Source organism: Intrasporangium calvum DSM 43043 (assembly GCF_000184685.1).
In the GTDB taxonomy this organism is placed as follows: Bacteria; Actinomycetota; Actinomycetes; order Actinomycetales; family Dermatophilaceae; genus Intrasporangium; species Intrasporangium calvum.
The window spans coordinates 1,483,082-1,596,834 of record NC_014830.1; the positions used below are offsets into that span (position 1 = coordinate 1,483,082).

General features: G+C 71.3%; 104 protein-coding genes, 7 tRNA genes and 1 riboswitch (1 of these 112 cut by a window edge). Of the genes, 67 read left to right on the forward strand and 44 right to left on the reverse strand.

Features of this window, described 5'->3' with window-relative positions; all coding sequences use genetic code 11:
- The 3 genes from rdgB to INTCA_RS19500 all read left to right on the forward strand — a co-directional run.
- Positions 1–578, forward strand: partial view of an RdgB/HAM1 family non-canonical purine NTP pyrophosphatase gene (rdgB, locus tag INTCA_RS06685; protein WP_013492159.1) — the 3' portion only. Its footprint begins 55 nt before the window's first position; the window shows 578 of its 633 coding nt (coding positions 56–633); its start codon lies off the left edge, out of view; its stop codon occupies positions 576–578.
- Positions 575–2,140: a molybdopterin-dependent oxidoreductase gene (locus tag INTCA_RS06690; protein WP_013492160.1), complete on the forward strand. Its 1,566-nt coding sequence runs from the start codon at positions 575–577 to the stop codon at positions 2,138–2,140. Before rdgB ends, INTCA_RS06690 begins: the two co-directional genes overlap by 4 nt.
- Before the next feature lie 299 nt (positions 2,141–2,439).
- Positions 2,440–4,344, forward strand: coding sequence for an HNH endonuclease signature motif containing protein (locus tag INTCA_RS19500; RefSeq protein ID WP_013492161.1), 1,905 nt, complete (start codon positions 2,440–2,442; stop codon positions 4,342–4,344).
- A gap of 156 nt (positions 4,345–4,500) precedes the next feature.
- On the opposite strand, the gene INTCA_RS06705 is transcribed toward INTCA_RS19500, so the two are convergent.
- Entirely contained in the window at positions 4,501–4,893 is a 393-nt protein-coding gene (locus INTCA_RS06705; protein ID WP_013492162.1) for a RidA family protein, read from the reverse strand.
- A 57-nt stretch (positions 4,894–4,950) separates the two neighbouring features.
- Between INTCA_RS06705 and INTCA_RS06710 the strand changes: the two genes are divergently transcribed.
- From INTCA_RS06710 to INTCA_RS06725, 4 genes are all read left to right on the forward strand, one after another.
- Positions 4,951–5,030, forward strand: a tRNA-Leu gene (locus tag INTCA_RS06710).
- A gap of 29 nt (positions 5,031–5,059) precedes the next feature.
- A complete protein-coding gene (bcp, locus tag INTCA_RS06715; protein WP_013492163.1) occupies positions 5,060–5,533 on the forward strand; it encodes a thioredoxin-dependent thiol peroxidase in 474 nt (157 codons plus the stop codon).
- 57 nt (positions 5,534–5,590) lie between these two features.
- The gene (locus tag INTCA_RS06720) at positions 5,591–5,848 is read left to right on the forward strand and encodes a DUF3618 domain-containing protein (RefSeq protein WP_013492164.1); all 258 of its coding nucleotides are present in this window, start codon (positions 5,591–5,593) and stop codon (positions 5,846–5,848) included.
- A 29-nt stretch (positions 5,849–5,877) separates the two neighbouring features.
- Positions 5,878–6,237: a GroES family chaperonin gene (locus INTCA_RS06725; RefSeq protein ID WP_013492165.1), complete on the forward strand. Its 360-nt coding sequence runs from the start codon at positions 5,878–5,880 to the stop codon at positions 6,235–6,237.
- A 104-nt stretch (positions 6,238–6,341) separates the two neighbouring features.
- On the opposite strand, the gene INTCA_RS06730 is transcribed toward INTCA_RS06725, so the two are convergent.
- From INTCA_RS06730 to orn, 4 genes are all read right to left on the reverse strand, one after another.
- Positions 6,342–6,414 (reverse strand) — tRNA-Lys (locus INTCA_RS06730).
- 25 nt (positions 6,415–6,439) lie between these two features.
- Positions 6,440–6,829 carry a hypothetical protein gene (locus INTCA_RS06735; RefSeq protein ID WP_013492166.1) on the reverse strand — a complete coding sequence of 130 codons (390 nt, stop codon included), beginning with the start codon at positions 6,827–6,829 and terminating at the stop codon, positions 6,440–6,442.
- 173 nt (positions 6,830–7,002) lie between these two features.
- A tRNA-His gene (locus tag INTCA_RS06740) sits at positions 7,003–7,078 on the reverse strand.
- A gap of 91 nt (positions 7,079–7,169) precedes the next feature.
- The gene (gene orn, locus INTCA_RS06745; protein ID WP_013492167.1) at positions 7,170–7,805 is read right to left on the reverse strand and encodes an oligoribonuclease; all 636 of its coding nucleotides are present in this window, start codon (positions 7,803–7,805) and stop codon (positions 7,170–7,172) included.
- A 135-nt stretch (positions 7,806–7,940) separates the two neighbouring features.
- On the opposite strand from orn, the gene INTCA_RS06750 reads away from it, so the two are divergent.
- Entirely contained in the window at positions 7,941–9,035 is a 1,095-nt protein-coding gene (locus INTCA_RS06750; protein ID WP_013492168.1) for a PrsW family intramembrane metalloprotease, read from the forward strand.
- A gap of 102 nt (positions 9,036–9,137) precedes the next feature.
- On the opposite strand, the gene INTCA_RS06755 is transcribed toward INTCA_RS06750, so the two are convergent.
- A tRNA-Arg gene (locus INTCA_RS06755) sits at positions 9,138–9,213 on the reverse strand.
- A gap of 164 nt (positions 9,214–9,377) precedes the next feature.
- Between INTCA_RS06755 and INTCA_RS06760 the strand changes: the two genes are divergently transcribed.
- From INTCA_RS06760 to ettA, 4 genes are all read left to right on the forward strand, one after another.
- A complete protein-coding gene (locus tag INTCA_RS06760) occupies positions 9,378–11,093 on the forward strand; it encodes a dynamin family protein (RefSeq protein WP_013492169.1) in 1,716 nt (571 codons plus the stop codon).
- Entirely contained in the window at positions 11,090–12,820 is a 1,731-nt protein-coding gene (locus tag INTCA_RS06765; protein WP_013492170.1) for a dynamin family protein, read from the forward strand. The genes INTCA_RS06760 and INTCA_RS06765 overlap by 4 nt, the downstream gene beginning before the upstream one ends.
- A gap of 204 nt (positions 12,821–13,024) precedes the next feature.
- On the forward strand, positions 13,025–13,645 hold the full coding sequence (locus tag INTCA_RS06770) for a single-stranded DNA-binding protein (protein ID WP_013492171.1): 621 nt from the start codon (positions 13,025–13,027) through the stop codon (positions 13,643–13,645).
- 94 nt (positions 13,646–13,739) lie between these two features.
- Complete coding sequence (gene ettA, locus INTCA_RS06775; protein ID WP_041307365.1) at positions 13,740–15,422, forward strand: energy-dependent translational throttle protein EttA; 1,683 nt, start codon at positions 13,740–13,742, stop codon at positions 15,420–15,422.
- On the opposite strand, the gene INTCA_RS06780 is transcribed toward ettA, so the two are convergent.
- Together INTCA_RS06780 and yczR are read right to left on the reverse strand one after the other, a co-directional pair.
- Entirely contained in the window at positions 15,398–16,531 is a 1,134-nt protein-coding gene (locus INTCA_RS06780) for an NAD(P)-binding domain-containing protein (RefSeq protein WP_041307367.1), read from the reverse strand. The genes ettA and INTCA_RS06780 overlap by 25 nt on opposite strands.
- A 99-nt stretch (positions 16,532–16,630) precedes the next feature.
- Entirely contained in the window at positions 16,631–18,064 is a 1,434-nt protein-coding gene (gene yczR / locus INTCA_RS06785) for a MocR-like transcription factor YczR (protein ID WP_013492174.1), read from the reverse strand.
- A gap of 62 nt (positions 18,065–18,126) precedes the next feature.
- Between yczR and yczE the strand changes: the two genes are divergently transcribed.
- Both yczE and INTCA_RS06795 read left to right on the forward strand, forming a co-directional pair.
- Entirely contained in the window at positions 18,127–18,813 is a 687-nt protein-coding gene (gene yczE, locus INTCA_RS06790) for a membrane protein YczE (RefSeq protein WP_013492175.1), read from the forward strand.
- A gap of 9 nt (positions 18,814–18,822) precedes the next feature.
- Complete coding sequence (locus INTCA_RS06795) at positions 18,823–19,740, forward strand: LLM class F420-dependent oxidoreductase (RefSeq protein ID WP_013492176.1); 918 nt, start codon at positions 18,823–18,825, stop codon at positions 19,738–19,740.
- Here INTCA_RS06795 and INTCA_RS06800 read toward each other — a convergent pair.
- Entirely contained in the window at positions 19,721–20,257 is a 537-nt protein-coding gene (locus INTCA_RS06800; protein WP_244859881.1) for a 2'-5' RNA ligase family protein, read from the reverse strand. The two genes, INTCA_RS06795 and INTCA_RS06800, sit on opposite strands and share 20 nt — an antisense overlap.
- 34 nt (positions 20,258–20,291) lie before the next feature.
- Positions 20,292–20,903, reverse strand: a complete 612-nt coding sequence (locus tag INTCA_RS06805; RefSeq protein ID WP_013492178.1) for a TetR/AcrR family transcriptional regulator — start codon at positions 20,901–20,903, stop codon at positions 20,292–20,294.
- A 73-nt stretch (positions 20,904–20,976) separates the two neighbouring features.
- Here INTCA_RS06805 and INTCA_RS06810 point away from each other — a divergent pair, with 73 nt between their 5' ends.
- From INTCA_RS06810 to treZ, 5 genes are all read left to right on the forward strand, one after another.
- Positions 20,977–22,122, forward strand: coding sequence for an acyl-CoA dehydrogenase family protein (locus INTCA_RS06810; RefSeq protein WP_013492179.1), 1,146 nt, complete (start codon positions 20,977–20,979; stop codon positions 22,120–22,122).
- A complete protein-coding gene (locus INTCA_RS06815) occupies positions 22,122–22,880 on the forward strand; it encodes an SDR family oxidoreductase (RefSeq protein ID WP_013492180.1) in 759 nt (252 codons plus the stop codon). Before INTCA_RS06810 ends, INTCA_RS06815 begins: the two co-directional genes overlap by 1 nt.
- 282 nt (positions 22,881–23,162) lie before the next feature.
- Positions 23,163–25,298 carry a glycogen debranching protein GlgX gene (glgX, locus tag INTCA_RS06820; protein ID WP_013492181.1) on the forward strand — a complete coding sequence of 712 codons (2,136 nt, stop codon included), beginning with the start codon at positions 23,163–23,165 and terminating at the stop codon, positions 25,296–25,298.
- Positions 25,295–27,757: a malto-oligosyltrehalose synthase gene (treY, locus tag INTCA_RS06825; protein WP_013492182.1), complete on the forward strand. Its 2,463-nt coding sequence runs from the start codon at positions 25,295–25,297 to the stop codon at positions 27,755–27,757. The genes glgX and treY overlap by 4 nt, the downstream gene beginning before the upstream one ends.
- Positions 27,758–27,759: 2 nt before the next feature.
- Positions 27,760–29,640 carry a malto-oligosyltrehalose trehalohydrolase gene (treZ, locus tag INTCA_RS06830; RefSeq protein WP_013492183.1) on the forward strand — a complete coding sequence of 627 codons (1,881 nt, stop codon included), beginning with the start codon at positions 27,760–27,762 and terminating at the stop codon, positions 29,638–29,640.
- 1 nt (position 29,641) lies between these two features.
- On the opposite strand, the gene INTCA_RS06835 is transcribed toward treZ, so the two are convergent.
- Together INTCA_RS06835 and INTCA_RS06840 are read right to left on the reverse strand one after the other, a co-directional pair.
- Entirely contained in the window at positions 29,642–30,595 is a 954-nt protein-coding gene (locus tag INTCA_RS06835; protein ID WP_041307370.1) for an acyl-CoA thioesterase, read from the reverse strand.
- 92 nt (positions 30,596–30,687) lie between these two features.
- Positions 30,688–32,874 carry a RecQ family ATP-dependent DNA helicase gene (locus INTCA_RS06840; protein WP_013492185.1) on the reverse strand — a complete coding sequence of 729 codons (2,187 nt, stop codon included), beginning with the start codon at positions 32,872–32,874 and terminating at the stop codon, positions 30,688–30,690.
- Between the two features lie 107 nt (positions 32,875–32,981).
- Between INTCA_RS06840 and INTCA_RS06845 the strand changes: the two genes are divergently transcribed.
- Positions 32,982–33,452, forward strand: coding sequence for an acyl-CoA thioesterase (locus INTCA_RS06845; protein WP_013492186.1), 471 nt, complete (start codon positions 32,982–32,984; stop codon positions 33,450–33,452).
- Positions 33,449–34,099, forward strand: coding sequence for a DUF8185 domain-containing protein (locus tag INTCA_RS06850; protein ID WP_013492187.1), 651 nt, complete (start codon positions 33,449–33,451; stop codon positions 34,097–34,099). The genes INTCA_RS06845 and INTCA_RS06850 overlap by 4 nt, the downstream gene beginning before the upstream one ends.
- Before the next feature lie 28 nt (positions 34,100–34,127).
- On the opposite strand, the gene INTCA_RS06855 is transcribed toward INTCA_RS06850, so the two are convergent.
- The 6 genes from INTCA_RS06855 to pepN form a co-directional block, all read right to left on the reverse strand.
- On the reverse strand, positions 34,128–34,916 hold the full coding sequence (locus tag INTCA_RS06855; RefSeq protein ID WP_013492188.1) for a glycerophosphodiester phosphodiesterase family protein: 789 nt from the start codon (positions 34,914–34,916) through the stop codon (positions 34,128–34,130).
- Between the two features lie 61 nt (positions 34,917–34,977).
- Complete coding sequence (locus INTCA_RS06860) at positions 34,978–36,759, reverse strand: glycoside hydrolase family 13 protein (protein ID WP_013492189.1); 1,782 nt, start codon at positions 36,757–36,759, stop codon at positions 34,978–34,980.
- Between the two features lie 160 nt (positions 36,760–36,919).
- Positions 36,920–37,576 carry a hypothetical protein gene (locus INTCA_RS06865; protein ID WP_013492190.1) on the reverse strand — a complete coding sequence of 219 codons (657 nt, stop codon included), beginning with the start codon at positions 37,574–37,576 and terminating at the stop codon, positions 36,920–36,922.
- 132 nt (positions 37,577–37,708) lie between these two features.
- Positions 37,709–38,095: a globin gene (locus tag INTCA_RS06870; RefSeq protein WP_013492191.1), complete on the reverse strand. Its 387-nt coding sequence runs from the start codon at positions 38,093–38,095 to the stop codon at positions 37,709–37,711.
- A gap of 21 nt (positions 38,096–38,116) precedes the next feature.
- Entirely contained in the window at positions 38,117–39,046 is a 930-nt protein-coding gene (locus INTCA_RS06875) for a mechanosensitive ion channel family protein (protein WP_013492192.1), read from the reverse strand.
- 89 nt (positions 39,047–39,135) lie between these two features.
- A complete protein-coding gene (gene pepN / locus INTCA_RS06880) occupies positions 39,136–41,700 on the reverse strand; it encodes an aminopeptidase N (RefSeq protein ID WP_013492193.1) in 2,565 nt (854 codons plus the stop codon).
- Positions 41,701–41,940: 240 nt separating this feature from the next.
- On the opposite strand from pepN, the gene INTCA_RS06885 reads away from it, so the two are divergent.
- The 4 genes from INTCA_RS06885 to trmB all read left to right on the forward strand — a co-directional run bounded on the left by INTCA_RS06885 (position 41,941) and on the right by trmB (position 45,155).
- Positions 41,941–42,525, forward strand: coding sequence for a mycothiol-dependent nitroreductase Rv2466c family protein (locus INTCA_RS06885; RefSeq protein ID WP_041308493.1), 585 nt, complete (start codon positions 41,941–41,943; stop codon positions 42,523–42,525).
- Positions 42,526–42,587: 62 nt separating this feature from the next.
- Entirely contained in the window at positions 42,588–43,067 is a 480-nt protein-coding gene (locus INTCA_RS06890; protein WP_013492195.1) for a ribose-5-phosphate isomerase, read from the forward strand.
- Between the two features lie 108 nt (positions 43,068–43,175).
- Positions 43,176–44,291, forward strand: a complete 1,116-nt coding sequence (locus INTCA_RS06895) for a PP2C family protein-serine/threonine phosphatase (RefSeq protein WP_013492196.1) — start codon at positions 43,176–43,178, stop codon at positions 44,289–44,291.
- A 99-nt stretch (positions 44,292–44,390) separates the two neighbouring features.
- Positions 44,391–45,155 carry a tRNA (guanosine(46)-N7)-methyltransferase TrmB gene (gene trmB / locus INTCA_RS06900; RefSeq protein WP_148236506.1) on the forward strand — a complete coding sequence of 255 codons (765 nt, stop codon included), beginning with the start codon at positions 44,391–44,393 and terminating at the stop codon, positions 45,153–45,155.
- Positions 45,156–45,373: 218 nt separating this feature from the next.
- On the opposite strand, the gene INTCA_RS06905 is transcribed toward trmB, so the two are convergent.
- Positions 45,374–45,447: transfer RNA gene (locus INTCA_RS06905), tRNA-Pro, on the reverse strand.
- Positions 45,448–45,552: 105 nt separating this feature from the next.
- On the opposite strand from INTCA_RS06905, the gene INTCA_RS06910 reads away from it, so the two are divergent.
- The 4 genes from INTCA_RS06910 (at position 45,553) to INTCA_RS06925 (ending at position 48,058) form a co-directional block, all read left to right on the forward strand.
- Positions 45,553–45,626, forward strand: a tRNA-Gly gene (locus INTCA_RS06910).
- Positions 45,627–45,810: 184 nt separating this feature from the next.
- On the forward strand, positions 45,811–46,785 hold the full coding sequence (locus tag INTCA_RS06915; RefSeq protein WP_013492198.1) for a thiamine pyrophosphate-dependent dehydrogenase E1 component subunit alpha: 975 nt from the start codon (positions 45,811–45,813) through the stop codon (positions 46,783–46,785).
- 19 nt (positions 46,786–46,804) lie between these two features.
- Positions 46,805–47,821, forward strand: a complete 1,017-nt coding sequence (locus INTCA_RS06920) for an alpha-ketoacid dehydrogenase subunit beta (RefSeq protein ID WP_013492199.1) — start codon at positions 46,805–46,807, stop codon at positions 47,819–47,821.
- 3 nt (positions 47,822–47,824) lie between these two features.
- Positions 47,825–48,058, forward strand: coding sequence for a biotin/lipoyl-containing protein (locus INTCA_RS06925; protein WP_013492200.1), 234 nt, complete (start codon positions 47,825–47,827; stop codon positions 48,056–48,058).
- Between the two features lie 53 nt (positions 48,059–48,111).
- On the opposite strand, the gene INTCA_RS06930 is transcribed toward INTCA_RS06925, so the two are convergent.
- Positions 48,112–48,630 carry a hypothetical protein gene (locus tag INTCA_RS06930; RefSeq protein ID WP_148236507.1) on the reverse strand — a complete coding sequence of 173 codons (519 nt, stop codon included), beginning with the start codon at positions 48,628–48,630 and terminating at the stop codon, positions 48,112–48,114.
- 142 nt (positions 48,631–48,772) lie between these two features.
- Here INTCA_RS06930 and tig point away from each other — a divergent pair, with 142 nt between their 5' ends.
- The 8 genes from tig (at position 48,773) to INTCA_RS06970 (ending at position 55,915) form a co-directional block, all read left to right on the forward strand.
- Complete coding sequence (gene tig / locus INTCA_RS06935) at positions 48,773–50,179, forward strand: trigger factor (RefSeq protein WP_013492202.1); 1,407 nt, start codon at positions 48,773–48,775, stop codon at positions 50,177–50,179.
- Positions 50,180–50,342: 163 nt separating this feature from the next.
- Positions 50,343–50,549 (forward strand): hypothetical protein, encoded by a 207-nt coding sequence (locus INTCA_RS06940; protein ID WP_013492203.1) that lies wholly within the window; start codon positions 50,343–50,345, stop codon positions 50,547–50,549.
- Between the two features lie 308 nt (positions 50,550–50,857).
- On the forward strand, positions 50,858–51,469 hold the full coding sequence (locus INTCA_RS06945) for an ATP-dependent Clp protease proteolytic subunit (RefSeq protein WP_052338093.1): 612 nt from the start codon (positions 50,858–50,860) through the stop codon (positions 51,467–51,469).
- Between the two features lie 8 nt (positions 51,470–51,477).
- On the forward strand, positions 51,478–52,131 hold the full coding sequence (locus tag INTCA_RS06950) for an ATP-dependent Clp protease proteolytic subunit (protein WP_013492205.1): 654 nt from the start codon (positions 51,478–51,480) through the stop codon (positions 52,129–52,131).
- 98 nt (positions 52,132–52,229) lie between these two features.
- Positions 52,230–52,484 carry an acyl-CoA-binding protein gene (locus INTCA_RS06955; RefSeq protein ID WP_013492206.1) on the forward strand — a complete coding sequence of 85 codons (255 nt, stop codon included), beginning with the start codon at positions 52,230–52,232 and terminating at the stop codon, positions 52,482–52,484.
- A gap of 205 nt (positions 52,485–52,689) precedes the next feature.
- A complete protein-coding gene (locus INTCA_RS06960) occupies positions 52,690–53,646 on the forward strand; it encodes a DUF559 domain-containing protein (protein ID WP_013492207.1) in 957 nt (318 codons plus the stop codon).
- Between the two features lie 306 nt (positions 53,647–53,952).
- Positions 53,953–55,230, forward strand: coding sequence for an ATP-dependent Clp protease ATP-binding subunit ClpX (gene clpX / locus INTCA_RS06965; RefSeq protein WP_013492208.1), 1,278 nt, complete (start codon positions 53,953–53,955; stop codon positions 55,228–55,230).
- Positions 55,231–55,264: 34 nt separating this feature from the next.
- The gene (locus INTCA_RS06970) at positions 55,265–55,915 is read left to right on the forward strand and encodes a hypothetical protein (RefSeq protein WP_013492209.1); all 651 of its coding nucleotides are present in this window, start codon (positions 55,265–55,267) and stop codon (positions 55,913–55,915) included.
- A 16-nt stretch (positions 55,916–55,931) separates the two neighbouring features.
- On the opposite strand, the gene INTCA_RS06975 is transcribed toward INTCA_RS06970, so the two are convergent.
- The 6 genes from INTCA_RS06975 to valS all read right to left on the reverse strand — a co-directional run bounded on the left by INTCA_RS06975 (position 55,932) and on the right by valS (position 63,076).
- Entirely contained in the window at positions 55,932–56,522 is a 591-nt protein-coding gene (locus INTCA_RS06975) for a hypothetical protein (protein WP_013492210.1), read from the reverse strand.
- Entirely contained in the window at positions 56,519–57,832 is a 1,314-nt protein-coding gene (locus INTCA_RS06980) for a DUF58 domain-containing protein (protein ID WP_013492211.1), read from the reverse strand. The genes INTCA_RS06975 and INTCA_RS06980 overlap by 4 nt, the downstream gene beginning before the upstream one ends.
- A 1-nt stretch (position 57,833) precedes the next feature.
- The gene (locus INTCA_RS06985; RefSeq protein ID WP_013492212.1) at positions 57,834–58,880 is read right to left on the reverse strand and encodes an AAA family ATPase; all 1,047 of its coding nucleotides are present in this window, start codon (positions 58,878–58,880) and stop codon (positions 57,834–57,836) included.
- A 4-nt stretch (positions 58,881–58,884) separates the two neighbouring features.
- Positions 58,885–59,427, reverse strand: a complete 543-nt coding sequence (locus INTCA_RS06990; RefSeq protein ID WP_013492213.1) for a hypothetical protein — start codon at positions 59,425–59,427, stop codon at positions 58,885–58,887.
- Complete coding sequence (locus INTCA_RS18615) at positions 59,424–60,206, reverse strand: DUF4129 domain-containing protein (RefSeq protein WP_013492214.1); 783 nt, start codon at positions 60,204–60,206, stop codon at positions 59,424–59,426. Before INTCA_RS18615 ends, INTCA_RS06990 begins: the two co-directional genes overlap by 4 nt.
- A 173-nt stretch (positions 60,207–60,379) precedes the next feature.
- On the reverse strand, positions 60,380–63,076 hold the full coding sequence (gene valS / locus INTCA_RS07000) for a valine--tRNA ligase (RefSeq protein ID WP_013492215.1): 2,697 nt from the start codon (positions 63,074–63,076) through the stop codon (positions 60,380–60,382).
- A gap of 138 nt (positions 63,077–63,214) precedes the next feature.
- Here valS and INTCA_RS07005 point away from each other — a divergent pair, with 138 nt between their 5' ends.
- The 12 genes from INTCA_RS07005 (at position 63,215) to INTCA_RS07060 (ending at position 76,686) form a co-directional block, all read left to right on the forward strand.
- Positions 63,215–64,003, forward strand: a complete 789-nt coding sequence (locus INTCA_RS07005) for a lysophospholipid acyltransferase family protein (protein WP_013492216.1) — start codon at positions 63,215–63,217, stop codon at positions 64,001–64,003.
- A 51-nt stretch (positions 64,004–64,054) separates the two neighbouring features.
- Positions 64,055–64,816 carry a TIGR03936 family radical SAM-associated protein gene (locus tag INTCA_RS07010; protein ID WP_083807877.1) on the forward strand — a complete coding sequence of 254 codons (762 nt, stop codon included), beginning with the start codon at positions 64,055–64,057 and terminating at the stop codon, positions 64,814–64,816.
- A gap of 200 nt (positions 64,817–65,016) precedes the next feature.
- A complete protein-coding gene (locus INTCA_RS07015; RefSeq protein ID WP_013492218.1) occupies positions 65,017–68,055 on the forward strand; it encodes an Rne/Rng family ribonuclease in 3,039 nt (1,012 codons plus the stop codon).
- 139 nt (positions 68,056–68,194) lie between these two features.
- Positions 68,195–68,503: a 50S ribosomal protein L21 gene (gene rplU, locus INTCA_RS07020; RefSeq protein WP_013492219.1), complete on the forward strand. Its 309-nt coding sequence runs from the start codon at positions 68,195–68,197 to the stop codon at positions 68,501–68,503.
- Positions 68,504–68,552: 49 nt separating this feature from the next.
- On the forward strand, positions 68,553–68,822 hold the full coding sequence (gene rpmA, locus INTCA_RS07025) for a 50S ribosomal protein L27 (RefSeq protein ID WP_013492220.1): 270 nt from the start codon (positions 68,553–68,555) through the stop codon (positions 68,820–68,822).
- Between the two features lie 153 nt (positions 68,823–68,975).
- Positions 68,976–70,493 carry a GTPase ObgE gene (gene obgE, locus INTCA_RS07030; protein ID WP_013492221.1) on the forward strand — a complete coding sequence of 506 codons (1,518 nt, stop codon included), beginning with the start codon at positions 68,976–68,978 and terminating at the stop codon, positions 70,491–70,493.
- A 152-nt stretch (positions 70,494–70,645) separates the two neighbouring features.
- Positions 70,646–71,770, forward strand: a complete 1,125-nt coding sequence (locus tag INTCA_RS07035) for a sensor histidine kinase (protein WP_013492222.1) — start codon at positions 70,646–70,648, stop codon at positions 71,768–71,770.
- 43 nt (positions 71,771–71,813) lie between these two features.
- Complete coding sequence (locus tag INTCA_RS07040; RefSeq protein WP_013492223.1) at positions 71,814–72,593, forward strand: LytR/AlgR family response regulator transcription factor; 780 nt, start codon at positions 71,814–71,816, stop codon at positions 72,591–72,593.
- The gene (locus INTCA_RS07045; protein WP_013492224.1) at positions 72,590–73,000 is read left to right on the forward strand and encodes a hypothetical protein; all 411 of its coding nucleotides are present in this window, start codon (positions 72,590–72,592) and stop codon (positions 72,998–73,000) included. The genes INTCA_RS07040 and INTCA_RS07045 overlap by 4 nt, the downstream gene beginning before the upstream one ends.
- Before the next feature lie 10 nt (positions 73,001–73,010).
- On the forward strand, positions 73,011–74,570 hold the full coding sequence (locus INTCA_RS07050; protein WP_013492225.1) for a sodium/solute symporter: 1,560 nt from the start codon (positions 73,011–73,013) through the stop codon (positions 74,568–74,570).
- Positions 74,571–74,716: 146 nt separating this feature from the next.
- On the forward strand, positions 74,717–75,052 hold the full coding sequence (locus INTCA_RS07055; protein WP_013492226.1) for a DUF485 domain-containing protein: 336 nt from the start codon (positions 74,717–74,719) through the stop codon (positions 75,050–75,052).
- A complete protein-coding gene (locus tag INTCA_RS07060; RefSeq protein ID WP_013492227.1) occupies positions 75,049–76,686 on the forward strand; it encodes a solute symporter family protein in 1,638 nt (545 codons plus the stop codon). Before INTCA_RS07055 ends, INTCA_RS07060 begins: the two co-directional genes overlap by 4 nt.
- 105 nt (positions 76,687–76,791) lie before the next feature.
- On the opposite strand, the gene INTCA_RS07065 is transcribed toward INTCA_RS07060, so the two are convergent.
- From INTCA_RS07065 to thiE, 9 genes are all read right to left on the reverse strand, one after another.
- Positions 76,792–77,133 carry a DUF2200 domain-containing protein gene (locus INTCA_RS07065; RefSeq protein ID WP_013492228.1) on the reverse strand — a complete coding sequence of 114 codons (342 nt, stop codon included), beginning with the start codon at positions 77,131–77,133 and terminating at the stop codon, positions 76,792–76,794.
- A gap of 46 nt (positions 77,134–77,179) precedes the next feature.
- Positions 77,180–78,292 (reverse strand): glutamate 5-kinase, encoded by a 1,113-nt coding sequence (gene proB, locus INTCA_RS07070; RefSeq protein WP_013492229.1) that lies wholly within the window; start codon positions 78,290–78,292, stop codon positions 77,180–77,182.
- A 109-nt stretch (positions 78,293–78,401) separates the two neighbouring features.
- Entirely contained in the window at positions 78,402–80,114 is a 1,713-nt protein-coding gene (gene thiC / locus INTCA_RS07075) for a phosphomethylpyrimidine synthase ThiC (protein ID WP_013492230.1), read from the reverse strand.
- Positions 80,111–81,049 carry a bifunctional hydroxymethylpyrimidine kinase/phosphomethylpyrimidine kinase gene (thiD, locus tag INTCA_RS07080; protein ID WP_013492231.1) on the reverse strand — a complete coding sequence of 313 codons (939 nt, stop codon included), beginning with the start codon at positions 81,047–81,049 and terminating at the stop codon, positions 80,111–80,113. The genes thiC and thiD overlap by 4 nt, the downstream gene beginning before the upstream one ends.
- Positions 81,046–81,789, reverse strand: coding sequence for a thiamine phosphate synthase (locus INTCA_RS20105; RefSeq protein ID WP_218916291.1), 744 nt, complete (start codon positions 81,787–81,789; stop codon positions 81,046–81,048). The genes thiD and INTCA_RS20105 overlap by 4 nt, the downstream gene beginning before the upstream one ends.
- On the reverse strand, positions 81,786–82,610 hold the full coding sequence (locus INTCA_RS07090; RefSeq protein WP_013492233.1) for a thiazole synthase: 825 nt from the start codon (positions 82,608–82,610) through the stop codon (positions 81,786–81,788). The genes INTCA_RS20105 and INTCA_RS07090 overlap by 4 nt, the downstream gene beginning before the upstream one ends.
- Position 82,611: 1 nt before the next feature.
- Complete coding sequence (gene thiS, locus INTCA_RS07095; protein ID WP_013492234.1) at positions 82,612–82,812, reverse strand: sulfur carrier protein ThiS; 201 nt, start codon at positions 82,810–82,812, stop codon at positions 82,612–82,614.
- Complete coding sequence (gene thiO / locus INTCA_RS07100) at positions 82,809–84,068, reverse strand: glycine oxidase ThiO (protein WP_052337984.1); 1,260 nt, start codon at positions 84,066–84,068, stop codon at positions 82,809–82,811. The genes thiS and thiO overlap by 4 nt, the downstream gene beginning before the upstream one ends.
- The gene (gene thiE / locus INTCA_RS07105) at positions 84,065–84,748 is read right to left on the reverse strand and encodes a thiamine phosphate synthase (RefSeq protein WP_013492236.1); all 684 of its coding nucleotides are present in this window, start codon (positions 84,746–84,748) and stop codon (positions 84,065–84,067) included. Before thiE ends, thiO begins: the two co-directional genes overlap by 4 nt.
- Positions 84,744–84,855: riboswitch (TPP riboswitch) on the reverse strand. It overlaps the preceding gene by 5 nt.
- A 118-nt stretch (positions 84,856–84,973) precedes the next feature.
- Here thiE and INTCA_RS07110 point away from each other — a divergent pair.
- Both INTCA_RS07110 and INTCA_RS07115 read left to right on the forward strand, forming a co-directional pair.
- Complete coding sequence (locus INTCA_RS07110; protein ID WP_013492237.1) at positions 84,974–86,257, forward strand: glutamate-5-semialdehyde dehydrogenase; 1,284 nt, start codon at positions 84,974–84,976, stop codon at positions 86,255–86,257.
- 61 nt (positions 86,258–86,318) lie between these two features.
- The gene (locus INTCA_RS07115) at positions 86,319–87,014 is read left to right on the forward strand and encodes a class I SAM-dependent methyltransferase (protein WP_013492238.1); all 696 of its coding nucleotides are present in this window, start codon (positions 86,319–86,321) and stop codon (positions 87,012–87,014) included.
- 24 nt (positions 87,015–87,038) lie between these two features.
- On the opposite strand, the gene INTCA_RS07120 is transcribed toward INTCA_RS07115, so the two are convergent.
- Positions 87,039–88,103 carry a glycosyltransferase family 2 protein gene (locus tag INTCA_RS07120; protein ID WP_013492239.1) on the reverse strand — a complete coding sequence of 355 codons (1,065 nt, stop codon included), beginning with the start codon at positions 88,101–88,103 and terminating at the stop codon, positions 87,039–87,041.
- A gap of 86 nt (positions 88,104–88,189) precedes the next feature.
- Between INTCA_RS07120 and INTCA_RS07125 the strand changes: the two genes are divergently transcribed.
- From INTCA_RS07125 to INTCA_RS07165, 9 genes are all read left to right on the forward strand, one after another.
- On the forward strand, positions 88,190–88,432 hold the full coding sequence (locus INTCA_RS07125; protein ID WP_013492240.1) for a hypothetical protein: 243 nt from the start codon (positions 88,190–88,192) through the stop codon (positions 88,430–88,432).
- Positions 88,433–88,455: 23 nt separating this feature from the next.
- Positions 88,456–89,106 carry a nicotinate-nucleotide adenylyltransferase gene (gene nadD, locus INTCA_RS07130; RefSeq protein ID WP_013492241.1) on the forward strand — a complete coding sequence of 217 codons (651 nt, stop codon included), beginning with the start codon at positions 88,456–88,458 and terminating at the stop codon, positions 89,104–89,106.
- Positions 89,103–89,546, forward strand: coding sequence for a ribosome silencing factor (gene rsfS, locus INTCA_RS07135; RefSeq protein ID WP_013492242.1), 444 nt, complete (start codon positions 89,103–89,105; stop codon positions 89,544–89,546). Before nadD ends, rsfS begins: the two co-directional genes overlap by 4 nt.
- A gap of 44 nt (positions 89,547–89,590) precedes the next feature.
- Positions 89,591–90,205, forward strand: a complete 615-nt coding sequence (locus INTCA_RS07140) for a histidine phosphatase family protein (RefSeq protein WP_114609682.1) — start codon at positions 89,591–89,593, stop codon at positions 90,203–90,205.
- A 92-nt stretch (positions 90,206–90,297) separates the two neighbouring features.
- Positions 90,298–90,373, forward strand: a tRNA-Ala gene (locus INTCA_RS07145).
- Between the two features lie 58 nt (positions 90,374–90,431).
- Entirely contained in the window at positions 90,432–91,403 is a 972-nt protein-coding gene (locus INTCA_RS07150) for an AMP-binding protein (RefSeq protein WP_013492244.1), read from the forward strand.
- A gap of 4 nt (positions 91,404–91,407) precedes the next feature.
- Positions 91,408–92,529: a thiolase family protein gene (locus tag INTCA_RS07155; RefSeq protein WP_013492245.1), complete on the forward strand. Its 1,122-nt coding sequence runs from the start codon at positions 91,408–91,410 to the stop codon at positions 92,527–92,529.
- The gene (locus INTCA_RS07160; RefSeq protein WP_013492246.1) at positions 92,520–93,212 is read left to right on the forward strand and encodes an energy-coupling factor ABC transporter ATP-binding protein; all 693 of its coding nucleotides are present in this window, start codon (positions 92,520–92,522) and stop codon (positions 93,210–93,212) included. The genes INTCA_RS07155 and INTCA_RS07160 overlap by 10 nt, the downstream gene beginning before the upstream one ends.
- Positions 93,209–93,811, forward strand: coding sequence for an energy-coupling factor transporter transmembrane component T family protein (locus tag INTCA_RS07165; RefSeq protein ID WP_013492247.1), 603 nt, complete (start codon positions 93,209–93,211; stop codon positions 93,809–93,811). The genes INTCA_RS07160 and INTCA_RS07165 overlap by 4 nt, the downstream gene beginning before the upstream one ends.
- 30 nt (positions 93,812–93,841) lie before the next feature.
- Here the strand turns inward: INTCA_RS07165 and INTCA_RS07170 are convergent, their stop codons facing one another.
- From INTCA_RS07170 to INTCA_RS07180, 3 genes are all read right to left on the reverse strand, one after another.
- Positions 93,842–94,498, reverse strand: a complete 657-nt coding sequence (locus INTCA_RS07170; RefSeq protein ID WP_013492248.1) for a biotin transporter BioY — start codon at positions 94,496–94,498, stop codon at positions 93,842–93,844.
- 117 nt (positions 94,499–94,615) lie between these two features.
- Complete coding sequence (locus tag INTCA_RS07175) at positions 94,616–96,559, reverse strand: caspase family protein (protein ID WP_013492249.1); 1,944 nt, start codon at positions 96,557–96,559, stop codon at positions 94,616–94,618.
- Positions 96,560–96,563: 4 nt separating this feature from the next.
- Positions 96,564–98,882, reverse strand: coding sequence for a CHAT domain-containing protein (locus tag INTCA_RS07180; protein WP_013492250.1), 2,319 nt, complete (start codon positions 98,880–98,882; stop codon positions 96,564–96,566).
- Positions 98,883–99,077: 195 nt separating this feature from the next.
- Here INTCA_RS07180 and INTCA_RS07185 point away from each other — a divergent pair, with 195 nt between their 5' ends.
- On the forward strand, positions 99,078–99,689 hold the full coding sequence (locus INTCA_RS07185; protein WP_013492251.1) for a YgjV family protein: 612 nt from the start codon (positions 99,078–99,080) through the stop codon (positions 99,687–99,689).
- 95 nt (positions 99,690–99,784) lie between these two features.
- Here the strand turns inward: INTCA_RS07185 and INTCA_RS07190 are convergent, their stop codons facing one another.
- A complete protein-coding gene (locus INTCA_RS07190) occupies positions 99,785–100,159 on the reverse strand; it encodes a thioesterase family protein (protein WP_148236509.1) in 375 nt (124 codons plus the stop codon).
- A gap of 115 nt (positions 100,160–100,274) precedes the next feature.
- Here INTCA_RS07190 and INTCA_RS07195 point away from each other — a divergent pair, with 115 nt between their 5' ends.
- The 4 genes from INTCA_RS07195 to plsY all read left to right on the forward strand — a co-directional run bounded on the left by INTCA_RS07195 (position 100,275) and on the right by plsY (position 105,803).
- The gene (locus INTCA_RS07195; RefSeq protein WP_148236511.1) at positions 100,275–100,958 is read left to right on the forward strand and encodes a lysoplasmalogenase family protein; all 684 of its coding nucleotides are present in this window, start codon (positions 100,275–100,277) and stop codon (positions 100,956–100,958) included.
- A 222-nt stretch (positions 100,959–101,180) separates the two neighbouring features.
- Positions 101,181–104,135: a leucine--tRNA ligase gene (locus INTCA_RS07200; protein WP_013492253.1), complete on the forward strand. Its 2,955-nt coding sequence runs from the start codon at positions 101,181–101,183 to the stop codon at positions 104,133–104,135.
- A 37-nt stretch (positions 104,136–104,172) separates the two neighbouring features.
- A complete protein-coding gene (locus INTCA_RS07205) occupies positions 104,173–105,204 on the forward strand; it encodes a DegV family protein (RefSeq protein WP_013492254.1) in 1,032 nt (343 codons plus the stop codon).
- A complete protein-coding gene (gene plsY, locus INTCA_RS07210; protein ID WP_013492255.1) occupies positions 105,201–105,803 on the forward strand; it encodes a glycerol-3-phosphate 1-O-acyltransferase PlsY in 603 nt (200 codons plus the stop codon). Before INTCA_RS07205 ends, plsY begins: the two co-directional genes overlap by 4 nt.
- Positions 105,804–105,977: 174 nt before the next feature.
- Here the strand turns inward: plsY and purU are convergent, their stop codons facing one another.
- Positions 105,978–106,820: a formyltetrahydrofolate deformylase gene (gene purU / locus INTCA_RS07215; protein WP_013492256.1), complete on the reverse strand. Its 843-nt coding sequence runs from the start codon at positions 106,818–106,820 to the stop codon at positions 105,978–105,980.
- A gap of 153 nt (positions 106,821–106,973) precedes the next feature.
- Between purU and INTCA_RS20290 the strand changes: the two genes are divergently transcribed.
- Together INTCA_RS20290 and INTCA_RS07225 are read left to right on the forward strand one after the other, a co-directional pair.
- Positions 106,974–108,053 carry a helix-hairpin-helix domain-containing protein gene (locus INTCA_RS20290; RefSeq protein WP_234423954.1) on the forward strand — a complete coding sequence of 360 codons (1,080 nt, stop codon included), beginning with the start codon at positions 106,974–106,976 and terminating at the stop codon, positions 108,051–108,053.
- Entirely contained in the window at positions 108,050–110,494 is a 2,445-nt protein-coding gene (locus INTCA_RS07225) for a ComEC/Rec2 family competence protein (protein WP_244859882.1), read from the forward strand. Before INTCA_RS20290 ends, INTCA_RS07225 begins: the two co-directional genes overlap by 4 nt.
- A gap of 60 nt (positions 110,495–110,554) precedes the next feature.
- On the opposite strand, the gene INTCA_RS07230 is transcribed toward INTCA_RS07225, so the two are convergent.
- The 3 genes from INTCA_RS07230 to INTCA_RS07240 all read right to left on the reverse strand — a co-directional run bounded on the left by INTCA_RS07230 (position 110,555) and on the right by INTCA_RS07240 (position 113,743).
- On the reverse strand, positions 110,555–112,093 hold the full coding sequence (locus INTCA_RS07230) for a gamma-glutamyltransferase (RefSeq protein ID WP_013492259.1): 1,539 nt from the start codon (positions 112,091–112,093) through the stop codon (positions 110,555–110,557).
- A gap of 97 nt (positions 112,094–112,190) precedes the next feature.
- Positions 112,191–112,766, reverse strand: coding sequence for a peroxidase-related enzyme (locus tag INTCA_RS07235; protein WP_013492260.1), 576 nt, complete (start codon positions 112,764–112,766; stop codon positions 112,191–112,193).
- Positions 112,767–112,801: 35 nt separating this feature from the next.
- Complete coding sequence (locus INTCA_RS07240; RefSeq protein ID WP_013492261.1) at positions 112,802–113,743, reverse strand: LysR family transcriptional regulator; 942 nt, start codon at positions 113,741–113,743, stop codon at positions 112,802–112,804.
- Between the last annotated feature and the right edge of the window lie 10 nt (positions 113,744–113,753).

The following is a 113,753-nucleotide window of genomic DNA, read 5'->3' on the forward strand; positions in this document are numbered from 1 at the left end:
AGATCCTCGCCGACGTCTGCACCCAGCTCGACCTCGAGATCGTGGGTCTCGACGAGTTCCCCGACGCCCCGGACGTGGTCGAGGACGGCGTCACGTTCGAGACGAACGCCGTCCTCAAGGCGCAGTCGGCAGCCGAGGCGACCGGGCTCCCGGCGCTCGCGGACGACTCGGGTCTGGCGGTGGACGTGCTCGGCGGCGCCCCGGGGATCTTCAGCGCTCGCTGGTCGGGCCGGAAGGGCGCAGGAGCCGACCGCGCCAACCTGGAGCTGCTCCTGGCCCAGCTGGACGACGTGCGCCACGAGCACCGTGGGGCTGCGTTCGTCTGCGCGGCGGCGCTGGTGCTGCCCGACGGTCGGTCCGCAGTGGAGGTCGGGCGCTTCCCCGGCCAGGTGGCTCGCGAGCCGCGGGGCACCGGTGGCTTCGGGTATGACCCGATCTTCGTCCCGGACGGCCAGCCCGACGCCTCGCTGGAGCGGACCCTCGCCGAGTACTCGCCCGCGGAGAAGAACGGGGTCTCGCACCGCCACGTGGCCTTCCGGGCGCTGGTCCCTCGTCTCAGGGAGCTGCTCCGGCCATGAGCTCGACCAGCCCGCCGCGTGGCAGCGCCGCGCCGCACCCCTCCGGGCGCACCGGGGGCCGGGCGCTCGCCGCCGCGCGCGGGCTGGTCTCCGGTTTGCTGACCGTCGGGCTGGCGACCCTGCTGGCCGCGCTGATGCAGCAGGTCGGGGCGACGAGCGGTCAGCCGGCGCCCATCGCAGCTGTCAGTGGCGCCTTCATCGACCGGACGCCCGCGTGGCTCAAGGACCTGGCGATCGCCGCCTTCGGCTCCAATGACAAGCGTGCCCTGCTCGTCGGCGTCGTCCTCGTCCTCGCCATGGGCTGCCTGCTCATCGGGGTCCTCGCCACCCGGCGGTCGAGGCTTGCCCTCACCGCTTTTGCGTTGCTGGGTGCCGTCGGCGGCGCGGCCGTCCTCTCCCGTCCGGAGGCGACAGCCGCGGACGCCGTGCCCACCCTCGTGGGGACGGCGGTCGGGCTGTGGTTCCTCGGGCGCGGGTACCGCGAGCCGGCCGCCTCGGACGTCGGGAACCCCGCCCGACGGCTCGTGCTGGGGGCCGTGGTAGGCGGCTCAGCGGCATACGTCGGGGGCTGGCTCGGTGGTGACTCCACCGAGGCCACGGCGTCGCGCGAGGCGATCGCGAGGGAGCCGGCGCGCGCCACTCCGGTCGCCGTCCCCGCCGGGGCGGACCTCGACGTCCCGGGCGCGGCGCCGTTCATCGTCCCGAACGACGACTTCTACCGGATCGACACCGCCATCGTCGTACCGCGCCTCACTGCCGAGGACTGGCGGCTCAAGGTCACCGGGCTGATCGACCGTGAGGTCGAGATCGACTGGGCGACGTTGCAGGACAAACCGATGCGCGAAGCCCTCGTCACCCTTGCGTGCGTGTCCAACGAGGTCGGCGGGGATCTGGTCGGCAACGCGGTCTGGACCGGCTGGCCCGTGCGCGAGCTGCTCGCGCTCGCCGGTCCGCGATCGGGCGCGGACATGGTCCTGCAGACGAGCGCCGACGGGTGGACGTGCGGGACCCCCCTCGGTGCCCTGACGGACGAGCGGAACGCCTTGCTCGCGGTGCGGATGAACGGGGAGCCACTTCCCTTCGAGCACGGCTTTCCGGTACGGCTCGTCGTGCCGGGGCTCTATGGCTACGTGTCCGCGTGCAAGTGGGTCACCGAGCTGAAGGTGACGACCTTCGCGGACGACGTCGGCTACTGGACGCCGCGTGGCTGGTCGGCAGACGGGCCCATCAAGACGTCCTCGCGGATCGACGTGCCTCGAACCGGTGCGACGGTGCCCGCGGGCCGGGTCGCGGTGGCCGGTGTGGCCTGGGCGCAGCACCGGGGCGTCTCCTCGGTCGAGGTCCAGGTCGATGACGGTCCCTGGACGGCCGCGCGGCTCGCCACCGACGCGAGCATCGACGCGTGGCGGCAGTGGGTCCTCGACTGGGAGGCGCGACCCGGGAGCCACGTTCTGCGGGTTCGGGCCCGGGACCGCGCTGGAAACCTCCAGTCCGCCGTCGAGCGACCGCCGGCGCCGAACGGCGCCGAAGGACTCCACACCATCGCGGTGCAGGTCGCCTGATCGCACCGACGCCGTCCGTGTTCCCCGCATGGGGATGCGGGCCAAGCCCGTCGCCAAGCCCGTCGCCAAGCCCGTCGCGAGGTCTGTCGAGGGTGCTGTCGGTGGTCCGTGATAGGGGAACGTATCGCTGAATCACCCTCTCCTGCAGTCATTTTCAACCACTTTCCGGTGCTGCGAAGTCTTGATCGGAGGGCGTTGCTGTGATGGGATGAAGATGGCTTCGCGAGGTGGCTGGCGCGTCGCCGTCGGGATCAGCGTGGCTGGGACCCGGGCTGGACCGTCGTCAGGGAGGGGACGTGATGCCGTTCATCGAGGCGCCGCTGTCTCCGCTGGAGCTGGCCCTGCGGCGTGGACTCGGGGGCCACGGGCTGACTCCCGAGGGAACGGTCCTGCAGTCCGCAGCGCAGCCGAGGCCGCCAGCCCGGCTCGACCTGTTTCCGAGGGGGCCTGTCACGGAGCTCCATGTCGGTCCTGCCGGTGACCGACATGGAGCGGGCCCGGGGGACCGGGTCGACGACCAGGGAGAGGGCCAGAGCCAGGGCCAGAGCCAGGGAGAGGACGAGGGGCTTGCCGCCTACCTCACGCTCGAGCAGGCGGCCGGCGCCCTGGTGGCGCAGATCGAGGCTCTGGAGGAACGCAGGGCGCGTCTCGACGCCGAGCTGATGGAGGTCTACGGCGCCCTCCACACGGTCCTCGAGCAGGCTCACGCCGCGCACCAGGCCCAGCTACCCGATGGCCTGCCGCGGGAGAGCCCGGCCGAGGCCAGCGTCAGCGTCGAGCAGCTCGTCGTCCAGGAGGTCGCACTCGCGACGCCGGTGCCGGCGTTCGAGGTGCGCCGTCGACTGGAGCTCGCGGCGGCGCCGCGTCGGCACCGACCACTGCTGGATCGACTCGCCACCGGCTCCGTCTCGCTGCTGCATGCCGCTCTGATCGCCGGGGCGACCCGGGAGCTTCCGGATGACGCGATCGCGACGATCACCGAGCGTGTCCTGGCTCCGATGCCGGACGGGTCCCGTCCCACTCACCAGGTCATCACGCGCCGGTTGCGACGCCTGGTCGCCTCCTCAGCCGGCGAGAACGCGACACGCGGCCGACGGAACGCTTTGGCCGCCCGCAGCGCCCACGGCGAGCTGACCGAGCACGGCACGGGCCTGCTCTCGATCACCACCAGCGCAGAGCGGACCGTCGCGATCATGGAGCGGCTGGAGGCCCTGGCCCGTGCCCTGCGTGCGGCGGGCGATCCGCGCACCTTCGCCCAGCTCCGGTCGGACCTCGCCACCGATGCACTCCTGGGGCACATCTACGGGCCGTGCTCCCAGCACTCACGGATGACGAACTCCTTCCTCGACGGACCGCCGGCTGTCCCCACTGAGCTCGCTTCGGCCCCTGTCACCGGCGCGACTCCTGTCACGGCTGCGACTCCTGACCTTGCTGCGACTCCTGACCTTGCTGCGACTCCTGGCACCCCGCCTCCGTGGCTCGCCGAAGCTGACTGCGCTCCCTGCCTCCCCGGTGCAGCCGTGCCGATCGGCGCCGCTTTGGTCGACGGCACCGCTTTGGTCGACGGCACCGCTTCGGTCGACGGCACCGCTTCGGTCGACGGCACCGCGGAGGCGTCCCAGGCGGGTCCCTGTGCCTGCGCACCCGTGGCTCCACCGGCCCACGTGTGGATCGTCGTTCCCTTCGAGGTCGCCACCGGCGCGAGTGACGCGGCCTGCGAGATGCCCGGACATGGGTGGGTCACCGCGCGGCACGCACGCGAGATCATCACTGCCGAGGGGTCGCAATGGCGATGGCTCGCCGTCGACGCACTGACCGGCCAGGCCCTCAAGCTCGGCACGGACCGGTATCGACCCACTCCGGCCATGACCGAGCAGGTTCGCGCGCTCGACGGGCACTGCCGTGCGCCGGGCTGTCTGGTCCCGGCCCGCCGATGCGACATCGACCACCACGTGCCATACCCGGAGGGTGAGACCTCGACGACCAATGCTGGACCTCTGGACCGGCAGCACCACAACCTCAAGACCGCGCGGTACTCGACGTGCACCCCCACGGCAGATCATGAGCTGACTCGCGGACTGCGCTGGACGACCGTGGCGGGGAGGGAGCGCACGACCTACCCCAAGAACTACCGTGAGGCCTTGGACGACACACCCCCGCACTGCGATCCACGTCGGTCACTGGACGACCCGCCACCCTTCTGAGCGGGGCGGCGAGGTCCGCAGACAAGGCGACGCGCGGACAGGACGACGCGCGGACACGACGATGCGCGGCGCGGTGGCACAACAGCACGTGGCCGGCCCAGAGCCCAGCATGATCGGCAGGTGGGGCGACCCCCCCGCACGTCGTGGCGGGTGGACCTAGGAGCCCGCCTGACCGACGACCGCGTCCGCCTCGATCTCGACGAGGAGTACCGGGTCGATCAACGCGGAGACCTGCACCATGGTCGCGGCCGGTCGGGAAGCTCCGAAGACCTCCCCGTGGGCGCGGCCGATCTCCTCCCAGCGCGTGATGTCGGTGACGAAGATCCTGGTCCGCACCACGTCCACCGGGGAGGCGCCGAGCTCCGCGAGGGCGGCGACGATGATCTCGAGAACAGCCTTCGTCTGCAGGTAGGCGTCACCGCCCCCGACGACCGCTCCGTCCCGGACCGCGGTCGTTCCCGCGACGTGGATCGTGTCGCCGACCCGCACCGCGCGCGAGTAGCCGACGTGTCGTTCCCAAGCACTGCCCGTGCTCACCTGTTGCCGCATGTCGTCAGGGTAGGCAACTAGGCTGGGCCGCGGTTCTCCGCATGGAGGGCCGCCCAGGCGGACGTGGTGGAACTGGCAGACACGCAGGATTTAGGTTCCTGTGCCTCGGCGTGCGGGTTCGAGTCCCGCCGTCCGCACTCTCGTGCACGATCGACGAAGGAGACCCGTGAGCGACCGACTCCAGCCCGGTGACCAAGCCCCCGACTTCACCCTGCCCGACGACACCGGTGCGACCGTCCGCCTCAGCGACTTCCGCGGTCGCAAGGCGATCGTGTACTTCTACCCGGCGGCCATGACACCGGGCTGCACCACGCAGGCGTGTGACTTCAGTGAGTCGCTGGAGTCGCTGCGACGTGACGGCTACGAGGTCCTCGGCATCAGCAAGGACGAGCCGGGCAAGCTCGCGAAGTTCCGTGAGCGTGACGCACTGACCATCCCGCTCCTCTCGGACGAGTCGCTCGAGGTGCATCGCGCCTACGGGGCGTACGGCGAGAAGAAGCTGTACGGGAAGACGGTCGAGGGGGTCATCCGGTCCACGTTCGTCATCGACGCGGACGGGGTCATCGTCCATGCGCTCTACAACGTCAAGGCGACGGGACACGTCGCCAAGCTTCGACGCGACCTCGGTCTCGCCGTCTGACCCCTCCTTGGCGAAGCCCCGACTAGAGTCGACAGCAGCCTGCCGAAAGGAATCGTCATGACTGAGACCGCACGCATCGAGAGGGACATCGAGGCAGCCCGGGCGCGCCTCGAGGGGACCGTCAACGAGCTGGCCTACCGCGCCCAGCCCAAGGTCATCGCCGAGCGCCAAGCCCAGAGCCTCAAGCTCAAGCTCAACGAGGCGACGCACACGCCCGACGGTGATCTGCGGGTCGAGCGGGTCGGCGCCGTCGTCGCCGCCGTGGTGGCCCTGGTGGTCGTGACGGCGCTCATCCGACGGCGCGGCCGCCGCTGACCTGTCCCCGTGGAGACCAGCACACCCAGATGAGCAAGACCACGTCGCCCACCGCGTCACGCAGCGGATCGGCAGCCGGTAGGCTGCCGATCCGCATGCTTCATGACCGGCTCCTCGTCAGCCTCGAGCACGAGGGCGAGCGCCGCAGCGGAGGCGGCATCCTCATCCCGGCCACGGCCACCGTCGGCAAGCGCCTGGCCTGGGCCGAGGTCGTCGCGACGGGCCCGACGGTGCGGCAGGTCAAGCCCGGCGACCGGGTGCTGTTCGATCCCGAGGAGCGGGCCGAGGTCGAGCTGCAGGGTCACGACTACGCCCTGCTCCGCGAGCGCGACATCCACGCCGTCGCGGCGTCCCGCGTCGAGGACGGCCAGACCGGGCTGTACCTCTGAGGCCCCGCGGTGGCCCTGGGGCCGACAGCGAGGGGTGGCGAGCGCCCGACGGGACCGCTCGATGCAGAAGAGGCCTCCCGCAGCGCGGGAGGCCTCTTCGGAAGTGCGCCGCCAGGGACTCGAACCCCGAACCCAGTGATTAAGAGTCACTTGCTCTGCCAATTGAGCTAGCGGCGCAACGAGGGGAAACATTAGCAGGCGGCTAGGGACGCGACAAAATCGACTCCGGGCTCACGGAACCGGCCTTTTCGCGGCGTTCTCGGTGCTTCCCGCGGACCAGGAGGAGTGCCCCTCCGAGCATGAAGGCGAGGTAGGCGAGCAGACCCCCCAGGTGCTCGTCGTCGGTCACCTGCGTCGAGGTCCCCTGGGGTGTGTTGGTCACCGGCTTGGGGTCGCCGGTGCTGACGATCCCCGGGGCTGGCAGGCTCGTCGGCTGGCCGTCCGCAGCCAGGCCCAGCACGGTGCCCGGGCGAGGGCCCCCCGCCGCCGGAGCCGCGAGAGCGCTGCCCACGAGCGTCAAGGCGAGGCTGACGACGATGAGGCCGACGATGATCCCGACCGTGATCTGCTGCATTCGCTTCTTGCCCGACATCACCGGCCCATTGTGGCGTATCGCACCGGCGCGGTCGGGAGGCGCGGTCGGCAGGCGCGGTCGGCAGGCGCGGTCGGGAGGGACGGCAGGGAGGCGGACAGCGGGACGAGCCCAAGCGGCATACGGTGCGAAAAGAAAGATCCCCGCACGTGCGGCCACGTGCGGGGATCACCTGGGGTGAGTGACGGGACTTGAACCCGCGACCACCTGGACCACAACCAGGTGCTCTACCAGCTGAGCTACACCCACCAAGTCGCTGCAGACAGCGACGCCAATCGTACAGGCTCCGGGGGAGTGCTCGTGACACCCCCGGTCGCCGACCGCGCCGAGGTCCGATCGGTCAGTGCTCGACCACGTGGCTCTCCGCGAGCGCCTTGGCCGTCGCGCTGTCCGGGCCCGGCTGAGGGACGAACACCGCCTCGCGGTAGTACCGCAACTCGGCGATGGACTCCTTGATGTCAGCCAGCGCCCGGTGGCCACCGGACTTCTTCGGGGCGTTGAAGTAGACCCTCGGATACCAGCGCCGGGACAGCTCCTTGATCGACGAGACGTCGATGATCCGGTAGTGCAGGTGTGTCTCGAGGTCCGGCATGTCGCGGGCGAGGAAGCCGCGGTCGGTCGCCACGCTGTTGCCGCCCAACGGCGCCTTGCGCGGCTCGGGGACGAAGCTGCGCACGTAGTCCAGGACCAGGGACTGCGCCTCCTCGAGCGTCACCCCACCGTCCAGCTCGTCGAGGAGTCCCGACGTCGTGTGCATGTCGCGCACGAACTCGTCCATCTGGTCGAGCGCAGCGGCCGGCGGCCTGATGACGACGTCGACGCCCTCGCCGAGGACCGTGAGCTCGAAGTCCGTGACGAGGGCAGCGACCTCGACGAGCGCGTCGGTCCGGAGGGACAGGCCGGTCATCTCGCAGTCGATCCAGATGATCCGGTCGGAGATGGCGCGCTGGTTGGGCGAGTCGTTCGTCGTCGTCACCGGTCCACCATAGAGGCGCGGGCCGACAGGGTCCTGCACTAGCCTGCGGTCATGACTTCAGGGGATCCCGTCGGAGGGCTGGAGCGGTTGGAAGCCCGCGAATGGAGCCGTGAGCCGAACCCCACATGGAGACCCGTGCTCCGGAGGATCCTCACCGTCGGCGTCGCCACCGCGCTGCTGCTCGGGTCGCTGCTCATCCTGCTCGGGATCATCGGCGGCCAGCTCGAGACCCGTGTCGCCGTCCTGGCCGGCCTCATGGCGATCATCCCCCTCGTCATCATCGTCCCCACGTACCTCTGGCTCGACCGTTACGAGGCCGAGCCGGTTCGCTACCTCGTCTCCGCCTTCCTCTGGGGTGCGCTGATCGCCGTCGTCGGAGCCTTCTGGCTCAACACCCTCGGCCTGGTCCTGCTGGTCGACGCCAACTGGGTCGATCCGTTCGCCACCGGCGCGGTCTACCTCGCACCCGTGACCGAGGAGACCCTCAAGGGAATCGGGATCTTCCTCATCTACCTGCTGCGCCGGCACGAGTTCGACGGGATCATCGACGGCATCGTCTACGCGGGGCTCATCGGGGCCGGTTTCGCCTTCAGCGAGAACATCCTCTATCTCGGTCAGGCCTACACCGAGATGGGCAACGAGGGCCTGACGGCCACCTTCATCGTCCGCGGGTTGATGGGCCCCTTCGGACACCCGCTCTTCACCTCGCTCATCGGGATCGGCATCGGGATCGCGGTGTCGTCGCGCAGCACGGTGGTGAGGTCGCTTGCCATCCTTGGGGGCTGGGCCTGCGCGGTGCTGCTCCACGGGGCGTGGAACCTCTCCGCGATCGCCGGCATCGAGGGTTTCCTCAGCGCCTACATCACCTACCAGGTGCCGCTCTTCATCGGCTTCATCGGCTTCCTCGTCTGGCTGCGCCGGCGCGAGGGCCGGCTCATCGGACAGCACTTGTCGCCGTATGCCGACGCCGGGTGGCTCACCCATCCTGAGGTCGGCATGCTCTCGCACCTCGGCACCCGACGGGCCGCGCGTGCCTGGGCTCGGCGCCGCGGCGGCCTTGCGGCGCAACGGTCCATGGACGCCTTCCAGGACAGCGCCAGCGATCTGGCACTGCTCCGCGCACGGCTCGTCCACGGCACCGCGGAGCGCGATGCGGCCCGACGAGAGATGGTCCTTCTCGAGGCGATCACGGCACACCGCAAGGACTTCATCGGTACGCCGGTGCTGTGAGCCGGTCCAGGTCGTCCCAGCTGGTGGGAACGCGTGAACACGCTTGGTGGGCAGGGCTGCTGGGCACGGCTGGTGGGGAAGGGCCGGGCCCTCGCGGTCGAGTGGCGCCCCCGGCAGGACTCGAACCTGCGACCAAGAGATTAGAAGGCTCTTGCTCTATCCGCTGAGCTACGGGGGCCGGCCCGCGTCGGGCGCTCCTATGATAGGCGGGAGCCCGTCCTGAATCGCCGCCACCCACTCCCTGAGGCGGCGAGGAGAACGAGCCCAGCGGCATACGACCCGCGTGTCCCTCCACGACCGAAGCACTGATGAGTTTTGATTGGTCCACGGGGACACGAGAGGATGTGGCGCGTGTCTGGTTCAGGGGAAGGCGGTGCGCGGCTGCTTGCGGCCGTGACGCGGCTTCGTGATGCCGTCGATGCGGCTTCGCTGCCGGTCGACGTGGCCCGGGTCGGCGACGCCCGCACCGAGCGGGAGCGACTACTGGACCAGCTCGACGACTACGTGATCCCTCGGCTGACCTCGCTCGACGCCCCCCTTCTCGCCGTGGTCGGGGGCTCGACCGGAGCCGGCAAGTCGACCCTCGTCAACTCGGTCGTGGGGCGGGAGGTCTCGCTGCCCGGCGTGCTCCGACCCACGACACGCTCACCGGTGCTCATTCACCACCCCGAGGACGCCGGCTGGTTCTCGGACCAGCGTGTCCTGCCGCGGCTCGCGCGGATCACCGGGAAGCACTCCTCCTCCGACGGCCCCGGGGCGGTGCGCCTCGTGAGCACCGACGCGATCACCCCCGGGCTCGCTCTCCTCGACGCGCCCGACATCGACAGCGTCGTCGCTGCCAACCGCGACCTGGCGGCCCAGCTCCTGGCCGCGGCGGACTTGTGGATCTTCGTCACGACCGCCGCGCGCTACGCCGACGCCGTTCCCTGGGACCTCCTGCGCCAGGCCTCCGAGCGCGGGACCGCCGTCGCCGTGGTGCTCGACCGGGTCCCGGCCGAGAGCCTGGACGACATCCGGACCCACCTCGCGGCCATGCTCCGGGAGCAGCGCCTCGACCAGGCTCCGATCTTCACCATCCTCGAGTCGCCGCTCGAGGATGGCCTGCTCCCGGCCGCCCAGACCCAACGCCTGCGCGACTGGCTCGGCGCTCTCGCGGGCGACGCCCAGGCCCGCGCCGACGTCGTGCGCCAGACCCTGACCGGCGCCCTGGCTTCGCTGGACTCCCGCGCCGCGACGCTCGCCGAGGCCTCCGAGGTCCAGGTCGAGGCCGCCGAGGCGCTCGTCGACACAGCGGCAGGGGCCTACGACGACGCACTCGCCCGGGTGCAGGAGGGAATGCACGACGGGACGCTGCTGCGCGGCGAGGTGCTCGCCCGCTGGCAGGAGTTCGTCGGCACCGGCGAGTTCTTCCGGCAGGTCGAGTCAACGGTCTCCCGCGTCCGCGACCGGGTCACTGCCTTCTTCAAGGGGGAACCGGCCAAGGCCGAGCACCTCGGCGAGGCGCTCCAGACCGGCGTGGAGGCCCTCGTGACCAACCGGGCCGACCTGGCGGCGCACTCGACGGCCCGGACCTGGCGCGACCTACCCGGCGGCAGTCAGCTCCTCGGCGCCGCGCCGGCGCTGCTCCGCTCGAGCGCCGATCTCGACGCCCGCACCGCTCGGCTGGTCCGAGACTGGCAGGGCGACATTCTCGAAATGGTCCGCAACGAGGGACGGGACCGGCGCACGACCGCCCGCATCCTGGCCTACGGGGTCAACGGACTCGGCGTGGTGCTCATGCTCGTGACCTTCGCCTCGACGGCGGGGATCACCGGGGCCGAGGTCGGCATCGCGGGCGGGACGGCCGTGGTGGGGCAGAAGCTCCTCGAGGCGGTCTTCGGGGACCAGGCGGTTCGGGAGCTGGCGCGTCAGGCCAGGGAACGCCTCGCCGAGCGGGTCGCGGCGCTCTACGCCGCAGAGCGGGCGCGCTACGAGGAGGCGGTTGCCACGCTTGCCGTGCGGGCCGGTCAGGCAAAGGAGCTCGAGCAGGCTGCCGCGGACGTGAGGTCCGCGCGATGAGTCCGATCAGACGAGGCAGGGCCAAGGTCAAGGCGCCCACTGCGGCCGAGCTCGGGGATCGGACGACGGCGCTGTCCCTGGCCCTGGTGTCCGGCGCGGACGAGCTCGACCCGACAGGGGTCGACGAGTCCCGGCGGGTGCTCGACCGCGCGCACGAGCGGCTGACGATCGCCGGTGACCACACCGTCGTGGCGCTCGCCGGCGCGACCGGCAGCGGCAAGTCGTCACTCTTCAACGCCCTCGTGGGAGAACCCATCGCGACGATCGGTGCGCGGCGTCCGACGACGGCGAAACCGACCGCCGCCGTATGGGGTCACTCCGACGCCTCAGAGCTGCTCGACTGGCTGCACGTCGACGCCCGCCACGTCGTCGGGTCGGCGCGGTCGGAGGGGCCAGCGCGTCCGGACGGCTCCGAGGGCTCGGGCTCGGAGGGGGCGGACGGCCTGGAGGGTCTCGAGGGTCTCGATGGTCTCGTCCTGCTCGATCTTCCCGACTTCGACTCGCGCGAGCTCTCGCACCGTCGTGAAGCCGAGCGCATTCTCGAGCTCGTCGACATGTTCATCTGGGTCACCGACCCGCAGAAGTACGCCGACGCGCGCCTCCATGACGAGTTCGTCTCTCTCATGGCCCACCACGACGCGGTGACCCTGGCCGTGCTGAACCAGGCTGACCGGCTCGACGGCACCGCCGTCAAGGCGCTGCGACAGGACTTCACCAAGCTCCTCGAGGCCGACGGCATCCACGACGCGTCGGTCCTCGCGACGTCGGCGGTGTCGGGGGCAGGAGTGCCGGAGCTCAAGCAACGGCTCGCCAACGCCGTTGCGGGGCAGGCTGCCTCGCGGCAGCGGCTCAACGCCGATGTCGTGGCTGTTGCCCGTCGGCTGCGCCAGGGTGTCGCAGACGGCGAGCCCTACGTCGGACGGCTCGACCGCACCCAGCTCGACGCGTCGCTCGCTCGGGCGGCCGGCGTTCCGATCGTGCTCGACGCAGTGGCCCGCGACTACCGCCGCGAGGCCTTCGCCCACACGGGCTGGCTCTACGCGCGGTGGACGCGGGGCTTCGCAGCGGACCCCCTGCGCCGCCTGCGGCTCGACCGCACGGGAGGGCGGCCGGCCATCCCGGTCGACATCGATGGTTCTGACGTCCGCGCGGTGCTCGGCCGCTCGTCGATCCCGGCGCCGACGCCGTCCGCCGTGTCCGGTGTCGAGCTGGCGACCCGGAGCTTCGTCACTGACGCCTCCGAGGGGCTCCCCGTCCGCTGGGCTCAAGCGGTGGAGGAGGCGGTCGCGCACGGCGACGGCTCGCTGGCGGACGCGTTGGACCAAGCGGTCGTCGGCACCTCGCTGCGGGCGCGACGGCCCGTGTGGTGGCTTCTCGTCAACGTCATCCAGTGGGTCCTGGGACTCACCGCCGCCCTGGGCGTGATCTGGCTCGCCGTGCTCTGGGTGCTGGGGCTGCTCCAGATCCCCGCCCCAGAGACCCCGGCGGTCGGCGTCCTACCAGTCCCGGTCCTCATGCTCGGCGGGGGTCTCCTGCTCGGCGTCCTCCTCGGCCTCCTGTCCCGGTGGTGGGCCAAGGTGGGTGCGCGACGTCGGAAGGCCGTCGTCGGCAAGCGCCTCTTCGAGGCGGTGGCCCACGTCGCCGACGAGCGGCTCCTCATCCCGATCGACGAGGTTCTGGACCGCCACCGACAGACCCGCGAGCACCTCGACCGCGTCCTGGGCTGACCGGTCCCAGCCCCACAGGTCGCACGCTGCTCGGGGCTCCCGTCCCGGTCTGTGGCCGCACGGTCCACATCCCCTGGTGGGGACGACCCGTCGTCCACAGGTCGGGGGCTGAGCCTGACGGGTCCGAGCCCGGCGAGGCACCGTGGTCGGGAGCGGCAACAGCCGTCGCGAGCGACCCGCCCTCATCGGCAGGAGGAGACCAGCATGAACGACATCCGCGTCACTGTTCACGGCAACGTCGTGAACGACCCCATCACCAGGCCCGGTCGAAACGGCAGCGTGTTCACGACCTTCAGGGTCGGGACCACGCCCTATCGGCGCAACGGCGACGGCAAGTTCGTCGACCTGGACACGAGCTTCTACAACGTGATCGCCTTCAACGCCCTGGCGGCGAATGCCGGGCAGTCCCTCCTGAAGGGTCAGCCGGTCGTCATCGAGGGGAAGCTCTCGTCGAGGTCCTACATCGGCAGCGACGGGGTCAGCCGGACCTCCGCGGAGATCGAGGCGGACCACATCGGCCATGACCTCCGCTGGGGCCGTGCCTCCTTCCTCAGACTGAGCAAGGCGGCTGCGCTCGGCCTCGACCCCGCGTCGGAGGTCGAGGTCCGCAACGCGGTCGCCACGATGAACGGCGGCGGGGAACCGGGTGGCGAACCCACAGGCTTCGGGGCCGGTCGACCGGCGAACGTGGACGCCAACGGCGTGCTCCACGGTGACCTCGCCCTGGACGAGGGTGGGCCCGGGTCAGCCGAGGACCTGGGGTGTGACGGTGTTCCCGGCGACCCGGAGACGGACGACTACACCGTGGAGGAGCCGGCGGCGTGAATGGCTGAGGAGGCTGGCGAGACGCCCGTTCCGTGCCGTCCGGCTCAACCGGACGGATTCGGTGAGCGGGCGGATCGCAGATAGCCTTCTGCGCATGGCCGAGTACATCTACACCATGACCCGGGCGCGCAAGGCGCACAACGAGAAGGTCATCCTCGATGACGTCTCCATGTCGTTCTACCCGGGCGCGAAGATCGGCATGGTCGGCCCGAACGGCGCCGGCAAGTCGACGATCCTCAAGATCATGGCCGGACTCGACCAGCCCTCGAACGGTGAGGCGCGGCTCGCTGCCGGTGCCACCGTGGGGATCCTGCTCCAGGAGCCCCCGCTGAACGAGGAGAAGACCGTCCTCGGCAACGTCGAGGAGGGCGCGGGCGAGATCAAGGCCAAGCTCGACCGCTACAACGAGATCAGCGCCGAGATGGCCGACCCGGACGCCGACTTCGACGCACTCCTCCAGGAGATGGGCAAGCTCCAGGAGCAGATCGACCACGCCGACGCGTGGGACCTCGACAACCAGCTCGAACAAGCGATGGACGCCCTGCGCTGTCCGCCCCCGGACCTGCCCGTCACCAACCTGTCCGGCGGTGAGCGTCGGCGCGTGGCGCTCTGCAAGCTGCTCCTCCAGAAGCCGGACCTGCTCCTGCTGGACGAGCCGACGAACCACCTTGACGCTGAGTCGGTCCAGTGGCTCGAGCAGCACCTCGAGAGCTACCCGGGCGCCGTCATCGCGGTCACCCACGACCGCTATTTCCTCGACCACGTCGCGCAATGGATCGCCGAGGTCGACCGCGGCCGGCTCTACCCGTACGAGGGCAATTACTCGACCTACCTGGAGAAGAAGTCTGAGCGCCTCCAGATCCAGGGCAAGAAGGACGCCAAGCTCGCCAAGCGGCTCAAGAGCGAGCTCGAGTGGGTCCGCTCCAACGCCAAGGGCCGCCAGGCCAAGTCCAAGGCCCGACTCGGACGCTACGAGGAGATGGCGGCGGAGGCCGAGCGCACCCGCAAGCTCGACTTCGAGGAGATCCAGATCCCGCCGGGTCCCCGGCTCGGCTCAGTGGTCATCGAGGTCAGGAACCTCCGCAAGGGTTTCGGCGACCGGCTCCTCATCGACGGCCTCTCCTTCACCCTCCCGCGCAACGGCATCGTCGGGGTCATCGGTCCGAACGGGGTCGGCAAGACGACGCTCTTCAAGACGATCGTCGGTCTCGAGCAGCCGGATGCCGGGGAGGTCAAGGTCGGCGAGACGGTCCAGATCTCCTACGTCGACCAGGCCAGGGCCGGCATCGACCCGAAGAAGACGCTGTGGGAGGTCGTCTCGGACGGGCTCGACCACATCAAGGTCGGCAACGTCGAGATCCCGTCGCGTGCCTACGTGTCGCAGTTCGGCTTCAAGGGGCCCGACCAGCAGAAGCCGGCCGGCGTCCTCTCCGGCGGTGAGCGCAACCGCCTCAACCTGGCCCTCACCCTCAAGCAGGGTGGCAACCTCCTGCTGCTCGACGAGCCGACGAACGACCTCGACGTCGAGACCCTCGGTTCGCTCGAGAACGCGCTCCTGGAGTTCCCGGGCTGCGCCGTGGTCATCTCCCACGACCGGTGGTTCCTCGACCGCGTCGCGACGCACATCCTGGCCTACGAGGGTGACGACGAGAACCCGGCGAAGTGGTACTGGTTCGAGGGCAACTTCGACTCCTACGAGGCCAACAAGGTCGAGCGACTCGGTGCTGACGCCGCGCGCCCGCACCGGGTCACCTACCGCAAGCTGACCCGCGACTGATCGTCGGTCGGCGCCGGGGGCGGCTCCATGCTCCCGAGCCATCGCGCGAGCGTGGCGACCGCGGCCCGTCCGGCCCGGTTGGCCCCGATCGTCGATGACGACGGCCCGTACCCGACCAGGTGCACCCTCGGCTCACCGGCGACCTGCGTACCGTCCATCTCGATGCCGCCGCCGGGGGAGCGTAGGTGGAGGGGGGCGAGATGGTCCAGGGCGGCCCGGAAACCAGTGGCCCAGAGGATCACGTCAGCTGCCAGGAAGCCACCGTCAGCGAGTCGCACCCCGTCGGGTTCGATGCCGGCGAACATCGGCCGTCGGTGGAGCACCCCACGTTGCGCTGCCGCGCGGAGGACGGGCGTCCAGATCAGGCCGGTGACGGAGACGACGCTCTGGGGAGGCAGCCCCTGACGGACGCGCTCCTCGACGAGCGCGACCGCGTCGTGCCCGGCCTGCGGTGTGAACTCGTCCTCACGCCAGACCGGCTCGCGGCGCGTGAACCATGACGTCGAGGTCACCTGCGAGATCTCGTCGAGGAGCTGGACGGCGGAGATCCCCCCGCCGACGACGATGACGTGCTGACCACGGAACTCCTCGGCCGAGGAGTAGTCAGCGACGTGGAGCTGCCGCCCCCGGAAGGCGGCCTGCCCGGGATAGATGGGCCAGAACGGCTTGGTCCACGTCCCGGTCGCGTTGATCAGGCCCCGGGTGCTCCAGCTGCCGTGGTCCGTCTCGACGAGGAGCCGCCCGCGCGGGTCCGTGTCGTGACGCTGGACTGCCGTCACGCGGACCGGGCGGATGATGTGGAGCCCGAGGTCTCGCTCGTAGTCGCCGAAGTACCGGGTGAGGAACTCCGAGCTCGCTTCGCACGGATCCACCTCGGGCTGCGCCACCCCGGGCAGGTCACTGATCCCGTTGACGGTCGACATCCGGAGCGACCGCCAGCGGTGCCGCCAAGCCCCGCCAGGGCCCGCCTCCGAGTCGAGGACCGCATAGCGTCGGCCATCGAACCCTGAGCTGGCCGCCTCGAAGCCGCGTCGGCGCAGGTGGTAGGCGGCGGAGAGACCGGCCTGCCCGGCCCCGATGACGAGGACGTCCACCCGCTGCGATGTCACTCCAGCAGTGTGGCACTGGGGCCGGGCTGGGCGTCGCGGCGGACTTTCTACCGTGCCCGAGTTGAGCATCGAACCCGCCCCTCTTCTCGCAGAGCCCGCTCAGGCGACGAGCGGAGTCGCCGGCTCGCGGGTGGAGCGGCTCTCGAGGGCCATGGTCCAGGCGTTGGCCAGGCGGCGTCCCACATCGTCCGCCTCGTCCGCGGGGACGCTGTAGGGGATGCGGACGAATCGGTCCATCCCACCGTCGGTGCCGAACTGGGCTCCTCGGGCGAGGCGGACGCCGGCCGCCTCGCCCACCCGGCTCAGCGCGTCTCCCCGGTCGACCGGTAGCTCACACCAGAGGTTGAGGCCCCCGGGAGGGACGGCAAAGCGCCAGTCCGGTACGTGGGTGCGGAGAGCGGCGACCATGGCATCGCGGCGTCGTCGGGCCTCGGCGCGACGGTCGTCGAGGAGGGTGCGGCCGGAGCGGAGCAGCTCGACCAGGACGAGCTGCTCGAGGACGGCGGTGCCGAGGTCCAGGCTGTGCCGGGCCTCGAGGATGGGCGCGACGAGGGCGTGCGGCGCCCGCACCCAGCCCACCCGCAGGCCGCCCCACCACGCCTTACCCGAGCTCCCGAGGGTGATCGCCTCAGGGGAGGAAGCGGCGAACGGGGCCGGTGGAGCGGTGTCGAGTCCGAGCTCGACGAAGGTCTCGTCGATGACCGGTGTGCTGCCGGTCCGTCGGAGGACCTGCGAGGTCGACACCCGCTCGTCGCTCGACATGAGGCGCCCGGTCGGGTTCTGGAAGTCGGGAACGAGGTAGGCCAGGCGAGCACCGCCCTGCCTGAGCGCGAGCTCGAGGTGCTCGGGGTCCCAGCCCAGCGGGTCGATGGGGAAGGGGACGGGGCGCAGGCTCGAACGTCGCACGCCGACGATGGCGTTGGGGTACGTCGGGGTCTCCAGGAGCACCCGGTCGCCCGGGTCGAGGACGGCACGGAGGACGGCCGAGAGAGCGGCGTGGGCTCCGCCCGTGATGACGATGTCGCCCGGGTCGGTCGGGAGGCCGCGGCCCTCGTACCACCCAGCGAGCGCCTCACGGAGCTCGGGCAGGCCCCGCGGGTGGTACCCGGAGGTGGCCAGGTGCCGAGGCAGGTGCTCGAGCGCCCGCTCGTAGGCGGCGGTCAGTCCGGCCGCCGCGGGGAGCACGGCGTAGGTCAGGTCGATGACGTCGTCGGGGACGTCGCTGGGGACCAGTCCGGCTCGCGACAGGGCGAGACCTGAGCGGTCCTCCGGGAGAGCGGTGACGCTGCCGGAGCCGCGACGTGTGACGATGAAGCCCTCCGCCCGCAGCACGTCGAAGGCCGCACCCACCGTGGTGCGACTCAGGCCGAGCTGTGACATCAGGGCCCGTTCGCTCGGCAGCCGGGTGTCGACGAGGATGCGGCCGTCGGCGATGAGCCGACGGAGGCCGGCGGCCAGGCTCCGGTAGGCGGGCCGGGCCAGACGATCCGGGCCCAGCAGCTGGTCGACGGTGCGGGCGGAGAGCGTTCGCATGCGGTCCACTCTGACACAACTGGCTATGGAAAGTAAGGCCAATCTGACCGATCGTGGAGCCCATGCGTCGTTCCGTCCCCCTGCTCAACCTCTCGCCCCGTGACCAGCTGCGGGCGGGGCGGCTCCCACGCCGCCTCGCTCAGCTGCTCTTCGGCCTGACGCTCTACGGGGTGTCGATGGCCATGATGCTGCGGGCGACGCTCGGCCTCGACCCGTGGGATGTCTTCCATGCCGGCATCACCCTTCGGCTGCCGCTCACCTTCGGACAGGTGACCATCGTCGTCGGGGCGCTCGTCCTGCTCCTGTGGATCCCGCTGCGGCAGTGGCCGGGGCTGGGCACGCTGGCCAATGTCGTGGTGATCGGGCTGGCTGCCGACGCGGGACTGGCGATGATCGGCACGCCGTCCGGACTGGCAGCCCAGGTGGGTCAGCTCGTTGCCGGCCTCGTCCTCAACGGTCTCGCCGGGGGCCTCTACATCGGCAGCCAGCTCGGACCCGGGCCCCGCGACGGCCTCATGACCGGGGTTGCCGGGCGCACCGGGCTCAGCATCCGCCTCGTGCGCACCGGTCTGGAGCTGACGGTGCTCGCGGCGGGGTGGCTGCTCGGAGGGCCCGTCGGGTTGGGCACCGTGCTCTACGCCGTGTCGATCGGCCCGCTGGTCCAGTTCTTCCTCCCGCGCGTGACCGTGTCGCTCACGGCGCAGCCGCACCCCACTCGGCCCCTCTCGGAGTGCCCGGCGACCTCGTAGGATCGAACCATGCGACTGGGTCTCCAGGTTTCCCACTTCAGCTGGCCGGGTGCGCCCGCGTCGATCGGTCCGACCTTCGGTCGGATCGCCCGCGATGCGGAGGCGGCGGGGATGGCCTCGTTGTGGGTGATGGACCACTTCTTCCAGATCCGGGGGATCGGGCCGCCGGAGCTGGAGATGCTCGAGGCCTACACGACGCTCGGTTTCGCAGCGGCGCAGACCTCGCGCATCGAGCTCGGCGCCCTGGTCACGGGCGTGACCTACCGCCACCCGGGGATCCTCGCCAAGACCGTGACCACCCTCGATGTCCTTTCCGGCGGCCGGGCCTGGCTCGGCATCGGCGCTGCCTGGAACGAGGAGGAGCACCGCGGACTCGGCGTCCCCTTCCCGCCCGTCGCAGAACGGTTCGAGCGGCTTGACGAGACCCTCCGGATCGTCCGTCAGATGTTCGCCGGTGACGACGGACCGTTCCACGGCCGGCACTACACGCTCGAGCGGACGCTCAACAGCCCCCAACCCGTTCGTCGCCCCCGTCCGCCCATCCTCGTCGGTGGCATGGGGCGCCGGAAGACGCTCCGACTCGTGGCGACCCACGCCGACGCCTCCAACTTCTTCGACGTGGGTCCGGACGGGCTGAGAGCGACCTGTGAGCAGCTGCGTGACCACTGTGCGGAGGTCGGGCGGGAGTACGCCGACATCACGAAGACGGTTCTCACCCGGATCAGCCTGTCCGACAGGGGCGGAACCGCGCCCTCGGGCGAGCGGACGATGTCCGTCGCCGAGGCGGTCGACAAGCTCGGAGCCCTGGCGGAGGCGGGCATCGACGACGCCATCCTGGGGATGGGCAACCAGACGGACCCAGAGGTCTACGCGTTGGTCGCCGAGGTCGTCCGCCAGGTCGCCGGCCTCAGGGCCGAAGGCCGCTGACCTCGCCGGCGCCGAGCGGCCAGCTCCACAGCACCCGGCTCCCTCCGGCGGCATACCATGCCAGATCCAGGCGCTCCGCTCGGCACTGGGCCGGGACGAGGTCTCCGAGCCGCCGGCGCGTGGACTCCATCGTGACGGCGTCAGACCGGCCGTCGAGGGCGTCGAGCGTGAGGTGGGGGCGAGCGTCAGGGAACTCAGCGGCATACGGCGGGCACTGCGGGAAGGCCCGCCACAGCTGGCGGGTGAGGGCCCGGAAGGGGCCCTCCGGCTCGGGCACGAGGTGGATGATGCCGTTGGGGAACGTGTCGAGGTCGGCGAGCCGGAACTCGAACGCAGGTGTCGCTCGGGCGATCCGGGCGACCCTGGTGCGAACCCCCTCGTCGACGAGGCGCGGGTGGAGGAAGGGGCCCAGGGCGGTGACGTGTGCGTGCACGAAGCTCGGGTCGGAGGAGACGAGGTCGCGGTCGTAGTGCCGGTAGCGTTCGAGCACGAAGGGCTCCAGCTCGGGGACGGGCACCTGCAGCACCGTGTGCCCCCGGCTCACCCGCGGGTCACGGGTGTCCGGCGCCGACGAGGCGCAGTGCGAGCGCGGCATTGGTCTCGCCGATCTCCTGCGGCGTGCGCTTGATGGTCGGGGAGTACCAGCGTGCGACGTCGACGGCCATCGACAGGAGGGCGAGGGCGGTGTCGCCGATGTCGTCCACGTGGAAGTCGCCTGCGGCGACACCACGCTCGAGCACCTGGCGGATCTGGGCGTCGATGTCCTTGCGCAGCCCCAGGACGACCGCGCGGTGCTCCGGAGTGAGGTGCTGGTGCTCGTACTGGACGACCTTGGCGAGCTGGTACTGCTCGGCGTGCCAGGCGGAGAACCGGTTCATCGCCACGGCGAGCCGCTCGGCCGACCCCTCGACGCCCTCGAGGGCGTCACGAAGCAGCTGCAGCGCCGACTGGTGCCCGCTCCGGCTCAGGTTGAAGAGCAGGTCCTCCTTCGAACCGAAGTGGACGTACACGCCTGCGGGGGAGAGGCCCGCGCCGGAGGCGATGTCCCGCGTCGTCGTGGCGTGGAAGCCCTTCTCGGCGAAGGCGTGCGCCGCCGCCTCCATGAGCCGGTCGACGGTGGTCGCATCCCGCGCGGGCTGGGGCGGGCTCGTCGAGGTCAGCACGTTGACAGCATGCCCCAGAGAGGCGAGACTAAGCAAGCGCTTAGTTACCCGTGAGTTCAGGCTGGGAGGCCCGATGCCCCGCAACATCTACGACGACGACCACGAGGCCTTGCGAGCGTCCGCGCGCGAGTTCATCGACCGGGTCATGCGACCGCGGGCCGAGGAGATGATCGAGCTCAAGTCGATCCCGCGCGACATCTGGCAGGAGGCCGGCAAGCAGGGCTTCTTCGGCTTCGACATCCCCGAGGAATACGGCGGTGCCGGGGTCGACGACTACCGCTTCAACGCGGTCGTCGCCGAGGAGTGGGCGCGGTTCAACATGGCCACGAGCTCGTGCTTCGGCATCCACGCCGACGTGTGTCCGCCCTACGTCGTCGACCTCGGCACCGACGAGCAGAAGCAGCGCTGGCTCCCTGGGATCGCGAGCGGCGAGCTCATCATCGCCATCGCCATGACCGAGCCCTCGGGTGGCTCGGACCTTGCCGCGCTCAAGACCACCGCCGTGCGCGACGGCGACGACTGGGTCCTCAACGGCTCCAAGACCTTCATCACCAACGGCTACCAGGCCGACCTCGTCATCGTCGCCGCCCGGACCGACGCGTCCAAGGGCGCCAAGGGCATCACGCTCTTCATGGTCGAGCGGGGCATGGACGGGTTCGTCAACGGCCGCAAGCTCGACAAGGTCGGGATGGACGAGTCCGACACGGCCGAGCTGTTCTTCGACAATGTCCGGGTACCCGACGAGAACCGCCTCGGCGAGGCGGACCTCGGCTTCATCGCGATGATGCAGCGCCTGCCGCAGGAGCGGGTCGGCTCCGCCGTGGCCAACACGGCCCATGCCAAGGCCATCCTCGAGGAGACCATCCAGTACGCCAAGGACCGCAAGGCGTTCGGCCAGTCCATCGGCACCTTCCAGCACAACAAGTTCCTGATCGCCGAGCTCGTCACCAAGATCGAGGTCACCGAGGCGTACGTCGACGACTGCGTCCTCGCGCACTCGAAGAAGGAGCTGACCGCCATCGACGCCGCGAAGGCGAAGTGGTGGAGCTCCCAGGTCCAGAACGACGTGCTCGACTCCTGCGTGCAGCTGCACGGCGGTTACGGGTTCATGAACGAGTACCGGGTCGCCCGGGCCTGGCGGGACGCCCGCGTCACGAAGATCTGGGCGGGGTCGAACGAGATCATGAAGGAGCTCATCGGCCGGGACCTCGGCTTCTGATGGGGGCGCACGAAGGCGCGGTCGCCATCGTCACAGGAGCGAGTCGCGGGATCGGCCTCGGCATCGCCGCCCGCCTCGTCGCCGAGGGCGCGAAGGTCGTCATCACGGCGCGCAAGCCGGAGCCGCTCGCCGAGGCCGTGGCCTCGCTGGGTGGTTCCGCCCACGCCGTCGGGATCGCGGGCAACGCCGCGGACGGGGACCACCAGGACGAGGTCATCGCCGCCGCCCGGTCCACCTTCGGCGGGCTGCACTACCTCGTCAACAACACCGGGATCAACCCCGTCTACGGGCCGATGCTCGACGCGGACGTCGACGTGGCGCGCAAGGTCCTCGACGTCAACGTCGTCGCCGCGTTCTCGTGGATCAAGAAGGCCGTCGCCAGCGGGCTGGGCGACGAGGCCCACCCCGGTGCGGTGGTCAACCTCGCGTCGATCGCCGGCCAGGGAGCGTCCGGGGTGATCGGCTGGTACGGCGTCTCCAAGGCCGCCCTCATCCACCTGACGACCGAGCTCGGCTACCAGCTCGGCCCGGACGTGCGGGTCAACGCCGTGGCACCCGCCGTCGTCAAGACCAGGTTCGCGGAAGCGCTGTACGAGGGGCGGGAGGAAAAGGTCAGCCGCGCGTACCCGATGAAACGGCTCGGCACGCCCGAGGACATCGCCGGCGCGGTGAGCTTCCTGCTCGGCCCCGACTCAGCGTGGATCACCGGGCAGACGCTGACGATCGACGGCGGCGTGACCCTCGGCGGCGTCTTCTAGAAGCTGGCCAAAGCAGGCCGTATGCCGCTGGGCCGGGTCCGCGCGAGTGCGCGGACCCGGCCCAGCGGGTCAGGATGCGTCAGGGGGTGGGGTTCAGGATCCGTGCCGCGGACCACCGGCTCGGAGCGTGACACGGCGACACGGGGCGGGACGCCGCGCTGGGAGCGAGCCCAGCGGCATACGATCCCTGAGGTCCCCGGCGCGCCGGCACCCCGCCTTGCGCTGGGACCCCGCCATCCGGAGAGAATGGCGTTCGCCCGTTCGCTCGACGAGAGAAGGTCCATGGAGATCTGGCCCGGTCAGGCCTACCCGCTGGGGGCCACCTACGACGGGACCGGCGTGAACTTCGCCGTGTTCTCCGAGGTCGCCGAGCGGGTGGAGCTCTGCCTCATCGACGAGGACCTGGTCGAGACCCGGATCGACCTGCCGGAGGTCGACGGCTTCGTGTGGCACGGCTACGTGCCCTACATCCAGCCCGGCCAGCGCTACGGGTTCCGGGTGCATGGTCCCTACGACCCCGCCCAGGGCCATCGGTCCAACCCGAGCAAGCTGCTGCTCGACCCCTACGCCAAGGCCATCGACGGGCAGACCGACAACCATCCGTCGCTCTTCTCCTACACGTTCGGCAACCCGGACGCGGCGACGACGACAGAGATCAACACGGAGGACAGCCTCGGGCACACGATGCTCTCGGTGGTCACCAACCCCTTCTTCGACTGGGGCAACGACCGTCCGCCCCGGCACGAGTACCACGACACCGTCATCTACGAAGCCCACGTCAAGGGCCTCACCCAGCTTCACCCGGACATCCCCGAGGCGATCCGTGGCACCTACGCCGCCATCGCCCACCCCGCGATGATCGGGCACCTCAAGGGCCTCGGGATCACCGCGATCGAGCTGATGCCGGTGCACCAGTTCGTCCAGGACGCACACCTGCTCGACCGGGGCCTGTCGAACTACTGGGGCTACAACACGATCGGCTTCCTCGCGCCGCACAACGGGTACGCCGCCGGCGGGCAGCCGGGCCAGCAGGTGCTCGAGTTCAAGGCCATGGTCAAGGCGCTGCACGAGGCGGACATCGAGGTCATCCTCGACGTCGTCTACAACCACACCGCCGAGGGCAACCACCTCGGCCCGACGCTGGCCTTCCGCGGGCTCGACAACCACAGCTACTACCGGCTCGTCAGCGACGACCTGGCCCACTACTACGACACGACCGGCACCGGGAACTCCCTCCTCATGCGGAGCCCGCACGTCCTGCAGCTGATCATGGACTCGCTGCGCTACTGGGTCACCGAGATGCACGTCGACGGGTTCCGCTTCGACCTGGCGGCGACGCTCGCCCGCCAGTTCCACGAGGTCGACAAGCTCTCGGCCTTCTTCGACCTCATCCAGCAGGACCCCGTCGTCAGCCAGGTGAAGCTGATCGCCGAGCCCTGGGACGTCGGCGAGGGCGGCTACCAGGTGGGTGGTTTCCCGCCCCTCTGGACCGAGTGGAACGGGAAGTACCGCGACACGGTGCGCGACTACTGGCGCGGCGCCGGCGGAGCGCTCGCGGAGTTCGCCTCCCGGTTCACCGGGTCGAGCGACCTCTACGAGCACTCCGGCCGCAAACCCATCGCGTCGATCAACTTCGTCACGTGCCACGACGGGTTCACCCTGCGCGACCTCGTCTCCTACGACGACAAGCACAACGAGGCCAACGGGGAAGGCGGCGTCGACGGGGAGAGCCACAACCGGTCCTGGAACTGCGGGGTGGAGGGCCCCACGAACGACCGCACGGTCCTCGAGGTCCGGGCCCGCCAGCAACGCAACTTCCTCGCCACCGTGCTCCTGTCCCAGGGCGTGCCGATGATCAGCCACGGCGACGAGCTCGGCCGCACCCAGCTCGGCAACAACAACGGCTACTGCCAGGACAACGAGGTCACGTGGGTCCACTGGGACCTCGACGACGACCAGCAGCGGCTGCTCGCGTTCACCCAGGCGATCATCCGACTGCGCCAGGACAACGCCGTCTTCCGGCGGCGGCGGTTCTTCGCCGGCAGCCCCGACCACGGCGGCGAGAGCGACCTCGGCGACATCGCCTGGTTCATGCCGAACGCGGAGCACATGGACGAGCCGGCCTGGCACAACGCCCTGGCGAAGTCGGTGATGGTCTTCCTCAACGGCTCCGCGATCCCTGAGCCGGACCGGCGCGGCGAGAAGATCCTCGGCGACTCCTTCCTCGTGATGTTCAACGCGCACTCGGAGCCGATCACGTTCTCGCTGCCGGACGAGGAGTACGGGCGGGTGTGGATCCCCGAGGTCGACACCGCCGCGCGCGAGGTGAGTGACGAGGAGCTCGAGCCGGGCTGGCAGATCGAGGTCGACGCCCGCAGCGTCGTGGTGCTGCGCAGCCCGCGGGAGGCCGACGAGTGAGTGCGCCCCGTCGTGTCGTCTCGACCTACCGGCTCCAGCTCGGACCGGACCTCTCGTTCGACGATGCGGCGGCGCAGGTCCGGCAGCTCGCGGACCTCGGCGTGTCCCACCTCTACCTCTCCCCGATCCTCCAGGCGTCTGCGGGGTCGTCGCACGGCTATGACGTCGTGGACCACTCGCGACTCGCCGACGGGCTGGGCGGAACCGCCGGCTTCGATCGCCTCGTCGCGGCTGCGCACGGCGTGGGGCTGGGGCTCGTGGTCGACGTCGTCCCGAACCACATGACGACACCCGTTCCGGTGCTGCTCGCCGCGCCCCTCTGGTCCCTGCTCAAACACGGCGAGGCCTCGCCCTACGCCCCTTGGTTCGACATCGACTGGGCCGCCCAGGACGGGAAGGTCCTGTGGCCCGTTCTCGGCGACTCGCTGGCGACGGTGCTCGCCGCGGGCGACCTGGTCGTCGACCGGATCGAGGGCGAGAGGGGGGTCGAGGCCGTCCTGCGCTACTTCGACCACGTCCTCCCGCTCGCACCGCGCTCCCAACCCGGCGACGACGTTGGCCGTATGCCGCTGGGCTCGCTTCTCGCACAGCAGCACTACCGCTTGGCGTCCTGGCGCGAGGCGAGCTCAGCCCTCAACTATCGTCGCTTCTTCGACGTGACCTCGCTCATCGCGCTCCGCGTGGAGGACCCGGGCGTCTTCGACGCGACGCACCGCGTCATCATCGAGGCAGTGCGCAACGGTCAGGTCGACGGGCTGCGCATCGACCACCCGGACGGTCTCGCGGACCCGCGTGGCTACCTCCAGCGGCTCTCGGAGGCCACAGGGGATGCGTGGACCGTGGTCGAGAAGATCCTCGAAGGGGAGGAGCGACTGCCCCACGACTGGGACTGCGCGGGCACGACCGGCTACGACGCGCTGTTCCGGGTCGGCGGCCTCTTCGTCGACCCTCGGGGGAGCGAGCCGCTCACCGTGCTGTCGGAGGAGCTCCTCGGTGACCACCAGGACCTCGCGGCAATGAGCTCGGACGCGAAGCGGCACGTCGTCTCGTCAGTCCTCGTGGCGGAGGTCGAGCGGCTCGTGCGGGCGCTCCGCCGCGCGCTCCCCGGGATCCCGGCCGCGTCGGCCCGCCGCACCCTCGAGGCGCTGCTGGTCGGGATGGACCGCTACCGGATCTACGTCCACCCCGGCGAGCCGGCCGGTCCGGAGGCGGGCCGCGAGCTCTCGTCGGCGGCGACGCGCGGCGCTGCTGCGCTGGGCCAGCCGCTCGAGCCCACGGTCGTCGATGCGGTGGTCGACCTCGCACTCGGCCGGGCGGCAGGGGTGGCGGACCGCACTGCGGAGTCGGACTTCATCACGAGGTTCCAGCAGACCTGCGGTCCGGTCATGGCCAAGGCGGTCGAGGACACGACGTTCTACCGGTTCGTCCGGCTCGTCGCGCTCAACGAGGTCGGTGGCGACCCGGCGCACTTCGGGGTGTCGGCGACCGACTTCCACGCTTTCGCAGAACGACTGGCGAGCGAGTGGCCGATGACCATGACGACCCTGTCGACCCACGACACGAAGCGCTCGGAGGACGTCCGGGCCCGGCTCGCCGTCCTCGCCGAACGCCCGCAGGAGTGGGCCGCGTGGGTGCGCCGGGCGCGGGGCTTGGCCGACGCCCATCGGCATGGCAACGTCGACGCCCTCACGGAGTACTTCCTGTGGCAGAACGTCGTCGGGGCCTGGCCGGTCGACGCCGACCGTCTCGCGGCGTACGCGACCAAAGCGGCCCGCGAGGCCAAGCTCCACACGTCATGGGTTGACGGCGATCCCGCTTACGAGGAGGTGGTCAGCCAGTTCGCCGCGGGGATCACCGGCGACGCCGCCGTGGGGCGGCACGTCGAGGACTGGCTGGTGCAGACTCACGTCGAGAGCCGAGCCAACATCCTCGGGCAGAAGGCCGTCCAGCTGCTGATGCCGGGCGTCCCCGACGTCTACCAAGGAACCCAGCTGGTGGACCTGTCGCTCGTCGACCCGGACAACCGCCGGCCCGTCGACCAGGCCGACCGGGCACGGCGCCTCAGCCGTCTGGACGGGGGTGGCCTCCCCACCGACCTCAGCGACGAGAAGCTCCTGGTGACCGCCGCCGCCCTTCGGTTGCGTCGCGAGCGCCCTGACACCTTCGTCGGCGAGCGCGCCGGCTATGAGCCGCTCCCTTCCTCGAGCGAGCACCTGGTCGGCTTCCGACGGGGCGACCGTGGGGGTGCGGATGTCTGCGTCCTGGTGACTCGACTGGCGGGGCGGCTCCGCGACCGTGGCGGCTGGGGGGATGAGGTCGTCACCCTTCCGACCGGCCGGTGGCGAGACCGTCTGAGTGCCAAGGTCGTCCATGGGGGCGACGTTCCGCTCAGCGAGGTCCTCCCGCATCCCGGGTGGCCCGTCGCCGTCCTGGTGCGCGACGACGGAAGGAGCAGCTGAGCATGACGCCGATCAGGGTGTGGGCCCCCGAGGCTCGGCAGGTCGAGTGCGTCGTCGGTGCAGACCACCACCGGATGACCTCTGAGCCCGGCGGCTGGTGGTCCTGGACCCCGGCGGGCGACGGGCGGATCGACTACCTGCTCTCAGTCGATGGCGGTGATCCGGTCCCTGACCCGCGCAGCGCCTGGCTGCCGCGCGGCGTGCACGGACCGAGCCGGACGTTTGACGCCACCGCCTTCGACTGGACCGATGAGGACTGGCGCGGTCCGCGCGAGGGTCGAGGGACGCTGGGGGCGGTCTTCTACGAGCTGCACGTCGGCACGTTCACCCGCCCGGGGACGCTGGTCAGCGCGATCGGCCACCTCGACCACCTCGTCGATCTCGGGGTCGACGTCGTCGAGCTGATGCCGGTCGCCGCGTTCGGCGGCAGTCACGGATGGGGCTATGACGGGGTACAACCGTACTCCGTGCACCAGGCGTACGGCGGGCCTCTCGCCTTCCAGGTGTTCGTCGACGCCTGCCACGCGCGTGGCCTCGGGGTGTGTCTGGACGTCGTCTACAACCATGTCGGCCCGGTCGGCAACTACCTGCCCACCTTCGGGCCATACTTCACCGAGGGGGATGCGACGCCGTGGGGTGCCGCTGTCAACCTCGACGGGCCCGGCAGCTCGGAGGTCCGCCGGTGGGTGGTCGACAACGCACTCCGCTGGTTCCGGGACTTCCACGTCGACGCACTGCGGCTCGATGCGGTCCATGCCCTGCACGACGAGTCGCCGATCCACATCCTGGCCGAGCTGAGCGACGAGACCGCCGCCCTTGCGGAGCAGCTCGGGAGGCCCCTCGACCTCATCGCCGAGAGCGACCTCAACGACCCCTCCATGGTCAGCCCCACGGCGGCCGGCGGCCGAGGTATGACGGCCCAGTGGGACGACGACATCCACCACGCCCTGCACGTGACGCTCACCGGCGAACGGCAGGGCTACTACGCCGACTTCGCCGGCGGCACCGAAGCCTGGCCGGAGGGCACGCCGCTCCGGGTGCTCGCCAAGACGCTCACCGAGGCGTTCCTCCACGACGGCCGACCGTCGACGTTCCGCGGCAAGGTGTGGGGGGCGCCGGTCGACCGGGAGACCGTGTCAGGGCACCGCTTCCTCGCCTACCTGCAGAACCACGACCAGGTCGGCAACCGAGCAGCCGGAGACCGCATCAACGAGACGATCTCCCCGGGCCAGCAGGCGATCGGGGCAGCGCTCTATCTCCTCTCGCCCTACACCCCGATGATCTTCATGGGGGAGGAGTGGCGAGCCAGCACGCCCTTCCAGTTCTTCACCTCCTTCGACGACCAGTGGCTCGCCGACGCCGTGCGCAAGGGGCGCCGGGAAGAGTTCGCCGCCTATGGATGGGCTGCTGAGGACGTCCCCGACCCGCAGGATCCGGCGACCTGGAGCGGCAGTGTGCTCAACTGGGCGGAGCGCGGCACTCCCGGCCACACGGAGATGCTCGAGTTCTACCGGGAGCTGACCAAGACCCGGTGCCGGGAGCCGGACCTGGCAGCTGGCGACCTCCTGGCGACGACCGTTGAGCTCGACGAGACGGCCGGCTGGGTCGTCATGCACCGCGGCCGGGTCCACGTCGTGTGCAACCTGGGACCGAGGTCCCGGACGGTGCCTCTACCAGACCTGGTCGTCGACAGGGTGCTCGTGTCGTGGGGTCGCGCGCCGATCGTCGACGAACACGGCGTCCAGCTCGACGGTCATGACGTCGCCGTCATCCGGTCGGTCGAGGAGCGTCCCCCCGCACGAAGTGCACACTCGAGTGGGGCGGCGGGCTCGGCACGAAGTGCACACTCGAGTGTGCGGGCCGGTGGACCGATGAGCGCGTGACTCAGTCCTTGACGCGGACCATGCCCTCCTGGGCGACGGACGCGACGAGCCGCCCCCCCTGGAACATCTGACCGATCCCGAGGCCCCGGCCGCTCGAGGCAGACGGGGACTCCTGCATGTAGAGGAACCAGTCGTCGCCCGACACGGGGCGGTGGAACCACATGGAGTGGTCGAGGCTGGCAATCCGGAGTCGTGGGTCGCCCCACGCCAGGCCGTGCCGGCGCAGGACCGGGTCGAGCAGGGAGTAGTCGCTCGCATAGGCCAGCACCGCGGCGTGGACGAGCGGGTCGTCGGGGAGAGTGCCGACGGCGCGCATCCAGACCTGCTGCTCAGCCGGCGAGTCAGGCGCCGGGGAGAGGAAGGTGGACGCCTCGACCGGGCGCTGCTCGATGGGCCGTTGGGTGGCCATGTGGCGCGCTGCGGGATGGTCGATGTGTCCCAACAGGTCAGAGAGCGAGCGGAGACCATCCGGACCCGGCAGGTCGGGCATCGGCAGCTGGTGCTCGAGGCCGGGGGACTGCGCCTGGAACGAGGCTGTGAACGACATGATCGGGGCGTTCTTCTGGATGGCGTGGACCCGTCGGGTCGAGAAGGACCTGCCGTCGCGCATCTCCTCGACGGCGAACCGGATCGGCAGGGTGTCGTCACCGGGACGCATGAAGTACCCGTGCAGGGAGTGGATCGGTCGGGGGCCGTGGCGTTCCTCGACGCCTTGGAGTGTCAGCCCCGCCGCCATGACGCACTGTGCGAGGACCTGTCCGCCGAACACGCGGTTGTGCGGCATCCGTTGGCTGCGTCCCTCGAAGACGCGCGCCTCGGTGGCCCCGATCGAGGAGGCGGCGTCCTCGCCCTCGATGCCGGTGACGGAGATCTTGGCGGTGCCGAGCTCCTCCAGCGTCAGGACGTCGATGAGGTCCTCGATCGGGGAAAGGGTCGGCTGGGCGTCGTGGGTCACAGCGACGACCCTAGTCCCCGCCGCCGCGTCGGCAAGCACTGCCGCGACAAGTACGGCGGCGCCAAGCACTGCGGTGCAACGCACGCCGCCGCTCAGGCCTCCACGGCGAGGGTGAGCGGGAGAACGGCGGGCGCGCCCGCCTCACGCAGCAGCGCGCCGGCCACCGTGAGGGTCCACCTCGAGTCCGCGACGTCGTCGACGAGCAGGACTGGGCCGGGAACGCCTTGGAGACGCTGGTGCAGCTCTGCCCCGACGGTGAAGCGGCCCCAGATGTTCGCCAGGCGGAAGGCACTGTTGCCCCCCGGCTCGCCGACCGGGCCTCCCTCGACCAGGTCGAGGGCGCCCAGGTAGGGCAGCCTGCCGAGCTCGCCGAGGCCGGTGGCAAGAGACGTCACGAGCTGCGGTCGGTGCCGCGACGGCACCGCCACGATCGCAACGGGGCGCTCAGCCCAGTCCCAGGCCCGGAGCACGTCCACCACGGCCCGGAGCACCTCCGGCGGGACCGGGCGGTCCGACGCTGCCGGCTCCGCGCTGCTCGCCTCCGGGCTCGTCGACCCCGGCTGAGGGGTGGTCGAGCGGAGCAGTTCGCGCAGCCGCTGCCCCCAGCCGAGGTCGGTGAGGCGGGCCACGGCGCGGCCCTCCGACAAGGCCACGCTGGGCGCGATCCGCCCCTTGACCGGCACGCCGAGCCGGTCCATGCCGGGCGGCCACTGGACCCGTGGCTCGAGGGCGACCCCGGGACGCTCGAGGCGGGAGCGCGCCGTGAGCACGGCGGCCTCGGGAATCGCGTCGGGGAACCACGTCCCGGCACACCGGTCGCAGCGACCGCACTCCTGGGCCGTGTCGTCGTCCAGGCACTGCTGCAGGAAGGCCATCCGGCAGCCGTCGGACCGCTCGTAGTCGACCATGAGCTGCTGCTCACGCTGACGGGCGTCCGAGACGCGCTGGTAGCGCTCCGAGTCGTAGATCCACGGCTCGCCGGTCGCGACCCAGCCCCCTTGGACGCGCTGCACCGCGCCGTCGACGTCAAGGACCTTGAGGAGCAGCTCCAGTCGGGTCCGGCGCACGTCGACGATCGACTCGAGCGCGACGGTCGACAGCGGGCGCCCAGTCTGGGCGAGCGCCCTCAGCACCGCGTCCGCCTGGTCCTGCCGCGGCATCGACGCCGAGGCGAAGTAGCGCCAGATGTCCTTGTCCTCCGGGCCCGGCATGAGCAGGACATCGGCCCGCTCGGTGGCGCGACCCGCGCGACCGACCTGTTGGTAGTACGCGACCGGCGAGGAAGGTGCGCCGAGGTGGAGCACGAAGCCCAGGTCCGGCTTGTCGAAGCCCATGCCGAGCGCCGAGGTCGCGACGAGCGCCTTGAGCCGGTTGTCTCGCAGGTCCTGCTCCAGGCGGATCCGCTCACCGGGCTCGGTGCGCCCGGTGTAGGCGGCAACCTCGTAGCCGGCCTCACGAAGCGCAGCCGCGACATCCTCGGCCGCCGAGACGGTCAGGGCGTAGACGATGCCCGAGCCGGGCAGGTCGCCCAGGTGTGCGATGAGCCAGGCCAGACGTTGCTCGGGGGCGGACAGCGGCAGCACGCCCAGTCGCAAGGAGGCCCGGGCCAGCGGACCGCGCAGCGTGAGGACGTCTCGGCCTCCGGCGCCCAGCTGCTCGACGACGTCGGTCACGACCCGCGCATTGGCCGTGGCAGTCGTCGCCAGCACGGGAGTCTCCTCCGGCAGCGTCGTGAGCAGGTCCCGGATCCGGCGGTAGTCGGGGCGGAAGTCGTGGCCCCAGTCGCTGATGCAGTGTGCCTCGTCGACGACGAGCAGCCCGCACGTCTGGGCCAGCCCAGGCAGCTGCTCCTCGCGGAACCGCGGGTTGTTCATGCGCTCCGGGCTGACGAGCAGCACGTCCACCTCACCCCGGGCCAGGGCGCCGGACACGGCCGCCCACTCGTCAGCGTTCGTCGAGTTGAGCGTCACGGCGCGAATACCCGCGCGCTCGGCCGCGCCGATCTGGTCCCTCATGAGTGCGAGCAGGGGGGAGACGATGACGGTCGGACCGGCTCCCTCGGCCCGGCGCAGGGCGGTCGCGACGAAGTAGACCGCCGACTTGCCCCACCCGGTGCGCTGGACGACGAGGACCCTGCGGTGCCCGGTCACCAGCGCCTCGATGGCCTCGAGCTGGCCGTCGCGGAAGTCGGCGTCGTCCCGTCCGACGAGCCGCCGCAGCGCGACGGTTGCGCGCTCGCGCAGGTCGAGGGCGGCGAGGGCGGCGGGTGAGCTCGGCATGCACCCAACCTACGTGGACCCGCTGACCGCGCTCAGCGGCATACGGCAGCTGTGGACGACGCGAGACCCACGCGAGGGGATGTGGACGACCCTGCAAGGATGCTGCCATGGAGCCGTACGCCGCCCACGTGTCCTTGCGATGGTCCGACATGGACGCCTACGCCCACATCAACAACGTCCAGTTCCTGCGCCTGCTCGAGGACGCCCGCGTCATCGCCTTCCGGGACTGGTTCGACAACCCCCACGGGGGGCGCAGCCTCCTCGACGAGGGGGTTCTCGTGTCCCGGCACGAGATCGAGTACCGGCGTCCACTCGGCTTCCGGCACGAGCCCGTCGAGATCCGCATCTGGGTCTCCCGGATCGGCGGCGCCGGCTTCGACGTGGCCTACATCGTCACCGACCCGCAGCCGCTGCGCGACGCGGTCGGGGGCGACGCGACGATCTACGCGGTCGCCGAGACGGAGCTGGCCCTCTACGACTTCACGGCGTCGACCCCGCGGCGCATGCGGCCCTCCGAGCGGTCCTCGCTGGAGCGACAGCTCGGCGTCGTCGCACCCTTCAGGAGGAGGCGTCGATGAACCCGAGCGTGGACCTGATCGACTTCGGCGACGCGCACGGCGTCACGGACCTCGCGACCTTCGTCGGGCGAGCGCGCGTCGCCGTTCCGGACGGGGCGGTGCGGCTGCAGGTCCCGGCTCCGGGGCTGCTCGTGGCGACCGTCGCCATCCTCGAGGGCACCGGCCTCATGGGGGAGGGCACGGTCCTGGGGTTGCGCGTCGTCTCGATCCGCGAGGCCGCACCGGGGGTCGACGCGACGGTGAGCTTCAGGTCGGTCAGCGACCGGCTGGCGCGCCATCGCGAGGAAGAGACCACCTTCAGCGTGCCGGCCACCACGGTGACTCCGTCCTGGGCCGGTTTGACCCCGCCCCGCCAGGGCTGGGAGCGGGTCGGGCTGCTCGACGGTGCCGCGGTGCGCCGGATCGCCGAGCAGGGGATCGCCGAGGTCGCCGAGCAGCCGCACCAAGGTGGCGGCGGTGCCGCCGTTGCCGCCCTGCGCCGCCGCGTCTGGGGAGCGATGAGCGACACCGTCCCGCCGATCGCAGCCGGTCTGGCGTTCGGCGCCCACGTCCTCGGCTTCCTCCGCCCCGGCGAGACGGCGGCGGTCGCTACCTGCGGACGGTGGACCCGCCTCAGCACCGTCCGCGGTCACGTGCTGATGCGGTGACGCTGCTCAGTCGCTGGCCTTCAGCGACTCACTGGACACCCGTCCACTCGCCGCGGTCGGTCAGCACCTGCTTGAGGACGTCGATCCGGTCACTGACGAGTCCGTCCACCCCGAGGTCGAGCAGCCGGTGCATCTCCTCGGCATCGTCGACGGTCCACGCGTGGACCTGCTTGCCGAACTGGTGCGCCGCGTCGATGAGCTTCCGCGTGACGACCGTGACCTCCCGTCCTCCCAGCACGTGGGTCGGCGGGACCTGGAACACGTCCGCGGGCGTCCGCAGCAGCCGGGAGAGCGCCCTGGGCCCGAAGCGCATCAGGACGGTGCCGGCGTGGGAGGCAGCGGTCGCCACTCGACCGGCTGACACCTTGCGGAAGGCGCTGATCTCGCGCTGGTAGAAGGACCCCACGCAGACTGCGTCCTGCAGCCCGCGCTGCTCGACCAGCTCCCAGAGCAGGTCTGCGGTCCGTGGTGCCTTCAGGTCGATGTTGAGCTTGATCCCCGGAAACGTGTCGATGACCTCGGTGAGGAGCGGGACGTGCTCACCGTGCCCGACCCGCGCCCACCGGACCTGCTCCCAGTCCAGCTGCCTGATCCGCCCCTGCATGTCGGACACGCGGTCGAGATGGTCGTCGTGGAAGGCCACCAAGCGGCCGTCCCGCGTTGCATGGACGTCCGTCTCGATGTGCGTGTACCCGAGCGCGACGGCATGCCGGAACGCCGTCATCGTGTTCTCCAGCCCGCTGTTGGGCGCGTAGAGGGCTCCTCCCCGGTGCGCCAGCGCGATCGGCGTCGCGGCGAGGTACGGCCTCGTGGTCATGCGCTGAGGCTAGTCGCCGGGGCACGGCCGTCGATGGACCCTCGGCGCAGTCCGCCCACCGTCAGGACCAGATCGCCCACACGCTCGTGTCGGTGGGCACGAGGCCGCCCTCGAGAGGGCCGGACGACACGAGGACCCGGGCTCCGTCCGGCAGGGCGACCGGTTCCGAGCCGAGGTTCGCGACCACGAGGAGCCGGCCCCGAGAGGGGCTCGCGTTGACGAACGCCACCACGTCCGAGCCGTAACCCTCGACGAAGGCCAGCGACCCGCTCCCGACGGCCAGCTCGCGACGGACTCGCAGCAGGTCCCGGTAGAGCTCGAGGGTCGACCCCGCGACGCCGAACTGCCGGTCGACGGCGTAGGAGGCATAGACGTCGGGCTGGGGGAGCCAGGTGCGGTGCGTCGGGCCGAAGCCCAGGCCCTCTGCGTCGGCGGCCCACGGCATCGGCACCCGGCAGCCGTCGCGTCCCTTCTCGGTGCCGGCGCTGCGCAGGAAGCTGGGGTCCTGCCGGAGCTCGTCGGGCAGGTCGGTGGAGTCGGGCAGGCCGAGCTCCTCCCCCTGGTAGAGGTACGCACTGCCGGGCAGCGCGAGCATCAGGGTGGTGGCAGCGCGCGCCCGGCGCAGGCCGAGCTCGCGGTCCGGCTGCGGGTCGTCGGCACCGATCCCGTTGGGACGCTTCGTTCCGGGCGCGTAACCGAGACGAGTGGCGTGACGCACGACGTCGTGGTTGGACAGCACCCACGTCGAAGGGGCGCCGACGGAGCCAGCTGCCTGGAGGGACCGCTCGACCACGGCGACGAGGTCCTCGGCGACCCATGGGGTCCCCAGGAAGTCGAAGTTGAACGCCTGGTGCATCTCGTCCGGCCGCAGGTAGTGGACTGCGCGCTCCTGAGGCTCGACCCAGGCCTCCGCGCAGAGGATGCGGTCGGGGGCGCCGTAGGAGTCGAGGATGGCGCGCCAGGCGCGGTAGACCTCATGGACGCCGTCCTGGTCCCAGTACGGCGTGTGGTGGGTCGGCTCCGGCTCCGCCCCCTCGAGCACGTGCGCGGCGGCCTGCTCGGTGTCGCCGAGCATCTGGGTGCGGGCCTCGTGGTCCGGCAGACCGTCCTTCTTGACGAGACCGTGCGCGACGTCCACGCGGAACCCGTCGACGCCTCGGTCGAGCCAGAAGCGCAGGACCGACTCGAACTCCGCGCGGACGTCGGGGTGCTGCCAGTTGAAGTCCGGCTGCCTCGAGTCGAAGAGGTGCAGGTACCACTGGCCGGGTGTGCCGTCCGGCTCGGTCACCCGGGTCCAGGCGCGACCACCGAAGACGGACTCCCAGTTGTTCGGGGGCAGCTCGCCGGCGGCGCCTCTGCCGTCGCGAAAGAGATAGCGGGCCCGCTCCGCCGAACCGGGCGCGGCCGCGAGCGCAGCCCGGAACCAGGGGTGCTCGTCGGAGCTGTGGTTGGGGACGAGGTCGACGATGACCCGCAGGTCGAGGGCGTGGGCCCGCTCGATGAGCCGGTCTGCGTCGGCCAGGGTGCCGAACGTCGGGTCGACGTCGCGGTAGTCCGCCACGTCGTAGCCGGCATCTGCCTGCGGACTCGTGTAGAACGGCGAGAGCCAGAGGGCGTCCACACCGAGCCTGCGGAGGTGGTCCAGGCGCGCGGTGATGCCGGGGAGGTCGCCGATCCCGTCGCCGTCGGAGTCGGCCCACGACCGCGGGTAGACCTGGTAGATCACCGCATGGCGCCACCAGGGCGAGTCCGGGGACTCCGGGGGGTGCACCGGAGTCGTCGGCACGTGCAGAGAGGGGCCGGCGAGGTCACCGGCTCGGGTCGGCGTCGAGATCGAGGTCACGAGGGAACATGATTGACCATCCGGGCCGAAAACCAAAGCAAGTTCTGCAAATTCTTGCATCCTGACGTGGTTGGGCGGGCCCGCAACCCCCCACGCGGTCCGGCCCGCGCCTCCACGAGGGAGGCGCGGGCCGGACCGTTTGGGGTCGGTTCAGGAGGGCTCAGGTACCGAGACCGGCGCCCATGCCAGCGCCCATGCCGGCGCCCATGCCGGCCCCCATGCCGGCGCCCATGCCGCCACCGCGCATGCCGCCCATGCGGCCACCGATCACGCCCGCGTCGATCGCCTTCTTGACGGCGTCCGCCTCGGCCTGGGTGAGCTTGCCGTCCGTGACCGCCTGGTCGAGCAGGTCGGTGAGCGCTTGGTCGCGCTCCGCCTCGTGGGCGGCCTGGACCTTCTCGAGGGCCGCTTCGACCTTGCTGACGTCGATGCCGAGCTTGTTCGCGAGGGTCTTGGCCATGGTGCCCTGCATCTGGTTGTGCACCGTGTCACGGTCGATGCCGCCGTTCTGCGCCGAGTCCCTCAGGCCAGCCATCTGGTCGCGCAGGCTGTCGCGGGCCGCGTCCATGGCGTCGCGGAGCTTCGTCTCGTCCACGCCGAGGGCGGTGGCGAGGTCGGACAGGTCGGCGTGCATGCCTGGGGCGCCGTGCCCCATCCCGCGTCCCATGCGGCTCGTGTCGGTGGCGGCGCTCTGGGTCGTGGTGGTGGGCGTCGGGGTCTCCTGCGCCTGAGCCACGCTGGAGAACCCGAGACCGAGCGCGACCGCGGCCACTCCGACGGTGGCGATCCCAGCCATCCTCTTGTTGATCGGCAGCATGTCGATCCTTGTCCTTTCTGCGACCCGCCGTGTCGGCGAGCATCGGGGGTTTTTCGTCCTGATGCCAGACAACACCCACGACCAAGCAGCAGCCTCTCAACAACCTGTGAGTCCCTGTGAGACCGGGGAGGATCAGTAGGCGCCGTCCGGCCCCGGCGCGTTGACCAGCGAGTACGCGGCTCGGGTGAGGTAGTCGCGGAGGCGGTCGTCGAGCTCGGCGTCAAGGTTGAGCGTGTCCACGGCACGCATCATGTGCAGCAGCCACCGGTCCCGCATGTCCGGGGTGACGGCGAACGGCACGTGTCGCATCCGCAGCCGAGGGTGGCCCCGCTGCTCGGAGTAGGTCGTCGGGCCGCCCCAGTACTGCTCGAAGAACAGGCGCAGTCGGTCCTCCGCCGGACCGAGGTCGTCCTCGGGGTAGAGCGCCCGGAGCGCTTCGTCCTGGGCGACGCCTCGGTAGAACTCGCGCACCAGCTTGGCGAAGGTCTCGTGGCCGCCGAAGTCGTCGTAGTAGGTCACCGGGCGATTCTCCCAGACCGGTCAGGGCCCCCCGGCCTTGCCGCTGAAGGGGGGGACCTGCGGGAGCAGGACGGGGGAGCGGATCCCCTCCCGGTCGAACGCCAGCTTGACGCGTTCGCGGATCTCCCGCTGGACCGCGAAGTGCTCCTGGGCGACGGTCTTGGCCAGGACGCGAATCGTCACGGCGCCTCCGGCGATGGACTCGACCCCGACGACGTCCGGCGGGCCGAGGAGCTTCTCGTCCCAGGGAGCCTGCTGGTCCATCGTCTCGACGACGGCGCGGATCACGCGCTGGGCCCGCTCCACGTCCTCGTCGTAGGCGACCGGGATGTCGACCATGGCCGTGGACCAGCCCTGGGAACGGTTGCCGATGCGGACGATCTCGCCGTTGCGGACGTACCACGTCACGCCGCTCGCGTCGCGCAGCTGCGTGACGCGGAGCGTGACGTTCTCGACGGTCCCGACGGCCTCCCCGGTGTCGATGACATCCCCGACGCCGTACTGGTCCTCGATGATCATGAAGATGCCGGAGAGGAAGTCCTTGACCAGGCTCTGGGCCCCGAAGCCGAGCGCCACGCCACCCACCCCTGCGGAGGCGAGGAGCGGTGCCAGCGGGATCTCGAGCAGCGCCATGACAGTGAGGACCGCAACGGTGGCGACGACCACGGTGATGACGCTGCGCAGCAGCGAGCCCATGGTCCGGGTCCGCTGGACGTGGCGTTCGTGGGCCAGGCCGATGGCCTGCACCAGCGAACGCCCGCCACCCGGCAGCTCCGCGAGCCGCTGGGCGTGCCGGCTGGTGGCGGTGCTGACGACCCGGTCGATGAGCCGGAGGAGCAGCCAGCGGGCGACGACGGCGAGCGCCAGGGTGACGATGATCCTGACCGGGACCCCGAAGAGCCAGTCACCCACCTGGGCCCACGTGAGCATCGGAACTGAGCTGAGCGGCATACGGCTCATCCTTTCAACTCGGGACGGGGCCCGCGCGACCCCCCGCCGGTCGATGCCGTATGCCGCCCAGCTCGGTGCCGCTCGGCGGCTCAGTCGCGCTCGGCGTCCTTCGCCTGCGCGAGCAGGGCACGGGCGATCGTGTCCCGGTTCTCCGCGACGGTCCGGGCCAGACCCGCGGGAGCATCCGGGTGGGTGCGCAGCCATGCGTCAGAGGCTGCCTTGAGCGTCTCGTCCGCCAGGTCGAACGGGTAGAACCCGCCGACGACGCGCTCGCCGATCGCGACGCTCCGAGCTGCCCAGGCATCGAGCAGCATCGCGTGGTACTTCTCGACGTAGGGCTCGAGGAGCGACCGGTCGGTGCTCCGCCGGAAGCCGCCGGCGATGGCCTGGACCATCTGGTTGGACAGGTCGTTGTGCTCCACGGCCTTCGTCCACGCGTCCGCCTTGGCCTCGGCGGTCGGACGGGCGGCGAGCGCCTCGGCGGCGCGCTCCCGTCCCGTCGAGGTCGGGTCCCGGTCGAGCTCCGCCTGGATCTCGGCGGCGTCGGCGGCGCCGAGGGCGGCCAGGGCGCGAACGAGCACCCAGCGCAGCTCCGTGTCGATGCTGAGGCCGGGGAGGGTCGACTCACCGGCGAGCAGGCCTCGCAACTGCCGCTCGTCGGCCGGGTCGACGGTGGTGTTGGCCCAGGCCTCCAGCAGCTGGAACTGTGCGTCGCTGCCCGGCTCTGCCGACTCGGCGAGTCCATGCAGCGTCGAGGAGAGCAGCGCGGCCGTCTCAGCGCGGTGGTCAGGTGCGGTGTAGAGGCGCGTCGCCGTGGTGATCTGCGTGAGCAGGACACGCAGCAGCGTCGAGTCGCTCTCGCCGGGGAGAGAGTCGAGGACGAAGCGGACGAAGTCGCGCGCCGGCATCTCCGCGTCTCGGGTCATGTCCCAGGTGGCGCCGAGCACCAGCGAGCGGGGCAGCGACCCCTGGAAGCCCCGGGGCAGGTCGAGCGCGGTGCGCAGTGACCGCCGGTCGAGGCGGATCTTCGCGTAGGCGAGGTCGTCGTCGTTGAGCAGCAGCAGGTCGGGCTGGGCCACGCCGACGAGCTCCGGCAGGTCGGTCCGGTCCCCGTCGATGTCGACCTCGTCGTAGCCGACCCGGACGAGGGTGTCGCCGTCGCGGTCGTAGCGGCCGATGCCGACCCGGTGCGGACGCAGGGTCGGGTGCGACTCTGCAGCGGTCTGCACCACGGAGAACGAGCTGAACGTGCCGTCCTCCGCGACCTCGAAGACGGGACGGAGCGTGTTGACTCCGGCCGTCTCGAGCCAGAGCTTCGACCAGGAGGTGAGCTCTCGCCCGGAGGCCCGCTCCAGCTCGCCGAGGAGGTCGGCGAGCGTCGTGTTGCCCCAGGCGTGCTGCGCGAAGTACTCGCGGAGGGCCGCCACGAAGGGCTCGCGACCGACGTAGGCGACGAGCTGCTTGAGGACGGAGGCGCCCTTGGCGTAGGTGATCCCGTCGAAGTTGACCTCGACGTCCTCGAGGTGCCGCATGTCCGCGGCGATCGGGTGCGTGGAGGTGAGCTGGTCCTGCGCGTAGGCCCAGGCCTTCTCGGCCGTCCCGAAGGTCGTCCAGGCGCTGCGCCACTGGGTCGCCTCGGCCTGGCACGTCGTGGAGGCCCACTCGGCGAACGACTCGTTGAGCCAGAGGTCGTCCCACCACTTCATCGTCACGAGGTTGCCGAACCACATGTGGGCCAGCTCGTGCAGGATCGTCAGGGCCCGCCGCTCGACCTTCGCCTCGGAGACCTTCGACCGGAAGACGTACACCTCGGTGAACGTCACCGCGCCGGCGTTCTCCATCGCCCCCATGTTGTACTCGGGCGTGAAGACCTGGTCGTACTTCTCGAAGGGATAGGGCTGGTCGAACTCCGCCTCGAAGAACGCGAAGCCGCGCTTCGTGCAGTCGAAGATGTTGTCGGCGTCGAGGTGCTGCCTCAGGGACTTGCGGCAGAAGACGCCGAGCGGCACGACGCCATTCCGGGTCGCGACCTCGTCACGGACCTCGTCGTAGGGACCGGCGATGAGCGCGGTGATGTACGAGGAGATCCGCTTCGTCGGCGGGAACTCCCACGTGGCGACCTCGGTGTGGTCCACGACTCCACCCGGGGCTGGCACGGGAGTTGGGGAGTTGGAGATCACCTTCCAGTGCGCGGGTGCCGTGACGGTGAACCGGAAGGAGGCCTTGAGGTCGGGCTGCTCGAAGACCGCGAACATCCGCCGCGAGTCGGGCACCTCGAACTGGGTGTAGAGGTAGACCTCGTTGTCGACGGGGTCGACGAAGCGGTGCAGGCCCTCGCCGGTGTTGGTATAGCGGCCCGTGGCGTCGACGGTCAGCTCGTTGTCCGCCCCGAGGCCCGGCAGGGTGACCCGCGACTCAGCGAACACCTGGGCGGGGTCGAGCTCGACACCGTTGAGCGTGACCTTCTCCACCGAGTCGGGGATGAGGTCGATGAAGCTCTCGGCGCCCGGTTCGGAGCAGCTGAAACGGACGGTTGAGACGGTGCGGAAGGTCTCCGGGCCCGTGGTCAGGTCGAGGACGACGTCGTACGTCTCGACTCGCAGCAGGCTGGCACGCAGGGCCGCCTCGTCGCGGGTCAGGTTCTTGCCGGGCACGGAAGTCCTCCTCATGGGACGGGATTCGTGGGGGAGACCGGTCCGTGCGGTGGGGACGGCCTCGTCGCGGTGGACATCCTCGCACGGAAGTCGGCGGACCCAGGGACCGCTCAGTGGGACCGGGGCACGAGCCGGGGATGGAAGGATGAGGGCATGGCCACCGAGACCCCGACCGAGACCCCGAACGAGACCCCGAACGACACCGCCGCCGAGAGCCAGACCGACCGCAGCTCGGTGGAGATGTGGTTCGACCCGATCTGCCCCTGGGCCTGGATGACCTCGCGCTGGCTCATGGAGGTCGAGCGGCTGCGTGACGTCGAGGTCACCTGGTCGGTGATGAGCCTCGCCGTGCTCAACGAGCACCGCGACCTCGACGCGGCCTACCGCTCCCTCATGGACAACGCCTGGGGCCCGGTCCGCGTCATCGTCGCTGCCGCGGAGGAGCATGGCCCAGGGGTCGTCAAGCCGCTCTACGACGCCATGGGCACTCGGATCCACCCGGGGAGGATGACGGACCTCGACCGGGTGGTCCGAGAGTCCCTCGAGGAGGTGGGTCTGCCCGGTCGCATCGCGTCCGCCGCCCATCACAAGACCCATGACGCCGCCCTGCGTCGCAGCCACAAGCGTGGGATCTCACTCGTCGGCACCGACGTCGGCACGCCGATCATCGCGGTCGAGGGCGTGGCCTTCTTCGGTCCGGTCGTCACCCCGGCTCCCAAGGGGGAGGACGCTGCGCGGCTCTGGGACGGCTGCGTCCTCGTCGCCGGCACACCCGGCTTCTACGAGCTCAAGCGGACCCGAACCGAGCACCCGATCTTCACCTGAGGCGCCCGCCCCGGCGCTGGACCATCTCCCACCCTCCGCACGCAGTGCACCAAAGGACGAACATGCGTATCCACATTGGCGGCGACCACGCCTCCTACGAGCTCCAGCAGACCCTGATGACGCACCTCGAACGATCCGGTCACGACGTCGTCAACCACGGTCCGTTCAGCTACGACGCCCAGGACGACTACCCGGTGTTCGTCCTCCGGGCTGCCGAGGCGGTGGCCGCCGACCCGGGGTCGCGCGGCGTCGTCCTAGGGGGATCCGGCAACGGAGAGCAGATGGCTGCGAACAAGGTGGCGGGCATCCGGGCCGCGCTCGCCTACTCGGCCGAGCTGGCCGCGCTCGCCCGGGAACACAACGACGCCCAGGTCGTCTCGATCGGGGCTCGTTTCACGCCGGAGGACGTGGCCACGCAGATCGTCGACACCTTCTTGGACACGGAATTCTCCGATGACGCGCGCCACAGCCGTCGCATAGGTATGGTTTCGGCGTACGAGGCCGACCGGATGCTCCCGCCGCTGCCGGACTCGGTCAGCTGAGGGGCCACCGTCAGGGTGGGCCCGACGACTGACTCCCCCTCACTGAAGCAACGAGGATCGCTGCCAGCCGGACCCTCCACGGCCCCTACGATCCAGGGATGGAGGCCCGTGGCCCTCAAGGAGACGTATGTCTCGAGCCGCCCGAGCATCGCGGCCGGGCCGATCCGTCGTGCCCGGATGATGGTTCCCTGGATGTCCCGGGCGCCGTGGCTGCTCGTCGTCGGCCTGGTCCTGCTCGGGCTGGGCGCCGGCTGGGCCATCTCCAGCTGGCCTGAGCACGTCCCCTGGGGCATCTTCGCCCTGCTCGTCGTCGTGGGCGGGCTCTTCCTCGAGCCGAGACACCTCGTCATCGTCTACGTCGCGCTGTTCGCCACCATGGCGGTCGTCGGCGCCGCCCTCGGCGAGCGCAAGGGGGCGACGTTCGGCACGGAGCTCGTCACCCTGGCGACGATGCTCCTGATGATCTGGCTCGCGCACGCCCGCGCCCAGGTGGGAGTGGTCGGGGTCAGCGGTGAGTCGATGCTCGTCGACATGCGTGACCGCTTGCGGGCCCAGGGTGAGCTGCCCGAGCTGCCGCCCGACTGGTCCGCGGAGGTCGCCCTCGAGTCGGCCTACGGCGACAGCTTCGCTGGGGACTTCGTCGTCGCCGGTCGATCCACCGACGGCACGACCCTCGAGATCGCGCTCGTCGACGTGTCCGGCAAGGGTCGTCAGGCAGGCACGCGGTCCCTGCTCCTGTCCGGTGCCCTCGGCGGGCTGCTCGGCGAGATGAGCGAGCGGGGGTTCCTGCATGCTGCGAACAACCACCTGCTGCGGCTGCGGTGGCCGGAGGGATTCGCCACTGCGGTCCACGTGGCGATCAACCTCGAGACGGGGGTGTTCTCCATCGGCTACGCCGGGCACCCCGCCGCTGCACAGTTCGCGGCCGGCTCGGGACGCTGGCGGATGCTCTCGGGCGGGAGGGGCCCGCTGCTGGGCGTCATCGAGCACGCCGACTATCCGCGCGAGGTCGGCACGCTGCGCCGCGGCGACGCGCTGGTCCTCTACAGCGACGGCGTCATCGAGGCTCGCGACAAGACCTTGGTCGACGGGATCGACCGGATGCTGGGTCGTGCCGAGTCGTTCGTCACCAAGGGCTTCGAGGGGCTGGCGCAGCGGCTCTGTGACCACGCGATGGCAGGCCACGGCGACGACCGCGCCGTCGTCACCATCTGGCGCCGTTGACCCCATCGATCCCCAGGCGACCTCGTCGTCCTGACCGGTGTCGAACATGCAGACCCGTCGGGAAGGTCCGGTGAACGCCGGCCTCACTACGATGCCGGGGTGAACGAGCTCGCCGACCAGCCGACTGACCAGCCCGCCGAGCACTCCTCGCGTGGACCCGCCGAGCCGGCGCGCCGGCGAGCCCATGAGGTGCCGGACCTGCCCCAGGGAGTCGCGCCGGCGCGGGTACGCAGCTTCGTCCGTCGCGGACGTCGGTCTGCACTGACCCTCGACCGGCTGCACCGACTGGCCCCCGCGCGTGCCCTGCCCCCTGGACGGTTCGACCCTGAGCAGGCCTTCGGCAGGGTCGCCCCCGTCGTCCTGGAGATCGGCTGCGGGCACGGCCACGCCGCGATCGCCTTCGCCTCCGCGCGCCCCGAGTGGGACATCGTCGCGATGGACGTGCACTCGCCGGGCCTCGCCCGGATGCTCGCCGACGCCGAGGCTGCCCAGGTGCCCAACCTTCGGGTCGAGCAGGGAGACGCGGTCGTCTTCCTCGAGGAGCGGGTGGGGGACCGGGTGTTCGACGCCATCCACCTCTTCTTCCCCGACCCGTGGCGCAAGAAGAAGCACACCAAGCGCCGGTTCGTCTCCCCGACCAACCTCGACCTGCTCGCTCGCGTCCTCAAGCCCGCTGGGCATATCCTCGTCGCCACCGACCAGGAGTTCTACGCCAGGCACGTGCTCGACGAGGTGGCCGCGCACCCGCGGTTCGACGGGCGCCGGGTCGACCGCCCGGATTGGCGTCCCGCCGTGGGCTTCGAGGCCAAGGGCCGGGCCGCCGGGCGCGAGATCCACGAGCTACGCCTCGACCTCGTCGGCTGAGGCGAACCTGCACAGTGCAGGTCCGGCTGTCGCCGATGTCCTGAGACATCACATGGTCGGGGCACGCCGTCGCTCGTGCCTCGCTCCTCCCCTGTTGAGGGGACCTTCGGTCGGGGCACGCCGTCGCTCGTGCCTCGCTCCTCCCCTGTTGAGGGGACCTTCGGTCGGGGCACGCCGTCGCTCGTGCCTCGCTCCTCCCCTGTTGAGGGGACCTTCGGTCGGGGCAACAGGATTTGAACCTGCGACCTTCCGCTCCCAAAGCGGACGCGCTACCAAGCTGCGCCATGCCCCGTCGTACCGACCGGCACGAAGATACCCGCGGGACGGGTCGATTTCAGCGGACGGGACGCGAACCAGTAGGCTAGCGCCTCGGATCGCCGGGTCAACCAGCGGCCCTGCGGGCGTAGCTCAATGGTAGAGCCTCAGTCTTCCAAACTGATTACGCGAGTTCGATTCTCGTCGCCCGCTCCACCAGCTCCTGACCTTCCGCCGAGCGCACCTCGCGCGCTCGGCGGAAAGAGCCCCGGACCTCGACCGGGTGCACGGTGCCCTCCATGCGGGGACCAACGACCCTTGACTCCTCATCCACACCGGGGAACCGTGGCGAGTGTCGGCGCGCCCGGCACCGACCGGAGAAGTTGGAGGAGGCGTCCACATGGAGGACAAGACCAGAGCGGACCTCTACACCACGATGGTGCAGATCCGCGCTTTCGAGGAGGCGATCCTCGCCGACTACCACGCGGACAAGAAGCCCGCGTGGGACATCGGCGCGGGGCTGATCCCGGGGGAGATGCACCTGTCGGCGGGCCAGGAGCCGGTGGCGGCGGGGGTCTGCGCCCACCTCGACAACCGCGACGCGGTCACCGCGACACACCGCCCCCACCACTTCGCCATTGCCCACGGCATGGATCTGAACAAGCTCGCCGCGGAGATCTACGGCCGCGAGACCGGGCTCGGCCGGGGCCGAGGCGGGCACATGCACCTCTTCGACCCGATGACCCACTTCTCGTGCTCGGGCATCATCGCCGAGGGCTATCCCCCCGCGCTCGGCCAGGCCCTCGCGTTCAAGCGGCAGGGGACCGGCGCCATCGCGGTGGCCGTCACCGGCGAGGGGGCAGCCAACCAGGGCGCGTTCCACGAGTCGCTCAACCTCGCTGCCCTGTGGAACCTGCCCGTCGTCTTCGTCGTGGAGGACAACGACTGGGCCATCTCGGTCCCTCGCGCCGCGTCGACGTCGGTGATGTCCAACGCCGACCGTGCCGCGGCCTACGGCATCCCCGGCGTTCGGGTGGAGGACAACGCGGTCGAGGGGGTCTACGACGCGGCGGACGAGGCCGTCCAGCGGGCTCGCAGCGGCGGCGGACCCACCCTCATCGAGGTCCACACGCTGCGCCTCTGGGGCCACTTCGAGGGGGATGCCCAGGCCTACCGTCCAGAGCTCGCCGAGGTGCCGGCGCGCGACCCCATCCCCACCTACGAACAGCAGCTCATCGCCGACGCCGTCCTCGACGAGACCAAGGTCGAGGAGCTGCGCGCCGAGGCCAGGCAACGGGTCGAGGCGGCGCTCGAGTTCGCCAAGTCGTCACCGACTCCGGACCCGTCCACCGCAACCCAGTACGTCTTCGCGTGACCCAGAGGAGGAGAGAGCGATGACCACAGTAGAGACCACGCGTCGACTCACGGGTGCCAAGGCAATGGTCGAGGCGATCGCACAGGAGATGGAGCGCGACCCGTCCGTGATCGTCCTCGGCGAGGACGTCGGAGCCTACGGCGGCATCTTCGGCTCGACGACGGGCCTGCTGGACACGTTCGGACCGGAGCGGGTGCTGGACACGCCCATCTCGGAGACCGCGTTCATCGGGCTCGGCATCGGCGCAGCCACCGAAGGGATGCGGCCCGTCGTCGAGCTGATGTTCGTCGACTTCTTCGGCGTCTGCATGGACCAGATCTACAACCACATGGCCAAGATCCACTTCGAGTCCGGAGGCAACGTCAAGGTGCCGATGGTGCTCATGACCGCGGTGGGAGGGGGCTACTCCGACGGGGCGCAGCACTCGCAGTGCCTGTGGGGGACGTTCGCCCACCTGCCGGGCATGAAGGTCGTCGTGCCGAGCAACCCGGCCGACGCCAAGGGCCTCATGACGGCCGCGATCCGGGACGACAACCCGGTGATCTACCTGTTCCACAAGGGCCTGCAGGGTCTGGTCTGGATGGCCAAGCAGTCCCGGTCGGTCGGCGACGTGCCCGCGGAGGCCTACGAGGTCGAGATCGGCAAGGCTGCGGTGGTCCGGGAGGGCGCGGACGTCACCGTCGTCACCCTGTCGCTGTCGGTCCAGCACGCCCTGGAGGTGGCCGAGGAGCTGGCAGCGGAGGGCGTCGACGTGGAGGTGCTCGACCTGCGCAGCCTGGTCCCACTCGACCGTGACGCGATCGTCGCCTCGGTCGGGAAGACGGGCCGTCTCGTCGTGGTCGACGAGGACTACCAGTCCTTCGGCCTGTCGGGCGAGATCGTCGCCACGGTGGCCGAGCGGGGGGTCGCGCTGAAGTCGGCACCCGTCCGGGTCGCGGTGCCCGACGTGCCGATCCCGTACGCGCGCGAGCTCGAGTACGCGGTGCTCCCGCGACAGGACCGGATCCGCGCGGCGATCCGCAAGGTCGTGGGCTGAGCCATGGCGGACGTGGTCTTTCCCGGGCTGTCCACGGACGACCCTGCGGCGGAGGGCGTCGTGGCGACCTGGTTCGTCGACGACGGGGCGACCGTGGTCGAAGGACAGCTCATCGCCGAGGTGGCCGTGGACAAGGTCGACGCCGAGGTGGTCGCACCGGCCGGGGGCACTGTGCGGATCATCGTCGGTGAAGGTGAAGGCGCACGACAGGGGTCGGTGATCGGGACGGTCGGCTGAGCGCGCGCGCCGGCCCATCGGCATACGGCCGATGACGCCGTATGCCGCTGAGCTCAGTTCCCGACGAAGCCCAGCGTCTCGCTGAGGTGGCTCTCCGCGCCCTCCGCCTCGAGTCCCTTCGCGACCGCGGCGGCAGTGCGCGGGGAGGGCCACGCGTGCCACCAGAAGAGCGCCCCGGTGACGGGCAGGGCGATGAGCAGCGGCAGCCACGAGTGGGGCGTGACGACGAAGGACACGGCGAAGGCGACGAGGACCGGGGTCTCCGCGATCGCGGAGCGCAGGACGGTCGTCGATCCGAAGTAGCGCAGGCTCGTCCTGGCGGCGTTCTCACGCGGGAGCCCGCGTGGCAGCGACGGGACGGCGTAGCCGAACAGGGTGATGGCGGCGGTCGCCAGGACGACCGCCGCGAGGACGAGGCCGACGGCGAGCCACGACGGCGGCACCGGGTCCAGGTCCACGAGGATGCGCATCGCGGTGAGCATGACGGCACCGATCCCGATCGCGGCGCTGACGAGCTGGAGTGGACGCAGCGCGGCGAGTGCGTGGTCAGGCGACGGTCGTGGGGCGCTCATGGTCCCGAGCATAGGAGCACGCATTTAGTCCGGGACCGGCGCGACCGATAGCATGGTGCGTCGGTGCGCCCAGACGGCAACCGTCGGAGTCCACCTCCCCGTCCGTTCACCCATCCCCAACAGCCGACATGGAGTACCCGCAGTGAAGAGTGCGCTCGAGACCCTCAGCCCGACCCGGGTCAAGTTGACCGTCGAGGTCCCGTTCGAGGAGCTCAAGCCGAGCCTCGATGCGGCCATCAAGCACATCGGTGAGCATGTTCAGGTGCCCGGCTTCCGCAAGGGCAAGGTCCCGGCGCGCATCATCGAGCAGCGCGTCGGTCGGGCCGCGGTCCTCGAGGAGGCCGTGAACAACGCGCTTCCCGACCTCTACGGCCGGGCGCTCGAGGAGAACGACGTCCGCCCGCTCGGCCAGCCCGAGATCACCGACCTCAAGGTGCCGGCCACCGACGGCGAGGACTTCTCCTTCACCGCCGAGGTCGACCGTCGCCCCGAGATCGAGCTGCCCGACTTCTCCGACATCGAGCTGACCGTCGACGAGGCCGTCGTCTCCGACGACGACGTCGCCGAGCGGCTCGACGCGCTCCGCGCCCGTTTCGGCACGCTCAAGGGGGTCGACCGGCCCGTCCAGGACGGCGACTTCGTCTCCATCGACCTGTCTGCAGAGATCGACGGCGAGGAGATCGACGCCGTCAACGGCGTCTCGTACGAGGTCGGCAGCAAGAACATGCTCGAGGGCATGGACGAGGCGCTCGTCGGGATGGCCGCCGACGAGACGAAGTCGTTCGTCGCCCCGCTCGCGGGCGGTGACCAGGAGGGCCGCGAGGCCAACTGCACCGTCACCGTGCTGGCCGTCAAGGAGCGCGAGCTGCCCGAGCTCGACGACGAGTTCGCCCAGCTGGCGTCCGAGTTCGACACGCTCGAGGAGCTCAAGGCAGACCTCACCCAGAAGGCCGAGGTCGACGCGAAGTTCGCCCAGGGCGTCTCCGCCCGCGACCAGCTGCTCGACGCCATCCTCGGGCGGGTCGAGGTCCCGATCCCCGAGGGCATCGTCGAGGCCGAGGTCAACTCGCACCTCGAGGGCGAGGGCCGGCTCGAGGACGACGAGCACCGCGCCGAGGTCGACGAGAGCACCCGCAAGGGCCTCAAGACCCAGCTCCTGCTCGACGCGATCGCCGAGAGGGAAGAGGTCCAGGTCCAGCAGGCCGAGCTCATCGAGTTCCTCGTGATGAACGCGCAGCAGTACGGCATGGACCCCAACGCCTTCGCGCAGACCCTCGACAAGGAGGGTCAGATCCCCGCCATGGTGGCCGAGGTCGCCCGTCGCAAGGCGCTCGCGTCGGTGCTCGAGAAGGTCTCGGTCAAGGACACGGCCGGCAATGTGGTCGACCTCAACGAGGCCGTGCCGGGCACCGAGGCCGACGAGGACGAGCCCGTGGACGCCGAGGCAGACGGGGCTGGCGACATCGAGGCTGCCGAGGCGCAGCCGACGGACGCTCCCGTTGCCGAGGCCGACGAGGCCGACGAGGCCGACGAGGCAGCGAAGGCCTGAGTTCCGCAGCACAGCGACGACGGCCGGTGCCCCTTCTCGGGGCGCCGGCCGTCGTGTTGTGCTGTGGGGCCCGTGCAGCTCCAACTCGACTGGGTAGTGGTCCGACGCACCGCTGCGGCGAGGGCGGACCGCACCGGGATGAGACCCGACGGAGGAGGCGGCAGTGACCGAGACGAACCGCACGGCGGGCGAGATCCCGCACGAGCCGGACGAGATGGACGTCGAGCGGGGCAGCGCCGATGGAAGTGCCAAGGCGAACCGGCCCCTCGAGGAGTCGCTCGAGGACGCGGGGGACGTCCGGGGCGTCGAGACGCACCACGACGTCGAGCAGCCCGTTCGCGGCGAGGGCGACGACCCCGCGGTGAGCTGACTCCGGTCCCTCGACCGGAGTGCTGGACAGGGCCGGCTCCCGGGTACCACGCAGCCCCCGGGAGCCGGCCCGCGCTCGCCTGCGCGGGCCCACGGGACCGAGCCCAGCGGCATACGACCCGGAACGCCCGCCCGTCGGGGACGGTTTGTGCGCTCAGGGCGAACACGGCGGGGTTCGGGAAATCCTCCCCCACCTCCGGGCGTTAGGGTCAGTGACGAGCCAGCCAACCGGGGATCTGCCCGGCCGGGCGGGACAACTTCGACGATGGAGACAAGGTGACTTCGGACATCTCCGCCAACGGCACCGGCATGCCCGGTGGTCTGGACGACCACATCTACAACCGCCTGCTCAAGGAGCGGATCATCTTCCTCGGGTCGGACGTGCGCGACGACAACGCCAACGCGATCTGCGCGCAGCTGCTGCTGCTCTCGGCGGAGGACCCCGAGAAGGACATCTGGCTCTACATCAACAGCCCGGGCGGCTCGATCTCCGCGGGCATGGCCATCTTCGACACGATGAACTGGATCCCCAACGACGTCGCGACCGTCGCCATGGGGATGGCGGCCTCGATGGGCCAGTTCCTGCTGTCGGCCGGCACGCACGGCAAGCGCTATGCCACGCCGCACGCGCGGGTCATGATGCACCAGCCGTCCGGTGGCATCGGCGGCACGGCCACCGACATCAAGATCCAGGCCGAGCAGATGCTCTACGTCAAGAAGCAGATGGCCGAGCTCATCGCCGAGCACACCGGTCAGACGATCGAGCAGATCGAGAAGGACTCCGACCGGGACCGGTGGTTCAGCGCCCAGGAGGCCAAGGAGTACGGCTTCGTCGACCATGTCTTCTCGAGCTCCGGACAGGCCATCGAGGGCGACACCGTGGGCCAGGCCGACGCGAAGACCGACGGCAGCGAGAAGTGAGGAACGCCATGATGATCAACCCCACGGGTCGCCTTGCCGTTCCCGCCCCGCAGAGCCGCTACATCCTGCCGCAGTTCGAGGAGCGCACCTCCTACGGCATGAAGCGGTCGGACCCCTACAACAAGCTCTTCGAGGACCGCATCATCTTCCTCGGCGTCCAGGTCGACGACGCGTCGGCGGACGACATCATCGCCCAGCTGCTCGTGCTCGAGTCGCTGGACCCCGACCGCGACATCCTCATGTACATCAACAGCCCCGGTGGGTCGTTCACGGCGATGACGGCGATCTACGACACGATGCAGTTCGTCCGGCCGGACATCCAGACGTTCGTCATCGGTCAGGCTGCGTCCGCGGCGGCGGTGCTCCTGGGCGCCGGTGCGCCGGGCAAACGGTTCGCGCTGCCCAACGCACGCATCCTCATCCACCAGCCCGCCCTGTCCGGCGGTGACTACGGCCAGGCGTCCGACATCGAGATCCAGGCCAACGAGGTGCTGCGCATGCGCACCTGGCTCGAGGACACGCTGGCACACCACACCGGCCGCACGTCCGAGCAGGTCCGCAACGACATCGAGCGCGACAAGATCCTGTCCTCGGATGACGCCAAGGAGTACGGCCTCATCGACGAGGTGCTCGCCTCGCGCAAGGCCTCGCTGGAGGTCTGAGCCAACGTCATCGAGAGAGCAGTTCGTCCCTCCTCCACGCGACCGTGTCGGCGGGGGAACGGGACGAACTGCTCTCTCGATCAGGTTAGGTTGGGGTCATGGCGAGCACTGAGTTCGAGTCGGCCGTTGCTGCGGTCAAGCAGCTGACCGAAGACCCCGGCACCGACATCAAGCTGAAGCTCTACGCCCTTTACAAGCAGGCGACGGAGGGTGACGCGACGGGCAAGCGACCGGGCTTCACCGAGTTCGTGGGGCGGGCCAAGTACGACGCGTGGGCCAAGCTGAGCGGCACGTCACCCGAGGCGGCGGAGGCGCAGTACGTCGCGGTCGCCCAGGACCTCACCGCCCCCTGACCGACGCCCGGCCCGCGCCGCCCGCGCCGCCCGGCCCGCGCCGCCCGCCGCACCCGCACCACTTTCCCGCACGTGCGGGCAAGTGGTGCGGTTTCCCTGCAGGCCGGCACCACTTTCCCGCACGTGCGGGAAACTCGCCTGGCCACGAGCGGCGGGCTGTGGATGACGTCCGCGGCGGGACGTTCCCAGCCGACACCATCAAGGCATGCCACCGAGCCACGAGCCGTTTCGCGTCCTCATGGTCACGAACCCGGTCAGCGGGAAGCCCGAGCTGGACCCGCCGGCCGGAGTCACCCGGGCAGACCTGCGCTCACCCAGGTACCGGCGCCTGTTCCACGGCACCTACGTCGACGCCCGCGAACCGGTGACGCCGGCCTTGTTGGTCCGGGCGGCACTGCTCCGAGACCCGGAAGCCATCGCCTCGCACCACTCCGCAGCGCGCCTCTGGGGTGGCACCGTGCCGGACGACGGACTCACCCACATCGCCGGGCTCGGTCATCGACGGCAGGTCCGCGGCATCAAGGCGCACGCACGCCGCGCCGGGCGCCGGTTCACCACCCACGAGGGTGTGCGCCTGACGACGCCCACGTGGACCTTCCTCGACCTGAGCGACCAGCTCTCGCTGGTCGAGCTCGTCGTCCTCGGTGACTCGCTCGTCAAGGCCGGCCGCGTCACCTGCCAGCAGCTGGTCGAGGCGGCCGGCACCTTCGGTGGTCGATCCCGCCGGCTCGCCCGGCAGGCGGCGGGTCTCGTCCGAGCCGAGGTCGACTCGCCGATGGAGTCGCGGTTGCGGATGCTGCTCGTCCTCGCCGGCCTGCCCGAACCCGCCGTCAACCACAAGGTCCACTGGCCGGACGGGCGGGTGCGGTTCCGCTTCGATCTCAGCTACCCGGACGCCAAGCTGATCATCGAGTACGACGGGCGCCAGCATGCGGAGTCCGACGAGCAGTGGGGCATCGACCTGGGCCGGCGAGAATGGCTCGACGGCGAGAAGTGGCGCCTCGTCGTGATCCGGGCCAAGGACATCTACAACACGCCCGCGCACACGCTCAGCCGTGTCCTCGCCGCCATGAGGGACCAGGACGTCAGGACCCCACGCCTGCGCGACGAATGGCGCAGGCACTTCCCGAGCAAGCCGGATGACGTCACCGACCCGGTCTGAGTGCCGTCCATCACGCATCGACGGCAGACCCGGTCGAGTCCAGCGCCACCCGGCCCATCCGGCCCACCCGGCCCACCCGGCCCACCCGGCCCGCTCGGAACCGGGCGGACGCTGGGAGCGAGCTCAGCGGCATACGGCCGGATGGGTCCTGACACGTGCGGAAGTCACACCTGCGTGGTTTGTCAGCCGACAGCGGACAAACGGCGTTGCACGCGCCAGGGTGGGTCGCTCCGTCGTCTAATAGGACTCGACCCCTAGATTGGGGGTCGTTGTCGACAGCCTGACGTCGAGGGTAGGAGCGATTCGGTGGCACGCATCGGAGAAGGAGCGGACCTCCTCAAGTGCTCGTTCTGTGGGAAGAGCCAGAAGCAGGTCAAGAAGCTCATCGCCGGCCCCGGCGTCTACATCTGCGACGAGTGCATCGACCTGTGCAACGAGATCATCGAGGAGGAGCTCGCCGAGTCGAGTGAGCTGGGCCTCGACCACCTGCCCAAGCCCCGCGAGATCTTCGAGTTCCTCGAGCACTACGTGGTCGGGCAGGACGCTGCCAAGAAGTCGCTCGCCGTGGCCGTCTACAACCACTACAAGCGGATCCAGGCGGGGGAGGGCCCCAAGCGCGAGGACGACCACGTCGACATCGCCAAGTCCAACATCCTGCTCATCGGACCGACCGGCTCTGGCAAGACCTACCTCGCGCAGACCTTGGCCAAGATGCTCAACGTCCCGTTCGCCATCGCCGACGCGACGGCGCTGACGGAGGCCGGCTACGTGGGCGAGGACGTCGAGAACATCCTCCTCAAGCTCATCCAGGCCGCCGACTACGACGTCAAGAAGGCCGAGACGGGGATCATCTACATCGACGAGGTCGACAAGATCGCCCGGAAGTCGGAGAACCCGTCCATCACCCGCGACGTCTCCGGCGAGGGCGTCCAGCAGGCGCTCCTCAAGATCCTCGAGGGGACGACCGCGTCGGTGCCGCCCCAGGGCGGGCGCAAGCACCCGCACCAGGAGTTCATCCAGATCGACACCACCAACGTGCTGTTCATCGTCGGTGGCGCCTTCTCCGGCCTCGAGAAGATCATCGAGAGCCGGTCGGGGCGCAAGGGCCTTGGCTTCGGACAGCCCTTGCACACCGCCAAGGACCTGGGCGACAGCTTCGCCGACGTCATGCCCGAGGACCTGCTCAAGTTCGGTCTCATCCCCGAGTTCATCGGTCGGCTCCCGGTCCTCACGACGCTGGGCCCGCTCGACCAGCATGCCTTGGTCAACATCCTGACGGCGCCGCGCAACGCGCTCGTCAAGCAGTACCAGAAGATGTTCGCCATCGACGGCGTCGAGCTCGAGTTCACCGACGACGCGCTCGAGGCCGTCGCCGACCAGGCGCTCCTGCGTGGCACGGGCGCGCGCGGGCTGCGGGCCATCATGGAGGAAGTGCTCCTCCCGGTGATGTTCGACGTGCCGAGCGACGACGGGATCGCCCGGGTCGTCGTGAGCCGGGAGGTCGTCCTCGACAACGTCAACCCGACGATCGTGCGGCGGGAGGCCGAGCCGCGGCCGAAGCGGCAGCGCAAGGAATCGGCGTAGAGCGGCATTCCAGGACGCCTGACGGGGGGCTTGCATGATCGCGCCATTCCATCTTCGGGCCGGTGACCGCGTCCCGGTGCAGCAGTCGAGTACGACGTGCGGGTCGGCATCGTTGACCGTGGCCCGCATGCTCGTCAACCCGGCCTTCGCCCGCTGGATCCGGCTCGGCCTCGAGTTCGAGGCGAAGGACGAGGACGCCCCCGACGGCCGCTCCGTCGAGGAGCGTTTCGCGGCCCACGAGCAGGTGGTCGCCCGGAGGACCAACGCCCTGGTGGGCGCCGGCGGCCGGATCCAGCTGCCGTGGCCCAGGGCCCTCGGCACCCCACCCTGGGGTGCGGTCGGCGAGCTGGAGTACGGCGCCGCGGTGCCGTGGGCCGACTACGACATGACCCTTTTCCGGTTCGGGGGGCAGGGCTCCCTGGAGAAGGCCTACGCCGAGCTGCAGCGGCGAGTCCGGACCGGCCGTCCGGCGCTGCTCTACATCGGCAACGCGTGGCTGCCGCGGCACGTCGTCCTCGTCATGCCGGCGAGCCGGGGCCAGGAGCTCGACGTCTACGAGCCGTCGGTCGGTCGGGTGGTCGACCTGCCGAGGAGGTCGTTCGTCGACCGGAGGCTGCGGATGGCGGGCTGGGACGTGCCCTGGGGGGCCGTGTGGGACGACGCGACGGACGAGACCCTCGACTAGGCCGTGGACCACCGTCTCAGTCCGGTTGGGCGGGCGGCTCGGTGCGCAGCAGGAAGACGCCGACGGCGAGGCCGCCGAGACCGATGACGTATGCCGCTGGGCTGGCTTCCAGTTCCCCGCTGCGGAGCGCTCCGGCGAGAGCTGCCACGGCCGGCGCGGTCAGGGCGGCAAGGACGACCCGGCCCCCCCAGATGCGAACGACCCGGGCCGGAAGACCGCCGGCGGGCGGGGTGGTCGCCGACAGGGCGGCTGCGGCGTGACCGACGACCAGCGCGATGGCGGCGGGCACGGACCAGGCAGAGAGGCTCCCGGACGGGGTGAGGAGGAACCAGCCGGCGAGCATCAGCCCCCAGAAGGCGAGTGGCGCCGCGGACCCGGCGAAGCCGAGCGTGGCCAGGGGGACGATGGCGAGCGCCCACCAGACGGGGTCGAAACCGCCTGAGGCGGCTTGGAGGCAGAGGAGGAACGCGACCGCGCTCGCCACGCCGGTCAGCGCCAGCCCGAGCTGCGGCAGTGACCAGGGGCGCCCCTTCCCGAAGCGGACGGTGCGCCACGTCGTGGGGTCGGCACCGTCCTCCACTCCACCCCGTGGGCGTGCGGTCGTCATCGGCGTCTGCCCATCCGGGGAGCGGCGGCTCGCCGGGAGAGGTCCCGGAGGACGTGGTCGAGCGACCCCGGCCCGCGCCAGGGCACGACGGGCACGCCCCGGGTGACGAGTGAGTGCACCTGGGCCTCACGGGACAGCAGGCGGATGCGCCATGCGAGGGCTTCGTAGACGCTGCCGGGGTCCGCGGTCAGGTGCTCGGGCAAGGTGTCCACGACGACGGTCGTCATGCCTCGTGCGGCAAGCGTGTGGGCCAGGCCGACGGTCGTCGGGACGATGAGCGGGCTGAGGACCAGGCAGAGGGCGTTGGGGTCGACGCCTCGAATGGCCGCTTGACCGTCGTCGCGGCGCTCGCTGGCCGGTGCGACCGAGGCGAGGGACTCGAGGACGCGGCGGAGGTGCTTGGTGCCGGAACCCATTCCGAGCCGGGGGATGTTGGCGGCGCCGACGGTCCGGAGGGTCAGTCGGTCGTTGCTGCCGAGGAAGTGCTCGCTGATGGCGCCGGCCGCCCGGACGGTCACGTCGAGGCTCGTCGGTCGGCCGTCGATGCCCTCGCGGGGCCCGAGGTCGCTGAAGGCGTCGACGAGGACGAACACGTGCGCGTCCTCGTCCGCGTAGGTGGAGGTCACGTGGAGGGTGCCGGTGCGGAGGGACACCGGCCAATGGATGCGACGGAGGCGGTCACCGGGTTGGAACTGCCGGATCGTGTTGAACTCGCTGCCGGAGCCGGTGCGGGAGGACCGGTTGAGCCCGACGAGCCCCCGCGGATGGGGGGTGGGGGCGGCGGCGTCGAACGCGGCTGGCACCGGAAGCGTCGCCGTGGCCAGGTCGGGAACGTCCGTCGGCCCCACGCGGTAGGCGCCCCAGGCGCTCGACAGGGTCACGCTGAGCGTGCCGATCTGTCGCCGTCCCCAGCGGGTCGACCGCAGGGCGATCGCACCGACGCCGCCCTCGAACGGCGCGATGCCGCTCGCGGGCTTGCGTTCGACCCACCGGGTGGAGGCCAGGGTGATGACGCCGTCAGCGTCCGAGGCGGGTCGGACCCGCACGACGACGTTCGCCACGTCGCCCTCGCGGAGGGTGCCGCGGCCCAGCGTGACGTCGGCCTCGGGTGCTCGGCGTGGACGGGCCAGGTGCCCCCACACGGCCGCGACGGCCAGGGGAGCGGCGAGCACGAGCAGGTCCGGCCGGCGACCGAGGACCGCAGCCACCGCGGCGCCGGCTGCGAGGAGCACCGACCGGGTGTGGGCGGCCGTGGCCGTCCACTCGCCCAGGGGCCCGGACGAGGTGGTGCGGGGCAGGAGTGGACGCACCTCAGGCCTCGGGGGCCGCCGCTGACACCGTCGTTCCTGGCCCGGTGGCTCCCGGTGGCCGCTTCTCCCGCGGGGCCGGGGTCGGCACCGAGCGGAGGAGGCGTGAGACGACGTTGCTGCCGCTGACCTCGCTCATCCAGAGCTCGGGTTTGACCGTGACCCGGTGCGCGAGCACCGGCTTGGCCACGGCCTTGACGTCCTCGGGGGTGACGTAGTCGCGGCCATCGATGATGGCGTAGGCACGGGAGCACAGCAGCAGGCCGAGCGCGCCACGGGGTGACGCGCCCATGAGCACGTCCCCGTGGCTTCGGGTGGCGGCAGCGAGCGCGACGCAGTACCGACCGACGGACTCGTCGACGACGACCCGCTCGACGGCGGCCTGCATCGCGAGCAGCTCATCGGGGCTGATCACCGCTGCCAGCGTCTGCTCCTCCTGCTGGCGGGCCATCCGGTTGGTGAGGATCTGCCACTCCTCGTCCACGGTGGGATAGCCGAACGACACGCGCATGAGGAACCGGTCGAGCTGCGCCTCGGGGAGCGGGTAGGTGCCTTCGTACTCGACCGGGTTCGCGGTCGCGAGGACGTGGAACGGTCGCGGCAGCGGGAACGTGCGTCCCTCGACGGTCACCTGCCGCTCCTGCATCGCCTCGAGGAGGGCGGCCTGGGTCTTCGGTGGCGTCCGGTTGATCTCGTCGGCGAGGAGCAGCCCGGTGAAGATCGGTCCCGGCCGGAACCCGAAGTCCCCGGATCGCTGGTCGAAGACGAACGAGCCGGTGATGTCGCCGGGCAGCAGGTCGGGTGTGAACTGGGCTCGCTTGAAGGTCAGACCGAGGGTCTGGGCGAAGCTGCGGGCCGCGAGGGTCTTGCCCAGCCCGGGGAAGTCCTCCAGGAGGACGTGCCCACCGGCCAGCACGGCGGCCAGGACGAGGCGCAGCGGTTCTCGCTTGCCGACGACGGCGCGCTCGACCTCGGTGAGGACGGCGTTGCTGAGGTCGCTGACGCGACGGAGGTCCATGTGGCCGGCTGTCGGGGTGCTCAGGTCGGTCATGGGGTCACCACTGCTCGATTCGTCGGAGGATCTGGTCAAGTCGATCGGGGCGGTACAGGTCGGGCGGCGGCAGGGTCACGAGGAACTCCCACAGGTCGGGCGGCATGACGCCTTCGGCCCACCTCGGCTCCTCCTCGACGACGATGCCGTGCTTCGCGTGGAGGCGCTCGCGGATGATCTCACTGAGGCGGGTGTGCAGGTGGTGGACGAGCTCGGGGCGGCCCTCGGGTCGAGCCGCGGCGCCCTCGAGTCGAGCCGCGAGGTTGGTCACCTGGTAGTCGCTGCCGGGGTTGCCGGAGCCGAGCTCGCTGTCGGTGAGCGGCCAGACGACGAGCTGCTGGCTCGCGAAGTGGTCGACGGCGTACCAGACGACGGCGGCGGACGCGACGAGTGCGACGGCGAGCCGGGGGACGTCGGGGCGCAGCCCGATGAGCGCGGTGAACAGGGCGACCAGGCCCCACGCGGCGGTGATGCCGAGGAGGCGCCGACGCCAGGGTCGCAGGGCGCTGAGCACGGGTCGTATGCCGCTGGGCCGGCTCTCCGTCACAGCGCACCTTCGGGTCGGGCCGAGTCCACCCCGGCCGGCGTGGCCCTCGCGTCGGTGGGGGCCCGGCCCACGTCCGTGGCGGCCCGGCCCAGGTCGCTCCGGATGGTCGTGAGGGCGGCGATGGCGCGCTCGCGATGTGGCTCGGTGAGGGGATGGGTGGAGAACCGCGCCTCGCGGAACAGCGCGGCGAGGTCGTCGAGGCTGCGAGCGTCGACGTCCCAGACGGCGAGGACCCGGCCGACGTACTCGGTCGAGGTCTCGGCGACGTGCCGGGGGAGACCCGCGCCTGCAGCGGACTGCTCGAGGGCGACCCACGCAGCGACGACGGCGTTGCGGGGCGACCCCTGACCGAGGGCGTCGAGGCCTGAGTCGGCTCCTGCCAGGATCGTCGGGGGCACGGCGGGAGTCCTGAAGCCCGGCTCGGCCTGGCTGGTCAGGGTGGGTGCGACCCGCCTGAGCAGGTCGCGAAGGGCCAGCGCGAAGAGGAGGAGGATGCCGATCACGACCAGGACGACGACCACCTGGACGAGCACAGCGAGCAGGCCGTCGGGGTCCCAGCCCTTGGCTCCCTCGGGCGTGACGCTCTCCTGGGGCAGGGCGGTCAGGGTGAGCGTCAGACCGGTCGTCGGCACGGCCGGCGCGAGGCTCGCTCGCGGCCGGCTCAGGAGGTCGGCCGGACCGGTGGAGGCGGCGATGACGAGGGCCACCATGACGAGCGCGGCGCCGACCCACGCGCCGAGGACGCCGACGGCGACTCCCGTGGCCCCCCTGCGCGACATGGGTCAACCGTAGTCGCGGCCTCCGACGTTGAGTGTCCTTGCCGCGCACCCGCGCTGAGGGCCGGGTGGTCGCCGGATCCCTCGGCGCGTCGGTCAGACGGCGCGTCGGTCAGACGGCGCGTCGGTCAGACGGCGTGTCGGTCAGACGGCGTGTCGGTCAGACGGCGTGTCGGTCAGACGGCGTGGGACGGGCGCGGCTCGGCCGGGATCAGCTCAGCCTCCCGCACCTCGATGCCGTCGCCCTCCCCGTAGGACAGGTCACCGATGCGGCCCGTGGCGCGCAGGTCTCCCTCGGCGGCGCGGACGTGGTCGAGCTGGGCAGCTGGGCCGACCAGCGTCATCGTGCGCACCTCGGCCCGCATCCCGAGCTTCGCCTCGGACTTGACCTTGCGGACGCCCGCCAGCGCCTCGCTGACCGAGGCGAGGACCGCGGGGTCGCCGCCGCTGGGCAGCTCGTCCCGAGTGGGCCAGGGCTGACGGTGTACCGAGCCCTGCTCGAACCAGGACCACACCTCCTCCGTGGCGTACGGGATGAACGGGGCGAAGAGCCGCAGCAGCGTCTCGAGGGCGATCCGCAGCGCGGCCCGGGCGCTCGCGGCCTCCGCCTCGCCCTGTCCGCCGTAGGCGCGGTCCTTGACGAGCTCGAGGTAGTCGTCGCAGAAGGTCCAGAAGAACGACTCGGTCACCTCGAGCGAGCGCGTGTAGTCCCACGACTCGAAGCCGTGGGTCGCCTTCTCGACGACGTCGGCCAGGGCGGTCAGCATCGACCGGTCGAGCGGGTTCGTCACGGCGGCTCCGAGCCCCTCGGCGGTCGCCCCACCGGAGAGCGCCGGGGACACCTCCCCGAACCCGAGCGCGAACTTCGAGGCGTTGAGGACCTTGATGGCGAGGCGGCGGCCGACCTTCATCTGACCGGTGTCGTAGGCCGCATCCGTCCCGAGGCGGCCGGAGGCGGCCCAGTACCGGACGGCGTCGGCACCGTGCGCCTTGACCACGTCCTCCGGCGTCTCGGCGTTGCCCTTGGACTTGCTCATCTTCTTGCGGTCCGGGTCGAGGATCCAGCCGCTGATCGCCGCGTTGCGCCAAGGCACGGTCCCGTGCTCGTGGTGCGCCCGCACGACCGTCGCGAAGAGCCAGGTCCGGATGATGTCGTGACCCTGGGGCCGCATGTCCATGGGGAAGATCGCCTCGAACAGCTCCGGGTCGGACCCCGGCCCCTCGCCACCGCGGACCGGCCACCCGGCCGCGATCTGCGGTGACAGCGACGACGTCGCCCACGTGTCCATGATGTCCGGGTCGGCGACGAACCCCCCGGGCTCGCCGCGTTGCGCCTCCTCGTAGCCCTCGGGCGCGTCGATCTGCGGGTCGACGGGCAGCGCCGACTCCGGAGCGAGGAGCGGGTGGTCGTAGTCGGTCTCCCCCTCGTCGGTGACGGGGTACCACACGGGGAACGGCACGCCGAAGAACCGCTGGCGGGAGATCAGCCAGTCACCGTTGAGGCCCTCCACCCAGTTGCGGTAGCGGGCCCGCATGAAGCTCGGGTGGAAGTCGATGTCGTCGCCACGGGCCACCAACGCTCCGCGCAGGTCTGCCTCCCGCCCGCCGTTGCGGATGTACCACTGCCTCGAGGTGACGATCTCGAGCGGCTTGTCGCCCTTCTCGTAGAAGTTCGCCTTCCGCTGCGTCTTCTGTGGTTCGCCGTCGAGGTCGCCGGACTCACGCAGGGCACGAACCACGGCCTCCCGCGCACTGAACGTGGTCTTGGTCGCCAGCTCAGCGGCATACAGCGACTCGCCGGGGCCACCAGCGATCCACTCCGGCGTCTCCGCCTGGAGGCGACCGTTGCGGGTGATGAGCGACCGGATGGGCAGCTGCAGCTCACGCCACCAGATGACGTCGGTGAGGTCGCCGAAGGTGCAGCACATCGCGATACCGGCACCCTTGTCCATCTCGGCCGCGTGGTGGGCGAGGACGGGCACCTCGACGTCGAAGAGCGGGGAGCGCACGGTCGTGCCGAAGAGCGGCTGGTAGCGCTCGTCGTCGGGGTGTGCGATCAGGGCGACGACCGACGGGATGAGCTCGGGTCGCGTGGTCTCGATGTGGACCGGCTCCGCGTGGCCGTCCGAGCCGGCCCGGTGGAAGGCGACGCGGTGGTAGGCGCCGGGGTAGTCACGGGCCTCGAGCTCGGCCTGCGCGACGGCGGTCTGGTAGGTCACGTCCCACAGGCCGGGCGCCTCGGACTGGTAGGCCTCGCCCCGGGCGTAGTTGCGCAGGAAGGCCTGCTGGGCGACCGCGCGGGAGCGCTCGTCGATGGTCCGGTAGGAGATGTTCCAGTCGAGCGAGAACCCGAGCCGCCGGAAGAGTGACTCGAAGGTCTCCTCGTCCTTGACGGTGAGCACGTCACACAGCTCGATGAAGTTCTTCCGGCTGACCGGCTTCTGGTCAGCCGGCTTGATCGCCTTGCCGTTCGCGTCGACGCCCTCGCTGAACGGCGGCTCGAAACCCTCCTCGTAGGGCAGGGTCGCGTCGCCGCGGACCCCGTAGAAGTTCTGCACGCGGCGCTCGGTGGGCAGCCCGTTGTCGTCCCAGCCGATGGGGTAGAAGACCTCGAGCCCCTGCATCCGCTTGTAGCGCGCCATGCAGTCCGTGTGGGTGTAGGAGAACACGTGCCCCACGTGGAGCGACCCTGATGCGGTCGGCGGAGGAGTGTCGATGGCGAACACCTGCTCGCGCGGCAGGCTGAGAGCCCGCTCCCGGTCGAACGCGTAGGTCTGTTCGTCCTTCCATACCTGCGTCCACTTCTCCTCGAGGCCGTCGAGCGTCGGCCGCTCGGGGATCCGCGAGGTCGTCGGTGCAGGTGTGTCAGTCATGCGCCCAATCCTTCCATGCGCGTGCGGCTGCCTCGACCGTGGATCGAGGCGCCCTGTGGCGATGGTCACGGCGCATCCGCGGATCTGGAACGACCGGAGGGTGACCGAACGTCGGCGGGCAGGGCAGAGTGTCCTTCCATGGAGCCCGTCTACACCCCGGTCATCGGTTTCGCCCGGGCCGTCTTCGCCCTGCAGGGCCTGCGGTTCACCATGCTCGGCGAGGACAACGTGCCGCGGAGCGGCGGTGCCGTCATGGCGATCAACCACATCGGCTACATGGACTTCACCTACGCCGGACTGGCCGCGCAGAAGTCGGGCCGCCTCGTGCGGTTCATGGCGAAGGAGTCGGTCTTCTCCCACCCGGTGAGCGGACCGCTGATGCGGGGCATGCACCACATTCCGGTCGACCGGACCGCGGGGGCGGCCTCCTACCGCCAGGCCGTCGAGGCGCTCCGGGCCGGCGAGATCGTCGGCGTCTTCCCCGAGGCGACGATCAGCCGCTCGTTCGAGCTCAAGGAGTTCAAGTCCGGAGCAGCCCGGATGGCGGCCGAGGCCGGGGTCCCGATCCTGCCGGTGGTCGTGTGGGGCTCCCAGCGCGTGTGGACCAAGGGCCATCCCAAGCGCCTGGGCCGGACCAACATCCCGATCGTCGTGTCGGTCGGCGAGCCGATCCCGGTTCCGGCCGACGCCGACCCGGAGCAGGTGACCGCCACCTACAAGGCCGTGATGCAGGAGATGCTCGACGTCGTCCGCGCGACCTACGAGCCCCTCACCGGCGCCGACCTCAAGTTCCTCCCCGCCTCGATGGGGGGGACGGCGCCGACCCTCGCGGAGGCGACCCGGCTCGACGACGCCGACACCGCGGCGCGGCGCCGGCTCGCTGAGGAGCGGCGTGCGGCCCAGCGCCGCGCGCAGGGGAAGGACTGAGCGCGAGCCAGCTCAGCGGCATACGCCTCGGGGTCCGTTAACCTGCCCGGCATGGCTCCACCTCGTCAGCGCGTCCCTGAGGGACCGGCACCCGACCCGGCCGTGCAGAAACTGCGCGTCCGCTACGCGAAGCGGGGCCGACTCAGGTTCACCTCGAGCCGCGACTTCCAGCGGGCGCTCGAGCGCGCCCTCCGGCGAGCCGACGTGCCGATGGCCTTCTCCGCCGGCTTCCACCCCCACCCGAAGATCAGCTACGCCAACGCGGCGGCCACGGGCACGGCCAGCGAGGCCGAGTACGTCGAGCTGCAGGTGACCCAGCGGGTCGACCCCGAGTCGGTCCGGGTGGCACTCGACGAGGCGCTCCCGCCCGGCATCGACATCGTCCAGGTCGTCGAGGCGGGGCCGGGCTCGCTGGCCGACCGGCTCGAGGCGAGCGAGTGGCGTGTCGAGTTCACCGGAGTGCCGGTCCCCGTGCTCAGGGCGGCCGTCGACCTGCTCCTCGAGCGGGACCGGTCCGAGGTGACGAGGATGACGAAGTCGGGGCCACGGACCTTCGACGTGCGGGCCGCCATCGTGTCCGCCGAGGTGTCCGAGATGTCTCACGCCGTCGCGGCGAATCCCGGCACCGCGTCCGACTGTGCGATACTGCGCATGGTCGTACGGCACACCACACCCGCCGTTCGCCCCGACGACATTCTGACCGCGCTGCGTGAGACTGCCGACTTGGTGCCGCCGCGTCCACCACTGGTGACGCGACTGGCCCAGGGACCGCTCGACACCGCAACCGCGAGGGTGACCGACCCGCTGGCCTGACCAGCGAACTGGCTGCCGACAAGAACGCCGCCGGCACCGGATCATGGGGCCGCGCCCCCGCGCGAACCATTCTCCGGTGTAACAAGACGACTTCCGTCGGCCACTGTGGCGCGACGACCCATCACGATCCGTGCTCGTGCGGTGGTGACGGCCTCGGCCGAAGGGTGTGGGTCACCCCGCACCCGACGGAAGGTTGCCGAATGGCACCCAACGACTTCACCCCGACCGACACCACGAGCAGCGACAGCGCGGGCTCGGGCGCCGAACGCGCCGCCACCCTCTTCGGCGGGATTGCCACCCTGCCGGATGCCGCTGGGCTCGGCTCCGACGCGGCTGCACCCCCAGCGGGGCGGGCTCCGCGCAAGCGCGCCCCCCGCCGCACGACCAAGCGAACGGCCGGGGACGAGACCAGCGCGGCCGGCGACCTGTCCGGGGAGGGTGCCGAACGCCCCGCCGACACTCCTGAGGTGGAGGCGGCGGCGGTAGTCCCCGCCCGCAAGCGAGCCACCCGCAAGGCCGCGGCGCCGCGCAAGCGGGCGAAGCAGGCCGAGGTCGAGACCCAGGACGTGCTCGAGTCCGTCGCGCTCACCGAAGCCGAGGCCGACCTCGACACCGTCCCCCAGCTGGTGGACCGGGGCGACGAGGAGCCCGAGGCGGACGAGCCCGTCGACGAGGAGCCGACCGGGGCCGCCGAGGTGCCCGAGACCCGAGTGGCCCCCAGCTTCAGCGTCCTGTTCCAGGCACCGGACGCCGCCGCCGCGCTCGCCGCTCCCACCCGCCGGCGCCGACGGGCCGAGGCGCCGGCCGCCGAACCTGCGCCGGCGGAGCTCTTTCCCGAGCCGCTTCCCGAGCCGGTCGACGCGGCCGTCACCGCGGACCAGCCGCAGGACGAGGGCACCGACGACGACACGTCGCCCCGTCGCTCGCGTCGCCGTCGCGGGGGCAAGGGCCGCCGTGGCCGCGGCGGCGCCGAGGACACTGAGCCCGAGGGTGACGACGAGTCGTCCGAGGACGGTGCGGACTCGGCCGATGGGCCCACCGAACGGCAGTCCGGCAACGGCTCCGGGTCGGAGGCCAACGAGGCGGCCGAGGAGACCGACGAGGCCGGCGAGGACGAGGACGGCGGCTCGAGCCGTCGACGCCGTCGGCGGCGCCGCGCCGGGTCCGGTCCGGGCGATGCCGGGGAGGACGCCGTCCCCAACGTGTCGACCCGCGTCCGCCAGCCGCGCGGGCAGTCGGACGAGCCGGTGGGGGTCAAGGGCTCGACCCGGCTCGAGGCCAAGAAGCAGCGCCGTCGTGAGGGCCGCGAGGCCGGTCGACGTCGCACGGTCATCACCGAGGCCGAGTTCCTCGCCCGGCGCGAGGCCGTCGACCGCGTCATGGTCGTGCGCAACAAGGAGGGCCGCACCCAGATGGGCGTCCTCGAGGACGGTGTCCTCGTGGAGCACTACATCGACCAGGCGACGAACGTGTCGATGGCCGGCAACATCTACCTCGGTCGGGTCCAGAACGTCCTCCCCTCGATGGAGGCCGCCTTCGTCGACATCGGCAAGGGCCGCAACGCCGTGCTGTACGCCGGCGAAGTGAATTGGGACGCCGCCGGCCTCGAGGCGAACGAGCCGAGGCGAATCGAGAACGCACTCTCCTCCGGCCAGTCGGTCCTCGTCCAGGTGACCAAGGACCCGATCGGGCACAAGGGCGCTCGGCTCACCTCGCAGATCTCGCTCCCCGGTCGCTACCTCGTCTACGTCCCGAACTCCTCGATGACCGGCATCAGCCGCAAGCTGCCCGACACGGAGCGGGCGCGGCTCAAGAAGATCCTCCGCGAGGTCGTGCCGGACTCTGCCGGCGTCATCGTGCGAACGGCTGCCGAGGGGGCGAGCGAGGAGGAGCTGCGCGCCGACGTCGAGCGGCTGAGCCGGACCTGGGAGGACATCCGGGCCCGGGCCGAGCTCTCGGGCACGCCCAGAGCGGGCAAGTCGAAGGGCCGGAAGAAGAACGGCAGCCCCGGCTCGGCCCCGACCGGGTCGGCGCCCCTGCTCCTGCACGGGGAGCCGGACCTCACGGTCAGGGTCATCCGCGACGTCTTCAACGAGGACTTCAAGCAGCTCGTCGTCGCCGGCGACCAGGCGTGGAACGAGATCCACCCCTACATCAGCTCGGTCGCGCCGGACCTGGCCGACCGCGTCTCGCGATGGACGGCCGAGGAGGACCTCTTCACCCACCACCGCGTCGACGAGCAGCTGGCCAAGGCGATGGACCGCAAGGTCTGGCTGCCTTCGGGCGGCTCCCTCGTCATCGACCGCACCGAGGCGATGACCGTCGTCGACGTCAACACCGGCAAGTTCGTCGGGTCCGGGGGCAACCTCGAGGAGACGGTGACGAAGAACAACCTCGAGGCCGCCGAGGAGATCGTCCGCCAGCTGCGGCTGCGAGACATCGGCGGGATCATCGTCATCGACTTCATCGACATGGTCCTCGAGAGCAACCGCGAGCTCGTCGTCCGACGGCTGTTGGAGTGCCTCGGCCGCGACCGCACCAAGCACCAGGTCGCCGAGGTGACTTCCCTCGGGCTGGTCCAGATGACCCGAAAGCGCGTCGGGTCGGGCCTCATCGAGGTCTTCTCCGAGACGTGCGAGCACTGTAACGGACGCGGCTACGTCATCCACGCCGACCCTGTCGACCAGGGCGCCGGGGGTGGCGAGGCGGGCGAGCCGTCCGGCGCCAGGTCGGGTCGCCGGACGCGCCGGGGCGGGTCGACCGGGCCCACCGGCCCCACGGGTGCCACGGGTGCCACGGGTGCCACGGGGGCGACGGGGGCGACGGGGGCGACAGGTGCCACCGCTGCCGCAGCCACCTCGCAGTCCGAGCCGATCAAGCCCTCGGGCCCGACGGCTGCTCAGATCGCGGCCGCCGCTCACGCGGCCGCGCTCAAGAGCACTGGGGCAGCGCCGGAGGACACGGTCGACGACGCTGCAGACTCCACCGGGCACGCGGTCGAGGCCCCCGTCGCGGCGGCGACCCGGCCCGAGACGCGCGAGGAGTCGCCGGTGACCGAGGCTCCGGTCAACGAGCGGGCTGCGCAGGCTCCGACCGACGAGCCTGTGACCCAGGCTCCGGTCGACGAGCCGGTCCACCAGCCTCTCGACGAGCCGGCCAAGGCGGTGCCGAACCGCCGCAGGCGCGGCCGGGTCGTCGCACCGGCCGGCCCGCCGCGCACGTCCCCGACCGAGGGCTGAGGGGCGGCACGGGGCGGTCCGGTTTGGCCCGGAGCCGCCCCAGCCGGTAGCCTAGATCCTCGGTGCGCCCACCGGGCCCGTGTTGACGGGCCGGTGCCGAAAGCGGCGCTCCAGTCCTGATTCAGAGAGTGAGTTTCACGTGTACGCGATTGTTCGCGCTGGCGGTCGCCAGGAGAAGGTCTCGGTGGGCGATGTCCTGCTCATCGACAAGGTGACGGGTCAGCCCGGCGACGCCGTCGAGCTCACGCCGCTGCTCGTCGTCGACGGTGCCACGGTGACGTCCGATGCGGCCAAGCTGGCCAAGGTGTCCGTCAAGGCCGAGGTCGTGAAGCCGGCCAAGGGGCCCAAGATCACGATCATCAAGTTCAAGAACAAGACGGGCTACAAGAAGCGTCAGGGTCACCGTCAGCCGCTGACCCAGGTCAAGATCACCGAAATCAACGCGTGATCGACGCCCTGCGTCTCACGGGTACACGGACTCACAAGGAGTAACTGACATGGCACACAAGAAGGGTGCGTCCTCGACCCGCAACGGTCGCGACTCGAACGCACAGCGGCTCGGCGTCAAGCGCTACGGCGGCCAGCAGGTCAACGCAGGCGAGATCCTCGTCCGTCAGCGCGGCACGCACTTCCACCCGGGTGACGGCGTCGGTCGCGGTGGTGACGACACGCTGTTCGCGCTCGTCGCCGGCGCGGTCCGGTTCGGCACCAAGCGTGGCCGGAAGACCGTCAACATCGACGCGGTGGAGACCGCTGCTGCTGAGTGATCGCCTGATCACCAACCGAACCCCAATCGAAAGAGCAGTTCGCGACAGCACTGCTGATCGAGAGAGCAGTTCGCGACGGGAGCCCGTCGCGAACTGCTCTTTCGGTTCTGCCGTATGCCGCTGGGCTGGCTCGATCTGGAAGAGTGGACCCCCATGGCAGTGAACTTCGTCGATCGCGCCGTGCTGCACCTCTCGGCGGGCGCAGGTGGCCACGGCGTGGCTTCCGTCAAGCGGGAGAAGTTCAAGCCGCTCGGTGGCCCCGACGGCGGCAACGGCGGTCATGGCGGGTCGGTGATCCTGCGGGTGGACCCCCAGGCCACGACCCTGCTCGACTACCATCGCCACCCGCACCGCAAGGCCGACAACGGCAAGCCCGGAGGTGGGGACGAGCGCAACGGCGCCGACGGGGCCGACCTCGTTCTCCCGGTCCCCGAGGGCACCGTGGTCAAGGACGGTGACGGGCGGATCGTCGTCGACCTGGTCGGGATGGGGACCGAGCACGTCATCGCCCGTGGCGGTCGGGGCGGTCTCGGCAACAAGGCCCTCGCGTCGGCGCGCCGAAAGGCCCCGGGTTTCGCCCTGCTGGGCGAGCCAGGGGAGGAGGTCGACGTCGTCCTCGAGCTGAAGACGCTCGCCGACGTGGCCCTCATCGGCTTCCCCAGCGCCGGCAAGTCCTCTCTCGTGTCCGTCCTCTCGGCGGCTCGGCCGAAGATCGCCGACTACCCGTTCACCACCCTCGTTCCCAACCTGGGCGTCGTCACGGCCGGCTCGACCCGGTTCACCATCGCCGATGTCCCCGGCCTCATTCCCGGTGCCCATGAGGGCAAGGGTCTGGGGCTCGAGTTCCTGCGTCACGTCGAGCGGTGTTCGGTGCTCGCCCACGTCGTCGACTGCGCGACGCTGGAGCCGGGGCGCGATCCGCTCACCGACCTCGAGGTCATCGAGCGCGAGCTGTCCCTCTACGTGCCCGACGCCGACCTCGGCGGGCGGCCGCTTGCCGAGCGCACGCGGCTCATCGTGCTCAACAAGGCGGACGTCCCCGAGGCGCGCGAGCTCGCCGAGATGGTCAAGCCCGACCTCGAGGCGCGCGGCTACGAGGTCTTCATCGTCTCCGCCGTGGCCCACCTCGGGCTCAAGGAGCTGACCTACGCCATGGCGCGCCACGTCGAGACCGCCCGTGCAGAGGTCGAGGCCGTCGTCCCGCAGCGGGTGGTGCTGCGACCCAGGTCGGTCGACGACCAGGGCTTCTCCGTCGTTCGGGAGGTCGGGCCAGACGGTCCGTTCTTCCGCGTCACGGGGGACCGGCCCACCCGCTGGGTCCGGCAGACCGACTTCAGCAACGACGAGGCCGTGGGGTACCTGGCCGACCGGCTGGCCCGCCTCGGCGTCGAGGACGAGCTCTACAAGGTCGGGGCGGTGGCGGGGGACACCGTCGTCATCGGGTCCTCCGACGACGCTGTCGTCTTCGACTGGGAGCCGACGCTCCAGTCCGGCGCGGAGCTGCTCGGGGCGCGCGGCACGGACCTGCGCCTCGAGGAGGGGGCCCGACCGACGCGTGACGAGAAGCGCGAGGTGATGAAGGACCGGTACGCCGCCCGAGCCGCCACTCAGGAGGAGCTGGACGACGAGCGCCGCGCCGGGCTCTGGCACCTGCAGGGCGACGACGACTGATCGAAAGAGCAGTTCGTCCCCAGTTCGCGCGAAAGGTCACCTCCGTCAGGAGCGGGGGACGAACTGCTCTTTCGATGGGGTGCGTGACGAACTGCTCTTTCGATGGGGTGCGGGACGAACTGCTCTTTCGATGGGGGTCGTAAGGTGAGCGCATGAGCTCGTGGGGTGCGTTGCTGCGCCGCGGTCACCTCGGCACGGAGGCCGACCGCGCCACCTTTCGCACGCTGCACACCGCGTCGCAGGCGTCCCCGCCGCTCCGGGCCGGGCTCACCACGTCGTCAGCGGAGCGGTCGCTGAAGTACCTCCGCGCGCTGCTCGGGGCCCCGGCGGTCGCGATGACCGACACCACGGATCTTCTCGCGTGGGACGGCGGGCGCAACCACCACGCGGTCCAGCCTCCGGTCATCGCCGCCGGCACCTTGGGCAACGGCCGCACCGTCGTCGTCGACGGGGCCGACATCGCCTGCATCGAGCCGTCCTGCCTCATCCGGCAGGCGATCGTCGCGCCCCTCGAGGTCGACGAGAAGGTCGTCGGCACCCTCCAGGTCTTCACCGGCTCGGCCTCCGCCAGCCTGGTCCGGGCCACCACGGAGGTGGCCCGGTGGGTCTCCGGCCAGCTCGAGCTCGCCGAGCTCGACGCCTCCCGGACCCGCCTCATGGAGGCCGAGGTCCGTGCGCTGCGGGCCCAGATCAGCCCGCACTTCGTCTACAACTCGCTGACCGCCATCGCGTCGTTCACCCGCACCGACCCCGAGCGCGCCCGGGAGCTGCTCCTCGACCTGGCCGAGTTCACGAGGTACTCCTTCCGCAGGCACGGCGAGTTCACCACGCTCGCCGAGGAGCTGCGGTCGATCGAGGCCTACCTCGTCATCGAGAAGGCCCGCTTCGGTGACCGCCTCCGGGTGACCCTGCGCGTCGCACCCGAGGTGCTGCCCGTCGTCGTGCCGTTCCTCTGCCTCCAGCCGCTCGTCGAGAACGCCGTGCAGCACGGCATCGAGGGCAAGGTCGGCGACGGCGAGATCACCATCCTCGCCCAGGACGCGGACCATGAGTGCCTCGTCACGATCGAGGACAACGGCGTGGGCGAGGACCCGGAGAAGGTCCGCCGCGCCCTGGCCGGCGACGGCAACACCGACTCCGTCGGCCTCGCCAATGTCGACGAGCGGCTCCGCGCCGCGTTCGGAGACGACTACGGACTCGTCGTCGAGACCGCCGAAGGGGCCGGCACCAAGGTCACCGTCCGACTGCCGAAGTTCCGTCCCGGGGTGCACGTATGACCTCGTCGGTCGGCCGGGCCCGCTGCCTGACAGGGGCCCCGCGATGAGCAGCCCCAGCACCGTCGCCGGGGGAGCCGCACCTGAGCGGCTCCGAGTGCTCGCTCTCGACGATGAGGCCCCGGCCCTGGACGAGCTCGTCTGGTTGCTGGGCAGGGAGGAACGGATCGGCGAGGTGATCTCGTCCGACTCTGCGGCCGAGGCGTTGCGGATACTCCACGAGCGCCCCGTCGACGCGATCTTCATGGACATCCAGATGCCCGGCCTGACCGGTCTCGACCTCGCCAGGGTGCTCTCGCGCTTCTCGACCAAGCCGCCGGTCGTCTTCGTGACAGCGCACGAGCAGCACGCGGTCGACGCCTTCGAGCTCAATGTCGTCGACTACGTCCTCAAGCCCGTGCGGGACGAACGGCTCGCCGAGGCCGTCCGGCGCGTCGTCAGCCGGATCGAGGGTCGCGAGTCGGCGCCCGGCGCGGAGGACGACAGCATCCTCGTCGAGCTCGCGGGCGTCAGCCGGCTCATTCCCCGCTCGGACGTCCTCTACGTCGAGGCCCAGGGCGACTACGCGCGGCTGCACACCGCCGCCGGCAGCCACCTCGTCCGGGTGCCGCTCACGACTCTCGCCGACCAGTGGCGCGACGCCGGGTTCGTCCGGATCCACCGGTCGCTCCTCGTCGCCCTCGGGCACATCACCGAGTGGCGCACCGAGGGCGGCCGGACGACCGTCGTCCTCGGTGGCCACGAGCTCGGGGTCAGCCGCCGCCACACCCGGGCGCTCCGGGACCTGCTCGTCAAGCGCGCCCAGCCTGGCCGGGAGCGACGGTGACCCGGGAGCCGGCCCAGCGGCATACGGCATCGCGGGCCACCGAGCCACCCACCCGGGTCACGGTCACCTCCCCCCGGACGGTCGCCGCCCGCGCTCGGCAGGTCTCCATCGCCTCCGAGATCGATGCGCAGAGCCGGCTCGGGGAGGTCTACGTCGACTCGCTCATGCGCAGCCAGCTGCGGCTCGCGCTCGCGGTGGTGGCCGCGCTCGTCCTCACCCTCGGACTCGTCCCCCTCGTGCTCCATCTCGTGCCGGCGTGGGGACGCGTCGTCGTCCTCGGCATCCCGGTGCCCTGGGTCATCCTCACCGTCGTCGCCTTCGTCGAGATCGTCGCGCTCGGCGTCTTCTACGTGCGACGGGCCGAGCGCAACGAGGCCGCCTTCAGCGACCTGCTCGACACGCGGTGAACCGGGCCCCATGAGCACCGCAGCCAGCGTCGTCGCCGTCATCCTCGTCGCAGTCTCGTCCCTCGGGGTCGGCGCCTTCGGGCTGCGGATCTCCCGGACCATGAGCGACTTCTACGTCGCCTCACGGGTCGTCGGGCCCGTGCTCAATGCCTCGGCCATCAGCGGCGAGTACCTGTCCGCCGCGTCGTTCCTCGGCGTCGCCGGCCTCATCCTCGCCCGGGGGGTGGACATGCTGTGGCTACCCGTCGGGTGGACGGCTGGCTACCTGCTCCTCCTCGTCTTCGTCGCCGCGCCGCTCCGACGCTCCGGGGCCTACACCCTGCCCGACTTCGCCCAGCTGAGGGTCGAGTCGACGAAGGCCCGCCACGTCGCCAGCCTGCTCGTCGTCGGCATCGGGATGCTCTACCTCATCCCCCAGTTCCAGGGCGCCGGACTGACGCTGCGCACCCTGACCGGCGCGCCCCTCTGGGTCGGGCAGGTCGTCGTGGCGATCATCGTCTCCCTCAACGTCCTGCCCGGCGGGATGCGGAGCGTCACCCTGGTCCAGGCCTTCCACTACTGGCTCAAGCTCGCGGCCCTGCTCACGCCGATCTTCTTCCTCCTCGGAGCGTTCGTCACCGGGGGTGCGCCCGAGGCGGTCAGTCGCCTCGACGCCGTCGACTGGGCCGAGCCGCTCTCCGGCGACTACGCGCTCTACCTCACCTACTCGCTCGTGCTCGCCACGTTCCTCGGCACCATGGGGCTGCCGCACGTCGTCGTCCGGTTCTACACCAACCCGGACGGCCGGGCGGCGCGGCGGACCACGCTCGTCGTCCTCGGCCTGCTCGGCGGGTTCTACCTGCTGCCCGTGGCGTACGGCATCCTCGGTCGCATGCTCGCGGCGGACCTCGTCACCTCGGGGCGGGCCGACTCCGTCGTCCTCGAGCTGCCGGCCCGCCTCTTCTCCGGGGTTCTCGCCGACCTCCTCACCGCGCTCATCGCCGCCGGTGCATTCGCCGCCTTCCTCTCCACGTCGATGGGCCTGGTCGTCTCCGTCGCCGGCGTCCTCAGCCAGGACGTCCTGCGTCGCCGCACCGAGCTCGGCCACGGGGTGAGCGCCTTCCGCCTCGCGACCCTCTTCGCCGTGGGGCTCGCCCTCGGCCTGACCTTCGTGGCGGCCCGGGTCCCGGTCGCCCACGCCGTGGAGCTGGCCTTCGCCGTCGCGGCCTCGACGTTCTGCCCGATGCTCGTGCTCGGGATCTGGTGGCGACGGCTGACCGCTGCCGGAGTCATCGCCGGCCTCGTCGTCGGCGGCTCCCTCTCGATGACCGCCGTCCTCACGACGATGATCGGCATCGACTCCCAGGGCCTGCTGGGAGCGATTCTCACGCAGCCGGCAGCGATCACCGTGCCGGCCGCGTTCGCCACCATGATCGGCACCTCGGTCGCCACGCGGCACCGCCAGCCGGCGCACGTGGCGCAGACGATGGTCCGCCTGCACGCGCCCGAGCACCTGACCCTCAACCGGGGGCCGTTCAACCCCGAGGCGCACGAGGACACCCGACTGGATCGGCTTACCGCTCGTCGCTGAGCACCGACCGCTCGTCGCAGAATCCCCGGACGCAGGGCGACCCGTCCGCACCGTTCACCGACCGGGCGCGCCCGCATGCTCGCGTTACCTAGGTCACACCCCTAGCGTGGGCGCACCCTGACACCCACCAACGGAGGTGGCTCCTCGTGAGCAATGACGCTCAGCCGCCCGTGGCCGACGACCGGTACACGGAGCTGCAGAACTCTGCGGAGTTCGTCGAACTGCGGCGCAGGTTCCGCAGGTTCGTTTTCCCGATGACCGCGTTCTTCCTGATCTGGTACTTCCTCTACGTCCTCCTCTCGGTCTACGCGAAGGAGTTCATGGGCAGCAAGTTCGTCGGCAACATCACGTGGGGCCTCGTCCTCGGGCTCCTCCAGTTCGTGACCACATTCGCCATCACGATGTACTACGCCCGCTGGGCAGACCGTGAGTTCGACACCCGCGCCGAGGCGCTGGCCCAGAAGATGGGAGGTGCCCTGTGAGCACCCAGCTCGTCTCGCTCGCCACGGCGGAGACCCAGGTCGGCAACCCGGCCCTCAACATCGCCATCTTCGGCGTCTTCGTCCTCATCACGCTGGCGATCGTCGTCAAGGTCTCGCGCGGGAACCGCAGCGCCGCCGAGTACTACGCCGGCGGGCGGGCCTTCTCCGGCCGCCAGAACGGCATCGCGATCGCCGGAGACTACCTCTCCGCGGCCTCCTTCCTCGGCATCGCCGGCGCCATCGCCATCAACGGCTACGACGGCTTCCTCTACTCGATCGGCTTCCTCGTCGCCTGGCTGGTCGCCCTGCTGCTCGTCGCGGAGCTGCTCCGCAACGTCGGCAAGTACACGATGGCTGACGTCCTCTCGTTCCGGCTGCGGCAGCGACCGGTCCGCATCGCCGCGGCCATCTCGACGCTCGCGGTCTCCTTCTTCTACCTGCTCGCCCAGATGGCCGGCGCCGGCGGTCTCGTCGCGCTCCTGCTCGGGGTCAAGGGCGACTGGGGCCAGCGCCTCGTCATCGTCATCGTCGGCGTGATCATGCTCTTCTACGTCATCTACGGAGGCATGAAGGGGACCACCTGGGTCCAGATGATCAAGGCCGTCCTGCTTATCATCGGCGCCGGGATCATGACCCTCTGGGTGCTCGCCAAGTTCGGCCTCAACCTCTCCTCGGTCCTCGGTGAGGCGTCGAAGACGTCGCTCGAGTCCGGGGGCAAGGACCTTCTGCTGCCCGGCAACCAGTACAAGAACCCGATCGACTTCATCTCCCTGTCGATGGCGCTCGTGCTCGGCACGGCCGGCCTGCCGCACGTGCTGATGCGCTTCTACACGGTGCCGACGTCGCGTGAGGCCCGCCGCTCCGTCGTCTGGGCCATCTGGCTCATCGGCCTGTTCTACCTGTTCACCCTGGTCCTCGGCTACGGCGCAGCGGACCTCGTCGGCGGCGCGGAGATCAAGGCGGCCCCCGGCGGCGTCAACTCGGCGGCCCCGCTGCTCGCCTTCGCCCTCGGCGGTGAGATCCTGCTCGGCATCATCTCCGGCGTCGCCTTCGCAACCATCCTCGCGGTGGTCGCGGGGCTGACCATCACGGCGAGCGCCTCGCTGTCCCACGACGTCTACAACACGATCGTCAAGGACGGCAACGCGACCCCGGAGGAAGAGGTACGGGTCGCTCGCATCGCCGCGCTCGTCCTCGGGGCCGTGGCGATCGTGGGTGGCATCTTCGCCCTCGGCCAGAACATCGCGTTCCTCGTCGCCCTCGCGTTCGCCATCGCGGCGAGCGCGAACCTGCCGACGATCCTCTACTCGCTGTTCTGGAAGCGGTTCAACACCAGGGGCGCGCTGTGGTCGATCTATGGCGGGCTGGTCAGCGCGATCACGCTCATCGTGTTCTCGCCGGTCGTGTCGGGCAAGCCGAACGACCCCGTGACGGGCAAGAGCCCGTCGATGCTCCAGGGCATCGACTTCCACTGGTTCCCGCTCGACAACCCGGGCATCGTCTCGATCCCGCTCGGCTTCATTCTCGGCTACATCGGGACCGTGACGAGCAAGGAGTACAACGCGGCGAAGTACGCCGAGATGGAGGTGCGCTCCCTCACCGGCCACGGCGCCGAGGTGGCCACCCACCACTGAGCGCGCTGACGCTCCCGACCGAGCCCAGCGGCATACGGACGACTCCGTATGCCGCTGGGCTCGCTCACGCTCGGGATGCGCCGTGCCGCGTGGGCGGGGGAGCGGTCAGGCCCTGAGGATCTTGTCCATCGGCCGGCCCTTGGCCAGCTCGTCGACGAGCTTGTCGAGGTAGCGGATCTGCTGCATCAGCGGGTCCTCGACCTCCTCGACGCGGACCCCGCACACCACCCCGGTGATCAGAGCGGACCTGGGATGCAGGTGCGCGGCGGCGAAGAACTCCTCGAACGTCGTGCCCGCGGCCAGGTGAGCGCGCAGGGCCGTGTCGTCGAAGCCGGTGAGCCACTCGATCACCCGGTCCAGCTCGGCCTTGGTGCGGCCCTTCCGCTCGACCTTGGTGACGTAGAGGGGGTAGACCGAGGCGACGCTCGTCGTGAAGATCCGGCTCATTCCGGTGAGCGTAGCCCGCAGCCCACAGCCCCCAGCCCGCAGCGCGTCAGAGCACGACGAGGTCGTCCCGGTGGATGACCTCGCGCTCGTAGGCCGGCCCGAGCGCCTTGGCCAGCTCCCTCGTCGAACGGCCGAGGAGGTTCGGCAGCTCGTTCGACGCATAGTTGACGAGGCCGCGCGCGATCGGCGTGCCGTCGGGCCCGCACACGTCCACCGGGTCGCCGTCGTGGAAGGTGCCCTCGACGGCCGTGATCCCCGCGGGGAGCAGCGACTTCTTGCGTTCCTTGAGAGCGTGCACCGCGCCCTCGTCGACGATGAGCCGCCCACGCGCCGAGGTCGCGTGCTCGAGCCAGAGCCGCCGGGACCGGCCCCGCCGACCGATGGGGAGGAAGAGGGTGCCGACGTCCTCGCCCCGGAGGACCTCGATGATGCGGTCCGCGGCGGTGATCGACGTCGTGACCCCGGCGGCCGTCGCGATCCGGGCCGCCTCGATCTTGGTCGCCATGCCGCCCGTGCCGACCTTGGAGCCGCTGCCCCCGATCGCGACGTGGGCGATGTCCTCGGGGCCGGCGACGATCGGGATGCGCTGTGCCCCGGGCCGGCTCGGTGGCCCGTCGTAGAGCGCGTCGACGTCCGAGAGGAGGACGAGGGCGTCGGCGTCGATGAGGTGCGCCACGAGAGCGGCGAGGCGGTCGTTGTCGCCGAACCGGATCTCCGACGTCGCGACGGTGTCGTTCTCGTTGACGATGGGCAGCACGCGCAGGTCGAGCAGCCGCTCGAGGGTGCGCCGGGCGTTGGCGTAGTGGGTCCGCCGGGTCACGTCCTCGGCCGTGAGGAGGACCTGTCCGACGGTGATCTCGTGGGCGGCGAAGGACTGCGTGTACGCGGCGAGCAGGGCGCCCTGACCCACGCTCGCTGCGGCCTGCTGGGTCGCGAGGTCCCGGGGGCGTGCGGTCAGGCCGAGCGGGTGCAGCCCGGCCGCGATGGCCCCCGAGCTGACGAGGACGATCTGCGCTCCCCGAAGGTGCTGGTGGGCCAGCGCGTTGACGAGGGCGATGAGCCGAGCGTGGTCGATGCCACCGTCGACCCCGGTCAGCGAGCTGGAGCCCACCTTGACGACGAGGCGGCGGGCGCTGCTGATGACGGAGCGAGGTGACACGGCGCCCAGCCTAGTGAGGCGCCCCGCGTGGGAGCGTCGCCGTTCAAGGTATGGAGCAACTCCTGGTCGTCGATCCATACCTCGAACGGGGAGAGGGCCGCAGGTGTGGTCAAGGGGTCTCGACGTACACCGACGAGCCGAGCTCCACGAACTCGCGGCTCTTCTCCGCCAGCCCGGCACCCACGGCCACCTCGTCCGTGAGACCGCGCTCAGCGGCATACCTCCGAACGTCCTGCGAGATCCGCATGGAGCAGAACTTCGGGCCGCACATCGAGCAGAAGTGCGCCGTCTTGGCCGGCTCGGCGGGCAGGGTCTCGTCGTGGAAGGCACGGGCCGTGTCGGGGTCGAGCGACAGGTTGAACTGGTCCTCCCACCGGAACTCGAACCTCGCCTTGGACAGGGCGTCGTCCCAGTCGCGCGCGTACGGGTGCCCCTTGGCGACGTCGGCGGCGTGCGCGGCCAGCTTGTACGTGATGACGCCGGTCTTGACGTCGTCCCGGTTGGGCAGCCCGAGGTGCTCCTTGGGCGTGACGTAGCAGAGCATCGCCGTGCCGTGCCACGCGATGTGCGCGGCGCCGATCGCCGAGGTGATGTGGTCGTAGCCGGGCGCGACGTCGGTCACGAGCGGGCCGAGCGTGTAGAACGGAGCTCCGTGGCACCAGTCCTGCTGGAGGTCGACGTTCTCCTTGACGAGGTTGAGCGGCACGTGGCCCGGACCCTCGACCATGACCTGGACGTCGAACTCCCACGCCCGCTTCGTCAGCTCGGCGAGGGTGCGCAGCTCGGACAGCTGGGCCTCGTCGTTCGCGTCCGCGGTGCAGCCGGGACGCAGCCCGTCACCGAGGCTGAACGCGACGTCGTACTGGGCGAAGATCTCGCAGAGCTCGTCGAAGTGCGTGTACAGGAAGTTCTCCTCGTGGTGGGCCAGGCACCAGCCGGCCATGATCGAGCCGCCGCGGCTGACGATGCCGGTGATCCGCTGCGCCGTCATCGGCACGTAGCGCAGCAGCACCCCGGCGTGGATGGTCATGTAGTCGACACCCTGCTCGCACTGCTCGATGACGGTGTCGCGGAAGACGGGCCACGAGAGCTGCGACGCGTCACCGTCCACCTTCTCGAGCGCCTGGTAGATCGGCACGGTGCCGATCGGGACGGGCGAGTTGCGCACGATCCACTCGCGGGTGGTGTGGATGTCATCGCCGGTGGACAGGTCCATCACGGTGTCGGCACCCCAGCGCGTCGCCCAGGTGAGCTTCTCGACCTCCTCGGCGATCGAGCTGGTCACGGCGGAGTTGCCGATGTTCGCGTTGATCTTGACGAGGAAGCGCCGGCCGATGACCATCGGCTCGCTCTCCGGATGGTTGACGTTGCTCGGGATGATGGCCCGGCCCGCGGCGACCTCCGATCGGACGAGCTCGACGTCGCAGCGCTCGCGGGCCGCGACGTACTCCATCTCTCGGGTGACGGTGCCGGCGCGCGCGTACGCCATCTGAGTGACCCGCCGGCCGGGCTTGGCGCGCAGCGGTGCTCGCCGCTCGCCGCGCCACTCGAGGGACGCCTCACCCCGTCGGACGGCCGAGCGTCCGTCGTCGGCGAGGTCGCGCTCCCGACCGGTGTACGTCTCGACGTCGGCGCGGCCCTCGATCCAGCGAGCCCGGGCGGGCGGGAGACCCTCCTCGGCGACGCTCCCGGGCCCCGATGTGTCGTAGAGGTGGAAGGGTTCGTTGCCTTCCGTGAGGGTGACCTCGGTGAACGGCACCCGTATGCCGCTGGGCTCGCTCGGCACGTAGACCTTGCTCCGCGCGGGGTTGGCGTGCGTCATCGGGGGGCTCCTTGGCTGGTGAGGGGGCTGGTGAGGGGGCTGGTGAGGGGGCTGGCCGGGGGGTCGAGGAAGGTGGTGCGGGTGTGGGCGACGGGGCCGCGTCCGGCTCCGAGTCGCCAGCCGGCCGACGTGCGCAGGGCGTGGCGGACGAAGCCGCGCGCGGACAGGACGGCGTCGCGAGTGCTCTCGCCGCGGGCGAGGAAGGCTGCGGCCGCGGAGGCAAAGGTGCAGCCGGTGCCGTGGTCGTTGTCGGTCGCGATCTCGGAGGAGCGGAACACGTGCGTGCCGGCGGCCTCGGCGAGGACGTCGACCCGGTCGGCGCCGGCTGCGGTCCGAACCGTGCCGCCCGTGACGACCACGGTTGTCGCGCCGAGCGCCCGGAGCGCTTGGGCCTGGTCGGCCTGCTCGTCGACTGACCGGGCCGGCCCGACATCGAGAAGAGCGGCCGCCTCGTCCGTGTTGGGGGTGACGAGCACGGCGTGGGGGAGCAGGTGATCCCGGAGGGCTTGGGTTACGCCGTCCGCGGCGAGCGAGTGGCCGCTCGTCGAGACGAGGACGGGGTCGACGACGAGCCGGGGCAGCCGGCCCGCGGCCGCGAGCCGGGCCACCGCCAGCGTCAGGCACGCCTCGCCGAGCATGCCGACCTTGACCACAGTCGGGGCCAGGTCGGCGAGGACGCAGTCGACCTGTGCGAGCACGACGTCGACCGGGAGCGCGTGGACGCCGTGCACCCCGGTCGTGTCCTGCACGGTGACGGCGGTGACCGCACTCGCACCGTGGACGCCGAGGGCCGCAAAGGTCGCCAGGTCGGCCTGGATCCCCGCCCCTCCGCCGCTGTCGGATCCCGCGATGGTCAGCGCAACCGGCGGTGTCGGAGCGTGCTCGGCCTGCCGCGCGGCACCGGCGCCCGGGGGAGTGTGCTGACGGCCCGTCATGAGGCTCCCGCTCTGGCTGCGCGGACCGAGTCGACGACGGCGCGCATCGCCGCGGTCGGGTCGGCCGCGCGCATCACGGCGCCCATGACGGCGACCCCGTCAGCACCGGCCGCGATCCAGTGGCCGGCGTTCGCGGCGTCGACGCCGCCCAGCGCGAAGATGACTGGCGGGGTGGGGTGCTCGCGCCGGACCGTGCTCGCCAGACGGCGCAGGCCCGCTGGTCCGAGCGCCGGGCCGTGACCGGGTTTCGAGACGGACGCGGCCACCGGAGAGAGCGTGACGTGGTCGAGCCCGTCGTCGGCCGCGCGCCGCAGCTCGGCCAGGTCGTGGCAGGAGCGGCCGACGAACGTGGCGACGCGGTCGAGGTCTGCGGGCACCCCTTCATGGCGTCTCAGGTGCAGGCCCAGCCGCCTCCCCTCTCCCGATTCGATGTGATCGACCGATGCAGATCTCGATCGGTCACATCGACCCTGGGGAGGGGGGAGGTGGGGATGGGGGAGGTGGGGATGGGGGAGCGGGGAGGCGACGAGGAGCAGGGCCTGGTGCTCGGCGCAGAGCGGGCCGACCCCGGTGACGAGGGCGGCCCGCTCCTCGTCGGCCAGGTCGCGCTCGCGTACCAGCACCCCGTGAGCGCCGCCCTCGAGCACGGCCCGCACGACATCGAGGAGGGGACGGTTCCCGGGGACCTGCGACCGGTCGGTCACCGCGATGGCCAGCCCAGCAGCCTCCCGCAGGCTCACCACTCGACCAGGCCCTCGGTGGGGGAGGATGCGCGGGCCAGGCGGCGGACCGGGATGCGCCCGGCGTGGCGCGCGAGCCAGCCGGCCTCGACGGCGTGGTGCATGGCACGGGCCATCGCCTCCGGGTCCTCGGCCCGGGTGACCGCGGTGGCGAGCAGGACCGCGTCACAGCCGAGCTCCATCGCCAGGGCCGCGTGGGAGGCGGTCCCGATGCCGGCGTCGAGGATGACCGGCACGTCGACGAGCTCACGGATCAGCTCGATGGCATGGGGGTTGCGGATCCCCAGGCCGCTGCCGATCGGCGCGCCGAGAGGCATGACCGCCGCGCAGCCGGCGTCGACGAGGCGCTGGGCCGCGATCGGGTCATCGTTCGTGTAGGGCAGCACCACGAAACCGTCCCGCACCAGCTGCTCTGCCGCGTCGATGGTCTCGACGACGTCGGGGAGCAGCGTCCGGTCGTCCGCGATCACCTCGAGCTTGACCCAGCTGGTCTCGAGGGCCTCCCGTCCGAGCCGGGCCGTGAGGAGCGCGTCGCGGGCCGTGCGACACCCTGCGGTGTTGGGCAGCAGCCGGACACCGCAGTCCCCGAGGAGGTCGAGCAGCCCGCCGACGCCGTCCTTCGGCACGCGGCGCAGCGCGACGGTGACGAGCTCGGTCCCGGAGGCGCGGACCGCCGCCTCCAGGGAGGCGTGGCTCGTCGCGCCCCCGGTGCCCAGGATGAGCCGGGAGCCGAGCTCGGTGCCGTCGATGGTGAGGGGGCCGTCGATGGTGGGCCGCCCGTCGATGGTGACCGGGTCGGGCCGTGAGGGTGTGCCGGCCATGTCAGCCGCCCTGCATTGCGGTGACGACCTCGAGCTCCGCGCCGGGACTGAGCACCTCGGTGGCCCAGCGCGAGCGCGGGACGATGACCCGGTCGAGTGCGATGGCGATGCCGCGGCTCGGCAGACCGAGGGTGCCGACGAGCGCGGCGACCGTGGTGCCCGGCTCGAGGCGGTGCTGCTCGCCGTTGACGATGACGTTCACTCGTCCTCCTGGGTGCCGAAGCGTCGTGGGTCGAAGTGGTCGGCGTGCTCCGGCTGCGGGAGACCGAGGACGTGCGCGACGACGGCGTCGGCCGTCAGCGGTGCCAGGAGAATGCCGTCCCGCCCGTGGCCGGCGGCGACGACGAGCCCGTCGACACCGGACGGCCCGACGACCGGGAGGTTGTCCGGGGTGGCGGGTCGCAGCCCGGCGGTGGATTCGACGAGCGCCGCCTCGGACAGCTCGGGGACGATCTCGATGGCGTCGTGGAGCAGGTCGTGGACCGCGCCGGCGGTGACGCTCGGGTCGGCCCCGACGTCCTCGCTCGTGGCGCCGACGACGACCTCGCCGTCGGAGCGGGGCACGAGATAGACGAACCGGCCGTGCACGGATGCCCGGACGATGCGGTGCAGGACGTCGGGCGCGGCCGGTCGGAGCCGCAGCACCTGGCCCTTGAGCGGACGGATGGGGACCCGCAGCCCCAGGTGGGCCGCGAGCCCGGACGTCGCCCAACCCGCCGCGAGCACGGTGACGTCCGCGTGGCTCGAGTGGGGCCGAGCGTGCCCGACCGGCTCCACGGACCGGCGGGTCGGCTCCACGGCGGGCTCCGCACCGACGATGCGACGGTCCCGGAGCTCGGGGCGGGCCAGCAGGGGGCGGAACTCGCCCCCGCGGCTGGTGATGGCGATGCGGAGGGCGTGGGCGACGCGCCTCGGGTCCACGGCCGACTCGTCCTCGATGACGAGGCAGCCGGCGAGGCGCGGCGACAGCGCCGGTTCGAGGCGACGGGCCGCCCGGCTCGGGAGCCGCTCGACGGCCCGGTGGTACCGCTCGAGGAGGCGGGCCTGCCGGGCGAGGACCTGCTCGTCGTCGTGGTCGGCCGCGACGAAGAGGGTGCCTTCGCGGCGCAGGTCGATGGGCAGCCCGGAGTCGGCGGCGAGGTCGGCGGCGAAGGCGGGCCAGCGACCGGCGGACGCCGTGCTCGCCGCCAGGAGTGCCTCCTGTCCGAAGGTGGCCTCGCTCGACGGGGTGATCATCCCGGCGGCGGCGTGCGTGGCTCCCCCCGCGACGCCCGGGTCGAGCACCGTCACCTGACAGCCCGCCCGAGCCAGCTGCCAGGCGCTCGCGAGCCCGATGATGCCGCCACCGATGACGGCGACGCGGACCCTCGTGGAGACCCCTGACTCCACGAGGGCCGAGTGCCGGTCCTGGGGGGCTGCCGTGGTCACCGCGGCACCTCGTCCCGGTGCCGTGCTCACGGGCGGACCTCGATCCGACCGTCGGCCGGCTCGCCGTCGCACTGGTCGGACGGACCGACCAGCGCGGCGGTGAGAGCCGCTGCCGTCGCGGCCGGGTCGGCTGCCTCGGACAGCGCGGCGACCACGGCGACGCCGTGCGCGCCGGCGGCGAGCAGGGCGGGGACGAGCTCGGGGGTGACACCACCGATCGCGATGACGGGCAGCTCCGTGGCTGCGGTGACGGCACGGAGGCCGGGTGGTCCGAGTGGCTCTGGGAGGCCGGCCTTGGTGGTCGTCGCATGAGCCGGTCCGGCGCCGAGATAGGTGGCGCCGGCCGACTCGGCGGCGCGGGCCATGTCGGGGGTGCGCACCGTGGCTCCGATGACGAAGCCTGCGGGAACGACGCGTCGGACCTCCGCGACGGGGAGGTCGGTGGCCCCGAGGTGCACGCCGTCCGCGCCGGCGGCCAACGCGACGTCGACGCGGTCATCCACGATGACGAGCGTGCCTGCGGGACGGGCCAGCCCGAGGATCGCGGTGGTGAGGGCGAGGACCTCGCGGTCCGTGTGGTCCTTGGCCCGCACCTGGACCGCCGCCCGGCCGGTGGCGATCGCGCACCGCACTTCGCGGAGGGGGTCGCGACCGCCGCGGGTGTCGGTGAGGACGTGCAGCCGTGGGAACGGCCGGGGACTCTGCGTCATCGCAACTCCTTGGTCCCTGCGCCGGCATGATCCGGATCAGGTTGGGACGGTCGGGGCTGCGTCAGCCCCCTCTCAGCCCGGTGCTCCGGACTCCCGTGAAGGACGGTCAGAACCATAGCGACCTGGCCGCGAACGCGCATCCCGGGGTGCCCGGGTAGGACGCGGCAGCCACCGGGCAACGGACGCGCGGGACCGCTGAGAGGGTGAGGCGCCTACCCTTGAACCATGTCCCACACCATCGACCCCTCGGTCGTCGAGCACGTCAACCAGCTCGCCGACCGGGCCCGCGTCGCCTCCCGCCGGCTCGCCCAGCTGAGCCGCGCCGAGAAGGACGCCGCCCTCCACGCGCTCGCCGACGCACTCGTCGTCGCCACCCCGCAGATCCTCCAGGCCAACGCCCAGGACCTCGACCGCGGCCGCGCCAACGGCATGAGCGAGGCCCTCCAGGACCGGCTCCGCCTCGACGAGCAGCGCGTCGCAGCCTCCGCCCAGGGCCTACGGGACATCGCGGCGCTGCCCGACCCGGTCGGCGAGATCGTCCGGGGCTCGACGCTGCCCAACGGGCTCCAGATCCGCCAGGTCCGGGTGCCGATGGGCGTCATCGGGATGATCTACGAGGCTCGGCCCAACGTCACCGTCGACGCAGCCGGACTCGGCCTGAAGTCGGGCAACGCAGTGATCCTCCGCGGCGGGTCAGCAGCCGGGGCCACGAACTGGGCCACCGTCATCGCGTTGCGCCTCGCCCTGGCCGGTCAGGGCCTGCCGGAGGACGCCATCACCCTCCTCGGAGAGGGCGGCCGCGACGCCGCCCGAGCCCTCATGACCGCGCGCGGCCGCGTCGACCTCGTCATCCCACGCGGGGGAGCCGACCTCATTCAGACCGTCGTGCGCGAGTCCACCGTCCCGGTCATCGAGACAGGGGTCGGGGTGTGCCACGTCTACGTCGACCGAGCCGCCGACCTCGACCAGGCCGCCGCGATCACGACCAACGCCAAGACGCACCGTCCGAGCGTGTGCAACGCGGCCGAGTCGCTGCTCGTCCACCGTGAGGTGGCCGCGGACTTCCTCCCCAAGGTGCTCACCGACCTCGCCAACGCGCAGGTGAAGCTGCACGTCACGCCCGACGTCAGGCCCTACGCGGAAGCCAGCTCAGCGGCATACGCCATCGCTTCGGAGCAGGACTTCGACACGGAGTGGCTCGCACTCGAGATGAACGTCGCCGTCGTCGACGACCTGGACGCGGCGATGGAGCACATCCGCCGACACGGCTCCGGGCACACCGAGGCCATCGTCACGGAGGACCGCGCAGCCGCACGGCGCTTCACGGCCGAGGTCGACGCAGCCGTGGTCATGGTCAACGCGAGCACCCGCTTCACCGACGGAGGCGAGTTCGGCTTCGGTGCCGAGATCGGGATCTCGACGCAGAAGCTGCACGCCCGGGGGCCGATGGCGCTGCCGGAGCTGACGACGACGAAGTGGATCGTCGAGGGCGACGGCCAGATCCGCTGACTCGGCCGACTGCGGCGCCCACTGGCCCATCCACCTCTGCGCACTGGCATGATGGCGCGGCATGGAGGGCACTGAGGTCCGCAAGCTCGCTCAGCTCGAGGGGCAGCACTGGTGGTACCGCGAGCGGCGACACCTGCTAGCGGAGGCGATCCGGGGCCTGACCCCCGGCCGGGCCATCGACATCGGGGCTGCCGGCGGCGGCAACACGATGGTGCTGCAACGCGCCGGCTGGGAGGCGACGGCTCTCGAGTACAGCGCCGAGGGCGCCGCCGTCGCGCACGAACGGGGGCTGCCGGTGCTCCGGTCCGACGCGACCCGCCTGCCCCTCGCCGACGACACCCAGGACCTCGTCGTCGCCTTCGACATCCTCGAGCACCTCGCCGACGACGACGGCGCCGTCCGCGAGGCCCACCGCGTGCTCAAGCCGAGCGGCACGTACCTCGTCGCCGTCCCCGCCGACCCACGGCTCTGGTCCGCACACGACGAGGCCGTGCACCACCTGCGCCGCTACACCCGTCCCGAGCTGCTCGCCCTCCTGGAGCGGGGCGGCTTCGTCATCGACAGCGTCCGCTCCTGGAACGTCCTGCTCCGACCCGTGGTGGCCTTCCGGCGGCGAGCCTCGACCGGCTCGGACCTCGAGGACCTGCACCCGATCGTCAACACGGGGCTGCGCGCCATCATCACCGCCGAGCGGTACCTGCCGGTGGGTGGCCTGCCCGGTGTCAGCCTGCTCGTCACGGCCCGCCCCCGGCAGTGATGGTCGGGGCGGACCGGGTGGCGCTCAGCGCAGTCGCGCAGGCGTGCCGGGCGAGCCGGGCGAGCCGTCGGTGTCGGCCCGCACGGTCTGCGTCGGGATGTGTTCGTCACGGGGCGTGGCCGGCAGCGGCGTGTCGGTCGGCCCGTGCTGCGGCGAGCTCTCCGTGAGGGAGTCGTACGCGACGAAGTAGGTCGGGCGCCCTTGCAGCTGCGCGTACATCCGGCCGATGTACTCACCGAGGATGCCCACGCAGACCAGCTGCACGGCGCCCACCCCGGCGACGACGGCCACCGTGGAGGTCCAGCCGGCCACGGTGTGGCCCTGGGCGCGGGCGACGAGCCCGTATCCGATGAGCAGGAGAGCGAGGACGGCGCCGACGAACCCGGCGATCGTCGCGAGCCGCAACGGTGCCGTCGAGATGCCCGTCAGCGAGTCGACCGAGAGGCGGATCATCTTGATGAGCGGGTACTTCGTCGATCCTGCCGCGCGCTCCTCACGCTTGTACTCGACGGTGTCCGAGGGGAAGCCGAGTGCCGGCACGACGAAGCGGAGCACCCGGTTGTGCTCCGGGAGACTGTTGACGGCATCCACCGTGGCCCGCGACATGAGGCGGAAGTCCCCGGCATCCGCGTGGGCCGACGTGCCGGACATGACCCGGATGAACCGGTAGAAGGTCTGGGCCGACACCCGCTTGAACCACGTGTCCGACGACCGGTCGCTGCGCACGCCGTAGACGACGTCGACGTTGTCCCGCCTCGCCGCCGACAGCATCTCCGGGATGACCTCGGGAGGGTCCTGCAGGTCCGCGTCGAGCGTGACGACGTAGGCGCCCCGGGCGGTGGCGAGGCCGGCCGAGATCGCGGCCTGGTGCCCGGCGTTGGCGCGGAGGCGGAGCACGCGCAGGGCCGGCCACTCGCGGTGGTACCGGTGCAGCAGGGCGGGAGTCAGGTCCGTGCTGCCGTCGTCCACGGCCACCACCTCGTACGCCACGTCCATGCCGTCGAGGAGGGGACGCAGCCGCTGGACGAGCAGCGGGAGCACGTCCTCCTCGTTGTACATGGGGATGACGACGGACAGCTCGGGGACCATGGGAAACAGCCTACGGCCCGGCGCCGCGGTCTCGAGCGCCGCACGGTCGCTCCGGACCGAGCCCCTTGGGAGGTACGCTGTGCCGCATGTCTGATCGTGTCCTGACCCTGGTCGCACAGGGCGAGGAAGCCGCGCGCGAGCTGCCCATGCCGTTCATCGCGTACTTCCTCATCACCTTCGCGCTCTTCCTTGTGGCGCTCGGCGTCACCTGGTCCTTCCGCAACACCGCCCACAAGGTGCCGATGTCGACCCACGTCGACCAGCACGGCCGGATCCAGATCGAGGGGCACCCGAGCCACCCCGGCCACGTGGAGGGGACGCACCACTGAGCACGCGCCGCCGCATCGGGGTCATGGGTGGGACCTTCGACCCCATCCACCATGGCCACCTCGTGGCGGCCAGCGAGGTGCAGGCCCTGTTCGGACTCGAGCAGGTCATCTTCGTCCCCACCGGCCAGCCCTGGCAGAAGTCGCACGCCGAGGTCTCCCCGGCCGAGCACCGCTACCTCATGACGGTGATCGCGACGGCGTCCAACCCGCGGTTCACCGTGAGCCGCGTCGACATCGACCGACCCGGGCCGACCTACACGATCGACACGCTCCGCGACCTGCGCGCCGAGCTGCCCGACGACGAGCTGTTCTTCATCACCGGCGCTGACGCGCTCGCCGACATCCTCGGGTGGAAGGACGCCGAGCGGCTCTGGCAGCTCGCGCACTTCATCGGCGTCACGCGCCCTGGGCACCTGCTCTCGGACAAGGGCCTTCCCGAGGACCGTGTCACCCTGCAGGAGGTGCCGGCGATGGCGATCAGCTCGACGGACTGCCGCGCCCGGGTGGCCGAGGGGGAGCCGGTCTGGTACCTCGTCCCCGATGGCGTCGTCCAGTACATCAACAAGTACTGCCTCTACACCGGCGGAGGGTGTGGGGCGCCACCCGTCGAGCCCCTCCGGGCGCGGATCACCTCGCCCCGACGCACCTCAGTTCCTCTGCAAGGAGACCAGTGACAGCAACAAACCATGCGCTCCAGCTCGCCAAGGCGGCTGCCGACGCCGCCGAGGAGAAGATCGCCGAGCGGGTGACGGCCATCGACGTCAGCGACCAGATGCCACTGACCGATGTCTTCGTCATCGCCTCGGCGCCCTCCGAGCGACAGATCGGCGCCATCGTCGACGAGGTCGAGGACCGGCTCCGCGAGCTGGGGTCCAAGCCGATCCGGCGCGAGGGGGAACGCGACGGGCGCTGGGTCCTCATCGACTTCGGCGACATCATCGTGCACATCCAGCACGAGGACGAGCGCGAGTACTACGCGCTCGAGCGGCTGTGGAAGGACTGCCCTGAGATCGACCTGACGGCGATCGAGTCCCCGGCCCGGCCTGGTGCGTCCAGCTCCCCGGACGGGTCGGACGGGTCGGACGGGTCGGACGGGTCGGGCGCCACGCCGTGAATGCCGCGCCGGGATCTTCGCCCGCGGCCCGCCGGATCGTGATCATGCGCCACGCAGAGACCGTGGACAACGCCGCCCGGGTCTGGCAGGGCCACAAGGACACCGAGCTCTCCGAGACGGGCCGGGCCCAGGTGGCGGCGGCTGCGCCGCACCTGGCTGCCTACCGACCTGCCCTGCTCGTGTCCAGCGACCTGCAGCGTGCGGCGGCGACGGCCGATGCCATCGCCTCCCTGGCGGGCCTCGAGGTGCGACTCGACGCGCGCCTCCGTGAGGTCCATGTCGGCGAGTGGCAGGGGCTGCACGCCGATGAGGTGAGGGCGAGGTACCCGGAGACGATCGCCGCGCTCGACCGTGGCGAGGACGTGCCGCGGGGCGTCACGGGGGAGACCCGGGCCGAGGTGGCCCACCGCGTGGGGCAGTCCGTCCGGGAGGTCGAGCGGGAGCTCCTGCCCGGCGAGACGGCGCTCATCGTGGCGCACGGGGTGTCCGGCCGGATCGCCGCGACCGACCTGGTCGGGCTCGACCAGGACGTTTCGGATGCCGTGTTCCGCGGGATCGACAACTGCCACTGGATCGAGCTCGTCGAGGGCAGCAAGAGCTTCAGCGCGATGTCGCGATGGCGGATCTCGGGGTGGAACCTCGGCCCGTGGAAGGCGTGACCCGGGCGGCGTGGTGCCATGACCGTGGATTTGGGCTCGGGCGCCTTCATTGGCTAGAGTGACGCAGGCACTTCACGGAAGTGAGGTCCGACGGGGCTGTGGCGCAGCTGGTAGCGCACCTCCATGGCATGGAGGGGGTCAGGGGTTCGAGTCCCCTCAGCTCCACCAGATGACGAAGGGCCGGACCGGGTGTCCGGCCCTTCGTCGCATCCGCCCAGGAGGATCCATGACGGACCACGTCCGGCCGGAGGAGCACGCCGACCCGGTCGCCGCGGTGCTCTCGGCCCGCCGCACCGGCGCAGCGCTGTCGCTCACCACCTCGGGGAGCACCGGCCCGACCCCCCGGCGGGTGCTGCGCACGACGGAGTCCTGGTGGGGGTGCTTCCCCGCCTACTCGGACCTGACCGGGGTGCGGCGTGGAGCGCGGGTCTGGGTGCCCGGCACCCTGCGGTCGACGATGAACCTCTTCGCGGCGGTGCATGCCGCCTGGGCCGGTGCCGAGCTCGTCGCCGGCGCGCAGTCGGCGACCCACGCGTGCCTGACCCCCGCCCAGCTGGAGCGGCGTGGGAGTGATCTGCCAGCGGGCGCGCGGATCGTGGTCGCCGGGGCCGGGCTCCCCGACGGAGTGGCCGCGGCGGCCCGGCAGCGTGGTCTGCGGATCGACCACTACTACGGGGCGGCCGAGCTGAGCTTCGTCGCCGCGTCCGACGCCGGTGACGGCCGGCTGCGTCCCTTCCCGGGGGTTGAGGTGGAGGTCCGCGACGAGCCGGTCACGGGGACCATCTGGGTGCGGTCCGACTGGGTCTGCGACGGCTACGACGGGCCGCCGGGTTCGCTGCGACGCGCCGAGGACGGCTGGGCGTCGGTGGGCGACCTCGGGCGGCTCGACGGAAGCGTGCTCACGGTCCTCGGGCGGCCTGACGCCGTCGTGACCGCGGGCGCCACGGTGCTCGTCTCCGATGTCGAAGCCGTGCTGCATCCCGTCGCACGCGGGACCGTTGTCGTCCACGGCGTGCCCCACCCGAGCCTCGGCGAGGTCGTCGCGGTCACCCTGACCGATGGGCGGGACCGGGCCGGCCTGGAGCACGTGGCTCGGGCCCGGCTGCCCGTCAGCCACCGGCCTCGAGTGTGGCGCGTCGTCCCTGAGCTGCCCCTGACCGAGGCCGGCAAGGTCGACCGTGCCGCGCTGGGGAGGTGACGCCATGACCGAGGCGTTCATCGTCGCGGCGCGCCGCACGCCGATCGGCACGGCGGGTCGCGGCCTCGCCGGCGTGTCGGCCGCCGCGCTCGGAGCTGCGGTCGTCGCAGCCGTGGCAACGGAGCTCGGGAGCCAGCCGGCCGAGGTGATCCTCGGCAACTGCATGGGGCCGGGTGGCGATGTCGCCCGGGTGGCCAGCCTCACTGCGGGCCTCCCTGCAGCCGTCCCGGCGATCACCGTGGACCGCCAGTGCGCCAGTGGGCTGGCGGCCATCGAGCTCGCGGCGCGGCTCGTCAGCGCCGGCTCAGGACCCATCGTCGCGGGTGGGGTCGAGAGCGCGTCGACGGCTCCCTGGCGCTCCTGGCCGCCGCAGGACGGGCGGCCGCCACAGCGCTATGAGCGGGCGCCGTTCGCGCCGCTCCCGGACGACATCGACATGGGGCTGGCCGCCGACCTGCTCGCGCTCGAGCGTGGCGTCACCCGCGAGCGACAGGACGCGTATGCCGCCGAGTCCCACGCGCGCGCCGTGCTGGCTGCCGCGCGGGGCGAGTTCGACGACGAGATCGTCCAGGTGGGCGGCATCCTCGCGGACGAGCGGCCCAAGCCGGCCTTGACCCCGCAGCTCCTGGCTCGTTTCCCAGCCGCCTTCCGGGAGGGCGGCACCGTGACGGTGGGCAACTCGTGCGGCGTCAACGACGGGGCGGCCGCGGTCGGCATCGTGCGGGCGGTCCGGGGGACCGCGGTCGGCCGGCCGGGCCTTCGGGTCCTCGGGGCGGCGTCGGCGGGCGTGAATCCGGGCCGACCTGGACTGGGGCTCGTCCCCGCCGTGGAGCTCGCCCTGGCCGAGGCCGGCCTCGGGATCGACGACCTCGACGTCGTCGAGGTCAACGAGGCGTTTGCGGGGCAGGTCCTCGCCTGCTGTGACGCGCTCGGGCTGGACCCGGGTCGCGTGTGCCCCGGAGGTGGCGCTCTGGCGCTCGGCCACCCGTGGGGAGCGAGCGGCGCTGTCCTCGTCGTGCGCCTGTTCACCCAGCTCGTGCGTCAGGACCGGGGCCGGTACGGCCTGGCTGCGATCGCGGCCGGCGGCGGTCAGGGCACCGCCGTGGTGGTGGAAGCATGCCGGTGATCGAGTTCGATGCCGTCCGGCACGCCTATCCGGTGTCCGGGTCGGAGCGGACCGTGCTGGAGGATGTCTCCCTGCGGCTCACCGAGCACCGAGTGGGTGTCATCGGCGCCAACGGCTCCGGCAAGTCGACGTTCGTGCGGATGATCAACGCCCTCGTCCTCCCCACCGCCGGTGCGGTCCGGGTCGACGGGCTGGACACCGCCAAGGATGCCCGGGCGATCCGGCGCCGGGTCGGGTTCTGCTTCACGGACCCCGACGCCCAGATCGTCATGCCCACGGTGGGGGAGGACGTGGCCTTCGGGCTTCGCCGCCGCGGGCTGTCCAAGCAGGAGGTGGCGGCACGGGTCGACGCGGCGTTGGAGGCGTACGGCCTGCAAGGGCACCGGGACCACCCGGCTCACCTGCTCTCGGGCGGCCAGAAGCAGCTGCTCGCCCTGGCTGCGGTCCTGGTCACCGACCCGGACGTCGTCGTCATGGACGAGCCGACGACCCTGCTCGACCTCGTCAACGCCCACCGGGTGCGCCAGGTGGTCGCCGGGCTTCGTCAGCAGGTCGTCCTCGTGACGCATCACCTCGACCTGGTCGAGGACTTCGAGCGCGTCCTCGTCTTCCACGAGGCGCGGTTGCGCTTCGACGGTCCGCCCGGTGAGGCGGTCGAGGCCTACCGTCGGCTCGTGCTGTGAGCGCCCTCGCCGTCTACGTCCCGCGCGACAGCCTCGTCCACCGGCTCCCTGCGGGGACCAAGCTGGTCTGCCTCGTCGTCGCGGCGGCGGTCACTTTCGCTCTGAGCCGGCCCTGGCAGGTGGCGCTCGCGCTCGGCGTGGTCGCGCTCCTCTACGGGGTGGCTCGGGTCCCGTGGCGCACCGCGCTCGACCAGGTCCGGCCGCTCGGCTGGTTCCTCGGGGCACTGGCCGCGTTCCAGGTCGTCGTCGCCGGGTGGGAGCGGGCGGTGGTCGTCGTCGGGGGCATGCTCGGTCTGGTCCTGCTCGCGGCCTTGGTCAGCCTGACGACGCGCACGACGGCGATCGTCGACGTCGTGGTCCGTTCGCTCCGGCCGCTGAGGCGAGTCGGAGTCGACCCTGAGCGAGTGGGCCTGCTCGTCGCGCTCGGCATCCGCTCCGTCGCGGTCATCATCGAGCTCGCGCGCGAGGTCCGACAGGCGCAGCTGGCCAGGGGGGCCGGGTCGAGTCCGCTGGCCTTCATCGTGCCGCTCGTCCTGCGCACACTGCGCCACGCCGACCGACTGGCGGACGCGCTCGTCGCCCGTGGTGTCGACGACTGAGCGCGGCGCCTCGTCGTCAGAGCGCGCTCGTCACGCGCTCGCGCGCGGCGTCCGCGAACTCGCTCTGGCCGAGGTAAGGGGCTCGTCCGGGAATGCGACGTGCCGGTCGTGTTCCGCCACTGTGCCGCGCTGCGGCAACAGCCCCGGGTAGCCGCGATGCACGGCGCCGGCCACCAGAGTGGCGAGGACGGCCTTGGCCAGGTCGCCGACGAGGAAGAGGGCGCTGCCGGCCATGGCAGCAGGAAGGCTGATGCCAGCTCGCCAAGCGGTGGCGGGCACCCCAATCGCATAGAGGACGATGATGCCGCCGAGGACGATGGCGACCAAGCCGTGGCCGGTGTGGTAGGGCGCGCCGCGCCGGACGATGAGTGCGCCGATGACGAACGCGGCGACGGGGAAGCCGACGAGGTAGCCGACGCTGGGTCCGGCGAAGACCCCGAGACCACCTCGCCCGCCGGACAGCAGGGGGAGCCCGAGGGCGACGAGGAAGAGGAAGAGGAGCACGGCCGCCGCGCCACGGCGGGCACCGAGCACCGCACCGGCGATCATGATGCCGAGCGACTGGACCGTGATGGGCACCGGGAAGCCGAACGGCGAGAAGGCCGGGACGAGGCCGAGGACGGCGATGAAGCCGGCGAAGGTTGCGGTCAGGGCGAGGTCGCGAGTGGGGCTCGGGGACGGGCTCATGAGATCTCCTGGATCGGTGTGGAGGGCGGTCCGGGGCAGGGCGTGCCCACGGTACGACGTCCCTCCCCGGGCGCGCGAATGAAGCCCGAACCGTGGCCGCATCCGAGTCCGGGACGATCAGTCGGGCGCCGGCCGCCTCGTCACGACGTAGAGGTCGTCGGTGCGCCAGTCGGCCACCGCGCCCGGGGGGGCGGCCGTCCCGCTCCGCGTCGCGACCCGCACCAGCAGCCGGTCCAGGGTCGAGTGCGGTTGCCCGCCTCGCCGCACGACCGGTGGAGCCTGGGCGACATCCACGTCCAGCTCGGGCTGCTCGAGGGAGCGCGGGTCGAACTCGAGGGTGCTCGTGATGATCTTGAGGTGGTCGGTCACCTGCACCGTGCCTGCCTCCCACAGCTGGTCCGACAGCTGACCGGTGAGTCCGACGGCTCTCGAGGTGCCCGCCTCGAGACTGGTCGACCCGGCCGGGAAGGCGTCCGTGAAGATGCCGTACGTCTCGGTGAGGTCGAGCAGCGCGCACCAGAGGGGCTGCGGCGTCGTGTTGGTGAGGGTGACGGTGAAGGTCGGTGCCCGCTCGCCGGCGTACGCGATCTCGAGCCGGCCGTCCTCGGTGAGTCGCCCGGACTCCGACGTGACCACGACCCGCATCGAGCCGGGAGAGAGCCGGGTCGCGGGGTTGCCGAGGGACGAGAGCCGGAGCCATCGCGCCACCCGCTCGAGGGCGGTGATGGTGCGCTGCTCGCAGTGCTGCCCCGCCACGACGGGTACGAGAGGGCGGGTGACTCCGGGCCGGGTGATGGCGAAGCCGGCCGGCAACGCGCGCACCACCAGGTCGGCCATCGTCGGGTCGCCCGTCACCTGGATCAGCGTCGTGTCAGCCGAGGCCGCGGCGGCCTCCAGGGCCTCGGTGCCGGCAGACTCTCCGACGATCGCGACGTCGAGTGGCTTCAGGGGGATCGTCCTGACGACCGCTCGGTAGACGAACCCCGGGTCGAGGTCGGGCACGACGTCGACCAGCGACCGGTCGGGCAGCACGGAGGTCACGGCGGCCTCGGCGAGCGGGGCGCCATCCGTCTCGTCGCCGAGCGCATAGACCGCGAGCTCGGTCGTGTCCTCCCCGATCGGCTCCGGCACACCGTGCACCGCGCCGGCATCGATGCTCCAGCCGTCGGGGAGGCGGCTCAGGGTCAGCTGCATGGGACGGGCCGGCAGGACCCCACCGAGGAAGGCGAGGTCCAGGTCTGTCGCGTCCCCCGTCTCGAGCTGCGGGTGCTGGGCCTCCACCCTTCCCAGCACGCCGGCGGTGACGAACCGGTGGATCTCGCGGTAGGTCAGCTCGTGGCTGTGGTCGCGGAGGGCTCGCTCGAGGGCCGCCGAGAGCGCGCCACGACAACGACCGCCGACAGTGAGCTCCTTGGCGGTCTCCCCGGAACGGCATGCAGCGAGGAGGACGTGGTTCGCCCCGACGCGGGTCGACCACGCGCTGCGCGTCGGGGCAGGACCACGCTGGTCAGGCGGCCCGGGCATGGAGGCATCGGGCAGGAAGGTGTCCCAGGGGCGGGCCCGCGGGTCCTCGGGTGCCAGACGCAACCGGACCGAGCCGTTGGCGTCCCGGGTGCCGTCTCCTGAGTGGCAGCAGTCCAGGACCACGAGGAGGTGGCCGACGGACTCGGCCACGCCCGCGAACAGGCCGCTCAGCTCCTTGTCGGCGAGGTCCCAACCACCGGGAGAACGGCTGTCCACGAGGACGATCGTCTCGTTGCGCCGGTCCGGCTCGACGCTCCACAACTCCGGAGGCGCCTGCTGCTGGGACCCGTGACCGCTGAAGTAGAAGAGCGCGACCGAGTCGGCCCCCCGTCCTGCGAGGTGGCTGCGAATGGCGTCGACGACGGCGGCTCGGGTGGCCTGCTCGTTGGTGAGGACACGGAGGTCGAGGTCACCCGGGGGCACCCGCGCGGTCAGCGTCTCCGCCATCGCCCTCACGTCGTTGACGCACCCGACGAGGGGAGGCACCGGCTCGGGGTAGCCGTCGATGCCGACGAGGAGGGCATGGAGGGTGGGCACGGGGTCAGCCCGCGTCCGCGAGGAGGACGGTCTGCCACTGCGCAGGGTGGTTCTGCGCGCGCGCTGTCCGGTCCGGGTTGCTGCTCAGCATCGCCTTCAACGTGCCGGCCCGTTCCGCGTCACTGACGTTGAGGTTCATCCCGACGACCGTCCCCCGCGCTGGTGCGATGCTGAGTCCCAAGGTCCTCCACGGCACCCGAGCCTCGAGCTGGTAGCCGTCAGCCGTGTCGCGGCGGGCCACGACGATCGACGGTTCGTCGTCACCGGCCGCGAAGCGTCCCTTGCTCACCCGGTTGATGGCCGCCCGCGCCCCTCGGTTGCCGTCGTCCACCAGGCCGATGAGGACATGGAGGTCACGACCTGGACGCAGTGGGTCGTTCGCACCGAGCGGCCTCGGGTCCGGGCCGAACTCGAACGACACGCCGTCCCCGGTCCAGAAGCTCCCTGGGTCAGACGTCCGCACGGCGGTCAGCCGGGAGTCCGTGACGGCCGCGTAGAGGAAGAGCGCGTCCTTGTCCCACAGCATCTTCCACGTGCTCGAGAGTCCGTCGCGAACCCCGCCTCGGCGATCGACGACGGCGGTGACGGGGTGGGTCGTCACCGACCGCCAGTCGTCGAACTCTCCGTCGACGACCGGAGCCACCGGGGCGCACCCCACACTGAAGGAGGTCCGCGGTGGTGCCGATGCTGCCGGGGACCCGCAGGCGAGGTCGACCAAGGGCTCGGCGCGCTGCATCAGGGTGGGCAGCAACCGCCAGGCGAGGAACCCGGCCCCGAGGACGACCAGCCACAGGACGACTCTGACCACCCGCGCCGGGCGGATCCGCCCGGCAGCTCTGGAGGAACCGCCCGGTGCCCGACCGCGCGCACTGCGGTCCTGCTGCTCGCGCTCGGGCTCCAGGAGGTCGCGTTGCGCCCTCGCCTCCTCCGCCTGGCGGGCTTCCTCCTCGCGGCGGGCTGCCTCCGCCTGGCGGGCCACAGCCGCCCGCGCCACCTCGGCCCGGCGAGCGGCGCTGACCGGGCCCTCGGGTGGCGCAGCGCCCGGCCCGCCCTTGACGGCTTCGAGGAGCGTCGTGACGTCTGCGTAGTCGGGGCGTTCCGAGGCGATCTGCTCGAGGATCGGCACAGCGGCTTCGGGCGTGGCCGATCCCAGCGACGACTGGGCTGCCGCGTAGAGCGACTCCAGGCGTCCTTCGGGTGCCGGCTCCGCGGTCCTCCCCAGGGCCGACACGTCGAACGGCTGACCCGACCCCGACCTGACGAGCACGGCCGTCCCCCACTCCGCCGACTCGTCGGACGTGGCCATCGCCTTGCGGACCTCGCAGATCGCCGCATCGATGGGCAGGCCACGGGTCAGGAAGTAGTAGAACTCGTGGCTGAAGACGAGCGCCGCCCGGTCGGAGATCTCCGTCTGCATGGCGACGACGGACGGCAGGCCCTGGCGCACGATGGCCTGGGCGACGCCGGAGAACGCGTCGCGCCCGCTCGTCCGCGCACCCTCACAGGCGTTGAGCACCACGAGCTGCATGCCGTTGGCGTCGTGGAGCAGGGTCCCGAGTCGTGACGCGCCGACTCGATGGCCGGTCCCGTCCTCACGTTCCAGGACGAGCACCCCCTCGTCGGCGCCCTGGTCGAAACCGCCGTGGCCGATGAAGTGGAAGACGTGGAAGGTGTCGAGCAGAGCCCGCTGGAGGCCGGTAAGCGTCGCTTCCGTCAGGACGACGAGCTCGAGCCGGCCGCTCGCGACGAGGTCTGCGGTCGTCGCCCGCAGCAGCTCCTCCTCGTGCGCCACGGCGAGCTGGGGCAGGTCCGACGGGCTCGAGATCATGACGAGCACCCGCAGCGGGGCAGCGACCCGGACCGCGGCCGGCACGTCCAGCGCGTCGAGGGAGCGGACGATCGGCGTCTGGGAGGACAGGGTGAGGAACCGCCCGAGCTCGCTGTCGTAGAGGTACTCCCACGGGACCGGCTCGAGGTCCGGAGCGGCGTCGAGGGCGAGGCGCACCCGAAGGCCCAGACCCTGCTGCTTCGCGCTCGAGAGGCTCTCCCGGAAGAGCCGGTCGACCTCTCCGGCGAACAGGGCGTCACCCAGGCGTTTGCCGTACTCCCGGACATCGGTGACCCGGGTCTCGGCCGGAACGAGCCGGCGCGAGGCGATCCGTGGTGGCCCGACGGCTGTCATGAACTGGGCGAGCTCCACCGCCGTGAACGGCAGGACGAATGTGGCGGTGCCCGTACCGGCAGGCGAGCTCGTCACCCGGGCCCCCTGCCCGGCCGACGTGTTCTCGATGGAGACCTCGAAGTCGAGATAGTCGCGTTCCACGGCGACCCCCCTCACCGACGGGACCCAGCTCGGATCGGCACATCCCTGACCCTCTACAGAGGCTAGTCCTCGTTCGGGTGATACCTGACGGAATCGCAGGGTCTGCCCACGTTGCCGCGGCCCAGGATCGGGGCAGAGCGCTCGACGCTGCTCGCCGACCGGAGGGGGGAGCCCGCTGGTCGGTAGGCTCCGGACATGCACGGTTGGTGGCTCGAGGCGGCGGGGTGGGTCGGCTCCGCCGTCCTCGTCTGGTCGCTCCTCCAGACCGAGCTGCGACGCCTGCGGCTCATCAACCTCGTCGGCTGCATCGTCCTCATCGGCTACAACCTCGTCGTCGGGGTGTGGCCGATGGTGGGCCTCAATGTCGTCCTGGCCGTGATCAACGTGGTGCACCTGGTCGGGATGTCGCGGCACCGGCACGACGCGGCCTCCTACGCCGTGCTCGAGGTGGCCGGCGATGACGAGTACCTCCGGCACGTCCTGCGCGTCCACGAGGGCGACATCCGCCGCTACAACCCGAGTTTCGTCCACGACCCGTTCACGGGGGACCCGTCCTACCTCGTCCTCAGGGGCGACGCGACGGTCGGGGTCGTGCTCATCCGTGATCTCGGTGACGGGCGGGCCCAGCTGCTCCTCGACTACGTCACCCCGCCCTACCGCGACCTGTCCCCGGGAGAGTTCGTCTTCGGGCCGCAGGGGCCGTTTCGGGCGCACGGCTTCCGAAGGGTCCTCACGCCGCGCGACATGGTCGATCCGTACTACGAGCGTCTCGGCTTCCGCAGGGAGGGCGACGCCTACGTCGTGTGACGCTGGGAGCCAGCCCAGCGGCATACGGCCGCAGTGACTTTCGTATGCCGCTCAGCCCGCCCACGCGCGCCGGCGGCGGGAGCGCTCCGGTGGGGTCAGACGAGCTTGCGGCACCGCGTCATGAAACGGTCGGGGTCGACGATCGCCCGGTGGACCTCCCCGTGGCCGAGCTCGTCGCCCTCGGCGTCCTTGATGCTGACGAAGCAGACGAGGCGGCGGCCGTCGTTGATCGGCTCGGCACAGTGGACCGTCACCTCGCTCCCGACCTGGCTGCCCTTGATGTGCTCGAACTTGACCATGGTGCCGACCGTGGTGTGGTTGGCGTCGACGGAGTGCTGGCACACCTGGAAGGCGGCGCTCTCGCACCACTCGACGAGCCGGGGCGTGGCGACCACGTCCAGGTCACCCGTGCCGAGCTTCGCTGCCGTGTCGTCCGGGGTCACCGTGTGCTGGAACTGGCGCATTGGCATTGGTCGAGTCTGGCACGATTCCGGACCTGGCCCGTGCGGCCGTCCCAAAAGGTGATCTGATCGTCGCCGCGTGTCCAGTCCATCCCTCGTGCGGGCGGCTGCCAACCTTGGGCCTGTGGAGACCCATGTCATGGTTCTCGCGGTGGCGGTCGCCTTCACGGCGGCCCTGAGCTGGTTCGCCATCGCGCGAGGGGACCATGTCGTCGACGTCATCACCCGGCCGACCTTCCCGGTCCTCCTCGGCGGGCTGGCCTGGTCCCTGGCAACGGGGACCGGCGGGGCGGAGGTCCCCGTCGCCGGCGGTCCGGTCGCGGTCCTGCAGCCCGTCCTCGTGGCGCTCGCGCTCCAGCTGGTCGTCGACGCGCTGCTGCTCACCGCGACCGAGCGGCGCTACCTGCTGGCGCTCTGGGTCTCGGTGCTCGCGCACATCGCGTGGGCGTGGGCCGTCGTCTCCTCGCCGGGCTCGGCCGGGTTCCGCTGGTGGGTTCCCCTCGCCCTCCTCGGGCTGGGTGTCCTGCACGGCCGGTGGGGGCGGGACGTCGTCCGGTTCTCGGGACGGCAGCGCGGCCTGGTCCTGCTGCAGCTGCTCTCCCTCGCGGTCCTCGTGGTCGTGGCCGCCTGGCAGCAGGATCGCGAGGTCCTCGGTGGGTCCGGTCTCCTGCTGGCCTCGTACCTCCTGCTGGGCCACGACCGCTTCGTGCGGGAACGGCGGTGGGCGCCCGTCCTCGTCCTCGTCCTCTACCACTCGGCCCTGGCGCTGCTCGTCGTCGGGCTGCTCGGAGCCACCGCATCCGGCTGAGCCGACCAGCCGGGGCGGATGCCGCTGGGCTCGGTCCCAGCGCGCGGCACCCACGGCGGCGGGGCTCGGTCCTGCGCTAACCTTGGGCGCATGGCTGGTCAGCTGCTCCTTCCGCAGCCGCGTTGACCAAGGCCGGGTCCCCGGCATCGACGCGGCCCCCCTCCTGTGCGAGGGGTTTTCTTTTGTCCCGGCAGTGCTGACCCACCTGACCAGAGAGAAGACATGAGCGAGCAGACGCAGACCAACGAGACGCCGTTCCGCTACACCGCCGCGATGGCCGCGGCCATCGAGGTCGCCTGGCAGGACAGGTGGGAGGAGCAGGGCACGTTCGACGCGCCGAACCCGGCCGGTCCCTGGGCGCAGCCGGACGAGGTGGCGCAGCGCGGGGAGAAGCTCGTCGTCCTCGACATGTTCCCCTATCCCTCCGGAGCAGGCCTCCACGTCGGTCACCCGCTCGGCTACATCGCGACCGACGTCTACTCGCGCCTCCACCGGATGCTCGGCAAGAACGTCCTCCACGCGCTCGGCTACGACGCGTTCGGGCTGCCGGCCGAGCAGTTCGCCGTGCAGACGGGACAGCACCCGAGGAAGACGACCGAGGAGAACATGACCGTCATGCGGCGCCAGCTGCGCCGACTCGGTCTGGGCTTCGACAACCGCCGCACCTTCGCGACGATCGACGAGAACTACTACAAGTGGACCCAGTGGATCTTCCTCCAGATCTGGGACGCGTGGTACGACGAGGACGCCGAGCGGCCCGACGGCGGCCGGGGCAGGGCGCGACCGATCAGCGAGCTCGTCGAGGAGCTCGAGTCGGGGCGTCGGGCCGTGCTCACCGAGGACGGCCGCCCGTGGTCCGAGCTGACGGCCACCGAGAAGGCCGAGGAGCTCGACGGCCACCGCCTGGCCTACCGGTCCGAGGCCCCGGTCAACTGGTGCCCCGGACTCGGGACCGTCCTGTCCAACGAGGAGGTCACCAACGAGGGCCGCTCCGAGCGCGGCAACTTCCCGGTCTTCCGTCGCAACCTGTCCCAGTGGATGATGCGGATCACGGCGTACGCCGACCGTCTCGCCGACGACCTCGACCGGGTCGACTGGCCCGAGAAGGTCAAGCTCATGCAGCGCAACTGGATCGGGCGGTCCCAGGGTGCGCGCGTGCGGTTCCCCGTCGTCACCGTTGCCGGCGACAAGACCGACATCGAGGTCTTCACCACTCGCCCGGACACCCTCTTCGGTGCGACCTTCATGGTGATCGCCCCGGAGCACCCGCTCGTGGACCGCCTGGTGCCCGAAGGTGACTGGCCAGACGGCACGCACGAGGACTGGCGCGGAGCCGATCCCGTTGCCGCGGCGACCCCGCGCTCCGCGGTCGCCGCCTACCAGCTCGCGGCCTCGCGCAAGGGAGACGTCGAGCGGCAGACCGAGGGCAAGGACAAGACCGGCGTCTTCACCGGCAGCTGGGCGACCAACCCGCTGAACGGAGAGGCGATCCCCGTCTTCGTCGCCGACTACGTCCTCATGGGCTACGGCACCGGCGCGATCATGGCGGTCCCCGGCCATGACGTGCGCGACTTCGAGTACGCCACGAAGTTCTCCCTCCCGATCCGCCGGGTCGTCGCCCCCTCGGTCGAGGAGGCCGACGGGCCGCTCGAGGAGGCCTTCGTCGGCGCGGGGTTGGCGGTCAACTCCGCCAACGACCACGTCGACCTCAACGGTCTGGCGCTCGACGAGGCCAAGGAGCGCATCATCGAGGCGCTCGAGCGCGACGGGATCGGCGAGGGCGCGGTCACCTACCGGATCCGCGACTGGCTCTTCAGCCGGCAGCGCTACTGGGGAGAGCCGTTCCCGATCATGTTCGACGAGGACGGGGTGTCGTACCCAGTTCTCGAGGACGAGCTGCCGCTGACCCTGCCGGAGGTGCCGGACTACAGCCCGAAGACCTTCGACCCGGACGACGCGACGAGCAGCCCGGAGCCGCCGCTCTCGCGCGTGCCGGAGTGGGTCAACGTCGAGGCCGACCTCGGGGACGGTCGCGGGATGCGACGCTTCCGCCGCGAGACCAACACCATGCCCAACTGGGCGGGGTCGTGCTGGTACTACTTCCGCTACCTCGACCCGGCCAATGACGAGAAGTTCGTCGACCCGGCCAACGAGGCGTACTGGCTGGCGAAGCAGGCGGCTCCCGTTGCTGGCGCGCCGGCCGGCACCCTGGACCCCGGCGGCGTCGACCTCTACGTCGGCGGCGTCGAGCATGCGGTCCTGCACCTGCTCTACGCGCGGTTCTGGCACAAGGTGCTCTTCGACCTCGGCCACGTCCAGAGCGAGGAGCCGTTCCGCAAGTACTTCTCCCAAGGCTACATCCAGGCGTACGCCTACACCGACAGCCGTGGACAGTACGTGCCGGCCGCCGAGGTGGAGGAGCAGCCGGGTGCGCAGGGTGCCGAGTCGACGTTCAGCTGGCGGGGGGAGCCGGTCAACCGGGAGTACGGCAAGATCGGCAAGTCGCTGAAGAACTCCGTGAGCCCCGACGAGATGTACGACGCCTACGGCGCCGACACGTTCCGGCTCTACGAGATGTCGATGGGCCCGCTCGAGCTGTCCAAGCCGTGGGAGACGCGCGCCGTCGTCGGGTCGCAGCGCTTCCTGCAACGCTTGTGGCGCAACGTGGTCGACGAGGTCACGGGTGACGTCCGCGTCGCTGACATCGCTCCCGACCAGGCCCTGACGACGCAGCTGCACCGCACCATCGCGGGCGTGCGCGAGGACTTCGAGGGCCTGCGCTTCAACACGGCGATCGCCAAGCTGATCGAGCTCAACAACGCCGTGACCAAGCTCGACGTGCCGCCTCGCGAGGTCATGGAGGCGCTCGTCCTGATGATCGCGCCCGTGGCGCCGCACATCGCCGAGGAGCTGTGGTCCAGGCTCGGTCACCCGGGCGGGGTGTCCTACGTGCCGTTCCCCGTGAGCGACGCGTCCAAGATCGTGGAGGAGCAGGTCACCTGCGTCATCCAGATCAAGGGCAAGGTCCGGGACCGCGTCGAGGTGCCGCCGGACATCAGCGAGGACGACCTGCGGGAGCTCGCCCTGTCGCGAGAGAAGGTCAGGGTGGCCACCGAGAGCGGGATCCGCACCGTGATCGTGCGGGCGCCCAAGCTCGTCAACGTCGTCCCGCTCTGAGGAAGGGCACCATGCCGTATGCCGCTGAGCTGGCCGGGTGCCCACGGTGACCACCGAGGGCTCCCGGCCGACCGACCGCCTGGGCGACCGGCTGGGCGAGCTGGTCGGCCAGCGGTTGCGCCGCTGGTCGAGGAACCGGGCCGCCGACCTGGCTCGCGAGGAGGCGGAGCCGCCTCGGGTCGACGTGCGGCTCGTCACCGACTCGACGGCCTACCTGCCCGAGGACCTGGTGACGGAGCACCGGATCGAGGTGGTCCCGCTCCACGTCGTCGTCGCGGGCCGCGAGCACGTCGAGGGTCGTGACATCACGGCCGCACAGGTCGCCGCCGCATTGAACGAGTACACCATCGTCACGACCTCACGTCCGAGCCCCGCCGTCTTCGCTGAGGTGTACTCCCGGCTCGCCGCCGAGGGCGCCACCCACGTGGTGTCGGTGCACCTGTCCAGCCAGATGTCCGGCACCTATGAGGCGGCCACGCTCGCCGCCGCGGAGGCGTCGGTGCCCGTCGTCGCGATCGACAGCGAGACGATCGGCATGGCGATGGGCTTCGCCGTCATCGCGGGGGCCGAGCGCGCCTCGCGGGGCGGTGGCCTCGAGTCGGTGCTCGCCGCGGTGAACTCACGCCTCGGACCGTCGTCGGTGACCTTCTACGTCCACACCCTCGAGCACCTGCGTCGCGGCGGCCGGATCGGCGCAGCGTCAGCCCTGCTCGGCTCAGCGCTCGCGATCAAGCCGATCCTCTCGGTGCGCGACGGTCGAATCGTCCCCGTCGAGAAGGTCCGGACGTCGGCTCGGGCCATCGCCCGCCTCGTCGCGCTCGCGGTCGAGCAGGCCGAGGCGTCGGGCGTGGCGGTCGACATCGCCGTGCACCACCTCGACTCCGCCGACCGGGCCGAGGCGGTCGCGACGCAGCTCCGCGAACGGGTCCGGGGCGCCCGGTCGGTCCTCGTCCTCGAGCTCGGGGCCGTCGTCGGCGCTCACGTCGGGCCCGGCACCGTGGCGGTCGCCGTGTCCCCGCGGCCCGGGGACGTGCTCGAGCCGCAGGACGCCGGGGTCGACCCGCTGTGAACGGGGCCACCCCCGCGGTCCTCGGGGGAGCGGTGGTGGTGGCCTTCCTCATCGGTTCGGTGAACCCGGCCACGATCGCGGCCCGTCTCCTCGGCAAGGACCTGACGGCCTCCGGCTCCGGCAACCCGGGAGCGACCAACGCCGGTCGGGTCCTCGGCCGCCGGTGGGGAGTGCTCGTCGGGGTGCTGGATGTGCTCAAGGGTCTGGCCCCGACGTTCTTCGCTGGTCAGTGGTTCGGGGCGCACGCGGCCTACGCCGTGGGTCTCGCCGCGATCCTCGGGCACATCTTCTCGCCGTTCCTGCACGGTCGTGGCGGCAAGGGGGTGGCCACGACCCTCGGTGCCATCCTCGGTGTGCACCCGTGGGTCGCGATCGTCGTGCTCGGGGTGTTCGCGGTCGCGGTCGTGCTGACGCGCTGGGTGGCGGCCGGCTCGATCTTCGCAGCGCTCGGACTGCTCGTGACGGCTGGGGTCGTCCTCGCGGGACGGGCGCCGGGTGACCTGTGGACCGGCCTGTGGCTCATCGCGATCGCGCTCGTCGTGCTGTGGCGGCACGACAAGAACGTCATCGGCTGGTGGCGGCAGCGCCACCTCCACTGACCCACGCAGCCAGCCCCCGTCGAGTGTGCACTTCCTGCCGCCCCGACCTCCGTCGAGTGTGCACTTCCTGCCGCCCCGACCTCCGTCGAGTGTGCACTTCCTGCCGGATCCTTCTCTTCCCCGGCGGCAGGTACTGCACACTCGACGAGCGGCGAGCGCGGCGGTGAACGCGGCTCAGAAGACGATGGTGCGCCGCCCGGAGAGGAAGACCCGGCTCTCGGCGTGGTCGCGCACCGCGCGCGAGAGCACCCGGCGTTCGACGTCTCGCCCGATGGCGACCAGACGTTCCGGTGTCTCTGCGTGGGTCACCCGAACGACGTCCTGCTCGATGATCGGCCCCTCGTCGAGGTCGCCGGTGACGTAGTGGGCGGAGGCGCCGATCAGCTTCACTCCCCGCTCGTGGGCCTGGTGGTAGGGCTTGGCTCCCTTGAAGCCGGGCAGGAACGAGTGGTGGATGTTGATCGCGCGCCCGGCCAGCTGCTGGCACAGGTCGTCGGAGAGGATCTGCATGTACCGCGCCAGGACGACGAGGCCGACGTCCTGCGCCGCGACGAGTCGGAGCAGCTCGGCCTCGGCGGCGGCCTTGGTCTCCTTCGTCACCGGAAGGTGCGTGAAGGGCACGCCGTAGTACTCGACGAGCCCGCGCGTGTCCTCGTGGTTCGAGACGACACCGACGATGTCGATGGGGAGGTCACCCGACTTCCACCGGTAGAGCAGGTCGAGGAGGCAGTGGTCGAACCTGCTCACGAGGATCAGGGTCCGGCAGCGCTCGTCGGCGGGACGCACGGCGAGGTGCTGGTGCTCGACGGCGGCACTCCGGTCGATGGCGTCGAGGACGGTCTGAACCTCGTCCTGGGCCGCGTCGAAGACGGTCCGCATGAAGAAGAGGTTGGTGTCCTCGTCGGAGAACTGCTGGTTCTCGACGATGTTGGCGTTGACGTCGAGGAGCGCTGTCGAGACCGCGGCGACGATGCCGGGACGGTCGTCGCAGGTGAGGGTCATGATGTGCCGGGCCATCCGAGGATTGTGGCCCAGCGACGGGCAGGCCTCCCAATCGGGGGGTCGGCATCTCGTGGGCTGACCATCCACATCCCCTTGGGGCCGGACCCGTCGTCCACAGAGGTGGCTCGATGTCAGGTGGGCGCGGGCTCGCTTGCCTAGTTTCGCCGTATGCCGCTGAGCCGAGTCCCGAGGGCCCCTGATCTCGAGCGCGTGGTGCAGATCCTGGGTGGACGGGTCGTGGGGGAGCGCACGGGCGGCGCCGAGGCATCCGGTGGCTGGGTGCCGACCCCTCCCGGAGGCGGGCAACCGGCCGTGGCCCGGACGGATCCCGACGTCGGTGGCTCGGATCCCGCAGGCGACCCGTTCGACCTCGTCGACCTGGCGGCGGGCCACCCAGGGGAGCCTGGCCGGCCCGCGGCCCGGCTGCAGGAACAGTTGCGACGAGCGAGGCGTCCTTCCCTCGTGACCGTGCCGGCCTCGATCCGGGCGGGCCGGGTGTCCGTGACGAGCAGTGCGGTCGTCGCCGTGCTGGCGCTCGTCGTCGCGCTCGGGTGCGCCTTCGCGGTGCGGGTCCTCTGGGCCGAGCGGGCGGCCCAGGGCCGGCCGCTGGCCCAGGCGCACGAGTCGGACGCGGGGGCCGGGTCGACCGGCGGTCAGGACGCCGCGCCGATGGCCGTGACCCGCTCGCTCCAGGTCGGTGGCAGCTCCCCACCGACGGGCCTGTTCCCTGGTGGGGCTGCGGGGGGCGCCGCGGGGGATACTGCGGGAGCCGCGGCACCAGCCGAGGTGGTGGTCCACGTCGTCGGACAGGTCAGGAAGCCAGGGCTGGTCCGGCTGCGCGCCGGCTCCCGGGTCGCCGACGCCCTCGAAGCGGCCGGCGGAGTGACACAGCGGGCGGACGTGGCGGCGCTCAACCTCGCCCGTCCGGTCAGCGACGGGGAGCAGGTCTTCGTTCCCAGACCAGGGGAGTCAGTGACCCCGGGGCCCTCGGGTTCGGGGTCCGGCGGGTCCGGAGGAGTCGCGGGTGGCGGCGGCTCGGCTGGTGCATCGGGGTCCGGCCCGGTCAACCTCAACACCGCCGACCTGGCCGGCCTGGAGACCTTGCCGGGCGTGGGGCCGGTGCTCGCGCAGCGGATCGTCGACTGGCGCACCGAGCACGGCCGGTTCAGCTCGGTCGAGGAGCTCGGGGAGGTGAGCGGGATCGGGGACAAGATGCTGACCCAGCTCCGGCCCAAGGTCACGGTGTGAGCCGAACGGTGGCGCGTCCCCACCGGCGGACGCGGGCGGACGAGGTCGTCCGCGTGCCGCGGCGGCTCGACGCCCGGCTGCTCGTCCCGGTCCTCATCAGCTGGCCGGTCGTCGCGTTCGTCGCGCTCCTCGTCCCGACCGCCTGGGTGTGGTCCGCGGCGCTCCTGGCCGGCATCGGCTCGGCCGGCGTGGTCCGGACGCGGCCCCCGTCGTCAGCCGTGCGCCTCACCGCGTTGACGTTTGCGGTGCTCGCCCTGCTGCTGCTGGCCACGGCCGGCCACCGGACGGTCCGCGACGTCGGGCCCTTGGAGCACCTGGCAGGGGCGCAGGCCGTGGTGACGGTCCGCGGCAGTGTGGCCGCGGAGCCGCGGGTCGTCGGAGGCGTGCTGGCCGACGGAGACTTCGCGGTCACCGGCGGCGCCGAGGAGGCGGGGCGCGAGCCGATGGTCCTGGTGCGCGTCGACGTCCGAGAGGTCGAGGGCCGAGGCCGCGCCACCGCGGTCAGCGCGCCGATCCTCGTCATGGGGGACGAGTCCTGGGCTGGTGTCCGGTGGCACGAGGACGTCCAGGCGGTGGTGCGGCTGGCGCCGGCGGAAGCGGGGGACGCGGTGGTGGCCCTGGCCCGACCGAAGAGCCCCCCGACCCTCGCCGGGCACCCGGGTGCGGTCTTTCGGGCCGCCGACTCCGTGCGGTCGGACTTCCGCGCGGCGACGGCAGGACTGAGCAACGATGCCCGAGGTCTCGTCCCAGCCCTGGTGATCGGGGACACGAGCCGGACTCCCGAGGACCTCACCGCGGCCATGCTCGACACGGGTATGAGTCATCTCAGCGCCGTGTCCGGCAGCAACGTCACGTTGGTGCTCGCGGTGGGGCTCGGCCTGTGCCGGTTGGTCGGGGTCCCCCGACGGGGCCGGCCCTGGGTCGCCCTCGGCGTGCTCGCGGCCTTCGTGGTGCTCGCCCGGCCCGAGCCCAGCGTCATCCGCGCCGCGGTCATGGGGGCCGTGGGCCTGCTGGCCCTGTCGACGTCGCGTCGTCAGGCGGGAGTACCCGCCCTCTCAGGGGCGGTCGCCGTCCTCCTCGTCTGGGACCCGTGGCTGGCCAGGTCCTACGGCTTCGCGTTGTCGAGCATGGCCACGCTGGGCCTGCTGCTCTTCGCCCAGCCCTGGGGAAAGGCGATCGCCCGCGCCCTGCCGACCCGGCTGGGGTGGTTCGGGCCCGTTCTCGCGGTTCCCCTCGCGGCCCAGGCCGTCTGTGGCCCGATCGTCGTGCCGCTCCAGGGCACGGTCTCACTCGTGGCCGTGCCGGCCAACCTCCTGGCGGCACCGCTCGTCGGGCCCACGACCATCCTCGGCGTGGCCGTCGCCGTGCTCTCGGTGATCTGGGTGGAGGGTGCGTCGTGGGTGGCGTGGCTCGCGGGCGCTCCGGCTCAGGGCATCGCGTGGGTCGCGCGGAGCTGTGCCGAGATGCCCCTCGGGAACCTCGAGTGGGGTGACTCGGCGGCGGCTGCACTGGGCCTCGCCGGGGTCACTGTCGCGGTGGTCGTCCTGACACCGTGGGCATGGCGTCGGGCCCGGCTCCGTCCGCTGCTCGGCCTGGCCGCGGTCCTCGTCGCCGTGGCGGCAGCGGCCCCGACGAACATCGTCACGTGGCCCCCTCCGGGCTGGGTCTTCGTGGCCTGCGACGTCGGCCAGGGCGACGGGCTGGTCATCAACAGCGACTCGACGGAGGGCACGGGGCACGCAGTGGTCGTCGACGCCGGCGAGGACCCGGACCTCATCGACGGTTGCCTGGACCGGCTCGGGGTCGACGTCGTGGACCTGGTCGTCCTCAGCCACTTCCACGCCGACCACGTCGCGGGCCTGGCGGGTGTCGTCGCCGGCCGGAACGTGGCGGAGATCCGGGTCTCGCCCGTCGCGGAGCCAGGGACGATGGCCCGCGGCGTGCGTGAGCTCGCTGCCACGGAAGGGATTCCCGTCGGCGAGCTCCGGGCGGGAGACACGGTTCGTGTCGGACCCGTCACTGCGGAGGTCTGGTGGCCGGCGCACCTCATCAGTGACGGCTCGGTGCCGAACAACGGGTCGGTCGTCATGACGGTGCGGGTGAGGGGAGTGGACCTGCTGCTCTCAGGGGACATGGAGCGCGAGGCTGCGGCCCAGGTCCTCCGGGCCGCCCGCCGGGACCCGCAGCGCTGGGGCGAGGTCGACGTGCTCAAGGTCGCCCACCACGGGTCGAGCAACCGCGATGACCAGCTGCTCGAGATGGTTGAGGGGCGGTTGGCCGTCATCAGCGTCGGGGAGGACAATGACTACGGGCACCCGGCACCTGCGTTGCTGAGCGCCTTGGCGAGTCGAGGGTTCGCGGTCTACCGGACCGACCTGTCCGGAGACGTCGCGGTGACCGTGGACGCGGACGGCGAGATCGCGGTGCGGACGCGTGAGTAGCCTCGCTGGCCGCTGCGGTGCGACGAGGTGCCGGGCGCCGCGGCCCTACGCGCCGCAGCCCTACGCGCCATCCGAGGAGGCCACCCCGACCGCGCCCTCACGGCGTGAGTCGGCTGCGGCGAAGAGCTCGGCACCGTCCAGCCGGGCGGCCCCCACCCCGCCGAAGTACATGTGCCTCGACGGATACTCGTATCTGGGCAGCCCCCGGGTCTCCACGGCCGCTGCGATGGCAGGGTCCCGCTCGTGCTCGACCGCGGGTGTCCCGTCCTCGCGAAACCGGACGTGCAGACGGGGCGCCTCGATGGCGTCCTCGATGTCCGTGCCGCGGAGCAGCGCGGGGCCGAGCACCTGCAGCAGGGCGGTCGTGATCCGGTCCGCCCCCGGCGAGCCGACGGCGAGGCAGCCTCCGGAGGAGCTCCTCGCCGTGGTCGGCGCCATGTTGGACGCGAGCCGGGTCCCCGGGGCCAGGGCGTGCAGCCCGAGCCGGTTGAGCTCCGGCTCGCCGAGGGCGTTGTTGAGCAGGATCCCGGTGCCGGGGATCGCGATGCCGGCACCGTAGCCGGACGACATGGTGATCGCGCACGCCGTGCCGTCCGAGTCCGCGGCCGAGACGTGGGCGGTCGAGGCAGATGTGGGTAACCCCGCGAGGCCGTGCCGTTCGACGAGCTGGAGCAGGGCGTCCCCGTCGGCGAGGAGGTCGGGGGAGCGGTCGTGCACCGAGAGGCGGTAGGACAGGACGCGGGTCTGGATGTCGATGACATCGGTCCAGGACCAGCCCGGTTCACGGCCCGCCAGCTCGCCGAGCATGACGGCGAGCATCGGGCCGCCGACCGACGGTGGTGGGTTGAGGGCCACGGTCCAGTCGCCCAGCTGGCGCAGCGTCGGGCGGCGCACCACCGCCTCGTAGGCGAGCAGGTCATCGCGGGTGAGGAGACCGTCGTGCGCAGCCATCTCCTCGATGAGAACCCGGCCCACGACCCCGGTGGTGAAGAGCGCCGGCCCCTGGACGGCCAGCAGCTCGAGGATGTCGGCGAGATCGCTGTTCTGGACGACATCGCCGGCGCGCAGGGTGTGCCCCTCCGGGCCGGTGACGATGGCGTGGGCCTCGGCGTCGTCACCGAAGAGGCTCTCGCGGACGATTCCGAGATAGAGAGCTGAGGCCGCGCCGACCGCGAAACCGTCGCGGCACACCCGTTCCGTCGGCTCCACCACGCGGGACCAGGGCACCTTGCCGTGCAGCTCGATCGCCCGGGAAAGGGCGTGGACCGCTCCGGCGTTCGCCACCGAGCCGTACCCTGCGCCCAGCGTGATGCCGCCACCGTACTGGGTCTCGACGAACCGGATGCCCTGGCCGAACCGACTCGGGTCCAGGCCGCGCCCGGGCATCTCCACGTTGCCGTCGATGACGACGGGTGGGCCGCCGCCCGGCCAGATGTTGACGTAGGCACCACCCATGATGCTGACGATGCCCGGCTCGGTGCACATGGCCGCGATGGAGGCCGCCACTGCGGCGTCCACCGCGTTGCCGCCCTCGGCGACCACCGCGAGCCCGGCTTCCAGTGCTGCGGAGCTCGGCGCTGCAACCGCGACCTTCGTCATTGGCTCATTGTGCCGGGGCGTGGCCCCAGGGGGTGACGTTCGCCGCGCGCGAGGAAACCGGCTGGCGGAACCCAGCCCAGCGGCATACGGCCCAAGACTACGAGCGGCTCTGTGAGTGGTACTCGGCGTTGGGCACGAACCCGAGCGCCGAGGAGACCCGATTGGTCAGGTTGAACATCCCCACGACCTGGACGAGCTCCATGATCTGGTGGTCGTCGAGACCCACCTCCCGCAGCGGCTCGAGGTCCGCCTCGACGACGTCCGCAGGGTGCAGCGTGAGCTTCTCGGCGTAGGCCGCCATCGCGGACTCGCGGTCCGGGAGGCCGGCCTGACGCCAGTTGACCGCGACGAGGTCGGCGGTCCGCTCGTCCTCGGTGTAGGTCCGCAGCGCAGCGCCGTGCGAGATGACGCAGTAGGTGCAGCGGTTGACGTTGGAGACGACGAGGGCGAGCAGTTCACGGTCGGCGTTGCTCAGGTGGCCCTCCTTGTTGACGAGGAGGTTGAAGTAGTTCCACCAGGCGAGGAACTGGTCCCCGTTGACCGCCTGCGCGCGGAAGACGTTGGGTACGAAGCCGAACGCCTCCTCGGACTTGGCCCACAGCCTCGTGACGCCCTCCGGGACGTCCTCCGGAGCGGGCACGGGCAGGAACGAGATGTGTGCGTCATCGGCCATGACGGCACTGTATGCCGCTGGGCTCGCTCGCGCTGTCAGGCGGGGGAGAGTGCCGGCTCGGGTACGTCGACCCGGGCGCCGGCAGCCTCACCCAACGCTCGGAGCGCGGCCGCGACGGCGGGGACCCGCTGGAGGTCGGACGTCGTCACGGCGAGGATCTGGCGGCGTGAGACCGGAGAGAGGGAGAGGGTGGCGACGTCCTCGTGCTTGGCTGCGTTGAGGATCAGGTCAGGCACCAAGGCGACGCCGAGGCCGGCCGTGACCAGACCGATCTGGGCGACGTAGTCCTCGATCTCGAAGGCGACGTTGGGCCGGAAACCCTCATGGTCGGCCAGGGACACGAGGTGGCCACGGCAGCGGGGGCAGCCGGCGATCCACTCCTCGTCGGCGAAGTCGGACAGCCTGACGCTCTGCCGGTCGGCCAACTGATGGCTCTTGGGGACGACGACCCGGACCTCGTCGTCGAGGAGGTGGTGGGTCTGGAGGAGGGAGAGGTCCTCCTCGAGGACGCCGAGGTCGGCGCCCTCATAGGCGAAGGCCACTGCGACATCGCAGTCGCCGTTGCGCAGGGCGGCGAGGGACTCCGGCGGCTCGGCCTCGGTCAGGGTGACGACGATGTCGGGGTGGTGACGCTTGAGGATCGCGAGAGCCTTCGGCACGAGGGTCGCCGAGGAGCTGGGGAAGGCCTGGAGCCGGACCCGGCCCGCGCGGAGTCCCGCGATCGCCGTGATCTCCTCCTCAGCTGCGTCGAGTGCGGCGAGGACGCCGACCGCATGGCGGGCCAGCACCTGGCCGGCCTCAGTGAGACGCACCTGCCGGCCGTAGCGCTCGACGAGCACCGTCCCCGTGCGCTGCTCGAGGCGGCGCACCATCTGGGAGATGGCGGGCTGGGAGAAGCCGAGTGAGTGGGCGGCGCCGGTGAAGCTGCCCTCGTCGGCGATGGCCTTCATGACCCGAAGGCCCGCTGCGTCGATCATCCCCTCAGCA

Coding starts and splice junctions, on each gene's coding strand:
- INTCA_RS20290 (WP_234423954.1), top strand. CDS start 106,974: ATGCCGCTGAGCCGAGTCCCGAGGGCCCCTGATCTCGAGCGCGTGGTG.
- INTCA_RS06840 (WP_013492185.1), bottom strand. CDS start 32,874: ATGCCGAGCTCACCCGCCGCCCTCGCCGCCCTCGACCTGCGCGAGCGC.
- INTCA_RS06890 (WP_013492195.1), top strand. CDS start 42,588: ATGCGTATCCACATTGGCGGCGACCACGCCTCCTACGAGCTCCAGCAG.
- INTCA_RS06930 (WP_148236507.1), bottom strand. CDS start 48,630: ATGAGCGCCCCACGACCGTCGCCTGACCACGCACTCGCCGCGCTGCGT.
- INTCA_RS06970 (WP_013492209.1), top strand. CDS start 55,265: ATGATCGCGCCATTCCATCTTCGGGCCGGTGACCGCGTCCCGGTGCAG.
- INTCA_RS06920 (WP_013492199.1), top strand. CDS start 46,805: ATGACCACAGTAGAGACCACGCGTCGACTCACGGGTGCCAAGGCAATG.
- INTCA_RS07035 (WP_013492222.1), top strand. CDS start 70,646: ATGAGCTCGTGGGGTGCGTTGCTGCGCCGCGGTCACCTCGGCACGGAG.
- INTCA_RS06960 (WP_013492207.1), top strand. CDS start 52,690: ATGCCACCGAGCCACGAGCCGTTTCGCGTCCTCATGGTCACGAACCCG.
- yczE (WP_013492175.1), top strand. CDS start 18,127: ATGCGTCGTTCCGTCCCCCTGCTCAACCTCTCGCCCCGTGACCAGCTG.
- INTCA_RS06955 (WP_013492206.1), top strand. CDS start 52,230: ATGGCGAGCACTGAGTTCGAGTCGGCCGTTGCTGCGGTCAAGCAGCTG.
- INTCA_RS06925 (WP_013492200.1), top strand. CDS start 47,825: ATGGCGGACGTGGTCTTTCCCGGGCTGTCCACGGACGACCCTGCGGCG.
- INTCA_RS07185 (WP_013492251.1), top strand. CDS start 99,078: ATGCACGGTTGGTGGCTCGAGGCGGCGGGGTGGGTCGGCTCCGCCGTC.
- INTCA_RS06720 (WP_013492164.1), top strand. CDS start 5,591: ATGACTGAGACCGCACGCATCGAGAGGGACATCGAGGCAGCCCGGGCG.
- nadD (WP_013492241.1), top strand. CDS start 88,456: ATGGGTGGGACCTTCGACCCCATCCACCATGGCCACCTCGTGGCGGCC.
- INTCA_RS06770 (WP_013492171.1), top strand. CDS start 13,025: ATGAACGACATCCGCGTCACTGTTCACGGCAACGTCGTGAACGACCCC.
- INTCA_RS07170 (WP_013492248.1), bottom strand. CDS start 94,498: ATGAGCCCGTCCCCGAGCCCCACTCGCGACCTCGCCCTGACCGCAACC.
- thiE (WP_013492236.1), bottom strand. CDS start 84,748: ATGACGCAGAGTCCCCGGCCGTTCCCACGGCTGCACGTCCTCACCGAC.
- INTCA_RS07040 (WP_013492223.1), top strand. CDS start 71,814: ATGAGCAGCCCCAGCACCGTCGCCGGGGGAGCCGCACCTGAGCGGCTC.
- INTCA_RS06690 (WP_013492160.1), top strand. CDS start 575: ATGAGCTCGACCAGCCCGCCGCGTGGCAGCGCCGCGCCGCACCCCTCC.
- INTCA_RS06975 (WP_013492210.1), bottom strand. CDS start 56,522: ATGACGACCGCACGCCCACGGGGTGGAGTGGAGGACGGTGCCGACCCC.
- INTCA_RS18615 (WP_013492214.1), bottom strand. CDS start 60,206: ATGTCGCGCAGGGGGGCCACGGGAGTCGCCGTCGGCGTCCTCGGCGCG.
- INTCA_RS07050 (WP_013492225.1), top strand. CDS start 73,011: ATGAGCACCGCAGCCAGCGTCGTCGCCGTCATCCTCGTCGCAGTCTCG.
- INTCA_RS07120 (WP_013492239.1), bottom strand. CDS start 88,103: ATGGTCCCCGAGCTGTCCGTCGTCATCCCCATGTACAACGAGGAGGAC.
- INTCA_RS07240 (WP_013492261.1), bottom strand. CDS start 113,743: ATGATCGACGCAGCGGGCCTTCGGGTCATGAAGGCCATCGCCGACGAG.
- INTCA_RS06855 (WP_013492188.1), bottom strand. CDS start 34,916: ATGACCACGAGGCCGTACCTCGCCGCGACGCCGATCGCGCTGGCGCAC.
- INTCA_RS06885 (WP_041308493.1), top strand. CDS start 41,941: ATGTGGTTCGACCCGATCTGCCCCTGGGCCTGGATGACCTCGCGCTGG.
- INTCA_RS07230 (WP_013492259.1), bottom strand. CDS start 112,093: ATGACGAAGGTCGCGGTTGCAGCGCCGAGCTCCGCAGCACTGGAAGCC.
- INTCA_RS06865 (WP_013492190.1), bottom strand. CDS start 37,576: ATGCTGCCGATCAACAAGAGGATGGCTGGGATCGCCACCGTCGGAGTG.
- INTCA_RS06810 (WP_013492179.1), top strand. CDS start 20,977: ATGCCCCGCAACATCTACGACGACGACCACGAGGCCTTGCGAGCGTCC.
- INTCA_RS06760 (WP_013492169.1), top strand. CDS start 9,378: ATGTGGCGCGTGTCTGGTTCAGGGGAAGGCGGTGCGCGGCTGCTTGCG.
- INTCA_RS07190 (WP_148236509.1), bottom strand. CDS start 100,159: ATGCCAATGCGCCAGTTCCAGCACACGGTGACCCCGGACGACACGGCA.
- INTCA_RS06845 (WP_013492186.1), top strand. CDS start 32,982: ATGGAGCCGTACGCCGCCCACGTGTCCTTGCGATGGTCCGACATGGAC.
- INTCA_RS07235 (WP_013492260.1), bottom strand. CDS start 112,766: ATGGCCGATGACGCACACATCTCGTTCCTGCCCGTGCCCGCTCCGGAG.
- INTCA_RS06765 (WP_013492170.1), top strand. CDS start 11,090: ATGAGTCCGATCAGACGAGGCAGGGCCAAGGTCAAGGCGCCCACTGCG.
- INTCA_RS07090 (WP_013492233.1), bottom strand. CDS start 82,610: ATGGCCGGCACACCCTCACGGCCCGACCCGGTCACCATCGACGGGCGG.
- INTCA_RS07015 (WP_013492218.1), top strand. CDS start 65,017: ATGGCACCCAACGACTTCACCCCGACCGACACCACGAGCAGCGACAGC.
- INTCA_RS06985 (WP_013492212.1), bottom strand. CDS start 58,880: ATGACCGACCTGAGCACCCCGACAGCCGGCCACATGGACCTCCGTCGC.
- INTCA_RS07110 (WP_013492237.1), top strand. CDS start 84,974: ATGTCCCACACCATCGACCCCTCGGTCGTCGAGCACGTCAACCAGCTC.
- INTCA_RS06915 (WP_013492198.1), top strand. CDS start 45,811: ATGGAGGACAAGACCAGAGCGGACCTCTACACCACGATGGTGCAGATC.
- INTCA_RS07065 (WP_013492228.1), bottom strand. CDS start 77,133: ATGAGCCGGATCTTCACGACGAGCGTCGCCTCGGTCTACCCCCTCTAC.
- ettA (WP_041307365.1), top strand. CDS start 13,740: ATGGCCGAGTACATCTACACCATGACCCGGGCGCGCAAGGCGCACAAC.
- thiC (WP_013492230.1), bottom strand. CDS start 80,114: ATGACGCACGCCAACCCCGCGCGGAGCAAGGTCTACGTGCCGAGCGAG.
- thiD (WP_013492231.1), bottom strand. CDS start 81,049: ATGACGGGCCGTCAGCACACTCCCCCGGGCGCCGGTGCCGCGCGGCAG.
- INTCA_RS07200 (WP_013492253.1), top strand. CDS start 101,181: ATGAGCGAGCAGACGCAGACCAACGAGACGCCGTTCCGCTACACCGCC.
- INTCA_RS06735 (WP_013492166.1), bottom strand. CDS start 6,829: ATGTCGGGCAAGAAGCGAATGCAGCAGATCACGGTCGGGATCATCGTC.
- purU (WP_013492256.1), bottom strand. CDS start 106,820: ATGGCCCGGCACATCATGACCCTCACCTGCGACGACCGTCCCGGCATC.
- rpmA (WP_013492220.1), top strand. CDS start 68,553: ATGGCACACAAGAAGGGTGCGTCCTCGACCCGCAACGGTCGCGACTCG.
- INTCA_RS06875 (WP_013492192.1), bottom strand. CDS start 39,046: ATGCCGCTCAGCTCAGTTCCGATGCTCACGTGGGCCCAGGTGGGTGAC.
- INTCA_RS07005 (WP_013492216.1), top strand. CDS start 63,215: ATGGAGCCCGTCTACACCCCGGTCATCGGTTTCGCCCGGGCCGTCTTC.
- INTCA_RS07140 (WP_114609682.1), top strand. CDS start 89,591: ATGCGCCACGCAGAGACCGTGGACAACGCCGCCCGGGTCTGGCAGGGC.
- INTCA_RS07155 (WP_013492245.1), top strand. CDS start 91,408: ATGACCGAGGCGTTCATCGTCGCGGCGCGCCGCACGCCGATCGGCACG.
- INTCA_RS06815 (WP_013492180.1), top strand. CDS start 22,122: ATGGGGGCGCACGAAGGCGCGGTCGCCATCGTCACAGGAGCGAGTCGC.
- INTCA_RS07010 (WP_083807877.1), top strand. CDS start 64,055: ATGGCTCCACCTCGTCAGCGCGTCCCTGAGGGACCGGCACCCGACCCG.
- yczR (WP_013492174.1), bottom strand. CDS start 18,064: ATGCGAACGCTCTCCGCCCGCACCGTCGACCAGCTGCTGGGCCCGGAT.
- obgE (WP_013492221.1), top strand. CDS start 68,976: ATGGCAGTGAACTTCGTCGATCGCGCCGTGCTGCACCTCTCGGCGGGC.
- INTCA_RS06850 (WP_013492187.1), top strand. CDS start 33,449: ATGAACCCGAGCGTGGACCTGATCGACTTCGGCGACGCGCACGGCGTC.
- INTCA_RS07125 (WP_013492240.1), top strand. CDS start 88,190: ATGTCTGATCGTGTCCTGACCCTGGTCGCACAGGGCGAGGAAGCCGCG.
- valS (WP_013492215.1), bottom strand. CDS start 63,076: ATGACTGACACACCTGCACCGACGACCTCGCGGATCCCCGAGCGGCCG.
- INTCA_RS07115 (WP_013492238.1), top strand. CDS start 86,319: ATGGAGGGCACTGAGGTCCGCAAGCTCGCTCAGCTCGAGGGGCAGCAC.
- INTCA_RS06945 (WP_052338093.1), top strand. CDS start 50,858: ATGCCCGGTGGTCTGGACGACCACATCTACAACCGCCTGCTCAAGGAG.
- INTCA_RS06795 (WP_013492176.1), top strand. CDS start 18,823: ATGCGACTGGGTCTCCAGGTTTCCCACTTCAGCTGGCCGGGTGCGCCC.
- glgX (WP_013492181.1), top strand. CDS start 23,163: ATGGAGATCTGGCCCGGTCAGGCCTACCCGCTGGGGGCCACCTACGAC.
- INTCA_RS06725 (WP_013492165.1), top strand. CDS start 5,878: ATGAGCAAGACCACGTCGCCCACCGCGTCACGCAGCGGATCGGCAGCC.
- treZ (WP_013492183.1), top strand. CDS start 27,760: ATGACGCCGATCAGGGTGTGGGCCCCCGAGGCTCGGCAGGTCGAGTGC.
- INTCA_RS07160 (WP_013492246.1), top strand. CDS start 92,520: ATGCCGGTGATCGAGTTCGATGCCGTCCGGCACGCCTATCCGGTGTCC.
- INTCA_RS06705 (WP_013492162.1), bottom strand. CDS start 4,893: ATGCGGCAACAGGTGAGCACGGGCAGTGCTTGGGAACGACACGTCGGC.
- INTCA_RS19500 (WP_013492161.1), top strand. CDS start 2,440: ATGCCGTTCATCGAGGCGCCGCTGTCTCCGCTGGAGCTGGCCCTGCGG.
- INTCA_RS07150 (WP_013492244.1), top strand. CDS start 90,432: ATGACGGACCACGTCCGGCCGGAGGAGCACGCCGACCCGGTCGCCGCG.
- INTCA_RS06950 (WP_013492205.1), top strand. CDS start 51,478: ATGATGATCAACCCCACGGGTCGCCTTGCCGTTCCCGCCCCGCAGAGC.